Here is a 115343-nt window from a genome sequence, read left to right as displayed (position 1 = left end):
TCAAGGCAGACTGGACGAACGGTGCGAACATGCCTCAGGTCATTTTCATCGAGCCGGAATACACCGACGGCCCGCATCTCGCACCGAATGACGATCACTCACCTACCGGCGTCGCCCCAGGGCAAGCGTTCCTTGCGGGCATTTATCAAACCATCTCCGCGTCCAAACGCTGGGATGAGACGCTGATGATTGTCACGTATGACGAGCATGGGGGATTTTTCGATCACGTCAGTCCCCTTGCGATTCCCACCGACGTCGCCGGCTATCAGTTCCAAACCACCGGGCTGCGGGTACCGGCGTTCCTGATCTCGCCCTACGTGACACCGGGCGGCGTCTATTCCTGCAACCTGGACCACACGTCGATACTTCAGCTTCTCGCGGACAAGTTCAATGCGGGTGGCACGTACTCCGCTCCAGTCAGCGCGCGCACACAGCTTTCGAAACTCAGCTCCGCGCTTTCTGAAGTAAAAACGCCGGGCCCTGCTCCCAAACTGAATCTGCCGACACCAAAGAGCTCGCCTGTCGCGCCGCCCGTCACGCGGCCAGCCGACCTCTCCGCATGTGCGCAAGCCTTTCGCAGCGTCGCGCTGAAGGTTCAACAGGACCATCCGGAGCTGCTGTCTTCGCCGAACTGGGGAGACCTTGCGGGCGTTGTTGCAACCTATAAAGGCGGGTCGTGAAAGAAGCTGGCGCCGACTATTGATTGATCACACAGAGCAACCTAGTCCCGTGGATGGCGATGACAGTTTGCCGCAATGCGCGCAACCAATGGCGCCACGCGAGGATTGAATACCGGAATTGAACTGCCACGACATTCAGCGCGTGCAACGATGGCATCGATCGTGACTCGTGCGACCGCGCGTTGCGCCCGTCTCGCGAAGTGCTTCAAGCGACGGTCGCTGACCGGATACCGCGCCCACACCAGCGCAGCGAACCAACCGATCACCGTCCACCCGAGCAGGATATTTACCATGGTTACCGCGAAGGCATATTCCCGATCTCTGGCGTCCGCAATCATGGATGGAACCAGATAAAGCATCAGCGCACCCAACAGAGCCGCACCTTCAATAAACTTCAGCATTTCGACACCTCGCTACAGCCTTGGCCAGCAAACCACGCTCAAGTTAGTGACGTGAGTACACGCTACCAACCGCCACGTCAGGTTGACGACTGCCCGACGCGAATGTTTGCGCCACCACACCACCATACGAATCACCGACAGAACCAGTCGCATCGTTGCGTTCCACTGCAATGGTTTGCGCGCTCTGGCCTCGTTGTGAAGCAGGAGCCCCGACTAAAGGACGATAGGAAGGCGCCGGCCCGTAGCCGCTGGCGAACGCGGGCGCAGCGATCGCGCCGGTAACTGCGATGAGCAACGCCGCAAGAAGTTTGCTTTTCATGGTGAATCCCCAATCCGGTTTCAAGAGCGCCGCACGCCGGTTAAGACGCACGCCGCTGACAAGATTGAGTTTAGTTGCGACCTATCTTTTTTCTATGCCGATAGCGTGAAATCACAATTGCTACCAGCCGAACAATGTGGCGTCGGCCCAGGCATGTGGAGCGTGCGGGTATGCCCAGGCGGTTGGCCGATTTGGGCAAGCGTTTTGTCGATTTCGTCTGCTTGCGGGTCCCGTTGCAGGTCCCGCTTTCACGCGCACGGTCGAAAGATTCAGCGACCACGCGGTTTGATATCGCTCATTGCCGATGTTTTGCCGTCACCTAAACCAGCGCGGTCGCCTCGACCTCGATCTTGAAACCGTAATGCAGTTGAGGAACCGGCACGACGGCACGTGCGGGTCGAGCCTCGCCTGCCCACCGAGCGTAGATCTGATTGAAGCTCATCCAGTGCTCGACATCGACAATGTAGACGCGCACCTGCACCAGTTGCGCGATGCTACTGCCCGCGCTTTCGAGCGCAGCTTGCACATTGGCCAGCACCTGTTCGGCCTGAACCTCGAACGAAGCCTCGGAGAGCTTGTCGCCTTGCGCGGTGATCGGCAGTTGTCCCGAGACGAACACGAAACCATTCGCGATTGCGACGTGGCTGTAATGACCGCCCGGCTTGGAGAGCGTAGCGGGATTTTCTGTATGCGGAAGATGCGAGTCGTGTTGACTACCAGACATGAAGACCACTCCAGATGTGACGGCGCATGACGCTGCACGCGGCACATTCGCGCGAGAGCATGCCATTACGCCTATGCGATGAAGCGACGACGCGAGAAATCATGCGACGTGCAAGCGCTGGCCGTTTCCGGCACAACACCTCACACGATTGGCACACCTCGATGCGAGAGCCGCTCGACCGCCCACGTCACGCGTTGGGCATCACACGCCGAGCATCTCGAGTTTCTCGCGCGCATCCGCGCAACGGCGATTCAGGTCGCGATGCATCAGTTGGCTGTCGAGCAGCGCCGATACATCAGACAAGCCGTAATCAAAGCGCAAGACGTATTCGATGTCCGTGTAATCATGATAGGCGCCGCTGTCCGCCAGCTTCTGCGCTTCAGCGAAAGCAGCGTGTTGCCGTTCGCCGTTCATCAAATCTCTGATCGCCATGATTGCCGCTCCGAGGAACAGTGGCTCCATCATAGCAATGCAAATTGAAACGCACGGTCGCGCGCACGCAACACCTGGTGTTTTCCGTAGACGCCGCGCGGTTCGCGCCTCATTGCCCTTTAAACGGCCGCGACAGGCGCCTTGGTTCCATGCCACCTGACAACCAGGATCCGGCCGAGATAACAGAGCAGCCCTGCCACTCCCACCGTGACGCCCATGCCTTTGGGCGAGCCGTCCTGCCAGAGTCCAACCGCGAGACTCGACAAGGCGCCGAGGGCCAACTGGACGGCGCCGAACACGGCGGCCGCGGCGCCGGCATTCACCGGATAGCGATGCATCAGATCGGTCGTGCAGTTGGCGGACAGAATACCAACCACGCCGACCACGAAGAACAGGCCGAACACGATCGACCACAGACCGCCCCACCCGGTCAGCGATACCAGACAGACAAACAGCGAGGCAATACAGCTCACGGTTGCGGCGAACGATATGATCGGCAGCGAACCGAGCCGGCCGACGAGTCGCGTATTCATGAAGTTGCCGAACATGATGCCGACGATATTCAGCGCGAACAAAAACCCGTAGTGCTGCGCGGACACATGGAAATACTCGATGTAGACGAACGGCGTCGCCGTGATGTACGCAAACATCGACGCGAACGCCATGCCGCCGCACAGCATGAGCCCCCACGCAACCGGATCGCGCAACAACTTGCCATACGCGCCGAACGATTTCAGCAGCGCCGACTGGGCGCGCTTCTCGCGCGGCCACGTTTCCGGCACCTTGAGAAACGCGGTGACCGCACACACCGTGCCGAACAGCGTCAGCGCGACGAAGACGACACGCCAGCCGCCGAGCAGCAACAACTGCCCGCCGATCAACGGCGCAAGCAACGGCCCGATCGACGTGACGATGGCGAGCATCGAGAGTACGCGGGCGGCATCGGTCGGACCGTGGGCGTCGCGTGCAATGGCTCGGGCCAGCACCGAAGCCGCGCCCGCGCCCAGCGCCTGAACGAAACGGAACGTGACCAGGGAACCGATCGAGAACGACATTGCACAGGCCACGCTGGCCAGCGCATACATGACGATGCCGCCGAGCAGCACCGGCCGGCGGCCATACGTATCCGACAACGGACCGTAGAGCAGCATGCCGATCGAAAAACCGAACATGAAGCTGGTGAGCGTGGTCTGCGCGGCGCCGGTGCTGATAGCGAATGCCTGCGCGATAGTAGGCAGGCTCGGCAGATACATATCGATCGAAATCGGCCCGCACGCGGCGAGCGCGCCGAGCAACAGAATCAGCCGGCCATCGGGCCGGCTTCTGGTGACGTGAGACATGGGATTCCAGATGAAGCGCCGCGCCGCCATCGGCAGCGCAACAGGTGAAACGGGGACAGCAGCAGCGTGATAGATTCAATTGTACTCGACGGTTAACCGCCTGCGGCTTCGGGGACGATGGCGACGGTGGGCGCGGGTCGCGTACGGCCACGTCGAGGAAACCGGTCGGTTACGTCGTTAGGCGGCCACGGGGACTTCTCACGGCGCAGCCCGCCGCACATCGGCCACGCACGGCAGGCGCACCGCCGATCGGCTATGCTGCCGCCTGAACGGCTGCGGCCACATTCCAAGTGTTCGCGGCGCTCTTCCCCACTATTCCGCTCATTCTGCGATGACCGCATTCCTGCTGATCTGGAGCCCCAAAAAATGGCCTTGGCCCGAGTTGCCCGACGTGGCCAAACGCGTCTCTACTGGCGTCGCGGTGGCTGACGTGTGGGGCTGCGGATTTGCGCGCAGCATCCTGCCAGGCGACCGAGTCTTCCTGCATCGGGTCGCGCAGGAACCAAAGGGCATTTTCGGCTCCGGTTATGTGACGCGTGCACCGTACGAGGTTCCGGATGCGGCGACGAAACGGGGCTATCGTTTATGCATCGACTTCGTATACGACTGGCTGGTCGATGCACACGAAGGCGTGGTGATCTCACGCGAGACGTTGCGCACGCATCCTTTCTCGGTACAGACGTGGGACGCACAGAGTTCAGGCACCGTGATCAAGCCGATCGCCGAAGGCGCATTGGAAAAGCGCTGGGCGGAGCTGACCGGCAAGCGCAAACCGCCAAAGGTCGATACGCCGGCGGGCCCAACCCATTCGAGCAAGGTCACGGCTCACGCGGCAGCGAAAAAGCGCACGGCCACCAAAGGCCCGCGTAAAAACTGAGAGAGCCGCACGCGCCACGAGCGCGTGCGGGAAACCTGTTCACGCTGACTCCGGTACAATTTCTCCACTTATCCCAGCGCCGCGCGACTCGCCGACAGGCGATCTGCGCCGCTGCGCAACCCCAATTCCAGTCATCGCCATGTCCAAAAACGAAACCCTCTTCGAACGCGCGCAACGCACCATTCCCGGCGGCGTGAACTCGCCGGTCCGCGCTTTCCGCTCGGTCGGCGGCACGCCGCGCTTTATCGAACGCGCGCAGGGCCCCTACTTCTGGGACGCGGACGGCAAGCGTTATATCGACTACATCGGCTCATGGGGCCCGATGATCCTAGGCCATGTCCATCCGGAGGTTCTCGAAGCCGTGCAGCGTGTGCTGGGCAACGGCTTTTCGTTCGGTGCGCCGACCGAATCGGAAGTGGAAATCGCCGAAGAAATCTGCAAGCTGGTGCCCTCCATCGAACAGGTGCGCATGGTGTCAAGCGGCACCGAAGCGACCATGAGCGCGCTGCGCCTCGCTCGCGGCTTCACGAACCGCAGCCGTATCGTCAAGTTCGAGGGCTGCTATCACGGCCATGCGGACAGCCTGCTGGTGAAGGCCGGTTCGGGCCTGCTGACCTTCGGCAATCCGACTTCGGCGGGTGTGCCGGCGGATATCGCCAAGCACACTACCGTGCTCGAGTACAACAACGTCGCCGAACTCGAAGAAGCGTTCAAGGCATTCGGCAACGAGATCGCCTCGGTGATCGTCGAACCGGTGGCCGGCAATATGAATCTGGTGCGCGCCACGCCCGAGTTCCTGCAAGCGTTGCGACGCCTGTGCACCGAGTACGGTTCGGTGCTGATTTTCGACGAAGTGATGTGCGGCTTCCGCGTCGCCCTGGGCGGCGCGCAAGAGGTCTATGGCATCACGCCCGATCTGACCTGTCTTGGCAAGGTGATCGGCGGCGGCATGCCGGCGGCGGCTTTCGGCGGCCGGCGCGACATCATGGCCCACCTCGCGCCGCTCGGCGGCGTCTACCAGGCGGGCACGCTGTCGGGCAACCCGATCGCGGTGGCGGCCGGCCTGAAAACTTTGCAACTGATCCAGGCACCGGGCTTCTACGACACGCTCGCCGCGCGCACCACGCGCCTCGTGCAAGGTCTCGCGGGTGCCGCGCGTGAAGCCAAGGTGCCGTTCGCAGCCGATTCGCTCGGCGGCATGTTCGGCCTCTACTTCACGGATTCGATTCCGACGAGCTTCGCCGAAGTCACGAAAAGCGACGTGCCGCGTTTCAACGCGTTCTTCCACAAGATGCTGGACGCCGGCGTGTACTTCGCGCCGTCGGCCTATGAAGCGGGCTTCGTTTCGATCGTTCACGACGACGCGATCGTCGACACCACGATCGAAGCCGCACGCGGCGCGTTCGCCTCGCTTGTGGCCTGAGCGCGGCGAGACGACGCATCGTTAAAACTGCAGCTCATGACAGCCTAGTCACCGTACCCGACCGGACACCGATGTTTTCGCAAACCGATTTCGTCCATATGGAACGCGCGCTCGCGTTGGCCAAGCGCGGCATGTACACCACCGACCCGAATCCCCGGGTCGGCTGCGTGCTCGTCAAGAACGGCGAGGTGATCGGCGAAGGCTTCACCCAACCGGCCGGTCAGGATCATGCCGAGATTCGCGCATTGAAAGATGCACGCTCGCGCGGCCACGATCTGCGCGGCGCCACGGCTTACGTGACCCTTGAGCCATGCAGTCACTTCGGACGCACACCGCCGTGCGTCAACGCACTGATCGAAGCTCAGGTCGCGCGCGTGGTCGCGGCGATGGAAGATCCCAATCCGCTGGTATCCGGACGTGGCCTCGCCATCTTGCGCGACGCCGGCATCGAAGTGCGCTGCGGACTGCTCGCCACCGAAGCATACGAATTGAATATCGGCTTCGTCTCGCGCATGACCCGCGGCCGCCCTTGGGTTCGCATGAAAGTCGCGGCCTCGCTGGACGGCCGCACCGGCTTGCCTTCAGGCGTCAGCCAATGGATTACCGGCGAAGCGGCACGCGCCGACGGCCACGCCTGGCGCGCTCGCGCGTCGGCGATCCTGACCGGCATCGGCACCGTGAGAGAAGACGATCCGCGCATGACGGTGCGCGCCGTCGACACGCCGCGCCAGCCACAACGCGTATTGATCGACAGCCAGCTCGATGTGCCGCCGCAGGCGCAGATTCTGGCCGGCGCGCCGACGCTGATCTTTTGCGGCAATCTCGATCAGCGCCATGCCGAGCGCGCCACTGCGTTGCGCGAACGCGGCGCCGAAATCGTGCAACTGGCGAACCCGGCCGGCAAGGTCGATCTGCCCGCAGTGCTGAAAGTACTCGGCGAGCGCAACGTGAACGAGTTGCACGTCGAGGCAGGCTACAAGCTGAACGGCTCGCTGCTGCGCGAAGGCTGTGTCGACGAACTGCTGGTGTATCTCGCGCCGAGCCTGCTCGGCATGGATTCGATGAGCATGTTCAGCCTGGGCGCGCCCGAGACACTCGAGGCCCGCGTCAAACTGAACTTCCACGCGGTCGACCGGATCGGCGACGATTTGCGGATTCTCGCGCGCTTCATGGCCGAGCCCGCGCCGGAGTCAGCACCCGAACCCGAACCCAAGCCCGGCGGCGATCCCGCGTCCCAACCCGTTTCGAAATGATCAAGGATTAGCACGATGTTCACAGGAATCGTCGCGGCCGTGGGCCGCATTGAATCAGTCAAGCCGCTCGGCACGCACGGCGACGCGGGCGTGCGCCTGAACGTCGAAGCCGGCGGCCTCGATCTCGGCGACGTGCAGCTCGGCGACAGCATTACGATCCAGGGCGCCTGCATGACCGTGGTCGCCAAGACCGGCCATTCGTTCGAAGTCGACGTGTCGCGCGAAAGCCTGAACTGCACGGCGGGCCTCGGCGAAACCGGCGAAGTCAATCTCGAGAAGGCGCTGCGCGCGCACGACCGGCTCGGCGGCCATATCGTTTCCGGACACGTGGACGGCCTCGGCACGGTCACGCATTTCGCGCCGGTCGGCGAATCGCACGAACTGCGGGTGCTGGCGCCGCGCGAGATCGGCCGCTATCTGGCGTACAAAGGTTCTATCACTGTCAACGGCGTGAGCCTGACCGTCAACTCGGTTAAAGATCGCGACGACGGCTGCGAATTCTCGATCAACCTGATTCCGCACACCGTGGAAGTGACCGCGCTCAAGCGGCTGCGTGAAGGCACACAGGTGAATCTGGAGATCGATCTGATCGCGCGGTACGTGGAGCGCATGCTGAACGCGCCCAAATAACAGGCCGCAAGCCCGGCCACGCATGGGCTGGCGGCGGCGCCCTGCCGCTTTCAGCCGGTTCATGCGTCTATCGTTTTCAACGAGCATAGCAACGGCGGACGGCTCATCGCCAGTCGGCCAAACGGCCTATGCCGTTCGGCGGAGGCGACTTGGGCTCGCGCGTGGCGTAAAATACGCGCTTTCTTCGAAACTCTCGCCAACATGACGCTCGCCTCCACTCCAGAGATCATCGCCGAACTGAAAGCCGGCCGGATGGTGATCCTCGTCGACGAAGAAGACCGCGAAAACGAGGGCGACCTCGTGATCGCCGCCGAATTCGTCACGCCGGAAGCGATCAACTTCATGGCCCGCTACGGCCGTGGCCTGATCTGCCTGACGCTCACGCAGGAACGCTGCAAGCTGCTGAACCTGCCGCTGATGACCTACCGCAACGGCACTCAGTACGGCACGGCGTTCACCGTGAGTATCGAAGCGGCTGAAGGCGTCACGACCGGCATCTCGGCGGCCGACCGCGCCCGCACGATCGCTACGGCGGTCGCGCCGGACGCCAAGGCCGAGCACATCGTGCAGCCCGGCCACGTGTTCCCGATCATGGCCCAGCCCGGCGGCGTGCTCGTGCGCGCCGGCCACACCGAGGCGGGCTGCGACTTCACCGCGCTGGCAGGCCTCACGCCGGCCGCTGTGATCTGCGAGGTCATCAACGACGACGGCACGATGGCGCGCCTGCCGGACCTGCTGGAATTCGCCAAAGAGCACGGCCTGAAAATCGGCACGATCGCGGACCTGATCCACTATCGCAGCCGCACCGAGTCGATCGTCGAACGGATTTGCGAGCGCACCATGCAGACGGCGCACGGCGCGTTTCGCGCGGTCATGTATCTCGACCAGCCGAGCGGCCAGCCGCATATCGCACTGGTGCGCGGCACGCCCTGCGCGGATCAGGACACGCTGGTGCGCGTGCATGAGCCGCTGTCGGTGCTGGATCTGCTCGAAGTGGGCGAATCCACGCACTCATGGACGCTGGACGCGGCCATGAAAGAGATCGCCAGACGCGACTGCGGTGTGATCGTACTGCTGAACTGCGGCGACTCGAAGGACCATCTGATCGACGTTTTCAAGGCGTTCGACTCGAAGGAAAGAGCGGAAGCACTCAAACGCCGGCCGGTCGACTTCAAGACGTACGGCATCGGCGCGCAGATTCTGCGCGAGCTCGGTGTCGGCAAGATGCAGGTGCTGTCGAACCCGCGCAAGCTGGGCAGCATGTCGGGCTACGGTCTCGAAGTCACGGGCTTCGTACCGATGCCGGGCAGCACCGCGCAGGCTCCGCAACAAGGCTGATCCGACCATTCACGCGCTTAGCGCCCACTCAAAACACTACGGAATTCTCATGGAAATCGGACAATACCAACCGAATCTCGACGGCGACGGACTGCGTATCGGCATCGTCCAGGCGCGTTTTAACGAACCCGTTTGCAACGGCCTCGCGGACTCCTGCATCGAAGAACTCGAACGCCTCGGCGTGACGGGCGAAGACGTGCTGCTGGTCACCGTGCCGGGCGCGCTGGAAATCCCGCTGGCGTTGCAAAAGCTCGCCGAAAGCGCGCAATTCGACGCACTGATCGCGCTCGGCGCGGTGATTCGCGGCGAAACGTACCACTTCGAACTGGTGTCGAACGAAAGCGGCGCGGGCATCACGCGCATCGGCCTCGACTTTGGCATTCCGGTTGCGAACGCGGTGCTGACCACCGAGAACGACGAACAGGCGGTTGCACGCATGACCGAAAAGGGTCGCGACGCAGCGCGCGTGGCCGTCGAAATGGCGAATCTCGCCGTCGCGCTCGAACAACTCGGCGGCGATGACGAGGAAGAAGAAGACGAAGAGGAAGAGGCATGAAGAGCGCACGCCGACGCTCCCGCGAACTGGCCACGCAGGGGCTTTATCAGTGGCTGCTGTCGGGCTCGCCCGGCGGTGAAATCGACGCGCAACTGCGCGGCGCACAAGGCTTCGACAAGGCCGACCACGAGCATCTGGACGCCATACTGCACGGCGTGATCCGCGATTCGGAAGCACTGTCCGCGGCCATCGCCCCGTGTCTCGACCGTCCGATCGAGCAGCTCTCGCCTGTCGAACGCGCCGTGCTGCTGGTGGCCGCGTTCGAACTGAAGAATCACCTCGATATTCCGTATCGCGTGGTGATCAACGAAGCGGTTGAACTCGCCAAGACGTTCGGCGGCGCGGACGGCTATAAGTACGTGAACGGCGTGCTGGACAAGCTGTCGGCGCAACTGCGCGTGGATGAAACGCAGGCGGCTCGCAAGCGTTGAGCGCAAGGCGCATGGCTTACTGTGTGAGTCTTGCCGTGTGCCCCGCTGAACGCAGCGAAACAAAACCGCTTGCAAGGACGGCGTGTCGCGCGGGAACACACGCGCAACACGTAGTCCCGTTTTTGCTCCTGAACTGGATTTGATCGTATGAACTCCGTGACCGAACCCTTGGTACGGCTTGCCGCACGCGTGGACGCCATCCAGCCTTTCTATGTGATGGAGCTGGCCAAGGAGGCCGCGCTTCTCGAGCGCGACGGACGCGACATCATTCACATGGGAATCGGCGAACCCGATTTCACGGCGCCCGAGCCGGTCATCGAGGCCGCAGCGAGCGCGCTGCGCCGCGGCGTCACGCAATACACCAACGCGCTTGGCCTGCACGCGCTGCGCGAAGCGATCTCGGCGCATTACGCCGACTTCTATGGCGTCAGCGTGGATCCGGCGCGCATCGTCGTCACTGCCGGCGCCTCGGCAGCGTTGCTATTGGCTTGCGCGGCGCTGGTCGATCGCGACGACGAAGTGCTGATGCCCGACCCGTGCTACCCCTGCAACCGTCATTTCGTGATCGCGGCCGAGGGCAAGCCGGTGATGGTGCCGAGTGGTCCCGCAGAGCGTTTCCAGCTAACCGCCGCCGACGTCGAGCGGCTCTGGAACGAGCACACCCGTGGAGTATTGCTCGCGTCGCCGTCGAATCCGACCGGCACGTCGATCGAACCGGCTGAACTGGAACGCATCGTCAAGGCCGTGCGGGCGCGTGGTGGCTTCACTATCGTCGATGAGATCTACCAGGGCCTGAGTTACGACGCCAAGCCCGTCTCGGCGCTCTCATTCGGCGACGACGTGGTGACCGTCAACAGCTTCTCGAAGTACTTCAACATGACGGGCTGGCGCCTGGGCTGGCTGGTGGTGCCGCCCGGCATGGTGAGCGCATTCGAAAAGCTCGCGCAAAATCTGTTCATCTGCGCCTCTGCGCTCGCCCAGCACGCGGCGCTCGCCTGCTTCGAGCCGGAAACGATCGCGATTTACGAAGCGCGGCGCCTGGAGTTCAAGCGTCGCCGCGACTTCATCGCGCCGGCGCTGCAATCGCTCGGCTTCTCGGTACCTGTCATGCCCGACGGCGCGTTCTACGTGTACGCCGATTGCCGCACGGTCGCGCATCCGGCAGCCGGCGACAGCGCGGCTCTCACGAAGGCCATGTTGCACGATGCCGGCGTGGTGCTGGTGCCGGGCATGGATTTCGGTACGCATGCGCCGAAGGACTACATCCGGCTTTCGTACGCCACCGCGTATCCGAAACTGGAAGAAGCGGTCGAGCGATTGGCGAAGCTTTTCGGAAAAGGCTGAGCGAAGCAACGCGCTTCTCAATCAGCAGACGAAAAAAAGGACACTCAACCGAGTGTCCTTTTTTGTTGCGGCTGCTGCGTCGAGCCGCCAGCGCTGCCAGAGTTACGCTGCCAAGCTTCGGCCCAACCTCAAGCGCCCAACTCCGAAGCCGACGCCACGTGCTTCGTGACGTTGGAGCTCGCATCATCCTGCTCGGAGGAAACCGGCGTCTTCACCGAAGTCGCCGCGCTCAACGGATGGCTACCCTCGAGCGTCACCTGCACGCGCTTGCCGTTGCTGGCAGCCGCGCCGCTGCTGGTCGACGCGGTCAGAACCGGCGCCTGCGGTGCGTTGATCGGCACCTTGCGGCCACGCGCCACGTCGCGCAGACGGCCACGCTCGGCCATCACCTTGGCGCCGTAGCCGCCGTCGTCCTGCGAGGTCGAGCCGACATACAGGCGCAAGCCGCCCGGCAGCGAGCCGCCGCGTGCGATGCAATCCTTCAGCACCAGTGCGCCGACCTTGATGTTCGCGACCGGTTCGAGGGCCGCGCTCTGGCCGCCGAAATACTGGAATTTGTCCGAGTGCACCTTTGACATGACCTGCATCAGGCCTTGCGCGCCGACACCGCTCTCGGCGTACGGGTTGAAACCCGATTCGATCGCCATCACGGACAGCAGCAGCAGTGGATCGAGACCAACTTCGCGGCCGGTGTCGAACGCGGCTTTCACGAGCTCGCTGACGGGCTCCTGAGCGACGCGATAGCGCCGTGCCAGATAGGATGCAACCAGATCCTGCTCGCGGGTCGAGACCAGCACGCGATCGTCACGCGCGTCGGCGGACACGCGTTGCGACGGAATCAGCCGCGCCAGCGCGGTGACGCTTTGCATGGTGCGCGGGTCGAGGCCATTCAGCGCCGCAACGCCCATACCGGTCGAGCCGGAGGCGTCGAACGCGCCGTCAAAACCGGTGTTGCTCGCAATAACGGCCGTGTTGCCGTTGCTAGCGTTGTTCGTGCTGCTCACGGCATCGGAACCGTTCGAGCTGGCCGACAGCGAGTCGTCAGAGGGCGCGCCTGCGGGCGGTCCGAAAGCCGGCAGCGGGTTGCCCTGCAGCAAACGGGCGGGGCCGGCTTGCACAGCGGCGGAGATGACCGGCATCAACTTGGCGGCAAGCGTGCCGCGCAGGGCCGGCATCAGCCACAGTGCGACTGTCAGCACGACGGCGATACCGCCCACGATGCTGAACAGGTGATGACTCATTCGCGTCCCGCGACGCAGCACACCACGCACAACTTGCGCAATACGCTCATCGGGACGCCACGATAACCAGGCGTTCATTCAGATCTCCCATGTTGCATGATCCGCGAACCCCGCCAGATGAAAAGGCGGTACAGCACATTCGCAGAGTCAAGACATCGCGTGCTCTGTCTGGTTAGGGCAGCAGCGACGTCGGGAAAACGGCAAATACCGTTTGTGGGGAGCCATCCTGAAACGGGTCCGCGGCATGTCAAAAAAGCATGCGGGCGGTGGCTCCCACGCGAAAAACCAGCGTCAGTTGGCGCTGGCGAGGACTTCAATAAGGCCGTCAAATACCGTGCAGGGGTTCGGTAAACGGTGACGCGTTGCGTCTGATGGGACCGGGGGCAGTGGTAAAAAGGTTCACGCCCTGCAACCAATGTGGACGGATTCTATGCAGGGTTTTATAGATCGTCAACACTATAGATAGGCAAAAGTATAACTAATTGTAATAAAGAACGGCGTTCAGCCGGTCCAGAACCATGCGGCATGCGCCTTTTGAGGCATCGCCAGTCCTCCGTCTCGCCTAGCCCGTTTAGCCGAGCTACGTGCGCCAGCCAACACAGGTAAAATCGACAATCGTTCTGGCGCCGCAAAGCCTGCCGCGCCCCTCCTTTTCGCCGCTTGCGCGGCAATGAACCGCACCAGATGAAATACAAAGACCTGCGCGATTTCGTCGGCCGTCTCGAGACGATCGGGGAACTGCGCCGCATCTCACAAAACGTCTCACCTGTGCTGGAGATGACCGAGTTGTGCGACCGTGTGCTGCGCGCCGGCGGTCCGGCTTTGCTCTTTGAGAGCAAGGCGCAGCACGGGTTCCCGGTGCTCGGCAACCTGTTCGGCACACCTCGGCGGGTCGCGCTCGGCATGGGTGTCGATGCGCAGGCGGGCGAAGGTGACGGCGCCGCGCTCGAGTCGTTGCGCGACGTGGGCCGGCTGCTCTCCGCGCTGAAGGAACCGGAGCCGCCGAAAGGCCTCAAGGACGCCGGCAAACTGCTGTCGCTTGCGAAAGCGGTGTGGGACATGGCGCCTAAAACAGTGAGCGCGCCACCCTGCCAGGAAATCGTCTGGGAAGGTAACGATGTCGACCTCGCCAGGCTGCCAATTCAGACCTGCTGGCCGGGCGACGCCGGCCCCCTGATTACATGGGGCCTGACCGTGACAAAAGGTCCGAATAAGCCCCGACAAAATTTAGGCATATATCGCCAGCAACTGATCGGGCGCAACAAACTGATCATGCGATGGCTCGCGCATCGCGGCGGCGCGCTCGATTTCCGCGAGTTCGCACTACAGAATCCGGGCAAGCCTTATCCTGTGGCGGTCGTTCTGGGCGCCGATCCGGCAACCATCCTCGGGGCGGTCACGCCGGTGCCCGATACGCTTTCCGAATACCAGTTCGCCGGCCTGCTCCGTGGCGGCCGCACGGAACTCGCGAAGTGCATCACGCCGGGCGTCGACGGATTGCAGGTGCCCGCGCGCGCCGAAATCGTGCTGGAAGGCTTCATCTATCCGCAGGAAGGCACGCCCTCGCCCGCTCCGGCAGGCGCGCCGCCGCGTCCGGTCAAGGGCGCGTCGGCGGCCTACGAACATGCGCTCGAAGGCCCGTACGGCGACCACACCGGCTACTACAACGAGCAGGAGTGGTTCCCCGTCTTTACGGTCGAGCGCATCACCATGCGGCGCGATGCGATCTATCACTCCACCTACACCGGCAAACCGCCTGACGAGCCCGCTGTACTCGGCGTCGCGCTCAACGAAGTGTTCGTGCCGCTGTTGCAGAAGCAGTTCACCGAGATCACGGACTTCTATCTACCGCCCGAAGGCTGTAGCTACCGCATGGCCATCGTGCAGATGAAGAAGAGCTACCCCGGTCACGCCAAACGCGTGATGTTCGGCGTATGGAGCTTCCTGCGGCAGTTCATGTATACGAAGTTCATTGTCGTGGTGGACGAGGACGTGAACATTCGCGACTGGAAGGAGGTGATCTGGGCGATCACTACGCGCATCGATCCGGCGCGCGACACCGTGCTGGTGGATCGCACACCGATCGACTATCTGGATTTCGCCTCGCCCGTCGCCGGGCTCGGATCGAAGATGGGTCTCGACGCGACCAACAAATGGCCGGGCGAAACCGATCGCGAATGGGGCCGCCCAATCGTGATGGACGAGGCCGTCAAACACCGCATCGATACCTTGTGGAACGAGTTGGGCCTCTAAGACAAGCCGTACAAAAAGACTGAAATAACAAAGCTAACGGAGCAGTTGCGCGGATGCATGCCTTTTCAATGATGTCGGATGGATTCTTTCTGTCGTTGTCGTTGTGCCTGGATATCGGTCTGGTGAACGTCGCCATGATTTCGCTGACGCTTTCGCATGGCTTCAAACCGGGCTTCTGGCTCGGCCTCGGCTCGTGCATCGGCGATCTGATTTATGCGGCGCTTGCGCTCGCGGGCATGGCGGCCTTGCTGCAGTTCGAATCGGTGCGCTGGGTGGTGTGGATCGGCGGCGCCGCGATCCTGCTCTTCCTGACCTGGAAGATGGCGCGTGAAGCCATGTACCCGGCCACGGCGCCGGCCGTGGCCGGCGAGGCGGACGCCAACGCGCCGCACCTGTCTGCATGGCGCGGCTTTTTGCGGGGCGTCTTGCTGGCGGTGTCGTCGCCTTCGGCGATTCTCTGGTTCGCTGCAGTGGGCGGCGCGCTGATCGCGAAAGCGGGCGCCACGAGCGTGACCACTGCGCCAGTGTTTCTGGGCGGCTTCTTTCTCGGCGGTTTGTGCTGGACGATCTTTATCTGCGGGCTCGGCAGCCACGGACGCAAGCGCGCCGGCACCGGTTTGCTGCGCGCCTGTCACGTGCTGTCCGCGTTGCTGTTTGCTTACTTTTCGTACAGCGTGATCGTCAACGGGTATCGCGATCTGATCGTGCAAACCGCGCACGCGGCAAGCTGATGCAAAAACGGCTCGCATTGTGCGAGCCGTGTTCGATCAGATATCACGCACCACGTTCGGCAAGCGCAACGACCGGCCGACGCGCAGTATCAGGCCAGATACTGCGCGAGCTTTTCCAGGTCGACGTTGCCGCCGCTCACCACCACGCCGACACGCTTGCCCTTCACAGGCACGATGCCATTGAGCACCGCAGCCGCGGCGAGGCAGCCCGTCGGTTCGACCACGATCTTCATGCGCTGCGCGAAAAAGCGCATGGTCTCGATCAATTGCGCGTCGCTAACCGTTTCAATACGCGCGACCAGCTTCCGGATGATCGCGAACGTATAGTCGCCGAGATGCGTGGAAGCGGCGCCGTCGGCAATTGTGCGCGGCGTGTCGATATGCACGATCTCACCACGCGCGAGCGACTGCTGGCCGTCATTGCCCGCTTCCGGTTCAATGCCGATCACCGTGCAAGCCGGGCTCAATGCCGCCGCGGACAACGCGCTGCCGCCGATCAGTCCGCCGCCGCCGAGGCACACGAAAAGCATGTCGAGCGGGCCCGTTTCGTCTATCAGTTCTTTCACGGCCGTGCCCTGCCCGGCGATCACATGCGGATGGTCGTACGGCGGAATCAGCGTCATGCCGCGTTCCTCGGCGAGCCGCCGGCCGATTTCTTCGCGGTTCTCCGTATAGCGGTCGTAGGTGATTACTTCTCCGCCGTAGCCTTTGGTCGCCGCGACTTTGGCCGCAGGCGCGTCGTGCGGCATGATGATCGTCGCGCGAATGCCGGCGAGGCGCGCGGACAATGCAATCGCCTGAGCATGGTTGCCCGACGAATACGTCAGCACGCCGGCTTTGCGTTGCTCCGCGTCGAAATGCGAGATGGCGTTATAAGCGCCGCGAAACTTGAAGGCACCCATGCGCTGAAAATTCTCGCACTTGAAAAACACCGACGCACCCGTTCGTTCGTTGAACGTGCTCGAGGTCAGAACGGGGGTGCGGTGGGCGACGCCTTCGAGACGCGCTGCGGCGTCGAGTACGTCGTCGAAAGTGGGAGCGGGAAGCGCTTGCATCGGCGAAACTCTCCAGGAGCGGTGGCGAAACAACCATTCTCCCAGCTTCGACCGAGGTTTGGAACGTTGGCAGCGAAGCGAAAACACAAACGGCGTAACCCGGCATTCAAGCCGGCGTTACGCCGTCGATACAGCCACCGCCCTGCTTTCCGCAATTAGCGGCGATAGTAACCGTGGCCGTAGTAACCGCGATAATAGCCGTGGTGATAATAGGGACGGCCGTAGCCATATCCACCCACTACCACTGCGGGCGGCGGCGCGTAATAAACCGGCGGCGGCGCATAAACCGGCTGCGGTGCGTAATACACGGGCGGCGGCGCAGCATAAACCGGGTAGGCGGGCGCGATTGGAACCCCAATGCCGATCCCGACAGAAACGTGCGCCTCAGCGGCACCGGCAAGTCCCAAGCCGAGTGCTGCGGCAACGACAAACGGAACGATCTTTTTCACTTTATTCTCCTGGCGCGGCCTACCGAGGTCGCCGACTTCGCATGCCCTGCATGCCGTGAAATCAATGTATCGAAAAAGATCGGGCCTATCTGTTCGCATTTGTTGCAAATTGCAATTGGCCAGAAGGGTCCGTAATTTCCGCTGAGGCAATGCGCCGCGCACGAGCTTCGCAAAGCGCTGAAAACTCAGGGATTCACCAGCTCGAGCGCAGGGCAATCTGGCGCGATCCCGGCTTGCCGCCAAGCGGCATTCGCGTTCCAGTAATCTTTGATTACAAATTAGATTCAATCCTGACGGCATCGATTGATGCCTCAAAATGAAAAATGCCCGGCCAACGGACCGGGCATTCATTACTGGCAAAGGGCGCTATGTCAGCCGACCTTCACGTAGGCAAATTCGCGGGACACACTCGGCGGAACGTAGGCACCGCTAATCCGCACGCGCGGCGTCAGGCGCTTTTTCTGGTCCCACCAGCGACGGCGCTGTGCGTGAGTCAGGAACCGCAAGTGCTTTCGGTAAGAAAAAATATTCATCGTGAACCTCCCGAATCTGACTGCGAGACGAAATACCCAGAACAGCAACTGCCAAACCGGCTAACCAGACTGATGCAGCAATTGTGAGCAGCTTTCAAGCCTGCGGGGCGCATCGCGGCGGATGACCGGCCAAACGCGCCATATCGCGCTCGCACTGATCGGAGCAAAGTCGCCGCCAAACTGCGCCGCAGGCGTAATGGATGCGCGATACTTCAGCTTTCCCGGTTAAATATTCCGTCTGGAGCAGGCAACCATGACCCAGTCCTCTTTGCCGCGCCTCGGTTTCATCGGCGCGGGCCGACTCGCGCGTTGTCTTGCGCTGAGCTTTTCACGGGCCGGTTACCCGGTCGCAGCGGTAGCCAGCCGCTCGGCGGCCTCGGCCGGCAGGCTTGCCAGTCAAATCGAGCATTGCACGGCATTCGAGAACCCTCAACAGGTGGTCGACGCCGCCGACATCATCTTTTTAGCCGTTCCCGACGACAGCATCGGTACGTCAGCGCACACACTCCGATTCAGTCCGGACGGCGCGGCTGGCCCGCACGCCAAGGCGATCGTTCATTGCAGCGGCGCTTCGTCCATCGAATTGCTTGCCCCGGCGCGGGACCAGGGCGCCGCGATCGGCGGCTTTCATCCACTGTACCTGTTTAGCGGAGACCTCGCCGATCTCGAGCGCATCGCAGGCTGTTCGGTGACGATCGAGGCCGATAGCGCGCTCAAGGACGAGCTCACGGCGCTGGCCGTCGCGCTGCGCTGCCATCCACTGTCGATTCCGGCGGGCGGCCGCATGCTTTATCACGCGGCGGCCCACTACGCCGCCAGCTTCGCGCTGTGCAGCCTCGCGGAATGCGTCGCGCTGTGGCGCACGCTGGGCTTTGCCGAAGAGGACGCGCTGCGCGCTTTGCTGCCGATGCTCTCCGGCACCATCGAAACCGCGCGCGACAAGGGTCTGCCCAATGCGCTCGCCGGCCCCGTGTCGCGGGGAGACACGGGCGTCGTGCAGAAACAGTTGGCGTTGCTGGAAGGCCTCGGGGGCGACCACGCGGCACTCTACGGATTGCTCACGCGGCGCGCGGTGGGGCTGGCGGAACGCCGCGTGACGCCGCCCATCGCGATCGAGGCGATCTCCGAGGCCGTGGAAGAATCGCTCAACCGGTCGCTGAATCAGGCCGCAGCAGGTGCAAGCGTCAAGTAAGCCGTGATAATGTGACGTCCGGCGCCGCGCGCAATCCGCCAGCGCCGCGCATCGGGACCAACAGACGAGAACGCACAATGATCAAGGTCAGCATCCTCTATCCGTATCGGGAAAACGGCCATTTCGACGTGGACTATTACTGCGTCACGCATATGCCGCTAGCGGCCAGGCTGTTCGGACCGTCCCTGAAGGGCTGGTCGGTCGATGTCGGCATCAACGCCGGGCCGCCCGGAACGCCGCCGCCGTACGTCGCCGCGGGTCATTTCCTGTTCGACAGCGCGGACGACTTCTACACAGTCTTCAAGCCGGCTTCCGAACAACTATTGGCGGATATTCCCAACTACACCGACGGCGGCAACGGCGCGATTCTGATCAGCGAGATCAGAATTTCCGTGTGATGCCCCGCGGAAGCGGAACGGATGGCGGCCTTTAATACTGACAGGCGTCGTCGAACGTGAAGCCGCAGCCGCGCACGGCTGCTCGAAACAACGCATCACGCGCTCCATAGCGGCAAGAGCGCGGGCAATCCAGATGAAACCGCCGGCGCGCCGCTCGGAAAGCGCCGGTACCCTGCGGCCGATCGGCGGCCGTTATACGAAGGAAAAGGACACGAGATGTTTGGCGATATCGCCCGTTTTCTGCTCAATACCGTCTTCACGCTGTTCGGCGCGGCGCTCTTGCTGCGCGCATGGCTGCAGGTCGTGCGCATGCCGCCCTACAACCCTGTTACGAACGCCGTGCTGCAAGCCACCAACTGGATTGTGCTGCCGTTGCGGCATATTCTGCCGAGCACGCACAAGATCGACTGGGCGAGCCTTGTCGCGGCGCTTCTTGCGGCTATCGTGTATGTAGTGCTGATGGTGGTCCTGACCGGCGCCGATCCGCTCACGCTTTTGCCGACACTGCTGATCGTGGCGGTGCTGACGCTGATCAAGTGGGCGCTGAATCTGATCATCTGGATGACGATCCTGATGGCGCTGCTGTCGTGGCTCAATCCGCGCTCGCCCGCCATGCCGATTCTGTACCAGTTGACGGCGCCGTTTCTGAATCCGTTGCGCCGCGTGGTGCCGCAGCTCGGCGGCATCGACCTCTCGCCGATCCTGCTGTTCGTGATCGTGCAGGTACTGCTGATGGTGGTCACGCGCGCGGCCGTTCAACTGACTTACTTCGTGATCTGATCCGCCCGTTGCAAGCCGCAATCAGCCGCCGCCAGCCTGGAAAGGCGGCGGCGGCTTTGCTTTCTGCGTCGCTTAGGCGCCCTATCAAGCAGACTCTCTGGAGCAAGGCTGCCGGCAGGTTGGCAAAGATTCATCACGCGGTCGGCGCCGAACAAGCTATTCACCTCACAAGTGTTTCCTTGGCGAACAAACTCTTCGGCAGCGCATCGATCTCCGGTTTGCCAAACCGCGCGAATCCCGCGTAGAATGGCGTGCTCTGCGGGCGTCGTATAATGGTAATACCCTAGCTTCCCAAGCTAGAGCCGTGGGTTCGATTCCCATCGCCCGCTCCAGATATCTTCCATTCGCCCTGTGAACAATCGGGCAACTCCGCGAAAGTATCTGCCTTTATCGCTCCTCCGGTCCGGGCCGCCTAACAAGGCTTTTTCTTCATCATCCCATTCAACAATTGATTCGCTTGCCATAGCGGGTGAGCAGACGCGGAATCGAAATGGCGGCGGCGATCGAAATGGCATTCGCCCGGATAATCGTCCTGCGAAAATACCTTACACAATTATTAAATTGATTGGACCGGGCTCTTCATTATTAAAACGTACTGTTTTAGCCGCTTTCCCTAACCCGCCGCCGCGCGCTTCGTCTGGACGCACCCTTTTCGGGTGTGCTACCTTACGCGCACTTGCAACGCCCGCTCCACTTTCCTGCTGATGCGTTCAGTGGAAATCCAGCACGAGCCGCCTCCATGAAGGCGGCTTTTTTGTCGTGGCGGCGGCCCCGCGCTGCGCTTCTTAGGCGCTGCGTGTGCCGGTCGCGCGTGCGACTCGCGCCCACTGCCACGCGAGCGCGTACAAGCGCCGCGCGGCACGCCAGGCAAGCCGCATAGCCCTCACCCTTGTAGCAGTATCGAAGATGATCCACGATCCAAACGAAGCCGCCCCGCCGGACGAACTCCCGACGCCCTCCACCGAAGCCGAAGACGCACTCGCCGGCGAAGCCGCGCCGCAAGAAGAAGCCTTGCATCGGCGCCGCATCCGCAGCTTTGTCACGCGCGCTGGCCGCGTCTCGACCGGCCAGCGCCGCGCGATGGACGAACTCGGCCCGCGCTTCGTGGTGCCCTTCGCGCCGCAGCAGCCGGACTGGAACGCCGTGTTCGGCCGTGAGGCGCCACGCGTGCTCGAAATCGGCTTCGGCATGGGCGCGACCACGGCGGAAATCGCCTCGCACCGTCCCGACGATGATTTCCTCGGCGTCGAAGTGCACGAGCCGGGCGTGGGCGCGCTGCTGAAGCTGATGGGCGAGCAGAACGTGTCGAACATCCGCATCATTCAGCATGATGCGGTCGAAGTGCTCGAGCAGATGATCGCGCCCGACAGCCTAGACGGCGTGCACATCTTCTTCCCCGACCCGTGGCACAAGGCACGTCACCACAAGCGCCGGCTGATCCAGCCGAAATTTGTCGCGCTGCTCGTATCGCGCCTGAGGCCGGGCGCCTATCTGCATTGCGCGACCGACTGGCAGAACTACGCGGAACAGATGCTCGAAGTGCTGGGCGCCGAGCCGGCGCTGGAGAACACCGCCGACGGCTATGCGCCGCGTCCCGAATACCGTCCGGTGACGAAATTCGAGCGGCGTGGGCTGCGGCTCGGCCACGGCGTGTGGGATCTGGTCTACCGCAAACGCGGCGCCGAGTAAGGCGGGCCATCCGCCTGATCCGGCGATAAGGAAGGGTCCGCAAAAGCAAAAGGTCCGCGAACGCGGACCTTTTTTCATGGCGCGAGCAAAACGAGGCGGTTCACTCCGTCCAACTCAACGCGCCGCTATAGCCGACCAGCAGAATCAGCAATCCGAAGGCGATCCGATACCACGCGAACGCGGTGAAGTCGTGCGCCGCGATATAGCGCAACAGCCAGCGCACGCAGGCAAAAGCACTGACGAACGCGGCCAGGAAGCCGAGCGTGAAGGTGCCGAGTGCGTCGACGGAAAGCAGATGCCAGTCTTTGTGCAACTCGTAAGCGGTCGCGCCGAAAATGATCGGAATCGCAAGGAAGAACGAAAACTCGGTGGCGACGCGCCGGTCAAGACCGAACAGCATCCCGCCGATGATCGTCGAGCCCGAGCGCGACATGCCTGGAATCAGCGCGAAACACTGCGCGAGGCCGACTTTCAGCGCGTCAAGCGCGCTAAGGTCGTCCACGCTCTGCACGCGCGCCGCCGTCTCGCCACGGGTGCGCTGACGCGCTTCCGCCCACAGAATCACCACGCCACCCGCCACCAGCGCGAACGCGACCGGCACGGGCGAGAACAACGCGGCCTTGATGGTCTTTTCGAATAGCAAGCCAAGCACGATCGCCGGAATCGTGGCGATGATCACGTTCAGCGTGAAACGGCGCGCATCGGGCCGGCTCGGCAGGCCCGACACCACACTGCCGATGCGGCGGCGAAACTCCCAGCACACGGCGAGAATCGCGCCGAGCTGGATCACGACATCGAAGGTTTTCGCGTGCTCATCGGTAAAGTTCAGCAGACTGCCCGCGACGATCAAATGCCCGGTGCTCGACACGGGCAAAAATTCCGTCAACCCTTCGACGACGCCCAGAATCAGCGCCTTGCAAGCCAATAGCCAGTCCATCCCTGCCCCTTTATCGCTGTATATAGTCGGAACGAACAGGGCCGACACGGAATGACGCGGCCCTGCCGGCCGCGCACCGCGTCATTTTTCGACGATTTGTACGCGTATGCCGTTTGTAAGGATGGTAATTGTACCGGGTTCGTAATTCACACCGGCAAATTGCAGCTGTTCAGGCTTGAAGGTGTAGATCGGATAGTTGGCCAGCAACTGCGTGGCGAGCAGCCCCGCCGCGGCATTGATCTGCTGCGTATAGGCCTGCGCCTGCCCGCTCACGCTGACGTTGTCGACGTTCGGCGACCTGAGCACGACCGATTTGCTGGCGGCGTCGTAGGCCAGTTCGCTCGACAGCATGAACACGCCATCCACCGGCTGCGGCATGAAGGGACTGGCGAAGCGTGCGTCGAGCTTCACCGAGACGCGGTTTGCATCCGGCAGAAAACCGACCACGGGGTTGGCCAGCGCGACTTCGAACACCTGCGAGACCGTGCGTTGATACGGGAATTTGCGCTGCACCGCGTCCTGCACCTGCTGCTGCGAGAACGTGTAGTGCGAAGGGATGAACGGAAAAGTCGGCGTTGCGCAGGCCGCAAGCGAAACGGTGATGCCGAGCGCGCTGGAGCCTGTCAGCGCGGCAAGCAGGAAGCGGCGCCGGGCCGGCGCAGCGGGTCGAGTCATGCGAAATCTCCTGTGGAAACCCTTTCGGACATGCGATTGCGTGGTTCGTTTTCGGCGTGCGGCGCTTCGCTCATGCGTGCGCTCGCGCGCGTTTATCAGCGGGCCACCGGTTGAACGTGCGGTTGAGTCTGAGCTTCGAGCTGCGTGAGCCACGCGAGTGCTTCGCCGCGATTCGTGCCGCACATTTCAGTCTGCGGTTGCAAACCGGAACAGCACGCCGGCCGCTCCGGCCGGCCGAAGATCGCGCAGCGCAGGTCGTCGCCGAGTTGTACGCAGCGCACGCCGGCCGGCTTACCGTTCGGCATGCCCGGAATGGGACTCGAAATCGACGGCGCAATACAGCACGCGCCGCAATCGGGGCGGCACGCATGATCGGCCACGTGGAACGCGGACTCGCCCTTCACCGCGTACTTCGAGATTTCAGACACTTCATTCACCGCGTTCTTCCTGAACCCGACAACGGGCAATGCATTATCAGACCCGCATTGTGCCACTGCATTCCATGCGACCTTTTTACGCAATCGCGCGCGTGCGCGCTCACGTACACTCGGGGGCATCCTAAAGGCCATGTTCAAGAAGCATCCGCGCTGTTCGATCCGGTCTCGCGAATCACAGCGGTTTCGCCTCTTCCTCGATGGCCGTCTGCCCTCGAGCCCCTCATGTCCACCGACAACACGCTGTTCCGCCCCGACCTGCTCGCCAAATACAGCGCGAACGGCCCACGGTATACGTCCTATCCGACCGCCCTGCAGTTCCGCGACGATTTCGATCCGGCCGACTATTTGCGCGCCGCTGCGGACCCGGGCGCATCGTCGACGGATCTCTCGCTGTATTTCCACATTCCGTTCTGCGACACCGTGTGTTTCTACTGCGGCTGCAATAAGGTCGCCACAAAAAACCGCGCCCACGCCCGTCCGTACCTCGATCAATTGAAGCGCGAGATAGCCTTGCAGGCGGCCTGTTTCGACACGCGGCGTCCGGTATCGCAACTACATTGGGGCGGCGGCACGCCGACGTTTCTGTCGCACGATGAAACGGCCGAACTGATGGCCGCCACGCGTGAGCATTTCACACTGCTGCCCGACGCCGAAGCCGAGTATTCGATCGAAGTCGATCCGCGCGAAGCGTCACCCGAGACGATCGCGCATTTGCGCAAGCTCGGCTTCAACCGGCTGAGCCTCGGCGTGCAGGATTTCGATCCGGTCGTGCAGCAGGCCATCAACCGTATTCAACCGCTCGAGATGACCGCGTCGGTCATGCAGGCCGCGCGCGACACCGGCTTTCACTCGATCGGCGTCGATCTGATTTATGGGTTGCCGCATCAAACGGTCGAGAGCTTCAGCCGCACGCTCGACACGATGATCGAACTCGCGCCCGATCGCCTCTCGGTATTCGCCTATGCCCACATGCCGCAACTCTTCAAGATGCAACGGCAGATGGACCCCGCCACACTGCCCTCGCCTGATGCCCGGCTCGCGATCCTGCAGCGCGTGGTCGAACGGCTGACGGGCGCGGGCTATGTGTACATCGGTATGGATCACTTCGCGCTGCCCACCGACGAACTCGCGCGCGCCCAGGCGCAGCGAACCTTGCATCGCAACTTCCAGGGCTACAGCACGCGAGCCGACTGCGATCTGATTGGCTTCGGCGCATCGTCGATCGGCAAGGTCGGCGACGTCTACGCGCAGAACGCCAAGGACCTGCCTGGCTACGCGGCGGCGGTCGATTCAGGCAAGCTCGCCATCGCGCGCGGTGTGCGCCTGACCGCCGACGACCGTCTGCGCCGCGACGTGATCACCCAATTGATGTGCAACCTGGAGTTGCGCTTCGATGAATTCGAAGCGGCATATGGCATCCGCTTCGCCAACGCGTTCGAGCCGGAGCTGGAGCGTTTGCGCGGCTTCGAAGAGGACGGCCTGGTGTCGCTCGGCGCGCGTAAGCTCGAAGTGCGAATGGCCGGCCGCATGCTCGTGCGCAACATCGCAATGGTGTTCGACCGTTACCTCGGCCAACAGGCACTCGAACGGTTTTCGCGTACGGTGTGAACGCTTTGACGCGGATGAAAGCAACTGGCTTGCCCGTCGTCCAATTTTCGGCCATAATCTGCGTCTTCGCCGCGCGCCAGCTTCTGACGCGTGCGCTGCAAGACCTGCCCAGGTGGTGAAATTGGTAGACGCAGGGGACTCAAAATCCCCCGCCGCAAGGCGTGCCGGTTCGATTCCGGCCCTGGGCACCATAGAATTCGAAACCGCAGCGAAAGACCGCAGTTTCAGCTTCGCCTCGAACCCCGCCAGCACATTCTGCCCGCGGGGTTTGTCGTTTCTGGCCGGCATGAAAACCTTGGCTCGCCTCGACAAAGACCTCGAAGAATTTCAGTGGCGTGAGCGCGACCATCGCCTCTCACGCCATTCGCCCACTTTATCGCCCCACGATTCCCGCGCCGCCGTGTACCGCGGCGCGCCGGCGCTTGAACACATACCCGGCCCACATCACCACGAGCCACGCCGGCACTAGCCACACGGACACGGAAAGACCCGGCGTCATCGCGAGAATTACGAGGATCAACGCCATGAACGCGAGGCAGATCCAGTTGCTGACCGGGAACCAGAACGACTTGAACACGAGCGTCTCGCCGGCCGCGACCATCGCCTTACGCGATTTGAGATGAGTGAGGCTGATCAGCGCCCAGTTGAGCACCAGCGCCGCCACCACCAGCGCCATCAGCAAGCCGAGCGCTTCGGCGGGAATCAGATAGTTGACGATCACGCACGTGAACGTGGCGAGCGCCGACAAACCGATCGCCATATACGGCACGCCGCGCCGGTCGACCTTCATCAGCGCGCGCGGCGCATTGCCCTGCTCCGCGAGACCATAGAGCATGCGGCTATTCGCATAGACGCCGCTGTTGTACACCGACAGCGCCGCAGTCAACACCACCACGTTGAGGACGTTCGCGGTCAGCGTCGAACCGATCTGCGAGAAGATCATGACGAACGGACTGCCACCGGCCGCCACCTCGTTCCACGGGTACAACGACAGCAGCACCGTCAGCGAACAGATGTAGAAAATCAGAATCCGGTAGATCACCTGATTCACGGCCTTCGGAATGCTCTTCTGCGGCTCGTCGGCTTCCGCCGCCGTAATGCCGATCAGCTCCAACCCGCCGAATGAGAACGTGATGACCGCGAGCATCATGAAGAGGCCATGAAACCCATGCGGGAAAAAGCCACCGTGGCTCCAGAGGTTGGCGATCGACGCTTGCGGGCCGCCGTGTCCGCTGATCAGCAGATAGCCGCCGAACACGATCATGCCGATCACCGCCACGACCTTGATGATCGCGAACCAGAACTCGGTTTCGCCGTAGGCTTTGACGTTGGTGAGATTGATCGCGTTGATGCCGGCGAAGCAGACCAGCGCTGACACCCAGGTCGGCACGCCCGGCCACCAGTAGTGAACGTAAGTGCCGACGGCGGTCAACTCGGCCATGCTCACGAGCACATACAGCACCCAGTAATTCCAGCCGGACAGAAAGCCCGGAAAATCGCCCCAATACTTGTAGGCAAAGTGGCTGAACGAACCGGCCACGGGTTCCTGCGCCACCATTTCGCCCAACTGCCGCATGATCATGAAAGCGATGATGCCGCCGATCGCGTAGCCGAGAATCATCGACGGGCCGGCTGCCTGCAACACGCTGGCGGAGCCGAGAAACAAGCCGGTGCCGATCGCGCCGCCCAGCGCGATCAGCTGGATATGGCGATTCTTGAGCCCCCGCTTCAGGCCGTCTTGCTGCTGTGCACTATTCAAATTGCGCCCCAGTGTATGGATATCGATCACCCGATCGGACTTATGGTCCGGCCCGGCAGAACCTGAAATTTTAACGTGGCCGATATTACCTAAATACTGGGAGCAACCCGCGCTTGGTTCTGCGCCGCACGCAACGTCGAGGATAGTGATTGTCACTGGCGCAGGGCTTCTGTATGTTGCCCTAGTCGAGCTTTCAGCCTCCGGAGATTCAACATGTCGCCCAAACGCCTGCTTTGCGCCGCTGCTGTGTGTCTCTGCTTTCCGTGGGCTGTTGCTCTCGCCCAAACCAACGCACCGGTCACGGCACCCACTGCCGCGCCCACGGTGGAACCCGCTGCCGAGCCGCCGAGCCAGCCGGGCATGGAGACGGCCGCACCCGAAGCGCCGGCGCCTGCACCCATGGCGCCTGCCGCCCCGCCCGCCAAGGCCGCCGCCGCACCGCCTTCCGCCGCGCCCATGACCGGCCCGGTGCGCAACGTCGTACTGGTGCACGGCGCGTTCGTCGACGGATCGAGCTGGAATGGCGTGGTCGCCAAGCTGCAGCAGAAGGGCTATCACGTGAGTTCGGTGCAGAACCCGCTCACCTCCCTCGCCGACGATGTCGCCGCGACCCGCCGCGTCCTCGCGCGTCAGGAAGGTCCGACCATGCTGGTCGGGCACTCGTGGGGCGGCGTCGTGATCACCGAAGCGGGCGCGAACGCGCCGAACGTCGCCGGCCTCGTCTATATCGCGGCGATCGCGCCGGACCTGCACGAGTCGACCGTCGATCTGATGAAGCGCGCCGCGCCGATGCCCGCGGGCGCGAGCATCATCAAGGATCCGAGCGGCTTTCTCTGGCTCGACCGCACCAAATACCACGCCGACTTCGCGGCGGACGTTCCCGAGAACCTGACACGCGTGCTCGCCACCGCGCAGGTGCCGATCGCGGCGACGGCCTTCAGTGAAACGGTCAGTCAGGTCGCATGGAAGGAAAAGCCGTCGTGGTATGTGATCACGACGCGCGACCGGGCGGTCTCGCCGGAGGTCGAGAGATTCATGGCTGAGCGGATGGGCGCGAAAGTCGTGCCGATGGCGTCGAGCCACCTGGCTCCGGTGTCGCACGCAGGCGCGATTGCCGACGTGATCGATCGCGCGGCGCGTGAACTGAGCCGGCAGCAATAGGTCTGTTCAGGCGTATGCGCGAGTGTTGTCGCCCAGACGCCGGCTCGATGCGCTCCGGGGATTCGGTTCGGATTCCGTATATTCCCGCGCTCAGCGCAACATGAACGACATCGCCGACAGGCAATTCAGCATGCGCACCACGTGTTCCGCCGACGCCGCGCTAAAGCGCAATGTGACCGCGTCGACGCGCGTGAGCGTCGGCCATTGGCAGAACAGATCCGCGAGCCCGCTGGTTTGCACGCGCAACTCGCATTCCATCGGCTTGACTTCGGCGCGTGTGGATTCCCGCGCATGGCCGTCGGCCAGATGCTGCTGAACCACCTCACGCGCGGCACTTTCTATCGCCGCGCGAGCGCTTGCCGGCGATTGCGTGACGCCGCTTGCCTGCCCCGTCGCGTGCTTGGTGACGACAAAACCCGCGCCCGGAAAACGCGGCGCGGTTTCTTGCGCGAACACATCGTCACCGGATAACAGCGCGACGCGTGCGCCATATTCTTCCGCCAGCGCGCCATATAGGCCCGCCTCGCCCACCTCGACGCCGTTCAGCGAAACGCGCGCGAACGCAAAACTGTTGATCGTGTGCGCGAGGATGCCGTGCGTTTGCGACATGGCGTGATAGCCGATCATGAAGACCAGCGCCGCGCCGTATTCGAGCCCGGCCATCATGCCGAGCGTGCGCGGCTTGCCGAGCACCACCTGAGCGCGTGCATCGAGCAGGTCCGGAAGCAGATTGCGAAAGCCCCCGTGAGAATCGTTGACCCACACCTGTGTCGCGCCGCCGGCGAACGCGCCTTCGATTGCGGCGTTGGCTTCGAGCGTCATCCAGCGGCGCGCGGCTTCGTATTCGCCGTTGCCCGCGCGCGTTTGCTCAGGATGAAACACGCCGGCAATGCCTTCGATGTCGGCGGAAATGAGGACTTTCATCAGGGAGTGCGCTTGAGTAGTTGAGCAAGATCGGGAACGCTGTCACGCAGCGACAGCCGCCGATGGCCATCGCGCCCGGTCACGGACGCGGCACGCCACAAGGCGTCGAGAATCGCCTGCTCGACGCTGTCCGCGCAAGCGCGAAAGAGCGGATCCAGACGCTCGTCCGCGAGCAACCGTGACGGCGTCATGAAGTCGGCCCCGTGAGGCACGGTATGCGCCGTTGAAAACGCCAGCGCGATATCGCCGCTGCCGTGGCCGTACACCGAGCCGGTGCGCGCGAGACCCGCTGCCGCGCGCAACGAGAGGCGCTTGAGCTGGCGTGCGTCGAGCGGCGCGTCGGTGGCGACGATCATGATGATCGAGCCTTGCTCGGGTTTCGTCGCCGGCGTGGCTGACAATGCCGTGGCTTCGGCTTTGGCCGCGCGTTCCGCGAGCACGCGGCCGAGCGGCGTGCCGTCGATGGTCAGCATCGGCAGGCGGCCGAAGTTCGCCAGCACGAGTGCGCCGACGGTATAGCTGCGGCCTGCCGCGCTCGCCACGCGCGACGCGTTACCGATACCGCCTTTCAGATCGAAGCACGACATGCCACGGCCCGCGCCGACCGAGCCGCTCGCGACATTCGCGCTGGCGGCCGCATAAGCGTCGTCGAAATGCTGTGCAGTGACGGCCAGCGCCTGAATGTCGTTCAGGTAGCCGTCATTGCATTCGAACACCACCGGATTGACCGTCGACCACTCGCGTCCGATCCGCGGATTCGCGCGCACGGCCGCGCGAATCTGCGCCTGCGCGACGGCCGCGACGCCGAATGTATTGGTCAACGCGATCGGCGTTTCCAGCGTGCCGAGTTCCTCCACTTGCACGAGCCCGATGCTTTTCCCGAACCCGTTGATCACCGACGCCGCCGCGGGCACCTTGTCGAGAAACGGATCGCCACGATGCGGGCGGATCACGGTCACGCCGGTTTGCACGGCGCCTTCATCGAGCGTGCAGTGTCCGACTGTCACGCCCGGCACATCGGCAATCGTGCCGAGCGGACCTGCCGGCAACGTGCCGATATGCGGCGCGTTTTCAAACTCGGGCGAATTCATGGCCGGTCGAGCTTCGGATCGAGCGCGTCGCGCAGACCGTCGCCGAGCAGGTTGAACGCCAGCACGGTCAGGAAAATCGCCAGACTCGGAAACAGCGCGATATGCGGCGCCGTCACCATGTCGGCGCGCGCTTCATTGAGCATCGCGCCCCACTCGGGTGTCGGCGGTTGTGCGCCGAGGCCGAGAAACGACAGGCTGGCCGCCGTGATGATGGAGGTGCCGATACGCATCGTGAAGTACACCACCACCGAAGAAATCGTCCCCGGCAGAATGTGCCGCACGATGATCGTCCAATCCGACGCGCCGATGCTGCGCGCCGCTTCGATATACGTGAGTTGCTTGAGCATGAGCGTATTGCCGCGCACGAGCCGCGCGAACGCCGGAATGCTGAAGATCGCAACCGCGCAGATCACGTTGATCATGCCGTTGCCGAGAATCGCCACCACGCCGATGGCGAGCAGAATGCCGGGAAACGCGAACAGCACGTCGGCGACGCGCATCGTGATGCGATCCCACCAGCCTTCGTAGTAGCCGGCCAGCAGGCCGAAGAACGTGCCGATCACCGCACCGATCGCAACGGACAGAAAGCCCGCTTCGAGCGAAATGCGCGAACCCGCCAGAATGCGGCTGAAAATATCGCGGCCCAGCGAGTCCACGCCGAACCAGTGCGCCGCGGACGGCCCCGCGTTCAACGCGTCGTAATCGAAGAAATTCTCCGGATCGTACGGCACGATATGCGGCTCAATGATGGCAACCGCAATCAACAGCAGCACGAAGATGCCGGCGGCAAGCGCTACATGCTGCTTACGGAATTTGCGCCAGAACTCGCTCCACGGTGTGCGGATCGCGCGTTCGGTTTTGACGGTGCTGGCCGCATTCGGCTCGGTGGCGGTCGTGCTCATGCGGGCCTCACTTGAAACGGATAGTCGGGTTGATCACGGCGTACAGCACGTCCACGACCAGATTGATAATGATGAATTCCAGCGAGAACAACAGCACTTCGGCCTGAATCACCGGATAGTCGCGCATCGACACGGCATCCACCAGCAGGCGTCCGAGGCCCGGCCAGTTGAACACCACTTCGACCACGATCGAGCCGCCCAGCAGAAAGCCGAATTGCAGGCCCATCATCGTAATGACGGGAATCATCGCGTTACGCAGGCAATGTTTGACGATCACGAGGCGTTCAGGCACGCCCTTGGCGCGCGCGGTGCGCACGAAATCTTCATTCATCACTTCGACGAACGACGCGCGGGTGAAGCGCGCCATCACCGCCGCAACTGCCGCGCCGAGCGTGAGCGACGGCAGCACGTAGCTCTGCCACGAACCGTCGCCGACAATCGGCAGCCAGCCGAGCTTCACCGAAAAAATTTCCATCAGCAGCATGCCTAGCGCGAATGCGGGAAACGAAATACCCGACACCGCGAGCGTCATGCCGAGCCGGTCCGGCCAACGGTTACGCCACACCGCGGAGACGATGCCGATGCCCATGCCCAGCACGACCGCCCACACCATGCTGGCAAGCGTGAGCAGCAGCGTCGGCATGAAGCGCTCGCCGATTTCCTGGCTGACCGGGCGCTTGCTGCGCGTCGAGATGCCGAAATCGCCGTGCGCGATCTTCACGAAGAAGTTGGCGAACTGCTGCGGCATCGGCTTGTTCAGGCCGAGGTCGGCACGCACCAGCGCGACCGTCGCCTCGTCCGCATCGGGACCGGCGGCGAGCCGCGCCGGATCGCCCGGCAACAGATGCACGAACAGGAACACCAGCACCGCGACGATGAAGAGCGTCGGCAGCAGGCCAAAGAGACGTTTGACGAGAAAGTTCAGCATGAAACCCAATCCGGCAATGATGCGGGCAACGAAAGATTCTGTGCGGCGGTCAAGCGACCGCGCGTGGCGGCGTGCCAGTGAAACACGGCACGCCGCAACGCACGGTCAGCTCATCACTTGATCGCGATTTCGTCGAAGTTGAACGAACCGTCCGGCGCCACGTAGGCACCCGACAGACGCTTGCTGCGCGCATACACCACCTTCTCCTTGACGAGGAAGATCCACGGCGCGTCGGCCCAGATGCGTTTTTGCGCGTCGGTGTAAAGCTCGGCTTTCTTCGCGCGGTCGGTGGTTTCGAGCGCCTGCTTCAGATCGCTGTCGACGGTGTCGTTCTTGTAGTACGCGGTGTTGACCATCTTCGGCGGGAACGAGACGGACGCGAGCAGCGGCGTGATGGCCCAGTCGGCTTCACCCGTCGACGACGACCAGCCCGCGTAGTACATGCGCACCGGCGCGGTCGCCGCGTCCTGCGCGCTTTCCACCTTGGCGACGCGCTGACCTGCTTCGAGCGCTTCGACCTGCGCCTTGATGCCGACCTGCGCGAGTTGCTGCTGCACGAACTGGATCACCTTCTGCGCGGTCGAGTAGTTATACGCGGACCACAGCGTGGTTTCGAAACCGTTCGGATAGCCCGCTTCCTTCAGCAGCTCACGCGCCTTGGCCGGATCGTACGGCCACGGGCCCTGCTTCACCGCATAGTCGACGCCTTGCGGCACCACGCCGTCGGCCGGCGTCGCGTAACCGGCGAACACGACCTTGGTGAGCGCGTCCTTGTTGACCGCATAGTTCAGTGCTTCACGCACCTTCGGATTGTCGAACGGCTTCTGGTTCACGTTCAGGCTGATATAGCGCTGAATGATCGAAGGCGACGCGATCAGATCGACCTTCGGGCTCGTCTGCAATTGCGCGGCCTGTTCGAACGGCACCTGGAATGCGAAATCCGCTTCGCCGGTACGCATCAGCGCAGCGCGCGTGTTGTTGTCGACCACCGGCTTCCAGTCGATCGCATCGACCTTCGGATAGCCCTTCTTCCAGTAGCCGGCGAACTTCTTCACCGTCAGGTCGCCCGCCGGGTCCCACTTCACCAGTTCGAACGGACCCGTGCCGACCGGATGGAACGCGATGTCCTTGCCGTACTTCTTCAGCGCGTCCGGCGAAATCATCACCGCCGACGGATGCGCGAGCACGTTCACGAACGCCGAGAACGGCGCCTTCAGCGTGATCTTCACCGTGTACGGATCGACCACTTCGGTCTTCTCGATGCGGTTGAACATGTTGTAGCGCTTGAGCTTGTTCGCCGGATCGGTCACGCGGTCGAAGTTCGCTTTCACGGCGGCGGCGTTGAAGTCGGTGCCGTCCTGGAACTTCACGCCGTGGCGCAGTTTGAACGTGTAGACCTTCGCATCCGGGCTCGCTTCGTAGCTATCGGCCAGCACGTTGACCAGCTTCATGTCCTTGTCGAAGCCGAAGAGTCCCTGATAGAACGACTTCGCGACGGCTTGTGAGAGCGTGTCGTTGGCATCGTACGGATCGAGCGTCGTGAAGGTCGAGGCGACGGCCATCACGGCCGTGGTGTCGGCGTGCGCCGCATTGCCCGCGAGCATCGCGAACACCACCGCGCCGCCGCTGATCAGCGCGCGCAAACGAAACGGAGAAGACGGGACCAGCAGGTTCATGAGGTTGGCTCCAGGCTGCGAAATGAAAACAGGTTGTGATGCTGCGAGAAGAAGTGTGTGGCTTGGGTTTTCTGTACCGCTCTTTGGTAAGGCTCTTTGGTAAGTCTCTTTAGTACCGCTCTTTAATACGCACCACCCACGCGATGCTGGGCAACGAAATGATCCGGCCCGACCGCGACGAGCGGCGCCACGACCGGTTCATCGCTCAGCGCGCGGATCGGGCTCGGAATCTCGTCGGCGGCGAGCATGCGTTTCGCGTGACGGCGCGCCGGATCGGCGACCGGCACCGCGCCCATCAGCTTGCGCGTGTAGGGATGCTGCGGCGCTTCGAACACCGCGCGGCGCGGACCGATCTCGACGATCTGCCCGAGATACATGACCGCGACGCGATGACTGACGCGTTCGACCACGGCCATGTCATGCGAAATGAACAGATACGCGACGCCCAGTTCACGCTGCAGATCGAGCATCAGGTTGACGATCTGCGCCTGCACCGAAACGTCGAGTGCGGAGACGGATTCATCGGCGATCACGACTTTCGGGTTCAATGCGAGCGCGCGCGCGATCGCAATGCGTTGCCGTTGACCGCCGGAAAATTCGTGCGGATAACGCCGCGCGGCTTCGGGCGGCAGGCCGACTTTTTCGAGCAGCCAGGCCACGCGCGCCTGCGCTTCGGCGCCCTGCGCGACGCCGTGCACGAGCAGCGGCTCCATGATCGAAAAGCCCACTGTCAAACGCGGATTCAGCGAGGCGAACGGGTCCTGAAAAATAAACTGGATGTCGCGACGCAGCGCCTGTAACGCGGGGCCCGACAGCGAACTGATTTCCTTGCCGTTGAATTCGATCGACCCGCTTTGGCTTTCCACGAGGCGCAGCAGCGAGCGGCCCGTGGTGGATTTGCCGCAACCCGATTCGCCGACCAGTGCCAGCGTTTCGCCGGGCCGCAAATCGAAGCTGACTTTTTCCACTGCGTGCACGCGGCCCGTTACGCGTCCGAATAGCCCGCTCTTGACTGGAAAGCGCGTAACCAGATCGCGCACGCGCAGAATCGGCGGCGTGGTTTCCCGCACCAACGGTTGGGTTTCTTCGGCGACGGCGGCAGCGGGACGCACGGCTTGATCGGCGCCGCTCAAACTGGCCTGCTCGACAGTCAGGATCGGAAATTTGGCCGGCTGATCCGTGCCTTGCATCGCGCCAAGACGCGGCACGGCAGCGAGCAACGCCTTCGTATAAGGATGCGACGGCGCGGCGAACAGCGCGTCGGACGCGCCCTCTTCCACCTTCTCGCCGCGATACATCACCAGCACGCGGTCCGCCACTTCGGCGACCACGCCCATGTCGTGCGTGATGAAGATCACGCCCATGTTCATCTCGTCCTGCAAGCCGCGAATCAGTTGCAGAATCTGCGCCTGGATCGTCACATCGAGTGCGGTGGTCGGCTCGTCGGCGATCAGCAACGCGGGCTTGCAGGACAGCGCCATCGCGATCATCACGCGCTGGCGCATGCCGCCCGACAGTTGATGCGGGAAACGCGCCGCCACGCGCCGCGCTTCCGGAATACGCACGAGTTCGAGCAGGCGCAGCGTTTCCGCATGCGCGGCGGAACGGCTCTTGCCCTGATGCAAGGCGATCGCCTCGCTGATCTGATCGCCCACCGTGAAGACCGGATTGAGCGAGGTCATCGGCTCCTGAAAGATCATCGCGATGTCGGCGCCGCGAATCGAGCGCATCGTGCCCGACGACGCTTTCGCGAGGTCGAGCACGCTGCCGTCGCGGCGCCGGAAAGCGATGCTGCCGCCGGCAAGGCGCCCACCGCCGTGCTCGATCAGCCGCATCAACGCGAGTGAAGTAACCGATTTGCCCGACCCCGATTCGCCGACGATCGCGAGCGTCTCGCCGCGCTCGACCGTCAGCGACAGATTGCGCACCGCGTTGAACGTGGTCTCGCCGCTGCGAAAGGCGACTGACAGATCGTCGACCGCGAGCACGCGCTGCGGCGGCAAGGTGTCGATAAGCGGACGGGCGGTGTGCGATGGAGTCGGCACGGTGGTTCCTTTGAATTCGAACGCGGCTGACGAAATGTCAGGCGAAGGGTCAGGCGCCAAGCGGACGCACGACTAGCGGTAAATCGCCGTCACCGGCGTTTCACCGAGCCGCGCAAAACCGCGATACATGCCTTCGGTATTGAACGGCAGCGTGACGTTGCCGCGTGCATCCACGGCGATCAGTCCGCCGCGGCCGTCGATTCTCGGCAGGCGGTTCATCACCACGTCGTCGGCCGCTTCCTGCAGCGACACATTGCGGTAGGCCATTTGCGCGGCGACGTCGTACGCCGCGACCATGCGCATGAACATTTCGCCCGAGCCGGTGGTCGAGACGGCGCAGGTCGCGTCGTCCGCATAGCAGCCCGCGCCGATCAGCGGCGTATCGCCGACCCGGCCGACCTGCTTGTTGGTCACACCGCCCGTCGATGTCGCCGCCGCCACGTGACCGTGCTGATCGAGCGCGACCGCGCCGACGGTGCCGAACTTGCGGTTCGGATCGATCGGTTCGTGCGGTGTCGGGTCGTCGTTATTCGCCGACGGTGCGGCGGCCAGCGTCGCGCCGTCGTGATCCAGCATGGCGCGCTGCTGATCGCGCGCGAGCAGCCATTGACGATGGCGCGCTTCGGTATGGAAATACTCGGGCTCGACGAATTCGAGCCCTTGCGCGGCGGCAAATGCTTCCGCGCCTTCGCCTGTAAACAGCACATGCTCGCTGCCTTCGAGCACGCGCCGCGCCGCCAGAATCGGATTGCGCACGCGCTTCACGCAGCAGATCGCGCCGGCGTCGAGGGTGCGGCCGTCCATGATCGCGGCGTCGAGTTCGTGCGTGCCCGCCGCCGTATAAACGGCGCCGCGGCCCGCGTTGAAGAGCGGACAGTCTTCGAGCAGACGCACGGCTTCGCTGACGGCGTCGAGCGCGCTGCCGCCGTCGGCGAGCACGCGCTGGCCGGCGCTCAGCACGGCATGCAAGGCGGCGTGGTATTCGGCTTCGGCGTTAGCCGACATCGACGCGCGCAGGATCGTCCCTGCCCCGCCATGAATGGCAATGACTGCGTTGGAGTTCATCGTTTGGTTTTGCTTGTGCGAGTAGTACGGGCGGTCCGAGTGGTCCGAGTGGTTCGCGTCGCGTTGCGCGCGGGCCGTGCGTTCGTGCCGGCGGATTCGGCTTGCGGGTCGACGAGCCACGGCAGCAGGAATTCGCTGACCTCGGCGGCTGCTTTCACCGAGCGTTTGGCCCGATACGCCACCGCGTCGCACAGCGCTTCGATGACGGCGAGCACGGCCGAATCGGCGTTCGCCGCAAGCCGCCGATCCGCGCGGATGTAGAGCGAAAGGTCGGCGAATTGTGCGAGCGGCGAGCGCGGACTGTCGGTCAGCGCGAGCACGCGAGCGCCACGGCCTGCCGCACGGTGAGCGAGCTCGATCGTGTCTTCGACGTAGCGCGGAAACGCGATGCCTATCACCAGATCGCCCTCGTTGCAGGCAAACAGACGCCGCGCGGCATGCGAAGGTCCGCCCATCAGCGCGAGCGACTGCACGTTGTCGTGATACGGCATCAACCCGTGTTCCATCAGGCCCGCGAGGAACGCGCTCGCGCCGTAGCCGAGCACGAATACGCGGCGCGCGGCGATGATCGCTTCGACGGCGGCTTCGGCCGCGACGCTGTCGATTGCCGTGCGGGTGGCGTGCAGGTTATTGGCGGCCTGTTCGAGCGACGCGTCGACCACGTCGTCACCGGCTGCGAGCGACTCCTGCGCACTGCGCAAACGCTCGACCGGCGCGAGCGTTGCCTCGAAGCCGCGAACCAGCGCCTCGCGAAACTGCGGATAGCCATCGAAACCGAGCGCGCGTGCGAAGCGATTCGCCGTCGCCACCGACGCGCCGACCACGCTGGCCAGTTCGTCGATCCGCATGGTCGCCGCGCGAAACAGATTGGCCAGCACGTATTCGCCCATGCGCCGATGAATCGGCGTCAAGGTCGGCATGGCGGCGGCGATACGCGCGGCGATGGCCTGCTCGGCGGGATTGGTGGCCACGGACGGTTGATGAATCATGCGAGCGGTGCGGTGTCGCCGGCAGGACTTCCCGCCGGGCGTAATGAAAATGAATGAAAGTATATTTACATAGAAATCCCATCAGAAAAAATTCATTTTCATTTTTGAGGGTTTTCACGGATGAACCGCGTCCGAAAGACGCATCCCATCCACGCAGGCGCGCGGCCGCCTGAAAATCGGTTTTCAGCAAACCGCGGCGCTTTGCTCTGGAATGCGCGCGAGCCGCGCCGCCGGCGACATGAAGATGATCAATGCCTGCGCGAGGAAGGCTGCCGCCGCCGCGACCAGACACGCGTCCATGCCCCAGCGCGAACTGATCGCCGCGCCGAGCAATGCGCCGAGCGGCCGCGCGCCGTACGTCGCGGTACTGTTGAGCGCGGACACGCGGCCCATCATCCGTTCAGGCGTGATCGCCTGGCGCAGGGTGGTCGAGCCGACCACCCACAGAATCGGTCCCGCGCCGAGCAGAAAAAAGCTCGACATGGCCAGCCAGAACGACGGCGCAACGAGCGTCGCCACCATCACGAGCGAGGCGAGCAATCCGCACGACGGCCCGATGATCAGCACACGGCCGAACGCAAGGCGTCGCGCAATGGCGGGTGCGGCCAGCGCGCCGCACACCATGCCGACACCGTAGGCGCCGAGCGTCACGCCAACCGCGGAAGCGGTCAGACCCAGCCGATGCACCGCGTAGGGCACGTACACCGCTTGCAGTACGAAGAAGCCGAGGTTGAAGAACACCGCCGTCGCGAGCATGGGACGCAGCAGCGCATCGCGCAGCACGAAACGCGTACCGTCGCGCAGTTCCAGCATGAAGTGTCGCTGCGGCGCCGCCACGCGCGGCGGTTCACGCAAGCCCGCCAGCAACGCGACGGCCAGTGCGGACAGCGCGGCCGCGCAGCCATACGCCCAACCCGCGCCGATCCAGCCGACCAGCAGGCCGCCGAGCGCCGGCCCGGCCGAATACGCCACGCTGCGCGCGAGTTCGAGCCGGCCGTTCGCGCCGGCGTACGCTTCGCGCGGCACGAGCGCGGGCACCAGTGAAGGCGCGGCGACGTTGTAGGCCACCGTGCCGGTCGCGGCGATGAAACCGAGCGCGGCGAGAAGCGGCAGGCTCAGCGCGTGAGTCATGACGAGCAGCAGCACGCACAGCATGGCGAACACGCGCACGCTTTCGGCGAGCGTCATCAGCGTGCGGCGCGAGCGGCGGTCGGCCCAGACGCCGAGCGGTATCGACAGCAACAGGAACGGCAACGTCTGCGCGGTTTGCAACAGGCCCGTGTCGCGCGCGTCGGCGCCGAGTGCGAAGACCGCCACGAGTGGCGCGGCGGCGAGGCTGATCTGCTCGGCGGATTGCGCGACGAGGTTCGACCACGCGAGCCGCCTGAATGCGGCCGGCAAACGCTGCGCGGATGAGGTGGAAGAGTTAGCGAGCATCGATGAACTCCGGCGACGTGAGTGAAGTGAAGCAAAGGCGTTCATCGTGGTCCGACTCGCGCAGCGGGGCGCTCCGCTTCTTGCGGTGTTATTCTTCGCTCGCCATGAATCTCGAAAGCATTCTCTTCACTCAAGGGTTCGGCTCGCGCCGTCAATGCCGCGCGCTGATCGCCGACGCGCGCGTGAGCATCGGCGGCGCAGTCTGCACCGATGCCGACGCCGATTTCCCGATCGGCGACAGCACGTTCTCCTTCAGCGTGGACGGTGTGGTTTGGCCGTATCGCGAGCACGCCTATCTGCTTCTGAACAAGCCGGCGGGCTACGAATGTTCGCGCGATCCGCAGCATCATCTGAGCGTGTTCAGCCTGCTGCCGCCGCAGTTCGCCGAGCGCGGCGTGCAATGCGTGGGACGGCTGGATCAGGACACGACCGGCCTGCTGCTGCTCTCCGACGACGGCAAGTTCGTGCACCTGTTCACCTCGCCCAAACGCAAGGTGCCCAAGGTGTATGTCGCGACCACGCGCCATCCAGTCGACGACGCGCAATTGAGCGCGCTGCGCGACGGCGTGCTGCTGCACGGCGAGGCCAAACCGATTGCCGCTGTGGACGCCCAGGCGCGCGGCGCTCACACGCTCGCGCTCACCGTGATGGAAGGCAAGTATCACCAGGTCAAGCGGATGATCGCGGCAGCGGGCAACCGGTGCGAGGCGCTGCATCGCGAGCGGATCGGCGGACTCGCGTTGCCCGAAGCGCTTGCTCCAGGCGCATGGCAATGGCTCGACGAAACCGACCTCGGATCTTTACGGAGCGGGTAAACCGGTAGTGGCCCTTTAAGGCCTTGATGCAACAGGAAAACGCATGCGCGTCTGTGCACTCAGCGTGCATGCCGCGGACCCAGGCGCTGCGCCGCAGCATGATCTTGCTTACATGTCGCCCTATACTCGTTTAAACAAAGACTTCAAAGAGTTCAGGGAGGGCGCCATGGTTATCCACGACAGCTTTCAGATTTCGTCCGTGATGGTTGCTTTTCTGTGCTTCGGGCTGGTCCTGATCGGCGGATTGCTGGTCATGATGCGGCTGCGGCACAACTATCAGCCGAACCTGATCGGCGCACTGATCGGCGCGATGCTCTGTTTCGTGCTGCTGGAAGCATTGCCTGCGCTGACGTAGGCATCGCGAAGCCGCGCGGCGCCGAGGCAGCGGGCACGGCGCGGGCGGAATTGTCCGGGCGATGCCTGGGAGGATGGCTTTTTGTCGTGCTTTTCTTCCTTCTGTTGCGTGCAGGCCTTCACGCCTTCACGCCTTCACGCCTTCACGCCTTCACGCCTTCACGCAAAAAATCTTCGACGCTCGGATAGCGTAAGCGCACCCTCAATTCCTGTTTGAGACGCCGGTTCAGGAGCCGCCTCGACTCACGCATGAAAGACAGCAAGGTCGGCTCGATCTGCCGCTCCGCTTCGGCCCGCGTAATGCGCGGCGCACGCGGCAGTCCGAACGCATCGGCCACTTCGTCGAAGTACTCGCCCATTTTTAGCGATGAGTCGTCGGACGCGTGGACCACCCGCCCCGGCCGTCCGTGCGTCGCGAGTCGCACGAGGATCGCGGCCAGATCGTCGGCGTGAATGTGATTGGTGTAGACGTCGTCGGCATCGATCAGGGCGGGCGTGCCTCTTTCGAGCCGCGCGAGCGGCAGACGATTGCCCGCATAAATACCCGGAATTCGCGCGATGCTCGCCGCAACACCGCCGCGCGCCGTCGCGCGCCGCAATTGCCGCTCGGCCGAGACACGGCGCTTGGCGCGCGCGTTGGCCGGCTGCGGCACACGCGTCTCGTCGATCCACGCGCCGCCGCAGTCGCCATAGACGCCCGTCGTGCTCGCGTACACCAGGCGCACGGGTGCGTGCGAACCGGCGGTCCGGCGCACCCCGTCGGGTACAATATCGGCTGTTTCAGATCCCGCCCACGAGGCACGAACGCGGCGCAACCGCCCAACTGGCGCCACCATGCCACGCGCGGCCCGTAGCGCTGAAGCGCGGCGCGCGCCTAGCGTAGCGAGCAAGGCGCGGGTACGGCGGTCGTCGTCGCCGGATTTCTGCGGCGGCGCGAGATGCAGCACCGTCGGCGCGAGGCCCGCGAGCCGTTTCAGGCTGCGGCGCACATCGAGATCGCCGACCAGCGGCGTGACGCCCGCCGCGCGAAGTTCGGCGCTGCGCCCGGCATGACTGGTCAGTGCAAAGACGTGCGCGCGCGGTTGTAGCAAGGGCACGCAGCGCATGCCCACATCGCCGCAACCTACGATCAACACACGTGGCCGGCGGAAGTTTCGTGTCGCTTTCATGGTGGACGCATTGTAGCCGTCAAGCGCGACAGGTATCGCGCGGTGGATACGGCGAGTCCGATAACGATTACCGACTTTTCGATTTCGAACACTCTATGGCATTTAACGTCACGCTCCGGCAAACCGGCCGGCAGTTTCAGGTGGAACAGGACGAACCGGTGCTGAGCGCCGCCTTGCGCCAGGGCATCGGCCTGCCCTACGGTTGCAAGAACGGCGCCTGCGGCTCATGCAAGGGCACTGTGGTCAGCGGCGAAATCGAGCAGCGCGCGCATTCGTCGTCGGCTTTGTCGAACGACGAAAAGACGCGCGGCATGGCGCTTTTCTGCTGCGCGACCGCCTGCACCGATCTCGAAGTGGATATTCGCGAAGTGGCCGGCGTCGGCGACGTGCAGGTCAAGAAGCTGCCGTGCCGCGTGAACGCAATCGAGCGCAAGGCCGACGACGTCATCGTGCTGAAGCTGCAATTGCCCGCCAATGAGCGTCTGCAATATCTCGCCGGTCAATACCTGGAATTCATTCTGAAAGACGGCAAGCGTCGCAGCTATTCCATGGCGAATGCACCGCACGCGGAAGGCCCGATCGAATTGCACATCCGTCACATGCCCGGCGGCGCTTTCACCGATCACGTATTCAACACCATGAAAGAGCGCGACATTTTGCGCTTCGAAGCGCCGCTCGGCACGTTCTTCCTGCGCGAAGATTCGGACAAGCCGATCGTGCTGCTCGCGTCGGGTACGGGCTTCGCGCCGCTGAAGGCGATCATCGAACACGCGGTGTTCAAGAACCTGAACCGGCCGATGACGCTTTACTGGGGCGCACGCCGCAAGAAAGATCTGTATCTGCTCGAACTCGCCGAACAATGGGCGCGCGAGATTCCGAACTTCAAGTTCGTGCCGGTGCTGTCGGAGCCGGACGCGAGCGACGCATGGACGGGCCGCGTCGGCTTCGTGCATCGCGCGGTGATCGAAGACTTGCCGGACCTGTCGGCGTATCAGGTGTATGCGTGCGGCGCGCCGGTGATGGTCGAGTCGGCGCAGCGCGATTTCACGCAGCATCATGGACTGCCGGAAGACGAGTTCTACGCGGATTCGTTCACGAGCGCAGCGGATCTGGCCAATCCGGTTTGATGGGAGGGGCATTGGCGCGTGAGCGTCGATGCTCGCCGTGTACGTTTCGGGAAGCGCGGCTATGCAAACAGCCGCGCTTCGCGCATTGATGTTTCGCGGCGACGCATGTCTCGATTCCGAGCTAAACCATGCCCGCCTGACAAGCAGATCAACCCGCCGCCGTCACATCCGCCGTCACATCCGCCGTCACATCTTAGTCAGCCGCACATCCTATAATCGGCAAGCAACATCGCTTCTTTCGGCGGAAGAAATATCCGCCCGACGCAAATTCATGGTTTACACCAGCGCTTTCCTTGTCGTATTCTTTCGCGCATGAACCGCATCCAGTCCGAACTTCGACGTCGCCGCTCGCCGCTTCCCTAGGGACGCCGCTGGCTTCGTCACGGATTCGCGCCACACAAAGGCGCAAGCTGTTCGAATCATGAAAGCCACGGCATGCCGTGGCTTTTCTGTTTTTCCGGCTCTTATTTCGTAGTTGGCCAACTTCATCCACCCTTCCCCCCGCTGTCTGGAGCCTGCCGTCATGAATTTCAATGAGTATCCGATCGAGTCGCTGATGTACATCACGAACCGGCCCGAAATCGTTTTCACGCACGGCAAAGGCTCGTGGCTCTACGACAACAACGGCAAGCGATATCTGGACTTCATCCAGGGCTGGGCGGTGAACAGTCTCGGTCACTGCAACGACGGCATGATCGAAGCGCTGAACAAACAGGCGCAATTGCTCATCAACCCGTCGCCGGCCTTCTACAACGAGCCGATGGCAAAACTTGCCGGCCTGCTCACCCAGCACAGCTGCTTCGACAAGGTGTTCTTCGCGAACAGCGGCGCCGAAGCCAACGAAGGCGCAATCAAGCTCGCGCGCAAGTGGGGCAAGAAGTTCAAGGACGGCGCGTTCGAGATCATCACGTTCGACCACAGCTTCCACGGCCGTACGCTCGCCACCATGTCGGCCAGCGGCAAGCCCGGCTGGGACACGATCTACGCACCGCAAGTGCCGGGCTTTCCGAAGGCGGACCTGAACGACATCGCGTCGGTCGAGAAGCTCATCAACGCGAAAACCGTTGCCGTCATGCTCGAACCGATCCAGGGCGAAGGCGGCGTGATTCCCGCCACGCGCGAGTTCATGCAGCAACTGCGCGAGCTGACGAAAATGCACAACCTGCTGCTGATCGTCGACGAAGTGCAAAGCGGCTGCGGCCGCGCGGGCACGCTGTTCGCGTACGAGTTGTCGGGCATCGAGCCGGACATCATGACGCTCGGCAAGGGCATCGGCGGCGGCGTGCCGCTCGCGGCGCTGCTCTCGAAGGCAGAGGTCGCCATTTTCGAAGCGGGCGACCAGGGCGGCACCTACAACGGCAATCCGTTGATGACGGCAGTCGGCTACTCGGTGATCTCGCAGCTCACCGCACCGGGCTTCCTCGAAGGCGTGCGGGCGCGCGGCGAATATCTGCGCTCGAAACTGCTGGAGTTGTCGGAAGAACGCGGCTTCAAGGGCGAACGTGGTGAAGGCCTGCTGCGCGCGCTGCTGCTCGGCAAGGATATCGGCAACCAGATCGTCGAAAAGGCGCGCGACATGCAGCCTGACGGCCTGCTGCTGAACGCGGCGCGTCCGAACCTGCTGCGCTTCATGCCGGCGCTGAATGTGACCACCGAAGAAATCGACCAGATGATGGCGATGCTGCGTTCGATTCTCGACACGCTGTAATCGACCCGGACCGCGTATATGACGTCGAGCGCAACATTATCGATCCGATGCTTCGACGCGAGCGACACCGATGCGGTGGTCACGCTGTGGCAACAAGCCTTCCCGGAGTATCGGGACGTCACGAAGCCGCAGCGCAATCCGCATCTGTCGATCGCCAACAAGCTGGCGACGCAGCCGGAGCTGTTCTTTGTCGCCGTGCTCGGCGAACGCATCGTCGGCACGGTGATGGGCGGCTACGACGGCCATCGCGGCTGGCTGTATTCGCTCGCGGTGGATGAGTCGCTGCGCCGTCATGGAATCGGCACGCGTCTCATCGCGCATGTCGAAAACGCGCTGACTCAGCGTGGCTGTCCGAAGCTGAATCTGCAGGTTCTATCCGCGAAGGCCGACGTGCGCGCGTTTTACGAGGCGCTCGGTTATCGCGCCGACGCGGTGATCAGTCTCGGCAAACGCCTGGGTGGAACTGGCGGATCCTGCGGCCGCCAACGCCTAGATTAGCGTTACGCCCAATGAAAAAGGTCGCATGCGAAAACGCATGCGACCTTTTTTCATATGCACAGCAAACTAACCGGGCTTATTCACCCAGATAAGCCGCCCGCACCTTCGGATCATCCAGCATCTGCTTCGCGTCACCCGACATCGTGACCAGACCCGAGTCCATCACGTAGCCGCGGTTCGCCGCCTGCAACGCGAGACGCGCGTTCTGCTCGACCAGCAGCACGGTCATGCCTTCAGCCGAAATCGCCCGCACCACTTCGAAGATCTTCTCGACCATGATCGGCGACAGACCCATCGACGGTTCGTCCAGCAGCAACAGCTTGGGACGCGAGATGATCGCTCGCGCCATGGCCAGCATCTGCTGTTCGCCGCCCGAGAGCGTGCCCGCGTATTGCGTGGCGCGTTCTTTCAGACGCGGGAAGAAGCCGAACATGCGATCCACGTCTGCCTTGATGCCGTCCGTGTCGGTACGCAGATAAGCGCCCATCTGCATGTTCTCGACGATCGACATGCGCGCGAAGATGCCGCGCCCTTCTGGCACCATCGCGAGACCGCGCTTGAGCAACAGGTGCGGCGGAATGCCCTTGATCGACTCGCCCATGTACTCGATGTCGCCGATCGTGTACGGCTTCAGCCCCGTGATCGCCTTCATCGTCGTGGTCTTGCCCGCGCCGTTCGCGCCGATCAGCGTGACCAGTTCGCCCTGCGCGACTTCGAGATCGATGCCCTTGACTGCCTGAATGCCGCCGTAATTGACCTGCAGGCCCTTGATTTTCAACATTGCCGTTGCCATTAGTGGACCCCCGCACCCAGATAAGCTTCGATCACCTTCGGATCCTTCTGCACGTCCTGCGGCAGACCCTGAGCAATCACCTTGCCGTAGTCGAGCACCGTCATCTGGTTGCACAGACCCATCACGAGTTTCACGTCGTGTTCGATCAGCAGGATCGTCTTGCCGTCGGCGCGGATCTTGTCGAGCAGCTTGGTCAGCTCGACCTTTTCCGTCGCGTTCATGCCGGCAGCCGGTTCGTCCAGCGCGAGCAGCTTCGGATCCGTTGCCAATGCGCGGGCGATTTCCAGACGGCGCTGGTGACCGTACGACAGATTGCGCGACGTGTAGTCCGCGTACTGCGCAATGCCGACGTACTCCAGCAGTTCGATCGCGCGTTCCTTGATTTCACGCTCTTCCTTGCGCTCCGCGGGCGTCTGGAACACCGCGCCCAGCAGACCGTGCTTCGTGCGCACGTGGCGCCCGACCATCACGTTTTCCAGCGCGGTCATGCCGCCAAAGAGGCGGATGTTCTGGAACGTACGCGCAATGCCCGCCTTCGCCACCTGATACACAGCGGTCGGCGTGTACGGCGTGCCGTCGAGCTTGAACTCGCCCGAATCCGGCGTGTACAGGCCCGTGATCACATTAAAGAAGGTGGTCTTGCCGGCGCCGTTCGGGCCGATCAGACCGTAAATCTGGCCCGACTTGATCTCGAGACCGACATCGGACAGCGCCTGCAAACCGCCGAAGCGTTTGTTCACGCCTTTGACGGACAGTCGAATGTTATCGCTCATATTTATTCTCCCAGTCCGTTAGGCCCGCACCGGCTTCTTGCCGTTACGCTTCGACAGTTTCGCGATCTTGTCTTCATGCTTGGGCGACGGCCACAAGCCTTCGGAGCGGTACAGCATGATCAGCACCATGGCGAGTGCGTAGACCAGCTGACGGATCACTTCCGTATCGACGATTTCGTGGCCGAAGATCATGTTCTGCAGCGGACCCATCGTCGAGCGCAGGAATTCCGGCAGCACCGCGAGCAGCACCGCGCCGAGAATCACGCCCGGGATGTGACCCATACCGCCCAGCACCACGCACGCCAGCACCACGATCGATTCCGGCAGCGTGAACGATTCCGGCGACACGAAGCCCTGGAACGAACCGAACATCGCGCCCGACAGGCCGCCGAACGACGCGCCCATCGCGAAAGCCAGCAGCTTCACGTTACGGGTGTTGATGCCCATTGCCTTGGCGGCGATTTCGTCTTCGCGGATCGCGGCCCATGCACGGCCGATACGCGAGTGCTGCAAACGCGTACACACCCAGATCACCAACAGCGCGGCGAGCACGAACAGGTAGTAGTACGAGTAGACCGACGGGAACTGGAAGCCGAACAGCGAGTGCGTCTGCGCGAGGCTGAAGTCGCCCACGTGCACCGGGTCGATCGCCGTGATCCCCTTCGGGCCGTTGGTGATGTTCACCGGACGGTCGAGGTTGTTCAGGAAGATCCGCACGATTTCCCCGAAGCCCAACGTCACGATGGCGAGGTAGTCGCCCCGCAGACGCAGCGTCGGTGCGCCGAGAATCACGCCGAAGAACGCGGCAACCGCCATCGCACAAGGCACGATGATGAGGAACGGCACATGCAGGCCATTCGGCGCGAGATGCGCGATCCACTCGAACTGCGACGCCAGGTGCGGTGAGCTCAGCAACGCGGACGTATAGGCGCCGACCGCGTAGAACGCGATGTAGCCCAGGTCGAGCAGGCCGGCGAAGCCGACCACCACATTGAGGCCGAGCGCGAGCATCACGTACAGCATCGCGAAGTCGAGCACGCGGACCCAGTAGTTGCCGCCTGCCGTGCCGATGATCATCGGCGCCGCGATCACGAAGATCGCGGTGATGATGCCCACCGTCAGCGTCTTGGTGAGGTTCTTCTCAGGGATGAGCGTCGTGGACGGCTCGATCGGTTGAATTGAGGTCATGTTTGCTTTCTCCCAGGATCAGGCGCGATCCGCAACGCGTTCGCCGAGCAGGCCCGACGGACGGAACACCAGCACGATGATCAGCACGATAAAGGCGAACACGTCCTGATAGTTACTACCGAACACACCGCCGGTGAGGTTGCCGATATAGCCGGCGCCAAGCTGTTCGATCAGGCCCAGAATCACGCCGCCGACCATCGCGCCGCCGAGATTGCCGATACCGCCGAGCACCGCCGCGGTAAAGGCCTTCAGGCCGGGGATGAAGCCCATATAGAAGTGTGCGTTGCCGTATTCCGACGCGATCATCACGCCGGCCAGAGCGGCAAGCGCCGAGCCGATCATGAAGGTGGCCGAGATCACGAAGTTCGGGTTCACGCCCATCAGCGACGCGTTACCCGGGTTCTCGGCGATCGCCCGCATCGCACGGCCGAGCTTGGTCTTGTGAACCAGCAGCAGCAGGCCGCCCATCACGAGGAACGCCACCACGATGATCACGATTTCGGTCATCGAGATCACGGCGCCAGGCGTCGTGTCCGTGGCCTTGATCACGTTCAGCGGGTCGGTGGGCAACAGCTGCGGGAACGGCAGCGGATTGCGCGACCAGATCATCATGGCCAGTGTCTGCAGCAGGATCGACACGCCGATCGCCGTGATCAGCGGGGCGAGACGCGGTGCTTTACGCAACGGCCGGTAGGCCACGCGCTCGATCGTGTAACCGACCGCCGCGCACACAATGGCCGCGATGATCAGTGCGATGACGAGCGTCGGCACATTGCCGAGGCCGGGGAAGTGGTTCTGCAGCACGCCTATGGCTGAGAGCGCAACCATCGCGCCCACCATCAACACATCGCCGTGAGCGAAGTTGATGATGCCCAGAATGCCGTAAACCATCGTATAGCCCAGTGCGATGATGGCGTAAACGCTGCCAAGCACCAGCCCGTTGAGAACCTGCTGGATGAAGATATCCATTTAATGCTCCTTAGCCCGTGCGACTGGATTCGCGTTCTTCATCAGCCGGTGGGCGGTGATGCGGTACGCCAATCTCAACTGCACTGCGGGTACTGATGTAAAAGACCGGTAAGGGTTATCCGCTGCCGGTTCGCCTTGGCGACTGGATGACAGTCGCGGGCTCGCCTTGGGCGGATGCAAAAACGGCACCGTTGGGTGGTTTCGGTGCCGTCAGGCTGAACGTCCCGTCATCACATCTTCACGACGTCGAGGACCGTTTTTTTACCGTCCTTGAAGTCGTAAAGCGTAATGGCGCCCTCTTTCAAATCACCCTTGTCGTCGAACGCGATGTGACCGATTAACCCGTTGTAATCGGTCGACGGCATCGCAGCCAGCACCTTGGGCGCCTCGATCGAATTAGCGCGCTTCATTGCATCGACAATCACGTACACAGCGTCATACGTGAACGGTGCGTAAATCTGCACCGGTGTGTGGAAGCGGTCCTCGTACTTCTTTTCGAAGTCCGCTCCCTTGTCCATCTTCGAAAGCGCGAGGCCCGCTTCCGAACAGACCAGGTTTTGCACGGCGGTTCCCGCCAGCTCACCCACCTTGTCGGTACACACACCGTCGCCGCCAAGGATTTTTGCCCTGATACCGAGCGCTGCCGCCTGCTTCGTAAACGGCCCGCCCGTCGCGTCCATGCCGCCGAACATGATCACGTCCGGCTGAACACTCTTGATCTTTGTGAGGATGGCCCGGAAATCCGTGGCCCGGTCGTTCGTCGCTTCCCGCGCGACGATCTTCGCTCCGCTCGCCTGTACGGTCTTCGCGAATTCGTCCGCGAGCCCCTTACCGTAGGCGGTTGCATCGTCCACTACCGCGATGCGTTTGGCGCCCAACGCCTTCGTGGCGTAATCGGCGAGCGCCGGACCTTGCTGCGCGTCGGTGGCGACGACCCGGTAGGTCGTCTTGAAACCCTGCTGCGTGTACGCCGGATTCGTCGACGACGGCGAGATCTGCACGATGCTGGCATCGCTATAGATCTTCGAAGCCGGAATCGACACGCCCGAATTCAGGTGACCGACCACCGCCACCACATGATCGTCGACCAGCTTTTGCGCGACCGCCGTGCCCGTTTTAGGGTCCGCGGCGTCGTCTTGCGCATCCAGCACCAACTGGATCTTGTGGCCGTCAATGGTCAAACCCTGCGTATTGATTTCCTCGACCGCCAGACGCGCGCCGTTTTCGTTGTCCTTACCGAGATGCGCAATCCCGCCCGTCAAAGGGGCCGCATGACCGATCTTCACGATAGTCGCTTCAACAGCGGGTGCCGATACCGCCTTCCCCGCCGATGCACCCGCTCCCGCCTCGCCATCCTGTTTCTTGCCGCACGCAGTCAACAACACGACCGCGGCCGCGATGGACACGGCGTAAGCAAACTTGACTCGCATTAAGTAGGTCTCCTGCGCCTTGCAAAATCTATTGTTCGGGGACCCTAAGGCCTTGAGAACGCGCGCATTGTAACTCCAATTTTGCGACGGGCAATATTGTTGAACCGGTGGGGTTTTCCTGCATTGCAACCTTATTTTGAGAACGAAACCCACCAAAAGGCGCAACCCGGTTGCGACTGTTTTTCGTGCATCAGTTGCACCATCGTCGCACCCAATGGCATCAAGTGTTGCGGCGAATTTCCTGCACGCCCGATTTCACCGAGCCTCGCGTTAGGTATTACGTTTCTACCGATATCGAGATACACGCACTATCTTAGTGCGTCAAAAAAACACGTAGTCCGCTTGCCCCCTATAAAACGGGGCCGCATCACAGTTAAAGGTATAAAAATTCGGATCACATTTCAAAGAAATTTGTGTGAGAGGACACCAAAACAGGCTGAAACCGATGATCTGACACCTTTATTCTTACGTGCTGTCCGAGGTTCGGACATAAAAAAAGCGCGCCCTTGGGCGCGCTTTTCTTTCAGCAGTCAGCGGATTGTCAGGCTGGCAGACCCAAACCACGCGGCAGCGGAAATGCGATGTTCTCCTCGATGCCTTCCAGCGCGCGCACGTTGCGCACGCCGAGCTCACGCAGACGGGCGATCACCGCTTGCGCCAGCACCTCCGGCGCCGAGGCGCCAGCCGTGACACCAATGCGGCGCTTGCCTTCGACCCACACCGGGTCGATCTGATCGGGCGAGTCCACCATATAAGCAGGCACCCCGAGCTTTTCGGCCAACTCGCGCAGCCGGTTGGAATTCGAGCTATTCGGGCTGCCGACCACAATCACGACGTCGCACTGCGGCGCCATGAACTTCACCGCATCCTGGCGGTTTTGCGTGGCGTAGCAGATATCCTGCTTTTTCGGTTCGCGGATGGACGGGTATTTGGCCTTCAAGGCGTTGATGATCTGCGCGGCGTCGTCAACCGACAGGGTGGTTTGCGTAACGAAGGCGATCCGCTCGGGATCGGCCAACTGCAACGCCTGCACGTCTTCGATGTCTTCCACCAGATGCATGCCCTCGCCCGCCTGGCCCATCGTGCCTTCCACTTCAGGATGACCCTTGTGGCCGATCATGACGATGTCGAAACCGTCCTGGCGCATCTTCGCGACTTCGATATGCACCTTGGTCACGAGCGGACACGTAGCGTCGTACACACGCAGCCCGCGAGTCTCGGCCTCGGAACGCACAGCCTTCGACACGCCATGCGCGCTGAAAATGACCGTATTGCCGGCCGGCACCTCTTCCAGCCGCTCAATAAAGATCGCACCCTTCTTGCGCAGATCCTCGACTACATAGGCGTTGTGGACGATTTCATGACGCACGTAGATCGGCGAGCCATGGAGCTTGATAGCCCGCTCGACGATCTCGATCGCCCGGTCGACGCCGGCGCAGAACCCGCGCGGCTGCGCCAGCAGGATCTCGGTTTCAGCAAGAGTCGTGTCCGTGATGCTCATGTTTACAGAATCCCGATGATTTTCACTTCGAACGCCAGCGTCTGGCCGGCAAGCGGGTGGTTGAAATCGAACAGGGCCGACGTTTCGCCGACTTCTTTCAGGACGCCCGCGTAACGACCGCCACCCGGCGCGTTGAATTCGACCAGATCACCCGGCGAAAAATCCTCGCCGATCATGCTGTTTTCTCGCAGCGTGGCGAGCGAAACGCGTTGGATCAATTCCGGATTGCGGGGACCGAACGCCTGGTCCGGCGCTAGCTGAAAGGTCGAATGGTGGCCGACCTTCAAACCCAGCAGAATATCTTCCAGCGGCGGCGCCAGCTGGCCCGCGCCGAGCAGCAGTGTGGCCGGCTTGTCGCTGAAGGTACTGATGACTTCGGCGCCATCGGCAAGGGAAAGCCGGTAGTGAAGCGTCACGTGTGAACCGGGTTTCACTTCGGAAATGTCGATGATGCTCATGCAATGCTCGCTCAGTCGAAGCGCGCTGCACGCGTGCGCCGCTGGCGCAGTCGACGCGTGTGGCAAACCGTCGGGGTGCCGTGCGCAAAGCGCCTATTGTAAGCCACATAGCGGGCGGCGGCTTGCGCGCGTCGCGCGCATTGCCGCGCGGCCGCAGCGCAGGGCCATGCCCCAAACCCCAAGCGGAGGACACTATATATATGGCAGATCACGCCACCCTGATTGACGATGCACCCGTTGTCACGACCGCACACAACCCCGAACTGCCCGACCCGGAGGCTTGCGGCTCGCCTGCGGCGAGGCCGCTAGTGCGAGGTAAATGGCTTAAAAACGACATGCCGCGCGAGCGGCTGATCGAACAGGGGCCCGGCGTGCTGTCGGATACCGAGATGATCGTGCTGATACTGGGCTCGGGACTGCCGGGCCACGACGTTTTCAATGTCGCGCGTGCGTTGCTGAACCGCTTCGGCTCGCTGCGCGCGATGCTCGATGCGACCTACACGGACTTCGACGGCCTGCGCGGCATTGGCCCGGCGAAAAAAGCACAGCTGCTCGCCATCATGGAAATGGCGCGACGCTCGCTAGTCGGTAAAATGCGCACGCGCTCGCTGATGAATTCGCCCGAAGCCGTGGAAAGCTACCTGCGCCTGCTGATCGGTGGCCGTGCGCAGGAGGTTTTCGTGTCGCTTTTTCTCGACGCCCGGCATCGGCTGATTCGCTGCGAAGAAAGCGCCCAGGGCACGCTCACGCGCATGGCGGTGTATCCGCGAGAAATCGTGAGGCGCGCACTGTGCCTGAATGCGGCCAGCCTGATCGTCGCGCATAATCACCCTTCGGGCGCCGTCCAGCCAAGCGCAAGCGACTGCCGGTTGACGCACACACTGCGCGACGCCCTCACGCTGATCGATGTGCAACTGGTCGATCATCTGGTGATCGGCGCCGACAGCGTCTACTCCTTCGCCCGTGCTGGCTGGCCGTGACACGGCACGAACCGGGTCGCGCAGAGGTCGCGCCATATGCGGCATCGCAAATAAGGTTTGATTTTGCGGCTTTTTTTCTGCTAGAATTCCGGTTTGCCTATTTCCAACCCCCTGTTCCGAAGCCACCAAGGCGTTCCGGAAAGGAAACGTGTCTAAAGTTGTATCAACAACTCGGCGCGGCTCTTTTCGGGAAACTTTCACGGCGTTCGAACTCAGAATTAGCGTATTAGGAGTGCTCTCATGGCACGCGTATGCCAAGTAACTGGGAAAGCGCCGATGAGCGGCAACAACGTTTCCCACGCGAACAACAAAACCAAGCGCCGGTTCCTGCCGAACCTGCAAAACCGCCGTATTTGGGTGGAAAGCGAAAACCGTTGGGTGCGTCTGCGCGTTTCGAACGCCGGCCTGCGCCTGATCGACAAGAACGGTATCGACGCTGTGCTCGCAGATCTGCGCGCACGCGGTGAAGCCTAAGGAGTAAATCATGGCGAAAGGCGCACGCGACAAGATCAAGTTGGAATCGACCGCAGGCACGGGTCACTTCTATACGACGACGAAGAACAAACGCAACATGCCGGAAAAGATGCTGATCAAGAAGTTTGATCCGGTCGTCCGTAAGCACGTTGAGTACAAGGAAACCAAGATCAAGTAAGTCTTGGCTCCTGCCTGACGAAGGCAAAAGACATGCAGAAAAGCCTCGCACTCGTGCGAGGCTTTTTTGTTTTTGGCTGCCGTCTTTGTCCTGGTCTTTGCGTTGCCGCATCTCCATTTGCGTCGCCGTCTCTCCATATTCTCCCACGCGAACAGTCTTATGCCGTTCGGCCAGCTTTCCCTCGTCCGTCGCGGCGCGTATCCTTTCTCGTTTTAGCGGCGAGCGAATTGCACGCCGTCAACGCAAAACGAAAGACGGAGATGTAGGCAATGGAATTCGATGTGGCGATTGTCGGTAGCGGTCTGGCGGGGTTGAGCGTGGCGCTCAATCTTGCGCAGAACCGGCGCGTTGCAGTGGTCGCCAAGCGATCGATGACCGAAGGCGCGAGCGACTGGGCGCAGGGCGGCATCGCGGCGGTTCTGGACTCGGCGGACAGCATTGAGAATCACGTCAGCGATACGCTGATCGCCGGTGGCGGCCTGTGCGACGAGGCGGCAACGCGCTTTATCGTCGAACATGGGCGTGCCGCGATCGAATGGCTGATCGCGCAAGGCGTGCCGTTCACCAAAGACGACGCCGCCGAGCTCGGCTTCCACCTCACGCGCGAAGGCGGCCATAGCCATCGCCGGATCATTCATGCAGCAGACGCCACGGGCCATGCGGTAGTGGCCACGCTCAGCGAGCGGGTGCGCCGTCATCCGAACATCACACTGCTCGAGGATCACTACGCAATCGACCTCATCACGTCCGACCGCCTCGGTTTGCCAGGACGGCGCTGTCACGGCCTTTACGCGCTCGATCTGCAAAGCGGCCGCACCGTCACGATCGAGGCGCCGCATACCGTGCTCGCCACTGGCGGCGCCGGCAAGGTGTATCTCTACACCACGAATCCCGACACCGCGACCGGCGACGGCATTGCGATGGCGTGGCGGGCCGGTTGCCGCGTGTCGAATATGGAGTTCATCCAGTTCCATCCGACCTGCCTGTTTCATCCATATGCGAAGTCGTTTCTGATTTCGGAAGCAGTACGCGGCGAAGGCGGCATTCTCAAACTGCCGGACGGCACGCGCTTCATGCCGAACCACGACGAACGCGCCGAACTCGCGCCGCGCGATATCGTCGCGCGGGCGATCGACTTCGAAATCAAGAAGCGTGGCATTGATTGCGTGTATCTGGACATCAGCCATCAACCGCCGGAATTCCTGCGTGAACACTTCCCGACAATTCTGGCGCGCTGCCTGGAATTCGGCATCGACATCACCAGGGAAGCGATTCCGGTCGTGCCGGCCGCGCACTACACGTGCGGCGGCGTCGTAACCGATCTGGCAGGACGCACTGACCTGGCCGGGCTCTATGCCGTCGGCGAAACGTCGTGCACGGGCCTGCATGGCGCGAACCGGCTTGCCAGTAATTCGCTGCTGGAGTGCCTCGTGACCGGACGCTCCGCAGCACAGGCTATCGAAGAAGAAGGTTTTAGCGCCGCCGTCCATGCGCCGCTGCCGGATTGGGACGAGAGCCGCGTGTCCGATCCGGACGAAGAAGTCGTGGTTGCGCACAACTGGGACGAACTGCGCCGGCTGATGTGGAATTACGTCGGCATCGTACGGACCGACAAGCGCCTCGCACGAGCCAAGCACCGGCTCGCCCTGCTGCGTGACGAGATCCACGAGTATTACGCGAACTTCAAGGTGAGCCGCGACCTGCTCGAATTGCGCAATCTGGTCGATGTAGCGTCGTTGATCGTCGAGGGCGCGCGTTCGCGGCGTGAGAGCCGCGGCTTGCACTTCAGCCGTGACTGGCCGGCGACATTGCCCAAAGCGCTGCCGACGGTGCTCTCGCCGGAGCATGTCCGCAACCGCAACGTGTGACTGGGGTGAGCTGAAACGAAAAGGCCATCGCCGGGGTGATGCGGCGATGGCCTTTTTGCGATTCTCTACAACCGGCTGCGTTCGAACGTCAGACGATCCGCATCGAGTAATCCGTTGCGCGCACGTCTTTGGTCAGCGCGCCGATCGACACACGATCAACACCGGTTTCCGCAATCGTGCGCACCGCATCGAAGTTCACACCGCCCGACACCTCCAGCACCGCTCGCCCTGCCGTAATGCGCACTGCTTCGCGCATCGCATCGAACGAAAAATTGTCCAGCAGAATGGATTGCGCGAGATGCGACAGCGCAGTTTCCAGTTGCGCGAGCGTCTCGACTTCGATCTGGATCGACACACCGGCATTCAGAGCCAGCGCCGCGTCCATGGCCGCGCCCACGCCGCCAGCCGCGGCAATGTGGTTTTCCTTGATGAGAATGCCGTCGTACAGCGCGAGACGTTGATTCGCCCCGCCGCCCACGCGAACCGCGTATTTCTGTGCGAGCCGCAAGCCCGGCAACGTCTTGCGCGTATCGAGTACGCGCGTTCGCGTGTGAGCGATGGCGTCGACATAACGGCGTGTCGCGCTTGCCACGCCCGAGAGCAATTGCAGGAAGTTCAGCGCGTTGCGTTCCGCCGTCAACAATGCGCGCACGGGTCCGCGCATTTCACAGACCGTTGTATCGGCCTTCATGGCGTCGCCTTCACGATAGCGCCACTGGACTTCGATACGCGGATCGACCTGGCGCATCACCGCGTTGAACCACGGCACGCCGCATAGCACCGCATCCTCACGCACGATGATGCGCGCGTCGCGCACTTCTTCCGCGGGAACGAGCCGGCCCGTCTGGTCGCCCGCGCCGACGTCTTCGGCCAGTGCATCGGCGACGTTGCGCGCCAATGCGGCGTCGAATGCCGCACCGTACTGCGCCTGAATTTCAGCGAACAGCGGCGACACCGCGTCGACTTGATTGCGCTCAACCGCCCCCATTACGCTGCTCCCACATTCGAATACAGTTGGGTGTCGCGTGCAAGATCGCCGCTCGCCTGCACGCGCTTCTTGTGACGCGCCGCGAAGTCCAGCATCCGGTCGATCGGCAAACGCGCCCGCTCGCCGATCGCACGATCGACGAAAATCTCGTTGTGCCCGCGCTCGAGCACATCGGCCAGATTGGCGAGGCCATTCATCGCCATCCACGGGCAGTGCGCGCAACTCTTGCAGGTCGCGCTATTGCCGGCGGTCGGCGCGGCAATCAAGGTCTTGCCGGGCGCGGCGAGCTGCATTTTGTGCAAGATGCCGAGATCGGTCGCTACGATGAAATGCGTCGCGTCGAGTTTCTGCGCGGCGTCGATCAACTGCGTGGTCGAGCCGACCACATCCGCCTGCGCAACGACGTTGGCTGGCGACTCCGGGTGGACCAACACTTTCGCGCCCGGATATTCGGCGCGCAGCAAATCGAGTTCGATGCCCTTGAATTCGTCGTGCACCAGACACGAACCTTGCCATAGCAGCATGTCCGCGCCAGTCTTGTTCTGGATATAACTGCCGAGGTGGCGGTCTGGCGCCCAGATGATCTTTTCGCCGCGCGCGTGCAGATCGGCAACGATCTCCAGCCCGATCGACGACGTCACCATCCAGTCAGCGCGCGCCTTCACGGCAGCGCTCGTGTTCGCATAGACGACCACGGTGCGATCCGGGTGCGCGTCGCAAAAAGCCGAGAATTCATCGACCGGACAGCCCAGATCGAGCGAGCAGGTCGCATCCAGGTCCGGCATCAGAATGCGCTTATCCGGACTCAGAATTTTCGCCGTCTCGCCCATGAATCGCACACCCGCGACGACGAGCGTTTGCGCCTCATGATCACGCCCGAAGCGCGCCATCTCCAGCGAATCGGCCACGCAGCCGCCGGTCTCGTCGGCAAGCTCCTGTAATTCCGCGTCGACATAATAGTGCGCGACAAGCACCGCTTTCTCGCGCTCGAGCAATGCGCGGATGCGTGCCTTCAGCGCCACCTTCTGTTCCGCCGACGGCATGTCGGGCACCTTCGCCCACGCCTGCCCGATTCCGCAGGTTGTGCCCTGCGCCTGCGGCCGGTCGTATTCGACGGTCCTGATCGCCTGCTGATCCATGATCTCCTCTGCCTTCGCTCTGCCGCCGCGGACTATCAATCGCGTGTCGTTGCAGTTTCCGCGGCCCAAAAAGCAAAACCCCGCCAACGCGGGGTTTTGTGACGTACTGAGATTTTAATGGATTTCGCTATCAGGCATAACGACGCAATCTCATCGCGAACTCTTGCAGCGCTTTAATGCCGCTTTGCTCAGCGCGATGACACCAGTCCTGCAACTGGATCAGCAACTGATCGCGCGATGCATTGGAGCGTTCCCACATGGCGGCCAACTCATTGCGCATGTCGATATACGTCTTGAGTTTCTGGCTGCTCGCGAAAATTTGCGGCAGTTGGCGCTTCTGCGGTTCGTCGAGACCGGCTTCTTCCTTGTGGAACCAGCTACGCGCACCGCGCATGAGCTGATATTTTTCGCGCGCACCGACTTCCTTCAAATGCGCCAACTCCTGACGATAGGCGCGCTTGAGCGCCTTGCCGTAACGCGCCATGACTTCGTAGCGGTTGGCCAGCACGGCTTGCAGCGTGTCCTGATCGAGCACCAGCTTACCCGTGGTCAGGCGCGGCGTAGGCGCAACCTTCTTCACCTTGGCCAGACGGAACGCCGACAGGATACGGATGTACATCCAGCCGATATCGAACTCATACCATTTGTTCGACAGCTTGGCCGACGTCGCATACGTGTGATGATTGTTATGCAGTTCTTCACCGCCGATGATGATGCCCCACGGGAAAATGTTGGTGCTGGCATCCGACGAATTGAAGTTGCGGTAGCCCCAGAAGTGCGCAAGGCCATTGACCACGCCGGCAGCCCAGAACGGGATCCACACCATTTGCACGGCCCAGATCGTCAGACCGACGACGCCGAACAGCGCGACGTTCAGCACCATCATCAGGCTCACGCCGAGGATCGGGTACTTGGTGTAGACGTTACGCTCCATCCAGTCGTTCGGCGTGCCGTGACTGAACTTGCGCATCGTTTCTTCGTTTTTCGCTTCGGTGCGATACAGTTCCGCGCCTTCGAGCAGCACCTTCCAGATGCCGCGCGTTTGCGGGCTGTGCGGATCTTCTTCCGTCTCGCATTTGGCGTGGTGCTTACGGTGAATCGCAGCCCATTGGCCGGTCAACATGCCCGTGGTCATCCACAGCCAGAAACGGAAAAAATGACTGACGACCGGATGCAGCTCCAGCGCGCGGTGCGCCTGGCAGCGATGCAGATAGACCGTCACGCCGATGATCGTGATGTGCGTCGCGACCAGCGTGTACAGCACGAGTTGCCACCACGAGAAGTGCAACACACCGTGGGCAAGAAAATCGAGCAAAGAATTCAACAAGGCAATTTACCTGTGGAACGAGAGGTACGAGATACACGCAAATTGCGCGTGTCAAGAAAGTGAAAGCATACAGCGGGATTGGACGTTATTCTACTGGAACCGTTCCAAGTGTTTGTAACAAATAGGGATTTTTTGTGCAGCATCAACAGAAGCCGCGCCCCCAAGGTCTCTCCGGGACCCGGCGGCGCGCTCGAAGTGCCCGTCAGTGGGCGCTGTCCGCCTGATCGACCGATGAGTCGGTCATTGTTACCGGATGCGGCATGCCGTCGCGCACGTTGCCGACGATTCGCACTTCGCGCTGAGCGAACGGAATCGAGATGTCGTGCTCGGAGAACAGTCGCCAGATATTGCGATTGATGGCCGAGCGCACGCCCGAGGTCCCGGTGGCCGCGTCCTCGATCCAGAAACCCAGTTCGAGGTTGATGCCGTCCGCGCCGAAATTCGCCAGATACGGGGTCGGCGCCGGCTCCTGCAGCACCCGCGGCACGTCGGCGGCGGCCTGCGCGAGCAGCGCCATGGCCTGCTCGACATTGCACGTGTACGCGACCTGCACGGCCACCTTCGCGTAGCCGCGCGTCAGATATGACGACTGGTTCTGCACCACGTCGGTAATCAGTTTCTCGTTCGGGATCAAGGTTTCGATGCCGTCGAGCCCACGCACCACGGTGTAGCGTGTGCGGATCTGCGTGACCATGCCCTGCAGGCCGCTCACGTTGATCGTGTCGCCAATGCGCAGGGACCGGTCGATCAGGATGATGAATCCCGACACGTAGTTGCTGGCGATCTTCTGCAGACCGAAGCCCAGCCCAACACCCAGCGCGCCGCCGAACACGCCCAGCACGGTAATATCGATGCCGACCAGCGACAGACTGATCAGCACAGCCGCCAGTACGAATGCCGCCCGGCCCACCCGCGCCACCACCACTTTCAGATTGGCGTCGAGCGTTTTCGAGCGCATCAGGCGGTCTTCGAACGCGGATCCGAGCCACATCGCGACGATCATCGTCACGCATACCCACAGCAGGCCCGTGATGAGCGAGAGCAGCGTCATGTGCGCGTTGGCGACGCGGAACTGAACGCTCCCCATCCACGCAATCACGTCGTCCTGGATGCCGATGACGGTCAGCACCATGCCGAACCAGACGATCAGCGAGACGATCTTCTCGACGAGGAAGAGCCACGGATGAGTCTCGCCGTCATGGCTGAAAACCCGCCGCGCGAAGAAAAACACAATGTAAATCAAGCCGATGCCGAACAGCGGCACCAGGGCCAGATCGAGCAGCGCAGTGTGCATGAACTGCCCGGTGATCGATCGCGCGAGCCAGACGAGGCTCGCACCAATCAACGGAAAAAAGGCGCGGTTCAGGCTTTCCGCGCCGAAGCGCAAGGTCTGGTAACGCGTCTGACGACGCAGATCCAGCGCGCGGCGCAGCAGGCGGGCGAGCAGCCACGCGATCGCCAGCGTCCCGAGCAGGACGCCGACTTGCCACAGCATGACCGGCTGACCGAAGTCGCGCGCGAGGTCGCTGAACATATGAGGAAAAAGACGGTTTTGCATGATGTCGCTGAACTCGCCGACGCCCTGCCGGGTTCAGGAAACGAACCCGCGAGCGCCGGCAAAAGCCTCTTGCTTAACTCTGGCGTTCCAGCACGGCGGCGAAGAAACCGTCCGTTGCGTGGCGGTGCGGCCACATGGAAAGGTAATCGCCCATTTCCAGATCGATGCGCTGCTCGGCCAGCACGTCGCGCGCGGGCACCAGAGCGAAATCCGGATGATCGGCGAGGAACTGCTGCACCACCGCTTCGTTTTCTGCTTCCAGAATCGAGCAGGTCGCGTAGACGAGACGGCCGCCCTTCTTCACCAGCCGCGCGGCGCTCGCCAGGATCGACGCCTGCTTCGGCGCCAGCTCGGCCACCGATTCCGGCGACTGGCGCCACTTCAGGTCGGGGTTGCGGCGCAGCGTGCCGAGGCCGCTGCACGGCGCGTCGACCAGCACGCGGTCGATCTTGCCCGCAAGGCGCTTGATCTTGGCGTCGTGTTCACTGTCGATCAGCACGGGGTTCACATTCGACAAGCCGCTGCGCGCGAGGCGCGGCTTGAGCTTGGCGAGACGCCGCTCGGAAATATCGAACGCATAGAGCCGCCCGGTGGAGCGCATCGCCGCGCCCAGCGCGAGCGTCTTGCCGCCCGCGCCCGCGCAGAAGTCGACGATCATCTCGCCGCGTTTGGGCGCGACCAGCGAGCACAGCAGTTGGCTGCCTTCGTCCTGCACTTCGACCCAGCCATGCTGGAACGCGTCGAGCTTGGTGAGCGGCGGCTTGCCGACCACGCGCACGCCGAATGGTGCGAACGGCGTCGGGCCGGCCTCGATGCCGGCCTTCGACAACGCGTTCAGCACGTCGTCGCGGCTCGCCTTGATCGGGTTCGAGCGCAGATCCAGCGGCGCCGGATAGTTCAGCGCCGCGGCCAGTTGCGCCAGCTCATCGGGTTCGAAACGCTTGCTGAGCGCCTGATAGATCCAGTCGGGCAGATTCAGGCGAATCCGCAGCGGCAGGCTTTCAGGGTCGATCTTCGCGACGTGTTCGAGCCATTTCGACTCGGACTCGGACACGAAAGGCTTGAGCGCCGTGCGCCCCGCCGTCTGCATCAGGCCGAGCAAAGCCATACGGCGCGCCGGGCTGCCGGCGCCGCTCTCCGCCAGATGGGCGAATTCCATCCGGCGGCGCAGCACCGCGAAAACCGCCTCGGCGATCACGCCGCGTTCGCCGTGCCCGAGCTTCGGGTGAGCGCGGAAGAAACGGCTCGTGGTGGCGTCGGCCGGGCCGGTGAATTTCAGGACTTCAGCCAACAAAGTCTCAGTTTGTCCAATCAGAAAACCATGCAATCTCATGCGCCCTCTCCGGCGGTGTGACCGGCAAAGAGCCATTGCGGCTCCGGCGGCGTAAGCGTGACACGCAGGCCGTTCAGAGCAAGGCGCCCTTCGACGAACCAGCGCACCGCGCGTGGATAAATAATGTGTTCGGTTGCCAGCACGCGTTCGGCGAGCGTGGCGGGGGTGTCGCCCGTCTCGACGGGAACCGCCGACTGCACGACGATCGGCCCGTGATCCAGTTGCGACGTGACAAAATGCACGGACGCGCCGTGCAGCCGCACGCCAGCGTCGAGCGCCTGCTGATGGGTTTTCAGGCCCGGAAAGCTCGGCAGCAGCGACGGATGCACATTCAGCATGCGCCCGGCGTAGCGGTCGACGAAACCGGCTGTCAGCACGCGCATGAAACCGGCGAGCACCACCAGATCGGGCGCGAAGCTGTCGATTTGCTGGGCCAGCTCGGCGTCGAAGCTGTCGCGATCGGGAAACTGGCGGTGGTCGACCACCGCCGTGGCAATGCCGTGCGACGCCGCGAACGCAAGGCCCGCGGCATCAGGACGGTTGGCAATCACGGCGGCGACTTGTGCGGGCCAAGCCTCGTCCGAGCAGGCTCGAACGATGGCTTCCATGTTGCTTCCCCGTCCGGAAATCAGGATGACGAGTTTTTTCATCCGCGGATTTTATCATTCGGGGACACCGAAACCGTGACGCGCCGCCGTCCACTGCGCTGAACGTTTATAATCGTTTGTTTTGCGGCACCCCGGCCGCGTCACCTCAAACCCGCTATCGTGAGAGTCTTCCGCGGTCTTCCCAATGCTGAAAGCCGTGCGCCCTGCGCACTGACCATCGGCAACTTCGACGGTGTCCACCGCGGCCATCAGGCTCTGCTCGCCCATGTGCGGGCGGCTGCCGATGCGCGCGGCCTGCCCGTCTGCGTGATGACCTTCGAACCGCACCCGCGCGAATTCTTCAACCCGGCGGGCGCGCCGCCGCGTATCGCCATGCTGCGCGACAAGCTCGAGGCACTGCGCACCAACGGCGTCGACCGGGTGGTGGTCGAGCACTTCAATCACACGTTCGCGAGCCAGTCGCCGGACGCGTTCGTCGAGCGGATCATCGTCAACGGGCTGCATGCGCGCTGGGTGATGATCGGCGACGACTTCCGCTACGGCGCAAAACGCGCTGGCGACTTCGCGTCGCTCAAGGCCGCGGGGCAGCAACACGGTTTCGAAGTCGAACAGATGGCCACGGTGGCCGATCCGTCGGGCGCGCGCATTTCCAGCTCGGGCGTACGCGCGTCGCTGGTAGCGGGCGACCTCGACTCGGCGCGCGCCGCGCTGGGCCGTGACTATGTGATCAGCGGCCACGTCGTGCACGGCATGAAGCTCGGCCGCGATCTCGGCTTCCCCACGCTGAACCTGGCGATCGCCCACAAGCGCCCGGCGCTCATGGGCATTTTCGTGGTGCGCGTGCATGGCGTGGCGGACGAACCGCTGCCGGGCGTCGCGAGTCTCGGCCTGCGTCCCACGGTCGACGATTCCGGCCGCGTGCTGCTCGAAGTCCATCTGCTCGACTGGCATGGCGACGCTTATGGCAAACTCGTGCGCGTCGAATTTCTGAAGAAGCTGCGCGACGAGGAAAAGTACGTCGACCTCGAAACGCTGACCGCTGCCATCAAGCGCGACGTCGTCAACGCCCGCGCGTGGTTCGCGGCCGTCGGCGCGGGCACGCCGGGCAGCCGTTCTACCGGCTTCGCCACCTCGGCCACTGACCGAATTAGATAGCCGCCGCGGTACCCGCGGGCGCACCGAGTGCCCAGGGTACCCTCGCCGCGCGCATCGAAGGGCGTCCGTGAATCACGCGACATGCCTGCCGGGCGCGCCCAACGCCCTCGCGCATCGTGCGCATTCCGCGCCTTGGCGCGCATAGAAAGAATTCACCGCGACCTCATCATGAGCAACAAGAAAGCCGATTCGAAACCGCAGTCACGCTACCCGGTCAACCTGCTCGACACGCCGTTCCCGATGCGCGGCGACCTCCCCAAGCGCGAGCCGCAATGGGTCAAGGAATGGCAGGAGCGCAAGGTCTACGAGAAGATCCGTGCCGCCAGCAAGGGCCGCAAGAAGTTCATCCTGCACGACGGCCCACCGTATGCGAACGGCGACATCCACCTCGGCCACGCGGTGAACAAGATCCTGAAGGACATGATCGTCAAGGCGCGCAATCTGGCGGGCTTCGACGCGGTCTACGTGCCGGGCTGGGACTGCCACGGCATGCCGATCGAAATCCAGATCGAAAAGCAGTTCGGCAAGTCGCTGCCGGCCGCTGAAGTCATGCAGAAGGCGCGTGCCTACGCGACCGAGCAGATCGAGAAGCAGAAGGTCGGCTTCCGGCGCCTGGGCGTGCTCGGCGACTGGGACAATCCGTACAAGACCATGAACTTCACGAACGAAGCCGGCGAAATCCGCGCGCTCGCGAAGATCATGGAAAAAGGCTACGTGTTCCGCGGCCTGAAACCGGTGAACTGGTGTTTCGACTGCGGCTCGGCGCTCGCCGAAGCGGAAGTCGAGTACAAGGACAAGACCGATCCGACCATCGACGTGCTATTCAGCTTCGCCGAGCCGGAAAAGACCGCGCAAGCGTTCGGCCTGAACGCGCTGCCGCGCAACGAAGGCGGCATCGTGATCTGGACCACCACGCCGTGGACCATCCCCGCGAACCAGGCGCTGAACCTGCATCCGGAAATCGTCTACGCGCTGGTCGACACGCCGCGCGGCCTGCTGATCCTCGCCGAAGAGCGCGTTGAAGCGTGCCTGAAACTGTATGACCTGGAAGGCACGATCGTCGCCACCACGCCGGGCGCGAAGCTAGTCAATCTGCGCTTCAATCACCCGCTCGCCTCCGCGCACCCGGGTTACAAGCGCACCGCACCGGTCTATCTCGGCGACTACGTGACGACCGAAACCGGCACGGGTGTCGTCCACTCGTCGCCGGCATACGGTGTGGAAGACTTCGTGTCGTGCAAGGCGCACGGCATGGCGGACTCGGACATCATCAATCCGGTGATGGGCGACGGCCGTTATATCGAATCGCTCGCGCTGTTCGGCGGCCTGTCGATCTGGGCGGCCAACCCGCAAATCGTCGAAGCGCTGCAAGGCGCGGGCTCGCTGATGCGCACCGAGAAGTACACGCACAGCTACATGCACTGCTGGCGTCACAAGACGCCGATCATCTACCGCGCCACGTCGCAATGGTTCGCGGGTATGGACGTGAAGCCGAACGATACCGACAAGACGCTGCGCGAAACCGCGCTCGAAGGCATCGAGAACACCGCGTTCTATCCGGCGTGGGGCAAGCAGCGCCTGTTCAGCATGATCGCGAATCGCCCGGACTGGACGCTCTCGCGCCAACGCCAATGGGGCGTGCCGATGGCGTTCTTCGTGCACAAGGAAACCGGCGAACTGCATCCGCGTACGCTGGAATTGCTCGAAGAAGTCGCGCAACGCGTCGAGAAGGCCGGCATCGAAGCCTGGCAATCGCTCGACCCGCGCGAGTTGCTCGGCGACGACGCCAACATGTACGAAAAGAACCGCGACACGCTGGACGTGTGGTTCGATTCGGGCACCACGCACTGGCACGTGCTGCGCGGCTCGCATAAAGACGAACTGCAATTCCCGGCCGACCTGTATCTGGAAGGCTCGGACCAGCATCGCGGCTGGTTCCACTCGTCGCTGTTGACCGCCTCGATGCTCGACGGCCGTCCGCCGTACAACGCGCTGCTCACGCACGGTTTCACCGTGGACGGCGAAGGCCGCAAGATGAGCAAGTCGCTCGGCAACGGGATCGATCCGCATGAAGTGGCGAACCGCCTCGGCGCGGAAATCATCCGCCTGTGGATCGCCTCGACCGATTATTCGGGCGAACTGGCGATCTCCGAAGAAATCCTGAAGCGTGTGACCGAAGGCTATCGCCGCATCCGCAACACGCTGCGCTTCCTGCTCGCGAACCTGTCGGACTTCGACTTCGAGAAGAACGCGCGTCCGGTCGAAGACTGGCTGGAAATCGACCGCTATGCGGTGGCGCTGTCGGCGAATCTGCAAAACGACATCCTCTCGCACTACGAGAAGTACGAGTTCCACCCGGTGGTCGCCAAGCTGCAGACGTTCTGCTCGGAAGACCTCGGCGGCTTCTATCTGGACGTGCTGAAAGACCGTCTGTACACGACCGCCGCGGACTCCGTGGCGCGCCGTTCGGCACAGACCGCGCTGTATCACATCGCGCACGGCCTGCTGCGTCTGATGGCGCCTTTCCTGTCGTTCACCGCGGAAGAAGCGTGGAAGATCTTCAAGCCGAACAGCGAGACGATCTTCACCGAAACGTATCACGCGTTCCCGGCCGTGCCGGACGCCGGCGCGCTGCTCGACAAGTGGACGCTCCTGCGCGCCGCCCGTAGCGACGTGACCAAGGCGCTGGAAGAAGCGCGCGTGGCGAACCTGATCGGTTCGTCGTTGCAGGCGGAAGTGGAAATTCGCGCGAGCGGCGCGCGTTACGACGCGCTCACGAGCCTCGGCGACGACCTGAAGTTCGTGCTGATCACCTCGGCGGCGAACGTCGCGATGGTCGGCAGCGAAGCGGAAGAAGGCGTCGAGGTCATCGCCTCGAAGTATCTGAAGTGCGAACGCTGCTGGCATTACCGCGCGGACGTCGGCGCGAACGCCGAACACCCCACGCTGTGCGGCCGCTGCTTCAGCAATCTGTTCGGCAACGGTGAAACCAGGAGCGCGGCATAATGGCGAGAACCATGTCGAAAACCGCGTCGAAAACATCTGCTGCAAACGGTTCGCTGGCGCCCTGGCTCGGGGTCGCGCTGATCGTCATCCTGTTCGATCAGTTGACGAAAATCGCGGTCCAGAAGGTGTTCGCCTACGGTGTCGCGCATGAGGTCACGTCGTTTTTCAACCTGATCCTCGTGTACAACCGCGGCGCGGCATTCAGCTTCCTCGCCATGGCGGGCGGCTGGCAACGCTGGGCGTTCACCGCGCTCGGCGTGGTGGCCGCGCTGGTGATCTGCTACCTGCTCAAGCGTCACGGCGGCCAGAAGATGTTCTGCACGGCGCTTGCGCTGATTCTCGGCGGTGCGCTCGGCAACGTGATCGATCGGCTCGCGTACGGCCACGTGATCGACTTCCTCGATTTCCACGTACGCACGTGGCACTGGCCGGCGTTCAATCTCGCCGACAGCGCGATCACGGTCGGCGCGGTGCTGCTCGTGCTCGACGAACTGCGGCGCGTACGCGGCAGCGCACGCTAAGACAGCAGGCGCTCGCGCTCAGGCTTGCGCACCAGTACGGCTTGAAAGGCGCGGCGGCGGGGATGCAACGCCCCGCCCCGCTGACCGCCACCACGCTTTGTCGGAGGCTTTCGTTGGCAACCGCAGAACTCGCAGGAAAACATCTCGTCCTCGGCATGACGGGCGGTATTGCCTGCTACAAGATCGCCGAACTCACGCGTCTGTTGACCAAGGCCGGCGCGACCGTGCAGGTCGTCATGACCGAAGCGGCCACGCAGTTCATCACGCCCGTCACCATGCAGGCGTTGTCCGGCCGCCCGGTCTACACGAGCCAGTGGGACGCGCGCGTACCGAACAACATGGCGCACATCGATCTCTCGCGTGAAGCCGATGCGATCGTGATCGCGCCCGCCTCGACCGACTTCCTCGCCAAACTCGCGCACGGCATGGCCGACGACCTGCTGGCGACGCTGTGCGTGGCCCGCGATTGTCCGCTGCTGGTCGTGCCGGCCATGAACCGGCAGATGTGGCAGAACCCGGCGACGCAGCGCAACGTCGCCCAATTGCGCGCGGACGGGGTCGAAGTGCTCGGCCCCGATTCCGGCCCGCAAGCGTGCGGCGAAACCGGCGACGGGCGCATGCTCGAAGCGGCCGCCACTTACGAAGCGATCGCCTCGTTCTTCGCACCGAAAATCCTGGCTGGCCGGCGCGTGCTGCTGACCGCCGGGCCGACGTTCGAACCGCTCGATCCGGTGCGCGGCATCACCAACCGCTCCAGCGGCAAGATGGGCTTTGCGCTGGCGCGTGCCGCGCAGCAGGCCGGCGCCGAGGTGCATCTGGTGGCCGGCCCGGTCGCACTGGAAACGCCTTGGGGCGTGTTCCGTCAGGACGTGCAAACCGCCCAGCAGATGCACGACGCGGTCATGCACTCGGTCGCGGATGCCGATATCTTCGTCGGCGTGGCCGCGGTGGCCGACTGGCGCGTCGATCACGCCAGCGAGCACAAGATCAAGAAAACGGCGGATCGTGCGCTGCCGAGCTTCGCTTTCGTCGAAAATCCGGACATTCTGGCCTCCGTGGCCAAACTGCCGCATCCGCCGTTCGCGGTCGGCTTTGCCGCGGAAAGCGGCGACCTCGAAGTCCATGGCGAAGAAAAGCGCGTGCGCAAGAACGTGCCGCTGCTGATCGGCAATCTCGGTCCGCTGACTTTCGGCCTCGACGACAACGAGGTGATCCTGTTCGAAGCAAGTGGCGTGACCAAGCTGCCGCGCGCCGACAAGCAGACGCTCGCGCGCGCCCTGATCGCGGAAATCGCGAAGCGTCTGCCCGACACAAGTCTGATTCGCTGAGCCATTCCAGCGGCACGTCAGTGCGGTCGCCGGGAGTCGCGGTAGCGAATTGAATCATCTGGAGCGGTACTGACATGACGCGACTATCCGTACTCGATCAAACGCCGGTGATCGCCGGGCACTCGGTGGCGGATGCGATTGCCGCCACGGTCGAACTCGCGCAACTCGCCGACGACCTCGGCTACACGCGTTACTGGTGCGCCGAACATCACGGCCTGCGTGGCGTGTCGAACCCCTGCCCCGAAGTCATGCTGGCGCGCCTCGGCAGTATCACGACGCGCATCCGGCTGGGCTCCGGCGGCGTGATGCTGCCGTACTACAGCCCGTTCAAGGTCGCCGAGCAATTCATGATGCTCGAGGCGTTGTTCCCCAATCGTATCGATCTGGGCGTGGGGCGCGCGCCGGGCGGTGACATGCGCACCGCGCAAGCGGTCGCTGCCGGCGACTACAATCGCGGCGATATTTTTCCGCAGCAAGTGGCCGATCTGATCGGCCTGATGAACGGCACGTTGCCCGACGATCACATTGCGAACGGCGTACTGCTGCAGCCGCAAATCGATACGCGCCCGCAAGTGTGGATGCTCGGGTCGAGCGAATTCGGCGGACTGCTGGCGGCGCAACTCGGCATTCCGTTTGCGTTTGCGCACTTCATCAACGCGCATTTCGGGCATCAGGTCGCGCATGCCTATCGCGAGCGCTTCAAGGCCGGCCAGGGCATACAGCAACCGTATCTGGCGGCCGCCGTGTTCGTGATCTGCGCGGACACCGAGCAGGAAGCCGCGGACCTGGAAAAAGCCGTTGATCTGCGCCGCGTGCAAATGGCCTACGGTCTGAACGAGCCGATTCCGTCGATCGAACAAGGCATCACGCAGGAGTATGGCGAGCGCGAGCAGCTGGTCATCTCGCGCGAAAAACCGCGCAGTATCATCGGCACGCCGGGAACCGTCACCGAACGGCTCCATGCGCTCCAGGAACAGTTCGAAGCCGACGAGTTGATCGTGCTCACCGTTGCGGGCAGCTATCGCGCCCGACTGCGTTCCTATGAACTTCTTGCCGAAGCGTTCCAGCTCGAACGCGCGGCCTCCACTCCGTAACCTTCGAACCTGCATGAAACTCGACCTGAAAATCCTCGACGCGCGCATGCGCGACCAGCTCCCGGCTTACGCCACTACCGGCAGCGCGGGCCTCGACCTGCGCGCGTGCCTCGACGAACCGTTGACGCTCAAACCCGGTGAAACCGCGCTAGTGCCGACGGGTCTGGCCATTCACGTCGGCGATCCCGGCTATGCCGCATTGATTCTGCCGCGCTCGGGATTGGGTCATAAGCACGGGATCGTGCTAGGCAATCTCGTCGGGTTGATCGATTCGGATTACCAAGGTCAACTGATGATCTCGACATGGAACCGTGGCGAGAGCACGTTCGTGCTGAATCCGATGGAGCGCCTTGCGCAACTGGTGATCGTGCCCGTCGTTCAAGCGGAGTTCAATATCGTCGACGACTTCGAAACCAGCGAGCGCGGCGCCGGCGGTTTCGGCAGCACGGGCAAGCATTAAGCTAGATTTCCCTAAAGCCGTGCTGGCTTAGCCCGATCCAGCACGGCTCTCTCTCCCCCGCCTCAAGCCTTCCTCGCGCCTTTCTGCGGCGCGAATCAAATTCGGAGTTATCCGATTTGGACCTTCACGCCCCCCACCTATAAATCAACCACCAGCAGCACCGATCTATCCGGCCACATTCACTGATTCATTGTCGGCCACCTCACGCTTGCGCTTCCCAGTTCCATCAAAGCCAGATAAAGGAGGTTCGCGTCACGAGTAGTGCTTTCAATTTATGGATTTACTTAGCTATCCCTATCATAGTCAGCGTGGTGCGGATAGTTACTCTTCCGGACAGCTCTTTCTTCGCCCACCCCGGCGATCAATCAGTGCTCGCCGGATAAACCTGAATGGAGCCAGTATGAAGATCGAATATGATGCAATCGTCGGCCCGGGTGCCAATGAATGGTATGGCACGATCATCGTCTCCAACCTGCGCTATGAAGATGGCAGCGCGGTCAGCGTCAACCAGTTCCTTGCATTCAACTTCCATTCGCCGGCCAACCTGGACGCCACGGCCATCCAGCCTCAGTTCATCAGTTGGGTGGTCGGCGCGACTACCGTGGAAGCGTCGCAAGTCGGCGACAGCGACGTCAACGTGACTGTGAAGATGGCGTTCACGACGTCATATACGATGCAGCCGCCCGATCAGATCACTATTGGTATCAACGGCAATCTTGTTGCCGATCCGCACACCTGGCTCGATTCATTCGTGTTCGCGGCCGATCAGGCGCCGACCATCTTCGGCACGGTGTCCGCCGCGTGCGCAACCGCGCCAGACCAGGCTCTCGCGAGCGTGACGCCCGTTCTCACGCTCGCCCAAGGCAGCATGATCTCCACCTTGCCGCTAAGCTATGGCGAGAGCGTCACTGCGAGTCTGCAACAAGGCGTCTATACGGTGAGCGGTGACAGTGTCTCTACTGACGATGAGACCGTCGTCGCGCCGCTTGTCATCCATCCCACTTCGGTTGAAGTCGTGGCCGGCAACACCTCGACGATCGAAGCATCCTTCGGGCCGGTCGAACGCTATTGCGCGCTCGATATTTCGATCGGTTCGCTCACCGGTCTGTCGAGCGAAACGCTCAGCGTCACGCTGATCGACAATAAGACCGGCAACACGCTCGCCGAATTCGATGCAAAGACCAACAGCGTGACGTCGCTGCGCAAGCTGCCGCCCTCGGGCACCGCGCGTGTTTCGCTACAGAACGTCGCGCTGAACGATGTCAACTACTCGTTCAAGGTGCCGGATATCACGCTGACGAACGCACTGCAGAAGGTGAGCATCAACGATTCCATGGTGACGAGCAAGCCCGTCAACACGTCGGGATACGTCAAGGTAGCGATCAAGATCACGGCCGAACAGACACTCGATCGTGAGATCGACTTACGCCTGATCGGCAGCCATATGAATTATCTGCAGACGGTCACCGTCAAGTCGCAGCAGACCGCTTTCTCGGCGCTCGTGCAGTCGGGCCACTACACGGTGGAGACCAGCGACTTCCTGTCGGCGGGCATCGTGTATGCCGTCAACGCGCCAGCGCAATTAGCCGTGAGCGGTGGCGGCAAAGTTGAACTCGACGTGAGCGTCGATGCATCCGCGAACCTCCGCGTGCGTGGTTTCCCAGCGTACCTGTGCTTCGGCGGTTGCGCCGATTTGCAGCCGAGCAATCTGGCGGACTTTGCCGCGGCGCGCGCGACATCGCTCTTCGATTACGCCGGCACAGACGGCGCCGGCGACTCGAACGTCTACCTGGCCGACGACGTCCAAACGCGCACGACGATCACCCTTGCCCGCAACGTCGAAGCGCAACTGGATAGCATTCAGCCCGTGCTGCCGGTGATGGTGTCGTACACCTGCAACCTGTCGCTCGGCAACACGCCGGGGATCCTCGCGAACGCCGACGCTCACGCGCACAGTTTCGCGAACTACATCCTGGCGCTGAACATCGCCACCGAGTCGATCGACGACGAGCACCCGGTTCCGGCAGGCTTCATCGTGAACCCGGACTTTCTCGGTGCGTGCGAGCAGGCCAACTTCGGCCCGACCTACTCGATGCCGGTGCGCGGGCCGCTGCAAACCGCGCTCGACCATTGGTCGCTCTCACTGGAGATTCCCGGCAATATCACCGAAGACATAGCCGGCTACGTCCTCGCTGTGAACTGGCTGACGCGCACAGTGGCGCCAAGCGTGACTTTCGGCTGGCAGATCAATCTCTGGGGCGTCGGCTACTCGGAGTGGATCTATGAGGATACCGATATAACGTCGCAAATGGCACAGCAAACGGCCGACTATGTCGCCAGCCTCGGCGTGTACGACGGGCCGTACGCCCCCGACTTCCTCGCGATCGACCGCTACGAAGCCGACGATTTCACACAACGCGCGTACGTGAACGGCTATTGCTATGGCCCACGCGAATGGCAACGCTATTTCGACTTCTGCAAGACGGTTAGCCGCGCACTCAAAGTGCCGGTCATGCCGTGGCAGATCCCCGCGAGCCGCATTCCGAACACGACCGACCCGGTCGCGGCCGATTTCGACTCCCAACATTGGGGAACCGGTGGCAGTTGCCTGCTCGGCGATCCGGCAATCGGCTCCGACTACCGTAACGTACACCCGACCATTCTGGCGTTGACATTCCCATCGGTGTTCCAGCAATCCATGGGCGCTACCGCCGAGGATATGTTCCTGCGCTCCGAACCGTTCGACATTTCGAATCCAATGTATGGCGACTTTCCGTTGCGCGGCATTTTCACCGTCCTGCTGGGCGGTGGCGCAACAACCGGCATCGTCTCGGCAATCGGCAACCCCGAGGCGTGGGCACGAGACAAACTGAACGCCTACATGAACAGTCCAGTTAGTTTCGATCAATAGCATCGGCCAAAAAAAACGGCGTGGACTTGAGGTCCACGCCGTTTTTTAGTACTACCGCGTATGCGCCTATTCGACTTCCACCGCTTCCGGGTTCGGATTGCGCGGCGCCGGATGTTCGTCGAAGGTCAACTGCACCTTGTCTTCCGCATCCACGTCGACCGTCACGCGACCGCCGTTCATCAGCTTGCCGAACAGCAGTTCGTCGGCCAACGCACGACGGATCGTGTCCTGAATCAGACGCTGCATTGGCCGCGCGCCCATGAGCGGGTCGAAACCGTGCTTGGCGAGATGCTTGCGCAGCGCATCGGTGAAGAGCGCGTCGACCTTCTTCTCGTGCAACTGATCTTCCAGCTGCATCAGGAACTTGTCGACCACGCGCATGATGATTTCCTCATCGAGCGAGCGGAAGCTGATCACCGCATCCAGACGGTTACGGAACTCAGGCGTGAACATGCGCTTGATGTCGACCATTTCGTCGCCGGTTTCCCGACGATTCGTGAAGCCGATCACCGACTTGCCCATCGCCTCGGCGCCCGCATTCGTCGTCATGATGATGATGACGTTGCGGAAATCCGCCTTGCGGCCGTTGTTGTCCGTCAGCGTGCCGTGGTCCATGACCTGCAGCAGCACGTTGTAGATGTCCGGATGCGCCTTCTCGATTTCGTCGAGCAGCAGCACGCAATGCGGCTTCTTCGTGACAGCCTCGGTCAGCAGACCGCCCTGGTCAAAACCGACATAGCCCGGCGGCGCGCCGATCAACCGGCTGACCGCATGACGTTCCATATATTCCGACATGTCGAAGCGGATCAGCTCAATGCCCAGCGTGAACGCCAGCTGCTTCGCCACTTCCGTCTTGCCAACGCCGGTGGGGCCGGAGAACAGGAACGCACCGATCGGCTTGTCCAGCTTGCCGAGACCCGCACGCGCCATCTTGATCGCAGCCGACAGCGCGTCGATGGCCGGATCTTGCCCGAACACCACGCTCTTCAGATCGCGATCCAGCGTTTGCAGCTTGCTGCGATCGTCTTGCGACACGCTTTGCGGCGGGACACGGGCGATCTTCGAGATGATTTCCTCGATCTCGTTCTTGCCGATGGTCTTCTTCTGCTTCGACTTCGGCAGGATGCGTTGCGCCGCGCCCGCTTCGTCGATCACGTCGATCGCCTTGTCCGGCAGATGACGATCCGTGATGAAGCGTGCCGACAACTCAGCCGCCGCCGACAGCGCGCCCGACGAATACTTCACGCCGTGGTGCTCTTCGAAACGCGACTTCAGGCCACGCAGGATCGCCACCGTCTGTTCGACGGTCGGCTCGGTCACGTCGACCTTCTGGAAACGGCGCGACAAAGCCGCGTCTTTTTCGAAGATGCCGCGATATTCCGTGAACGTGGTCGCGCCGATGCACTTCAGCGTGCCCGACGACAACGCCGGCTTCAGCAGGTTCGACGCGTCCAGCGTGCCGCCCGACGCAGCGCCTGCGCCGATCAGCGTGTGAATTTCGTCGATGAACAGGATGGCGTGCGGACGTTCCTTCAATTCCTTGAGGACCGTCTTCAGGCGCTGTTCGAAGTCGCCGCGATACTTGGTGCCGGCGAGCAGCGCGCCCATGTCGAGCGAATACACCTGCGCATCCGCCAGAATGTCCGGCACTTCGCCGCGCGTAATTCGCCACGCGAGGCCCTCGGCGATCGCGGTCTTGCCGACGCCCGCCTCACCGACTAGCAGCGGATTGTTCTTGCGGCGGCGGCACAGCACCTGGACCACACGCTCGACTTCCGACTCGCGCCCGATCAGCGGATCGATGCGGCCGTCTTTCGCCATCTGGTTCAGATTCTGGGTGAACTGCGCGAGCGGAGTTTCCTTCTGCGCGGCGGCTTCGTCGGACTCGGCATTCGCGTCGCTCGCTTTCGCGGCGTCCGTGCTGCTCGTCTTGGCGATGCCGTGCGAGATGAAATTGACCACGTCCAGACGCGTCACGCCCTGCTGCTGCAGGTAGTACACCGCGTGCGAATCCTTCTCGCCGAAGATCGCGACCAGCACGTTGGCGCCGGTCACTTCCTTCTTGCCATTCGAGGTGGACTGAACATGCATGATCGCGCGCTGGATCACACGCTGGAAACCCAGCGTGGGCTGCGTGTCGACGTCGTCCGTGCCAGGCACGGTCGGCGTGTTGTCATGAATGAAGTTGCGCAGGTTCTGGCGCAGATCCTCGATATTGGCCGCGCATGCACGCAACACCTCAGCCGCTGTCGGATTGTCCAACAGTGCCAGCAAAAGATGTTCGACCGTTATGAACTCGTGCCGCGCCTGGCGTGCTTCCATGAACGCCATGTGCAGGCTGACTTCCAGTTCCTGGGCAATCATGCTTCCTCCATCACACACTGCAGCGGATGCCCGGCCTGCCGTGCGTGGGTAACGACTTGCTCGACTTTGGTCGACGCGATGTCCCGCGTATAGACCCCACAAACTCCCCTGCCTTCGCGATGCACCTTCAACATAACCTGTGTTGCGGTTTCACGATCTTTATTGAAGTATTCCTGCACGATCATCACGACAAATTCCATTGGCGTGAAGTCGTCATTCAGCAGCACCACTTTGTACATGGATGGCGGCTTGAGCTTTTTCTCCTGCCGCTCCAGTACGGTGCCGTCCTGCTTGTCCGGGATAATCGCCATACACCCATTCTAAACAACTAGGACAGGCCCGCAATCCTGTCAAAACCCGGCCGACTGGCCGTGAGCCCGTTCGCGACCGCCTGATGGGTGATTCCCCCCTCGAGCGTGCGTTAAATCGACGAGCCGATTGCGGAGCCGGCCCCTATCCTGTGATGCTTGCGGCCGTGCTGCGCCGCAGTCGGATCGAGTATCGCACAACCTGCCGTAGCTGGCTGAGAGCTCGCCCGGCCTCGTTGGCACCGGGGCAACCCGCTGAACAGCATGTGAGTCGATTATGCGACTTTTCAAGACAGCCCGCTTGCGCAACCGCACATAACGAAAGCGGGAAAAACCCTGGAAAGTGCCTGTTTGCAACGCGGCAACGGCATCTCAAAATTTTCTTGACACCCGAATAAAGAGCCTCAACAATCAAGCTGGCACTTTTTTCACCAAGCCATAATTTCGAAAAAATGCCGATGGTGAGCTTGTGAGGAGGGAGCGGCTGCATCGCGCGGTCGTCGAGCTTTTCGAGGGCTCGTGGTAGTGACATGAGTTACAGGGGAAGTTGGAATGGCAACTGGTACGGTCAAATGGTTCAATGACGCAAAAGGTTTCGGATTCATCACGCCTGACGAAGGCGGCGAGGATCTGTTTGCACACTTCTCGGCCATCCAGATGAATGGGTTCAAGACCCTCAAGGAAGGCCAAAAGGTAACCTTCGAGGTCGTGCAAGGCCCGAAAGGCAAACAGGCATCGAACATCCAGGCACCTGCCTGAATCTGGTCGATTCCCGTCCTTTGAAACCCGGCTTCGTGCCGGGTTTCTTTTTTTGAGCGTCGCATTCTGACTGGGCTGGTTGTCCTCGGGTTGAGCTCGGCGCACGCACGTCCCATATATCGGGTAATCGTTCGGTCTGCTGTCGACTGAGGCGCCTCGCGCCGGACCAATGCGGCATCGCAAACGCTCACGCGCGCAACCCTGCGCGAGCCAAAAACAAACAACCCCGGCCGCCTTGCGGCGCCGGGGTTGGAAGTTAGAACCGGGTCAGGCTAACGCGAACCGCTTACAGATTCTCGATCAGCACCTGACCAAAGCCGGAACACGACACCTGCGTGGCGCCTTCCATCAAGCGCGCGAAGTCGTATGTGACGCGTTTTTGCAGAATCGATTTTTCCATCGACTTGATGATCAGATCCGCCGCCTCGGTCCAGCCGAGATGGCGCAGCATCATTTCCGCCGAGAGAATTTCCGAGCCTGGGTTCACGTAGTCCTTGCCGGCGTATTTCGGCGCGGTGCCGTGCGTGGCTTCGAACATCGCGACCGAATCGGACATGTTCGCCCCAGGCGCGATACCGATACCGCCGACCTGCGCGGCCAGCGCATCCGACACATAGTCGCCATTCAGGTTCAGCGTGGCGATCACGTCGTACTCAGCCGGACGCAGCAGGATCTGCTGCAGGAACGCGTCGGCGATCACGTCCTTCAGAACGATGTCGCCACCCGTCTTCGGATTCTTGATCTTCATCCACGGGCCGCCGTCGATCAGTTCCGCTGCAAACTCTTTTTGCGCCAGCGCATAACCGTAGTCGCGGAACGCGCCTTCGGTGAACTTCATGATGTTGCCCTTGTGCACCAGCGTGACCGAGCGGCGATCGTTATCGATCGCGTACTGGATCGCCTTGCGCACCAGACGCTCCGTACCTTCACGCGACACCGGCTTGATGCCGATCCCCGACGTTTCCGGGAAGCGGATCTTCTTCACGCCCATTTCTTCGCGCAGGAACTTGATGACCTTCTTCGCCTGTTCGGATTCAGCCGGCCACTCGATACCCGCGTAGATGTCTTCCGAGTTCTCGCGGAAGATCACCATGTTGGTCTTCTCCGGCTCACGCACCGGCGAAGGCACGCCCTTGAAATACTGCACCGGCCGCAAGCACACGTACAGGTCCAGTTCCTGGCGCAGCGCGACGTTCAGCGAGCGGATGCCACCGCCCACCGGCGTGGTGAGCGGGCCCTTGATCGAAACGACGTATTCCTTGAGCACCTGTAGCGTCTCTTCGGGCAGCCACACGTCCGGACCGTACACCTTGGTCGACTTCTCGCCGGCGTAGATTTCCATCCAGTGGATCTTTCGCTTGCCTGCGTATGCTTTTTCCACCGCGGCGTCCACGACTTTGAGCATGACCGGCGTGATGTCGAGGCCGGTACCGTCGCCTTCAATGTACGGAATGATGGGCTGGTCCGACACGTTGAGCGAGAAATCGGGATTGACGGTGATCTTGTCACCACCGGTCGGAACCTTGATGTGCTGATACGACATGATCGGACTCCAGTGAAGGCTGTGCTGAAAGCTGATGGGAGACTGCGAAAACGGGGCGCTCCTCGCTACGCGCAATGCCGCACGCCGGCAAGCGGCCTGGCCGCTATTCTAGCCCACGCAACCGCCGCGCCGAGCCCGCAACGGCTCGGGGTTTTCCAACATGCACGAACGCGGGCCGGCGAGCTGCGAGTCTTATGTCTTATATAAGACAAGGACCGTGTCACGGGGCATTATGCTTTATTATCCCGCCATTTACTATCGGTCCGGCACCGCTCGAGGCGCAGCGGCCTCGCCCGCCGCCCCGGCGTCTCGTACCTCTTATTTCATCACTATGCGCCTTCTCGCCCTGAACAAACCGTTCGGCACGATTTGTCAGTTTTCGCCGCACGAAACGCGCGCGTCGCTGGCCGACTGGATCAAGGCGCCCAACGTCTATCCGGCGGGCCGGCTCGACTCCGATAGCGAGGGTCTGCTGCTTCTCACCGACGACGGCGCTTTGCAAGCGCGCATCGCGGAACCGCGTCACAAACTCGTCAAACGTTATTGGGCGCAAGTGGAAGGCGCGGTCGATGCCGCCACGCTCAAGAAGCTCGCAGGCGGCGTCGATCTCGGCGATTACGTCACGCGGCCCTGTCGTGCCGAATACGTGGAGCCGACTGACAAGCTCTGGACGCGCACGCCGCCGATTCGTTATCGCGCCGCGATACCGACCACATGGATCGAACTGTCGATCACCGAAGGCAAGAATCGCCAGGTGCGTCGCATGACTGCCGCCGTGGGGTTCCCGACCTTGCGCCTCGTGCGCGTGGGCATTGGCGCGCTCGACGTGTTTTCGCTCGGACTGCAACCGGGCGAAAGCGTCGAATTGCCGCTGAAGGCGCCGTGGGAAGGCATGGCGTGATCATGCGCACGCGCATGGCCGGGTGCTGCTCGACAATGCGCCACACTCTCGTTTCACGCTGCGCTTCACCTTCAGCTTGAAACCGCTAACTCGTTGTATCCGCAAACAAAATAACGCGTGAAACCACCGCAAAAAAAGCGTGAAACAATCGCGAATGCGGCAACGCTGCCGCACGTGATTTGAATCAATCCATCGGCATATAAGTTTTCCACGAAATTTGCGTCAACCGGTGCGCGAGCTCAGGCGTTATTCGACGCAGATGCCGCCCGAAGCTATCCGGCATTCAGCCTTAAGGGCCTTTGTGCAAGCCGCTCTTGCGGTAAGTGCTGGGAGTCTGAGCGCTAACGCAGACGTGTCGAAAATTTGTTCGATACGGCTGTCAACCGAAAGGTGGATGGCACGTTTACCGACATGACTCCATATATAACCGGGTCATTTGGTTAATTAACTAAAGCTGAGGATTCACAAAATGAACAAACTGATCGCCGCTCTGGTCGCTGGTCTCTTCGCAACGGCAGCATTCGCACAAGCTTCGGCACCGGCAGCAGCTTCGGCAGCTCCGGCAGCAGCAGCTTCGTCGGCAAAGAAGACCACGAAGCACGCTCACAAGAAGTCGCACAAGAAGGCAGCAGCAGCAGCTGCAGCTTCGGGCGCTTCGGAGTAAGTTTGTTGTAAAAACGCAGTCAAGAACTAGCTTCATTGCCGTTCTTACGGCGTTGAAAGGCAGATCACCGCAAGGCGATCTGCCTTTTTGTTTTTGACGCGCTCGCGTAACATTCGCGGGTTAATTTCCAGCAAGGAGTCATGCCGTGCGATTTCCCATGCGCTCGTTGATTGCGCGTTTCGCTGTTGCCGTTGCACTGCCGCTCGCCGCGTTGTCCGCCTCGCTCACATTGGTTGCGACCACTGCCGCGCCTGCTCACGCGCAGCAAATGCCGGCCGGCGCGAAACAGCCGAGCGAATTTCCCCGCGCGAAGCTGACCGCGGGCATGTTCGTGATCGACGCCGCTGTCGCCGCGAACGACGCTGACCGCGAGCAAGGCCTCATGTATCGCACGAGCCTCGCGCCGAACGAAGGCATGCTGTTCGTCTTCAACGAAAACGCCGTGCACTGCTTCTGGATGAAGAACACGTTGATCCCGCTGTCGATTGCGTTCATGCGCGCCGACGGCACGGTCACCGATATCGACGAGATGCAGGCCGAGACCACCAACAATCACTGCCCGAAGAACAACGGCGTGTATGCGTTGGAGATGAGCAAAGGCTGGTTCACGTCGAAGGGCATCAAACCGGGGATGAAAATCCAGGGCCTGCCCGCCGCGCAATAAGACGCGCCGGCAGCGCGCGATTGTTCGCGAGCGTTGCCGCTGCCGTTTCGTCATACCGCTTTCCGGAAGCCGGTGCCTTGTCATGAGGCGCCGGCTTTTTTGTTGCCGCGCCGCGGCAACGGGGCCTTGCCATATTGCGTCGTCTCGCCGAATCGCGTCGCTTGGCCGTATCGCCCCGCATGGCGCCGTCTCGCGTCGCACCGCCGCGCCGGGATCAGGCAGCCCGAAGCCTTGCCAGCGGGCGTTCGCGCCCGAGCGGCGAGATTCCTGCAAAAGACGGGCCGACGCGCTATCCTAGTAATCTTAGTAAAGCAGCATCCAAGGCTCCCCGGACAGCACAGACTGCTGCCGGGCAAGCGTTTCAGGCGCGCCATTCCAAGGAGGTTCACGTGCCCCGCAAGACTCCCATCGAGCGCTACCGGAATATCGGCATCAGCGCTCACATCGATGCCGGCAAAACCACCACCACTGAACGCATCCTGTTCTACACCGGCGTGACCCACAAGATCGGCGAGGTTCACGACGGTGCGGCAACGATGGACTGGATGGAACAGGAGCAGGAGCGCGGCATCACCATCACGTCGGCGGCCACCACCGCTTTCTGGAAGGGCATGGCCGGCAACTATCCGGAACACCGGATCAACATCATCGACACCCCGGGACACGTCGACTTCACGATCGAAGTGGAGCGCTCCATGCGCGTGCTCGACGGCGCGTGCATGGTGTACGACTCTGTCGGCGGCGTGCAACCGCAGTCGGAAACCGTGTGGCGTCAGGCGAACAAGTACAAGGTGCCGCGCATTGCGTTCGTCAACAAGATGGACCGCGTGGGTGCGGACTTCTTCCGCGTGCAGCGGCAGATCGGCGACCGCCTGAAGGGCGTCGCGGTGCCCATCCAGATTCCGATCGGCGCGGAAGAACATTTCCAGGGCGTGGTCGATCTGGTCAAGATGAAGGCGATCTTCTGGGACGAAGAAAACCAGGGCATCAAGTTCGAGTATCGCGATATCCCGCCGGAACTCGCGGCGACCGCGAAGGAATGGCACGACAAGATGGTCGAGGCCGCGGCCGAAGCGAATGAGGAACTGCTCGACAAATACCTCGGCGGCGAAACGCTGACCGAAGAGGAAATCAAGCAGGCGATCCGCGCGCGCACCATCGCCAACGAAATCGTGCCGATGCTGTGCGGCAGCGCGTTCAAGAACAAGGGCGTGCAGGCCATGCTCGACGCGGTGATCGACTATCTGCCCTCACCGGTGGACGTGCCCGCGATCACCGGGCACGACGAACATGACAACGAGATCGAGCGTCATCCGAACGACACCGATCCGTTCTCGGCGCTCGCCTTCAAGATCATGACCGACCCGTTCGTCGGCCAGCTGATTTTCTTCCGCGTCTATTCGGGCGTGGTGAATTCGGGCGACACGGTCTACAACGCGATCAAGGAAAAGAAGGAACGCCTTGGCCGGATCCTGCAGATGCACGCCAACGAGCGCAAGGAAATCAAGGAAGTCTACGCGGGCGACATCGCCGCGGCCGTCGGCCTGAAGGAAGCGACCACGGGCGACACGCTGTGCGATCCGAACAACGTGATCATCCTCGAAAAGATGATCTTCCCGGAGCCGGTGATCTCGCAGGCCGTCGAGCCGAAGACCAAGGTCGACCAGGAAAAGATGGGCATCGCGCTGAACCGTCTTGCTCAGGAAGACCCGTCGTTCCGCGTGCAGACAGACGAAGAATCCGGCCAGACGATCATCTCGGGCATGGGTGAGTTGCACCTGGAAATTCTGGTCGACCGGATGAAGCGCGAATTCGGCGTGGAGGCCACCGTCGGCAAGCCGCAGGTCGCGTATCGCGAGACGGTGCGCAACAAAGCCGAAGATGTCGAAGGCAAGTTCGTCAAACAGTCGGGCGGCCGCGGTCAATACGGCCACGCGGTGATTACGTTGGAGCCGGCGGCGCAAGGCAAGGGCTACGAATTCGTCGACGCCATCAAGGGCGGCGTGATTCCGCGCGAATTCATTCCGGCCGTGGACAAGGGCATTCAGGAAACGCTGAAGGCCGGCGTGCTGGCGGGCTATCCGGTGGTCGACGTGAAGGTGACACTGACCTTCGGTTCGTACCACGACGTGGACTCGAACGAAAACGCGTTCCGCATGGCCGGCTCGATGGCCTTCAAGGAAGCGATGCGCAAGGCCAAGCCCGTGCTGCTCGAACCGATGATGGCCGTTGAAGTGGAAACGCCTGAAGACTTCATGGGCAACGTAATGGGCGATCTGTCGAGCCGTCGCGGCATGGTGCAAGGCATGGAAGACATCGCCGGCGGCGGCGGCAAGCTGGTGCGCGCCGAAGTGCCGCTCGCGGAGATGTTCGGTTACTCCACGTCGCTGCGCTCCGCGACGCAAGGCCGCGCGACTTACACGATGGAGTTCAAGCACTATGCGGAAACGCCGAACAACGTCGCTGAAGCCGTGATCAACGCGAAGCACAAGTAAGCTCTCTACCGCGAAGGCGTCGCACGCCAACGGCTAAAAGCCCGTCCCCTGTGGACGGGCTTTTTTTCGTCCGCTGCACCGCACACAGGGCTTCTTCACACGCACGTTTTTGAACGTGCAAAAATGCCGGATGGCGCCGTGCCGAACGCCGGGACATACGCTCACGAGGAGACACATCATGAGTCAGGATCACGAACATCCGCATTACAACGCTGCACCACCGGCCGGCCCGGTCGATTGGCGCGAGCACGGCGTGAAGGTCATCAAGGGCGATCAGCTCGATACCAACACGGCGCAAACGCCGGGCATGAATCGCGCGGCGGCGATCAATGCCGCGCGCGTCGGCGCGCAGAAGATCTGGGCCGGCACCGTGACGATCCATCCGAATGCGAAGACCGGCGCGCATCATCATGGCGCGCTCGAAAGCGTGATCTACGTGGTGCGCGGCCAGGCGCGCATGCGTTGGGGCGAGCATCTGGAGTTCACCGCTGAAGCCGGTCCCGGCGATTTCATCTTCGTGCCGCCGTATGTGCCGCATCAGGAGATCAACGCGAGTACCGACGACCCGCTCGAATGCGTGCTGGTGCGCAGCGATAACGAAGCGGTGGTGGTCAACCTGAACATCGACGCGGTGGAACAGCCCGAGACCGTGTTCTGGGTCGATCCGATTCACAAGCATCCGCACGATCATTAACTCCTGCCCACGCGACTCATGACGCCGACCGCTTCGCTGCGCCCTCGCCTTTTCACGCTATACGCCGTGCTGATCGCCGCCAATCTCGGCGCATGGGCGTGGGCGCTGATCGCGTTTCGCCATTACCCGCTATTGCTCGGCACGGCGCTGCTCGCCTATGGCTTCGGCCTGCGCCATGCGGTCGACGCCGACCACATCGCGGCAATCGACGCCGTTACGCGCAAGCTCATGCAGGCCGGCAAGCGGCCGCTCGGCGTCGGGCTGTCGTTTTCGCTGGGGCATTCGACGATCGTGATCGTGGCGACGATCGGCATAGCGTGGACCGCGCATTCGCTGCACGGCCGTTTCGAGTCATTCAAGGCAGTAGGCGGCACGATCGGCACGCTCGTCTCCGCGAGCTTCCTGCTGGTGCTGGCCGCCGTCAATCTCGTGATTTTGCGTGATGTCTGGCGCCGCTATCGGCTCGTCCAACAGAGCGGCGAATTGCCTGCTCAAACGGCGGATTCGATTGCGCCGGCGGGTCTGCTGTCGCGCGCGTTGCGCCCGCTCTTCAGGCTCGTGACGAAAAGCTGGCACATGTACCCTGTTGGCGTGCTGTTCGGCCTCGGCTTTGATACCGCAACCGAAATCGGCTTGCTGGCGATCGCTGCATCGGAAGCGGGTAAAGGTCTGCCGCTTTATTCGATTCTGGTGTTTCCCGCCCTCTTCACCGCAGGCATGACGCTGGTGGATTCGACCGATAACGTGCTGATGGTCCACGCCTACGGCTGGGCCATGGACGACCCGAAACGCAAGCTCTACTACAACGCGAGCATCACGTTCGTGTCGGCGGTGGTGGCGATCGTGATCGGCGGCGTCGAAGCGTTGGGTCTGCTGTCGGACAAGCTCGGTCTGAACGGCGGCTTGTGGGATGCGATCGCCAGCGTGAACGAACGCTTCGGCATGCTGGGTTACGGCATCGTCGCCGTGTTCATGGCGTGCTGGATCGGCTCGGTGCTGTTCCATCGCTGGCGGCGTCCGGGCGCGCTCGCGCGGTAAATCCAACAGCTTTTACGTACCGCGATCGGTAACGTTTCCATCGTGGCATCGGCCATCGCGTTGCTGCGGCGGCGAGTACATCATCCGCTCGCCGCATGGGAACTGTGCATGCCTCGCGCCACAGGAGCGTCGAGCGTTGTGATGACGATACACAGCGGCCCTTTTATCCGCGAATCGTGAACCTCGCGGCGCCGCAAGCGCGCCGAATCCATGAGCAATCGCTTACACTGAGACCGCTTCGCATTGCCGCTTTCGTCATTGCAATAGCTTCACCGTGTCGCGCATCGGCGCGGCCCTTCAGAACCGGCAACAGAACGGACTGGACACTCCATCGATGAAGACTCCCGCGAACCGACTTCCCGCACTCGACGCAGCCCGCCTCACCGCCGACGCCTACGGCAACCACGCCATCGACGAATTCCTCGCCGGCCGCGTTACGCGGCGCGATCTGCTGCGCTATGCCAGCGTGATCGGTTTGTCGCTGGCCGGCGGCGGCGTGCTGAATGCGCCGCAAGCGCGTGCGCAAGGCACCGCGGCCGCGTCGAATCAGACCATTCGTGTCGCGCACCTGACGCCTGCCGGCGCGGTCGATCCGCTCACCGTGACGGACGCCGCCAGTCTTGCGCTGCTGAATCAGACCGGCGAATTCCTGATCGACGACGACGGCGAAAAGCTCGTGCTGAAACCGGCACTCGCGCTGTCGTGGAAACCGAACGACAAGGGCGACGTGTGGACCTTCAAGCTGCGTCCGAACGTCAAGTTCCACGACGGCCAAACGTTCACCGCCAAAGACGTGGTCGCCACGTTCGACCGTCTCGCCGATCCGGCGAGCGGCTCGGCGGCGCTTTCCGTACTCAAGGGCGTGCTGTCCAAAGGCGGCGCCAAAGTGGTCGACGACCACACGGTCGCGTTTCATCTGGATGCGCCGAACGGCAACTTCCCGTATTACGTTTCCTCGGACAATTACAACGCCGTGATTCTGCCTGCGAACTACGCGGGGGGCTATGAAAAGAGCTTCATCGGCACGGGTCCGTTCAAGCTTGAAAAGTATCAGGCGAAGGTCGGTGCGTCGTTCGTGCGCAATCCCGATTACTGGGGCGACAAAGCGTTACCGCAACGCGTACAGTTCTCCTTCTACGCCGACGAACAGGCTCAACTGCTCGCACTGCAAGGCCATCAGGCCGACGTGATGGGCACCTTCACCGTGCAGGGCGGCGCCGGCATTCTGAACAATCCGGATTACAAGGCCGTGGGCGTGAAGTCGAGCGCGCACCGGCAGATTCACATGCGCAACGATAATCCGCTGTTCAAGGACAAGCGCGTGCGCCAGGCGCTGGCGTTGTCGCTCGATCGCGACGTGCTGGTGCGAGGCCTCTTCAAAGGTCGCGCGCAACTTGGCAACGACAGTCCGTTTGCGCCGGTGTTTCCTTCGTCGGATGCAGGTGTTCCGCAACGCAAAATCGACGTCGCGAAGGCGAAGCAATTGCTTGCACAAGCCGGTGTGCCGAACGGCTTCGACGTGACGCTGACCACCGAAAAATACATGGAGATTCCCGATCTCGCGGTGGTCGTGCAGAACGCGGCGAAAGCCATTGGTGTACGTATCAATCTGAAGGTCGAAAGCCAGTCGCTGTATTACGGCGCGGGCACGCCGGGCAAATCGGATTGGCTCGATTCGCCGCTCGGCATTACCGACTACGGTCATCGCGGCGTGCCGAACGTTTTCCTGAATGCGCCGCTCACCAGCACCGGCACGTGGAACGCGGCGCACTTCAAGAATCCGCAATACGATCAACTGGTCGCGCAATTCGTCGCCGCCGTCGATCTCGGCTCGCAGAAGAAAATCTCCGGGCAGATCCAGACACTGCTGCTCGATGAAACGCCCATCATCATTCCATTCTTCTACGATCAACTGATCGCCATGCGCAAGGGCGTGAACGGCGTGCGCTTCACCGCGCTCGCGCAGCTCTATTTCGACCGCGCGGTGTTGAGCGCGTAATGGTGAAGCGCCAGCGCGCATTCGGCAGGAGAGCACGATGTCGACCACGGTGACCCCTTCCGCACCGCCTGCGTCGAGCGGCAACGCGGGCCGTGTCGTGCGGTTTCTGGCGACGCGTGTCGGCTTGTCGTTGATCACGCTATGGCTGCTGTCGGTGATCGTCTTCGCGGGTGGACAACTGCTGCCCGGCGACATCGGCCGCGCGGTGCTCGGCCCGCTCGCCGATGCGCGCGCGGTCGCCGCGCTCAATCATCAACTCGGCGCGGACCGTCCGCTAATGACGCAATACGTCGAGTGGATTTCGCATTTCGTGCGTGGCGATATGGGCCTCTCGTATGCGTATCGCGAGCCGGTCGGACCGTTTATCGCCGACGCGCTCGCGCATTCCGCCAAGCTCGGTTTGCTCGCGTTCATCGTGGTCGTGCCGCTCGGCATCGCGGGCGGCGTGTGGTCGGCTATGCACGCGGGACGCTGGCTCGATCGCACGATCAGCATCGCGGGACTGTCGGCGACGGTGGTGCCGGAATTCGTGTCGTCGATCGTGTTGATCCTGGTGTTCGGCGTGTGGCTGCGCTGGCTGCCGATCGAAGCGTCGTATCCGCCCGAAGCGAGCGCACTCGAACAGTTGCGTCATCTGGTACTGCCGGTGTTGCCGCTCGTACTCGTGTTCTTCGGCTACATAGCGAGAATGGCGCGCGCCGGCACCGTCGAGGCACTCGATGCCGACTACACACGCACCGCGATTCTCAAAGGCCTGCCGCGTCATATCGTGATCTGGCGGCATGTGTTGCGCAACGCGTTGCTGCCCACCATCACGGTCGCCGCCACGCAACTCGGTTATATGATCGGCGGCCTCGTGGTGGTCGAGACGCTGTTCCACTATCAGGGCATCGGCTCGCTGATCTACAACGCCGCCAAGGCCAAGGACTTTCCGATGCTCGAAGCAGGCGTACTGACAATCGGCGTGGTCTATACCGCTGCCAATCTCGTCGCGGATGCGCTGCATGTCCTGCTCAATCCGCGGCTGCGGGTGAGGAGCGCCGAATGAGCGCCATCGTTCCGCCGGCCGCGCCGCCGACTCCGGGCCCGAGTCCAGGCCCGAGTCCAAGCCCAACTCCAGGCCCGGCTGCCGAGCCGCGCTTCGACCAGTTGCGTGTGCTGCTGCGCTCGCCCACGTTCGTGGTGGGCGTGGTCATCGTCGCTTGGTGGATCGTTTGCGCCATCGCCGGGCAATGGATCGTGCGCATCGACCCTTACGCGTCCGACCCGCTCAATTCGCTGACGCCGCCTGACAGCACGCACTGGTTCGGCACCGATCAACTCGGCCGCGACGTGTTCTCGCGCGTGATCGTGGGTGCGCGCGACATCCTCACCATTGCGCCGCTCGCCACGCTGCTCGGCACGGTGGCGGGCACGGCGCTGGGATTGATCGTCGGCTACTTTGAAGGCTGGGTCGACAACGTGGTCGGACGCGCGATCGACGCCGTGCTCGCGCTGCCGCTCGTGATCGTCGCGCTGCTCGCGCTGGCCGCGGTCGGCGCGTCGAACTTCACGGTCATCCTCGTGATCGGCATCACCTTCACGCCGATCACCGCGCGCACCGTGCGCGCCGCCGTGTTCGCCGAACGGCATCTCGACTACGTCGCGGCGGCGCAACTGCGCGGCGAGCGCGCCCCCTACATCATGTTCGCCGAGATTCTGCCGAACGTGCTGCCGCCCATCATCGTCGAAGCGACGGTGCGCCTCGGTTACGCGATCTTCGCGGTCGCCACGCTGTCGTTTCTCGGCTTCGGCATTCAGCCGCCGTCGGCCGACTGGGGTCTCGCGCTGTCCGAGTCGTACACGCTAATGGCGGGCGGCGCGTGGTGGACCGTGGTGTTCGCGGCCGGCGCGATTGCGAGCCTGGTGGTCGGCGTGAATCTGATCGCCGACAGCGTGCAAGGCGTGCTCGACCAATGAACGGCCCGCCGCCCTCCTCGTTCCCCGCCTTCGACGTTTCGAAGAGCGATCGCACGGATGCGCTGACCGTCATCGGACTGACGGTCACGTACCGCATGCGCGGACGCGATCGCGAGGTGCTGCAGGACATTTCGTTTCGCGTGCGGCGCGGCGAAGCGTATGGTCTCGTCGGCGAGTCGGGTTGCGGCAAGTCGACCGTCGCGATGGCGACGCTGCGCTATCTGCCGCGCAACGGCAAAGTGAAGGCCGGCAAGATCATCATTGCCGGCGAGGACGTGCAGAAGCTCGACGCCGACGCGCTACGCAACATGCGGGCCAAAGCGATTTCGATGGTCTATCAGGACCCGGGGCGCGCGCTGAATCCGTCGCTGACGGTCGCGCGGCAAGTCTCCGAGGCGTTCGAAGCCGCCGGCGTCGCGCGCGACGAAGCGTTGCGGCGCACGCTTGACATGCTGCGACGGGTGCGCATCGCCGCGCCCGAGCGCGTGATGGACAGCTATCCTCATCAATTGTCGGGGGGCATGCAACAGCGTGTGGTGATCGCCATGGCGCTCGCCTCGAACCCCGCGCTGCTGATTCTCGATGAACCGACTACCGGGCTCGACGCTACTGTCGAAGCCGAAGTGCTCGACCTCGTTGCGCAGTTGCGCGCGGAACTCGGCACGGCCGTGCTCTTCATCAGCCACAACCTCGCGGTGATCGGGCGCATGTGCGAACGCGTCGGCGTGCTTTACGCGGGCAAGCTGGTCGAAGAAGGCGCGACGCAAGATGTCTTCACGCGGCCGCGCCATCCCTATACGGTCGGACTGTTGCGTTGTCTGCCCACGGCCGGACGCAGCAAAGATAGCGAGCGGCTCGACACGATTGCCGGCAGCCTGCCGTTGCCGGGTTCGGTAACGCAGGGCTGCATTTACGCGGACCGCTGCCGCCTTGCCGACGACCGCTGCCGCCGCGAGGCGCCGCCGCCGCATCGCGTTGGCGCCGCGCACGGCGATCAGATGTCGCGCTGCCATTACCACGAACGCGCGATCGAATTGCCGCGTGCGAGCGCGCAAACGCTGCCCGAGCACGACGGCGCGCCGTTCGACGGCAAGCGTCCGGCTATCGTGCTGCGCGCGCAAAACCTCTCGAAGACGTTCCATGTGTCCGGCACTCCGCTGCGCGCCGTCGACAATGTTTCGATCGATCTCGCCAGCGGCGAAACGCTCGGCCTCGTCGGCGAATCGGGTAGCGGCAAGACGACGCTTGCCAAGCTGATGCTCGGCCTGCTCACCCCGGATCCGGGCAGCGTGCTCGAACTCGACGGTGCGCCGCTCGCCGCGCGCGTGACACGGCGCAACGACGCTCAGGTCAAGTCGCTGCAGATCGTATTCCAGAATCCGGACTCGGCGCTCAATCGCGCGCATTCGGTGAAACGGCTGATTGGCCGCGCGCTGTCGCGCCTCACTACGCTGCGCGGGCCGGCAATCGATGAACGGCTCGCCTCGCTGGCGGCGGCCGTGCGATTGCCGCAGCGCTATCTCGGCTCGCGCACGCGGCAACTGTCCGGCGGACTCAAGCAGCGCGTGGCGATAGCTCGCGCGTTTGCAGGCGAGCCGCGCGTGGTGGTTTGCGACGAACCGACTTCCGCACTCGACGTCTCCGTGCAGGCCGCGATTCTGAACCTGCTCGCCGATCTGCAACGCGAACGCGGCGTGAGTTACGTTTTCATCTCGCACGATCTGCATGTGGTGCGCTATCTGTCGGATCGCATCGCCGTGCTGTATCTGGGCAGGCTGCTGGAAATCGGACCGGCTGCGGAGGTGTTTGGCGGACCGCATCATCCTTATACCGAAGCGTTGCTGTCTTCGGTACCGACGCTCGATGGCCACGGCGGCACAACCCGCATCCGGCTCTTTGGCGAGCTGCCGAGCGCGGCATCGCCGCCGTCGGGTTGCGTGTTCCACACACGCTGCCCGCGTAAGCTAGGCGCGATCTGCGAACAGCAGGATCCGTCTTTCCTCGACGCCGCTGTGGGCAACACCACAGGGCCGTCCGCGCATCGAATCCGCTGCCACATTCCTGTCGATGAATTGCGTGCGCTGCAAGCCGTTTCTCGCGATGAGGCGGACCTCGCCAGGAAGATCCCGGGCAACGGCTCGGAAAACGCGCCCGAGAATGCCGGGCGCAACGAATAGCGCCACATGATGCGGCCTCGCGGCCGCATATTTCATCGCCGAAACGTTTTCGCCTGTTTTTCGCTCGTGCGCATCGCACCCATCCAGTACCTGCTCAACGAGCGCGCCCGTGGCGCGGCCATTACTTGAACAATCGGGCGCGCAAACGCACGAGACCGGAACCAAACCGGGGCGATCGCCTCATATCAGATTCAACGTTCGATATGAGGGCACCACAACATGCAACGAAATACCCTACCCTGCGCGGCACACGCGGCCTCCGGCCTGTTGATGGCCGCCGCGCTCGGCCTCGCATCGCTCGCTCATGCGCAAACGCCGGCGCAAAAAACTCCCGCGCAGACGGCACAGACGGCACAAACAGCGCAAGGGGCACAAGCCGCACAGCCACTGTCGCCGACGCTGTCACAAGCCGCACCACCAGTCGATCCCACTTTCTCCGCCTATTCGCTCGCGCAGACCTGCAAGCAGAAAAACGACAACGTCGCGCAAGGCCAATGCGTCGGCGCAATTCGCGGCATCATCCACGGCTATCAGTACGGCGTGCTGTTCCTCGGTCAGCGCGCCGCCCTGCCGGCCAATGAAACGCAGCGCGTCTCGCTGTGTCTGCGCAATACGCAGGTGTCGTCGATCGTCGACGAATTCGTCGCGGACGCCGCCCAGGTCAACGAAGATTCACTCAAGCACACCCCCGCCGAAGTCGCGGTGCTGGGTTCCGTGCACATGCACCACAGCTGCAATTGATCGCTCGCGCGCAGCGGGGCCGTTGCATGTCAATCCGAATCGATGACACGCCTGCAGCGGCCTTTTCCGCACCAGACGATCGCCGCGCCTACAGCATTTCTAACGGACGCTTGCCGCGTGGTGGCTTGAAGTAAGCGTCAATAGCAGCAAGTTCGTCGGCGCCGAGTTGCAGTTGTGACGCGCGGTGGTTGTCGCGCACATGCTCGACTCGTCCCGACTTCGGAATCGCGAACACGCCGGGCTTGAGCAACACCCATGCGAGTGCCACCTGGAACACGGAGACGCCGCGCGCGTCGGCAATATCGTCAAGCGGTGAGCGTTTCGGCAAGCGGGCGTGATCGATCGGGCTGTACGCCATGGCCGGCATCTTGCGCGCGGCGAGCCACGGCAGCAGATCGAATTCCGGCCCGCGCCGCGCCACGTTGTAGAGAATCTGATTGGTCGCGCAAGCATCGCCGCCCGGCGTGTCGGCGAGTTCTTCCATGTCCTCGGTGTCGAAGTTGCTGACGCCCCAATGGCGAATCTTGCCCGCCCGCCGCAACGCCTCGAATCCCTCGACCGTTTCCGCGAGCGGCACCGAGCCGCGCCAGTGCAGCAGATACAGATCGAGCTGCTCCGTCTTCAAACGCTTGAGGCTCTGCTCGCAGGCCGCGATCACGCCGCGCCGGCTGGCGTTATGCGGATACACCTTGCTGACCAGAAACACCTTGTCGCGCAACCCGTTCAGCGCGGCGCCCAGCAGCGATTCGGTCGCGCCATCGCCGTACATTTCCGCCGTGTCGATCAACGTCATGCCGAGTTCGACGCCGCAACGCAGCGCGTCGATTTCAGCGGCCCGCCGCGCCGGTATTTCCCCCATCTCCCAGGTGCCCTGCCCCAGTTTCGGAATGCGTTCGCCGTCGGGCAGGCTCACGCTTGCGATATCGCTCGTCATGCTGACTCCTCGAAGTGGCTCAATGGTCGGCAATGCCGCGGCGCAGGTGAATGCGCGGCGCATGCCACGAACAACATAGCGACGAGTTTAGCGGTTCGATGGGCATTGGATCGGGCACCAGGCAAAAGCCCGCTATAACGCAGCGCGCCGATGTCATAGAATTGCCCCTTGCCCTTCTTGCGTGAGCTCCATGACCTCTGCCTCGGAAGACCGCTGGCGCGACCTGCGCCCGGACCCGGAAAACGACACGCCGCTATACCTGCAACTTGCTCGCAAGCTCGGCGCCGCCATCCACGAGAACCGCTGGAACGCCGGCGAGGCGCTGCCCTCGGAACGCGTGCTCTCGGAGGCGCTGGGCGTATCGCGGATCACTTCACGCAAGGCCATTGCCTTGCTGGTCGAGCAGGGTCTGATTCGGCGCACGCAGGGCGCAGGCAGTTTCATCACGCCGCGCTATGAAGATCCGCTGTCGCGTCTGTCGAGCTTCAGCGAAATGCTGCGGCGGCGGGGTTTTACACCGAGTTCGAAGTGGCTGTCGCGCGAAATCCTGCCGGCGAACCGCGACGAGGTGATTCAGCTCGGCTTGTCGCCGGCCGCGGCGGTCACGCGCCTGCGGCGCTTGCGACTGGCCGACGGCATCGTGATGGCGGTGGAAAATTCCACGTTCCCCGCCGCGGTGATCCCCGATCCTCAAGCAATCGGCGATTCGCTTTACACGTACCTCGAGAATCGCGGTCTGTCGATTGTCCGCGCGCTCCAGCATTTTCGCGCGGTGAACGCGAGCGAGGAAATCGCGCAGCAGATGAGCATCGCCCCGAACGAGGCGCTGCTGCTGATCACGCGCGTGGGCTACACCGCCGACCAACGGGCTATCGAGTTGACCGACACTTACTGCCGCAACGATTACTACGACTTCGTGGCGGAATTAAGGAAGTAGGTTTTCGAGTCTTTGTGCCGTGGGCGGGTTGTTTGCCGGGCAGTTCCCGCACAGTTTCCGCGCAGTTTCCGTTCACGCCCTCGCAAGCACTTTAGCTCTCACACCCACGCTGCCTCATGTGCGCCCACTCGGGTCGGCGGCAGCGCAAAATACGCAGGCGTCTCATCCAGCACTTCGGCCGGCTGCACGCCCAGCACACTTCCAAACTCCGACTCCACGGTTGCGAGACAATCGCGCACATCTTCGAGCGCGACGTCGGGCGCTTTCCAACCCTCGGGCATCTGCCCGAACGACTGCAACCACCGGCCTGTTTGTGCGAGCGAGACGCGCACATGCCAGCTTCCCCCTTCAGTAGCCCGCCGCGCCAACGCGGCCTTCGCACCGAAGGCAGCCAGATACCCGGTCGCATGATCCAGCGCCTGACACGGCAGATGCTTAGGCTCGTTCCACCCTGCCGCCTGCCGCTCGGTAAAGGCAATTCCGCTCGCCGACTGGACCAGACTGTCGAACCCGCGCCGCTGTGCCCAAGGCCCCTCGTGACCGTAGGCCGACACCGAAACGTAGACGATCCCTGGCCGCACACGCGCCATCTCCTCGGCACCGAAACCGCGCGCGGCCAGCGCCCCCGGGCGATATGCCTGGAGAAATACATCGGCGTCGCCGGCGAGAGCCCGCAACGCCTCGCGCCCCGCCGGCTCGCGCAGATCGACGAGCGCCGAACGCTTGCCGCGTCCGTTGTCGATCACCAGCGGCGCGATATTCGGCAGATGCGGCCCGTTGATCATCAACACGTCCGCGCCATGCTGCGCGAGCGCGCGGCCGGCGACAGGCCCAGCAATGATGCGCGACAGATCCAGCACGCGCACGCCCGCCAGCGGCCGGTCCGCGCCGCGCTGACGCGGCGGCTCGACCGGCGCGTCGCCGATGCGCTCGATCTCGAAAAGCGGCAAGCTCGCAATCGCTTTCGCCTGATCGAGCGCGGCCCACTCTTGCGGCGTGCGAATCAATGCGGCGCATAGGCCCGCGTCGGCGAGCGTCTGGTCGAGCGTCGCGCCGTCCCAACCGCGAATCGCCGAGGCCACCGCATCCCGATCGTTCGCGCAGCCGAGCACCGTCAATACACCCTGCAAGTGATGCGGGAAGTTCGTATGCAGCTGAATCCAGCGGCCGTCGCGTGTCTCGTAGAAACCCATGACCGGATCGCGCAGGGCAGGCGGCGGCCCGTCGTTGATTCGCAAATAACGTTCGCTGCGAAACGATGCCAACGCACGTCGCATCTCCACCGTCACGTGTTGCCGCCGGCCCGTGCGCAGACGGTGATATTCCGCGGCCGCCAGTCCGGTCGCGGCGATGCTCGCCGAGGCCAGGCTGCCGACCCGGTAGACCGATGGCAAACCAGGATCGGCGCCGGTCAGCGTGACCGACCTCAGCGCAGTCGGGTCGCATCCGGCAAGCGTCCAGATATGTTTGAGAGCAAGTTCGGGCGTCATGGCGTTTCATCACGGAGCGGGAGGAAGTGAGCCGAGTCTAGAAGTCCGCGACGTTGCAATCAATCTTGATTATGATAATCAATATATATTGATTTCTTCGGTTTCCGTCGTTTCCCATGCCGACCTCGAATTCCCTCACCGCCGCTGAAGCCGCCGCCGCGCTCGGCATCAGCTTGCCGACGCTCTACGCCTATGTGAGCCGGGGCATGCTGAATTCGTCGCCGGATGCGCAAGGCAAGCATCGTCTCTACGACGCCGGCGAAGTGCGCCGCCTCGCGCGTCGCAAGGAAGACGGCAAGCGCGCGGGCAAGGTCGCGCAGAAGGTGCTGGATTGGGGCGTGCCGGTGCTCGAATCGTCGATCACGCTGGTCGCCGAGGGCCGTCTGCTATATCGCGGGCACGACGCCATGGAACTGGCGCGAAGCGCGTCGCTGGAGGACGTCGCCGCGCTGCTGTGGGAATGCAGCGTGAAGCGGATCGCCGATGCGCCGGCCGTGCCGTTCGCGACCGCGCAGTGGGCCGCGTGGCTCAAGCTGTGGAGCGACAGCACGCCGCTCGATCGCGCGCTCGTGCTGTTGCCGGCCGCGGCGGCGCAAATGCCGCGGGTGTGGGCGCTCGGGCGTGACGCGCAACTCGATACGGCTTGCGCCGTCACGCGTCTGCTGGCTGCCGCGATGATCTCGGCGACGCCGTCGAACGAGCCGCTGCACCGGCAACTGGCTTCAACGTGGCAGGTGCGTAACCGCCAGCAGGCCAACCTGCTGCGCGCGGCGCTGGTAGCGTGCGCGGATCACGAGTTGAATGCGTCGACTTTCACGGTGCGCTGTATCACGTCGACAGGAGCGCATCTGTTCGGCGCGGTGGCGGGCGGCCTCGCCGCTTTGTCGGGTCCGCGTCATGGTGGCGAAACGGTGCGCATCGCCGCGTTACTCGAAGAGGCGTCGCGCGCGCCCGATCTCGACCGTTATCTGGCGAACCGGCTCGCGCGTCATGAAAACGGCGTGCATGGGCCAATCCTGTCGGGCTTTGGTCATCCGCTTTATCCGGAGGGCGACCCTCGTGCGCGGCTGCTGCTCGGCATGCTCGCCGACTGCGCGCCGGCTCGTTCGCCGTTAGCGGATGTGCTCGGATTGGCTCGCGCGGTGCGCGACACGACCGGCGCGGAGCCGACTCTGGACTTCGCGCTCGCCGCCATCGAGCGGGTGCTGGCGTTGCCGGCCGGCAGCGCCTTCACGCTGTTCGCGGTAGGCCGGACCGTCGGCTGGATTGCCCACGCCATGGAACAGGCGCGCGACGGCCGGTTGATCCGGCCGCGGGCGCGCTACATCGGGGAATACGAGGCTGCTGGGCCGAATTGAGGCGCAGCGCCCCCGGTGCTGATACTCGACGAATCGTCAGGCCGTGCCCAGCCAGCGCGGCAGCCAGCTCAGCACCGGAAACCCCGAAGCCGGCCTGTTGGCGGGACGCTCGGAACCGCTTGCCAGCGCAAAGCGCGCGCCGGTCTGCCCCGCGCTGATCCACGCCACCACCCGGCGCGGCAACTCGATCGACTCGCCGGCGGCAAGCCAGTGATCCTCGCTGTCACCCTCGACGGTCAGCCAGATCTCGCCCGAGATCACCTTGAAGATCGACGGACGCGCGACACGCCAGGCCGACGCGGGCTCGCCATGTTCCAATTCGAAAATCCGGACTTCACGCATCGCTTTTCTCCTTCAAAGAGCTTTTCTGTTGTACCGATTATTGACGTGCGATGATCGAATACCCATGCACAGTTCCGAACACTTTGGTCGGAACTGTTCAGTCAAAAAACCGGACAGTTGGCGTGAACCGCGTGTCGTTCGCGAGTGGAAAGCCCGTGCGCACCCGCCCCGCTGTCCGGCGAAGGAAGAGATCCGCATGAAACTCGAAATCCAGCTTGATCGGGACAACGGCGTGCCGCTGACCGAGCAGATCGTCGCGGGCGTCACGGCGTGGATCCGCTCGCGTACCGCCCACCCAGGTTCGAAGCTGCCGTCGATTCGCCAGTTCGCCACCGACTACGGCGTGAGCCGCTTTCCGGTGATCGAGGCTTACGACCGGCTGGTGTCGCTCGGCTATATCGACTCGCGCCACGGCTCGGGCTTTTACGTCTCCGACCGTCAGCCGGCGAGCACGCATTGCCAGGGCACGACGGATCCGCGCCGCGCCGAAGACGAATCGGATCATCTCCTGCAGCAGTTCAACCACCCCGGCGAAACGCTCAAGCTGGGTAGCGGCTTCATCCCCGAGGCGTGGCGCGACATGGATGGGATCGCGCAGGCGATCCGCCACGTCTCGCGCACCGACCCGGCGAGCATGGTCGATTACGCCACCCCGCTCGGCAACCTGACTTTGCGCGAGCACCTGCAAAGCCGCATCGGCCAGTTGGGGATTCAGGCGGACGCGTCGCAGATCCTGATCACCAACGGCGCAAGCCAGGCATTCGATCTGCTGATGCGCTACATGCTCAAGCCAGGCGACACGATCTTTGTCGAAGACCCCGGCTACTACAACCTCTACGGACTGCTGAAGCTGCATGGCGTGAAGCTGATCGGAATTCCACGCACGCGTAACGGTCCCGACCTGGACGTGATGCAGGAGCAATTGAAGTCGCACCGGCCGAAGCTGCTGTTCATCAACACCGTGTTCCACAATCCGACCGGCACGACGGTCGCGCCGCAGGTGGCTTTCCGGCTATTGCAGCTCGCGCGCGAGCACAGGTTCTCGATTATCGAAGACGATATTTACGCCGATTTTCAGACCGACCTCACCGACCGCCTGGCCACGCTCGATCAGCTCGAACACGTGATCTATCTGGGCGGCCTGTCGAAGACGCTGTCGTCGTCGCTGAGGATCGGTTGTGTGGTGGCGAGCCACGCGATCATCAAGGATCTGGTCGATATCAAGATGCTGACGAGCATCGGCGGCTCGCGTTTTGCCGAAGCGGTCGCCGTGTCGATGCTGGAACGCGGCGCCTATCGCAAGTATCTGGAACGCCTGCGACGGCGCATGCGCGACGCGCTCGGCTCGACGATTCAGACGCTCGAAGACGTCGGCTGGGACATTTTCGACAAACCTGTGGGCGGCAAATTCGTGTGGGCTCGCGTGCCGCACGTGGCCAATGCGGAAAGGTTGGTGGAGTGCGGTGCGCCGCTGGGCGTGACCGTGGTGCCGGGCAACTACTTCCGGCCGAATATGGAGGTCAGTCCGTGGACCAGGATTCATATCGCGTTTGGTAACGACCCACGTGCGCAAGCGTTCTTTCGTGCTGCGGTGGCGTTGCCGGCTTCGGGGTGAGGTTTTGGGGTGAAGCCGCACAGTGAGGGCTCGGAGTGAGACGCTGAACCGAGGCGCCAGGGTGACCAATCGCCGCGTTTCCGACTCGCTGCGACTTCCCCGCCCTGCGCCGCGCGGCGCTTTTCCCTAGAATAGCGAGTCCCAGCCCGTCCTGCGCGCCCAGCCGCCCTCCATGTCCACGCCGACTCCGCCCGCCCTCGCGCCCACTACGCCCAGCGCGCCTTCGCCCCGCTCGCTCACCGTGATGCTGTGGGTCGTCGCCACCGGCTTCTTCATGCAGACGCTCGACTCGACCATCGTCAACACCGCGCTCCCGGCGATGGCGACGAGCCTCGGCGAGTTGCCGCTGCGCATGCAATCGGTGGTGATCGCCTATTCGCTGACCATGGCCGTGATGATCCCGGTATCCGGCTGGCTCGCCGACAAATTCGGCACGCGCCGCGTGTTTTTCAGCGCGATCCTCGTGTTCGCGATCGCTTCGTTGTTGTGCGCGAACGCGCACACGCTGAATCAACTCGTGGCCTTCCGCATCATGCAAGGGGTGGGCGGTGCGATGCTATTGCCGGTCGGTCGCCTCGCGGTGTTGCGCACCTTTCCGGCTGAGCGCTATTTGCCGGCGCTTTCATTCGTGGCGATTCCGGGCCTCATCGGACCGCTAATCGGCCCCACGCTCGGCGGCTGGCTCGTGAAGATCGCATCCTGGCACTGGATCTTTCTGATCAACGTGCCGGTGGGCATCGTCGGTTGCATCGCTACGTTCATCTTCATGCCGGACAGCCGCAACGAGCATGTCGGCAAGTTCGACATGAAAGGCTACTTGTTGCTGATCGTGGCCATGGTGGCGATTTCGTTCGCACTCGACGGCCGTACCGAATTCGGCATTCAGCACGCCACGGTGCTGGTGCTGCTGATCCTGAGCCTCGCCTGCTTTGTCGCCTACGGCTTGCATGCGGTGCGCGAGCCTTCGCCGATTTTCTCGCTCGACCTCTTCAAGATCCACACGTTCAGCGTCGGCCTGCTCGGCAATCTGTTCGCGCGAATCGGCAGCGGCGCGATGCCCTATCTGATTCCTCTGCTATTGCAGGTGAGTCTCGGCTATAGCGCCTTCGAAGCCGGCATGATGATGCTGCCGGTGGCGGCCGCGGGCATGGCATCCAAACGTCTCGTGACCACGTTGATCATCAAGTACAGCTACCGGCGCGTGCTGATTATCAACACAGTTCTAGTCGGCTTGACGATGGCAAGCTTCGCGCTCACCTCCGCGAACCAGCCGCTGTGGCTGCGGCTCGTGCAACTGGCATTCTTCGGCGGCGTCAACTCGATCCAGTTCACCGCAATGAACACGTTGACGCTCAAGGACCTGGGCACCGGCGGCGCGAGCAGCGGCAACAGCCTCTTTTCACTGGTCCAGATGCTGTCGATGAGTCTGGGCGTGACCGTGGCCGGCGCCCTGCTCGCCACGTTTACGGGCCTGTTGCCGCGTGTGACGGCAGCCAATTCGCTGCCCGCGTTTCACGCGACGTTCCTGTGTGTCGGCATCATCACGGCAGGCTCGTCGTGGATCTTTGCGCAACTGTCGCCGGACATCCGCACGCCCGCGAAAAAGACCGATCCTTCCGAACGAACCTGATGCGTATCGACTCGGCCGCGCGCTCCGCCGCCGACCCGCAACGGGGCGCGGGCCGCACCAGCGAAGTGCGAATCGTCGCGTTCGCGCCCGCGCTGGCGCACAATCGTCTTATCTGAGTGTGACAGTCGGGCATGCGTGCTGTGTTTCCGGACGCGCATAGTTCTTGCTCGCCTATCCTGTAAACTGACGCTTTGCGCGTGCGGACTCATGTCGAGCATGCAGGCGCGCCGCCACCCCACACGACTGACATGATGAGCATGATCGAACTCGATCCTCCCGGTTTCCAGCCGCCGCGCCCAATGGCCGGCGATGAGGGTTCCCGGCGCACCGTTCTGTACGGCGGCTACACTGTTTTCAGCGTGTTCCAGCCGGTTTTCTCCGTGTCGCACCGGCGCGCGATCGGTTATCACGCGTCGCTGCGCGCCCGGGACGAACACGGGTTGCAAGTGCCGTCGCACGAGGTGTTCACACAGGCCGCGCGGCGCGGCGATCTGCTCGAACTCGGGCGGCTCGCTGAATCCCTGCATCTGGGCAACTTCAACGCGTTCGACAGCCACGACGAATGGCTCTTTCTGAGTCTTCACCCGGCCGCGCTGATGGACACCAGTTACGGCGACGCGCTGCTTGCCGGCCTCAAGGCGCTCGGCCTGCCGCCGCAGCGCGTGGTGCTGGAAGTTTCAGAACAAGCGGGCGGCGAAACCACGCGCTTTGCCGAAATCATCGACGCACTGCGTAAATCCGGCTTTCTGATCGCGCTCGACGGTTTTGGCGCGAAGCATTCGAACATTGACCGCGTGTGGAATCTGCGGCCGGACATCGTTACGCTCGACCGCTGCATTCTCGCGCAAGCCAGCGAACACTCGCACATTGAGCGCGTGCTGCCGGGCCTCGTCTCGCTGCTGCACGAATCCGGCCAACTGGTGCTGATGGGCGGCCTGAGCACCGAACGCGACGCGCTTATTGCGCTCGAATGCAACGTGGACTTCGTGCAAGGCGCATTCTTCGCTGGTCCGAGCGTCGAGCCGGTCAAACCGCAAGCGGCGGCCGGCTTGATGGACTCGCTCTCCGCAGCGCTACGTGAACGGGTCGGCGCACGTGAGCGCGCACAATCCGCGCGGCTCGCACCGTACGTTACCGCGCTCGAAACGGCAGCCGCGCAACTGGTGGCCGGCGAGTCTGTTGCGCAAGCCACCGCCTCACTCCTCACGCTCGGCGAGACGGCACGCTGCTTCGTGCTGGACGGATCGGGTCGGCAGATCGGCGACAACGTGCTGCCGCCAGGGCGCGCCTCGCAACGCGCCAAGCGCTTCCGCCCGCTGCTGCATTCGGAAGGCGCGAGTTGGGAGCGCCGGCCGTACTTTATCCAGGCGATGCGCATGCCCGGTCAGGTGCATCTCACCCCGCCCTACCTGTCGATCAACGAAGCTCACCTGTGCGTGACTGCCTCGATCGCCGCACACACGCCGACTGGTACACAGGTGCTATGCGTGGACATCAACTGGGAAGTCGCGGCCCACCGAAATTGAGGTCACAGCGGTCTGCTGGATCCGCGCAAGCAGTTGCCTGACCGCTGCGCGGCCTAGCATGCGGTTAATGGCACGCAAGCGCGACGCGCTAGTCACCACGCGCATGGCGATGATTCTTGTGGAGCCGTCCGCAAGGCTATTCGTGGACACGTCGAGGACCCCCACGACCTCGCCCTCGAAGAACAAAGCGACACACAATGTTCCCGCGACCGACACCGTCTCGGCGCTGCTCGCACGCTCGACGAGCGACGTTACCGTGCCCATCCACCCTGCCACTGCCGGTTCCGAGGTGCCGACCGGCGCGTCGCTGAAGACCTCCGGCGCGTCACCAAAGAGCCGCAACAGGCCGGCTCGATCCTGCGCCTCCAGCGCCGCGCGCAAGCGCTCCACGATCTGTGCATGCGCGGCCGGATCAGGCCGCTCAACCGGGGCACCCGCCCGTTGCAAACGCGCCTTGGCCCGATGGACGATCTGCCGGCAGGCGGCCGGCGTGCGCTCGAGAATGGCCGCGATCTCCGCATAGTCGCAGTCGAAGGCTTCGTGCAGCACGAACGCCGCTCGTTCGTCAGGCTTGAGCCGCTCGAGGAGCAGCATCACGCCATACGACATCTCCGCTGCACGCAAAGCCAATTCCTCTGCCGAGGGCGCGACCTCGTCGAGCCACGGTTCCGGCAACCAGCCCGCGGTTTGCGACGCGCGTTCGCGCTGCACGTGCCGCAGCCGGTCGATCGCCGCGCGCGTGGTGATCGTGGTGAGCCAGGCAACAGGTGTCTGCACGTCTTGCGTGTCCGCGAGGTGCCATTTCAATCCCACGTCTTGCACCACGTCTTCTGCTTCGGCGCGGCTGCCGAGCATTCGGTAGGCCAGCGCAAACAGGCGGGCACGCGCGGCCTCGAAACTGGATGCCTTCTCGATTGCTTGTTCCGTCATATATAGACCTCCAGTTCGTGCGTGGTGTAAAGCGCGCGGCGCGCTGCCTGCGAACTTGTCCGGGCGCGCGCCAACAACGTCATTCTTTTCATCTTGACGGCTGGGCATCGAACGATGTGACAGCTTCGCGTAAAAAAATTTCTGTCACGTCGCCCATTGCCGCGCCGTCATAGGGACAACAACCCGCGCAATGAATGCGCTGGCGTTCCTACACCCGCCGTCACCCACGCGGCATAAACGAGGTCGACATGCATTCCAGCTATCCAGCCATCACCGGCCTTGGCCTCGTGCCAACCGTGATCGAACAATCCGGCCGCGGCGAGCGCGCTTATGACATTTATTCGCGTCTGCTGCGCGAGCGCATCGTGTTTCTGGTCGGGCCCGTGAACGAGCAGTCGGCCAGCGTAATCGTCGCGCAACTGCTGTTTCTGGAATCCGAGAATCCCGACAAGGATATTTCTTTTTACATCAATTCGCCGGGCGGTTCCGTGTACGACGGCCTCGCGATCTACGACACCATGCAGTTCATCAAACCGGAGGTATCCACTTTATGCACGGGCTTCGCCGCGAGCATGGGAACCTTCCTTCTCACCGCCGGCCAGCGTGGGAAGCGGTATGCGTTGCCGAACGCACGCATCATGATTCACCAGCCGTCAGGCGGAAGCCAAGGCACGGCCGCAGACGTCGAAATTCAGGCGAAGGAGGTGCTTTATTTGCGAGAGCGCCTGAATACCATGATGGCTGAGCGCACCGGGCGCAGCATCGAGGAAATCGCGCGCGACACCGACCGCGACAACTTTATGTCGGCACATGCGGCCCGGACTTATGGTCTCGTCGACGAGGTGCTGGAAACGCGCGCGGCGCTCTCTACTACGTCGCTTTTACACGAACGCTAGTGCGGTGGTCCCGTGGTCCGGTGGTCGAGCCATCGCGCCGTGTCGGGCCGCTGCACCGAACCGTTTCGGCACTGCGCGTGCCGCAGCGTAAACCGCGCTGAAAAACCCTTGGAAAACGTCGCAAGGAGCGTGGGCCGGTGCGGGTTCGCACCGCCTGCATCGGTGCGAGTGGAACACAAAAGCTGATCACCTCCGCTGGAATCGCTATCATGGTCGCGATTCGTCGAATTTGACGATCGCTTCAATGGAGATATACATGGCGTCATCCAACGAAACCGTCAGCATGGCGCTATTCTGCGACTTCGAAAACGTCGCGCTTGGCGTGCGCGATGCGAAATACGACAAGTTCGATATCAAGCTGGTGCTCGAACGGCTGCTGCTCAAGGGCAGCATCGTCGTGAAGAAGGCGTACTGCGACTGGGACCGCTACAAAAGTTTTAAAGGCGCGATGCACGAGGCCAATTTCGAATTGATCGAAATTCCGCACGTGCGCCAATCGGGCAAGAATTCCGCTGACATCCGGCTCGTCGTGGACGCGCTCGACCTTTGCTACACAAAGTCTCACGTCAACACGTTCGTCATCATCAGCGGCGACTCCGACTTCTCGCCGCTGGTGTCGAAGCTGCGTGAAAACGCCAAGCAGGTGATCGGCGTCGGTGTGCAGCAATCCACGTCGGATCTGCTGGTTGCGAACTGCGACGAGTTCTTTTTTTACGATGACCTTGTGCGAGAGAGTCAGCGTACGGTCGCCAAACGCGAGTCGTCGCGTCCGCCACACGCCGCCCAGCCGGCGGCCAAACGCGCGCCCGACGAAGAAAAGACTCGCAACAAGGAAGACCTAGAAAAACGCCGTACCAAGGCGGTCGAAATTGCTGTGCAAACGTTCGACGCGCTTGCGTCGGAGCGCGGAGACAGCGGCAAGATCTGGGCGTCGGTGCTGAAGAACGCGATCAAACGCCGCAAGCCGGATTTCAACGAAACGTACTACGGTTTTCGCGCCTTCGGCAATCTGCTGGAAGAAGCGCATGCTCGCGGGCTGCTCGAATTCGGCCGCGACGAGAAATCGGGCGCGTATGTGTATCGCAGTACGGCCGCGACCGTCGCGGGCGAAAACGCGAGCGAAACCACCGAAGCTTCCGAGTCGGCGGAACAGTTGTATGAAGCGCAGGTAGCCGAAGTCGTGAGCGCCGAGTCGGGCGGCAAACACGAGTCGCGCCGTCGTGGGCGAGGCAATCGCAAAGCGGGCCGCGGCCAGCAGGAAGCCGTCCATGAAGAGCGTAGTGCTGTCGAACACCTCGCCGGCGCACAGGCTCAAACGGAAGACCTGCCCACGCAAACGCCGAAGAACAGCGAGTTCATTTTTGAACTACCGGAAGCGCCGATAGCGTCGGCGGAAACTTCGACGGCTGAAGAGACAGGCGGCGTTGACAGCGGAGCCAACGAGCCGCATGCAGGCGACAAGCAACCCGCGCGTCGTAAAGAGCGCGCCCCCCGCAAGACGGCCGCGAAAAAAGCAAAGAAGGCTGCGCCGAGAAGCATCGAAGATATTCCGGAGATTGCAACCCCCGCCGAAACGGTGGCCCCTGCCGCCACAGCGGAAGAAGCGTCAGCGCCAGCAAAAAAGACCGCGCGCAAAACCGCGGCACGTAGTCGTCGTCCGCGCAAGTCTGCTGCGACGAGCGACACGCAATGAGCGTTGCAAACCGGCGCGCTGCGCGCCGGTTTGAAGTGGGTTCAACGGGAAAATGAAGGACTTCGCCCTGAACGGGCGGGACGTACCCCGCACACGGCGTGATGCGTCGCAACGTGAGTGAACCCCGCATCAAGCAGTAGGCCGTGTTTGAACTGCATCACTAATCGTTGGGTAGGAGTTCAACTTTTGGGGTGCAGTTCAGTTTGCCGAAACCGAACAGGGCTCTTTCTCACGCGCCCCGAACCGTCACAAACGGCTAACCGCCGACGCTACGTCTCGCCGCCCATGCGAGCAAGCTCGACCGCAACCGCAACCACGCCGCGCCGCCCCATGTAAGCCCCTCTTCCGCTCACAGCAACCCGAACACCGCCACGCCATTGGTCGCGCCCACGTACACCTTGCCGCGCGCGATCATCGGCGTGATGAATTTGTTGCCCGCGCCCCATTGGTCGCGCGTGCCGGCCTGATTGCTGTTGTACAACTCGACGGCAAGATTACCCGCGTTGTAAGCGTGTAAAGCGCCCGTCGTGCCGTTTTCCGCCGCCCAGACGATGCCGTTGCTCGCACCGTTCGCCGACACGGCGGGCGTCGCACCTGGATAAGCAAAGGTAGTCGGACTCTTTGAGGCGGCGGTCGTCGCGAGGAACGCCCCCGCGACCGGCAACGCCTTCAGGTTGTCGTTCAGACCGCCGTAATAGACCACACCGTTGTAGTAAGCCGGCGATCCCCAGATGCCGCCCGCCAGAGTGCCGATCAACTCCTGCCAGATGTTGTTGGCGCTCGGGCTGAATTTGCCCATCGAATCACGATCGACGACGTAAATGTGGTTGTCCTTGCCGGCCGCCACCGCGAGATGTTTGACCACCCCGCCCGCTGTCGTCTGGTCCGGCAACACCATCGCGCCGCCCGAGCCGAAATCGTTGTCCGTGCCCGCTTCCTCGACCACGTTGGACATCGCGAAGTAATCGGTCACCTGCAGGTTGCCCAAGGAGAGTTTCATCATCGAGTTGCCGAGGTCGCCATCGACAGGAAAGCCCTGTGCATTGAGCGAAGTGCCGAACGTACCGTTGCCGTCCACGACGTAGAGCGACGTGCCGTCCGACGCCATGCCGGAGCCGGCCATCCAGATCGAGCCCTGACTGCCGTTCGGCGTGATGTTGAGCGCACTGGTCTGTTTCAGCGTGTCGGCGCTATACGCCATCAGCCAGCCGGTGTATGCGCCCGACATGCAGTGCGCGGTCCAGCCCATGTAGATGTTGCCGCCAACCAGCGTGAGCGCCGCGCGTTCCGTGTGCAACGAAGGGTTGAAGGTAATCACGCCGTTAATGCTGCCCGCGCCGTTACCCGGGTAAGTTGCCGAAATCTCCGTCGGGCCGCCCAGCACTTCAGCGCCGGTCGTCAGATCGAGCGCGTGCAGCCGGTGATGGATGCCCCCGCCACTGTCTTTCGTCATGGCCACGGCATACAGCACGCCATTCGCGCCGCGACTGCGGTCGATAACCGGCGTCGACGTAATGCCAATCTCCGGGGTGATGTCCTGGCAACCGCGGTCGTCGCTGGACGTTTCGCCGCTGCCGGTCAACGAGACCTTCCACAGTTGCACGAACGATGTGGCGTCATAGGCGTAGACGCTGTTGTGTTCGGTGACCACGTACACCACGTCGCGCGATGCACCGCCGATCGGCAGGTTCGTGACGAAAAGCGGCTGACCGTCGACCTTGCCGTCTGCTGCAAGAAACGCGACTTTGCCGAAGTTTGTCGAATTGACGTTCGCCGGCGTGAGCGTAGTCTCGGCGAGCATCTGACCGGTACGGCCGAGATCGTTGTGATGCATGAGGACGTCGGTGGCGTAGGCCGTCGCTGCCGCCGCAGTAGCGCCCGTACTGCTCGTTCCAGTGCCTGTGCCCGTTCCGGCGCTGGTGGTCGAGCCAGTGCCGGTGCTACTCATTCCCGCGCCGGTGCCGCTGGTGCCGGTGCCACTGGTGCCCGTACTGCCCGAACCCGAGCCGCTCGTCGATCCGCTACCACTTCCCCCCGCCGCCCCAGACGCCGTAGCGGGCGCGCCGCCGCCGCCACCGCCACCGCACGACACGAAACAGGTGGCAACGGCGATCAGAGCCGCCACTGTCCCTCGGCGGGACCATACGCCCAGCACGGACGTCTCAACGCCAGCTTGCGAGATTCGCATATTCGCCTCGTCTCCTGAACGATGCGACGGTCAGCTCCGCACAACGAACGGTGTGCGTGGAGAAACACGTCGCGTGCCGTAAGAGAGGAGTTCGCCACGTGCGTCTTCCGATCGTTGAATGCGTTGGTTGCCCTTACGGTGGAATAACCGTACGCTGTTTGCAAAGGTGTTTGACGCCATCGTTTCGCCTCTCACCGCCATACATGGCAATACCTGAGGGGAACGCGGCCTGGCTGCAACAGGCGCTGGGCGGAACTCGATCAGTAGTACGGATAAGGCGCATACATTACCGGCGGCGGCCCGTAGTAACGGGGCGGCGGAGCAACATATACCGGCTGAGGCGCATAGACCGGCATCTGCGGCTGCGCGATCGTGTTGCCCTTCGATGTCATGCACTGCGCGTACGCTGCGTCGTACCGCGCCTGCATGCTGTTGGCCGAATACTGTGCGCCGTTTGCGCCGGCCGCGCCGCCGAGCAGCAAGCCGCTGCCTGCGCCAATGGCTGCGCCCGCGCCAGCATTGCCCGCCGCCGCGCCGATGAGCGCGCCGACGGCGGCACCGCCCAGCGTGCCCACCGCAGCGCTATTGACGCTGTTCGTGGTCGAACTCTGCGCCGCGCCGGCCGCGTCAGACGAATGGTAGGCGTAGTCGCGGCAACTATAGTCGTCCTGCTGGAACTGATTGAGCGGCTCGCCGCTGCGCGGCAGCGCGACAATGGAAGGACCGCTCGGCGGCACTACCGCACAGCCGCCAAGGAGCGCCAGAGCAACCGCGCCCGCAGGCAGCGCGACGCGTATCGATTTAAGACTTGAGATCATGGGGGCGCACGTTTCTTCATGAGAGAAACATACGGTAGGCCAATTTGCGTGCGCCTTGTTTACGAGATAGTTACCGTATTTTTACCGCGTATATCGAGATGCGCCGCCGACAGGCTGAAAACGCTTTGAGCGCCTGATTGCCGTTACCAACTGTGACAAAGATGATCCGGCTCGCCACATGCGTCAAAAGGCCCCGTCAGAAGAACTGAGCTGACGGGGCGATTCGACCTATCGGGCGATGTCGAAGCGGTCGAGATCCATCACTTTGGCCCAGGCTGCAACGAAGTCGCGGATGAATTTTTCCTGTGCGTCTTCGCTTGCATAGACTTCGCACAGCGCTCGCAGTTGGGCATGCGAACCAAAGACCAGGTCGACGCGCGTGCCCGTCCATTTGAGCTCGCCGGTCTTGCGATCACGCCCCTCAAACACATCACGGGCGGAGGACAGTGGCTTCCACTCCGTACCCATATCGAGCAGGTTACGGAAGAAGTCATTGGACAGCGTCTCGGGCCTGTGGGTGAATACGCCGTGCGAATCCTGCCCCGCGTGAACATTCAACGCGCGCAAGCCGCCGATCAGCACCGTCATCTCCGGCGCGGTCAACGTCAGCAATTGCGCCTTGTCGATCAGCAACGCTTCCGCCGGGGCGCGGTACTTGCCCTTGAGGTAGTTGCGAAAGCCATCGGCAAGCGGTTCGAGCGCCGCGACGGATTGGACGTCGGTCTGCTCCTGCGAGGCGTCCATGCGGCCCGGCGTGAAAGGCACGCTCACCTGATGACCGGCGCTCTTCGCCGCCTGCTCGACGGCGGCGCCACCGGCCAGCACGATCAGGTCGGCCAGCGAAATTTTCTTGCCGCCGGCCTGCGCGCCATTGAACTCGCTCTGGATGCCTTCGAGAACTTTCAGCACCTTCGCCAGTTGCTCAGGCTGGTTCACCGCCCAGTCTTTCTGCGGCGCGAGGCGAATGCGCGCACCGTTGGCGCCGCCACGCTTGTCCGAGCCGCGGAACGTGGAGGCCGACGCCCATGCCGTCGACGCCAGTTGCGAGACCGACAGTCCCGACGCGAGAATCTTCTGCTTGAGCGAGGCGATGTCCTGCTCGTTCACCAGCGGATGGTCGACCTCCGGAATCGGGTCCTGCCAGATCAGTTTTTCGGCCGGCACTTCCGGTCCGAGATAGCGGGCGTGCGGCCCCATGTCGCGGTGAGTCAGCTTGAACCAGGCACGAGCGAACGCATCGGCGAGCTGGTCCGGGTTCTCCAGGAAACGCCGCGAAATCTTCTCGTAGGCGGGGTCGAAGCGCAGCGAGAGGTCCGTGGTGAGCATCGTCGGGCGCAGCTTCTTCGAGGGATCGTGAGCATGCGGGATCGTTTCGCCGGCATCCTTGGCGACCCACTGATGCGCGCCGGCGGGACTCTTGGTCAACTCCCATTCGTACTTGAAGAGGTTTTCGAAGAAGCCGTTGCCCCACTTGGTCGGCGTGGTGGTCCAGGTCACTTCCAGACCGCTGGTGATCGTGTCGCCGCCCTTGCCCGTGCCGAAGCTGTTCTTCCACCCAAGCCCCTGGTTCTCGAGATCGGCGGCCTCGGGTTCAGGGCCGACGTTGTCGGCCGGACCTGCGCCATGCGTCTTGCCGAACGTGTGACCGCCGGCGATCAGCGCGACGGTCTCTTCGTCGTTCATGGCCATGCGCGCGAAGGTTTCGCGAATGTCGTGTGCCGCGGCGAGCGGATCCGGATTGCCGTCGGGACCTTCCGGGTTCACATAGATGAGGCCCATCTGCACCGCACCCAGCGGATTTTCCAGGTTTCGCCCGCTGGTGTCGCGGCTCACCTCTTCGCCGTGCTTTTCTTCGTCAGCGACGATCACGCCACCGTCGTCGTTGTCGCCGGCTGCGCCTTTGCCATAGCGGACGTCGCCACCGAGCCAGGTCTTTTCATTGCCCCAGTAGACGTCCTGGTCCGGCTCCCACGTGTCCTCGCGACCACCCGCGAAACCGAACGTCTTGAAGCCCATGGTTTCGAGCGCGACGTTGCCGGTGAGAATCAACAGGTCGGCCCAGGAAATCTTCTGCCCGTACTTTTGCTTGATCGGCCAAAGCAGGCGGCGAGCCTTATCCAGGCTGACGTTGTCAGGCCAACTGTTGAGCGGCGCGAATCGTTGCTGGCCGCGCCCTGCGCCGCCGCGTCCGTCGCCGATTCGATACGTGCCTGCGCTGTGCCACGCCATGCGGATGAACAGCGGGCCGTAGTGGCCGAAGTCCGCGGGCCACCAATCCTGCGAGTTGGTCATCAATGCCGCAAGGTCCTTCTTCACCGCCGCCAGGTCGAGGCTCTTGAACGCCTCGGCATAGTTGAAGCTGCTGTCCAACGGGTTCGACTTGCCGGAGTGCTGGCTGAGCAGATCCAGCCGCAACTGCTTCGGCCACCAGTCACGGTTCGTGGTGCCGCCGCCGGCGGCATGATTGAACGGGCACTTTGCTTCGCTTGACATGCGTTACCTCCTTGGGAGACGTAAACCGGGATGTTCTACTGTGGCGTCAGACCGCCAGGCGCGACGACGATCCGGCGCTGGCGGGTCTGCCTGAAACCTCGTGGTGCGCGCTTTCTGACGTACCGCGGCTGATCACCCGCGGCACGTGGCCGTGCTGCGACGCGGGCTATCGTGCGGTGCAATTGGACGAGAATGGCTCACCGTTTCAGATCTGTTGGGAACTAAAATATACGTGAGAGTTTCTCGCAATAGAAAGCGTTTCCTGCAATGGTATTGATAGGTCGTGACTATAACGTGGCCACCGGAAAGGCGTTTGCTCGGTGCCAGGATGGAAAACGCCCCGGCCGCAATGAGCACGCTGCACGGCAGCAGGGATAACACAACGACCCCGGGAAACGGCACTCCCGCATCATGTTTCGAGTCGGGCCGACGACATGACCGCTCGCCCAATCAAAGCGCATCGTTCCTTCCGGGCAACGCGAAGTGTGTCTGGATGCTCGGCAATCGCTCGCGCTCCCTCGCGGGCCATCGCGCGTGGCAAACCGCGTGGATTGCATTGAAGCCCGGATAATCAGCCTGAGTATTGATTAGGCATCCGATACTTTATCGAAGCACAAGCACACGCAAGGCCCGTGTTCCTGCTAGCCCGCCGAACGACCAAACAGGGAAAAATGCTTTGACGCTTTGTGCGGGGCGGCGTCGCCGATCACACCGAATTCGATCGGAAAACGCATGTAGAACACATGGACGTTTTCGGCGCGCACAATATCGAGAAGCTGCTGCGCTTCCGCTTCCGTCACGGCAAGAATGATCTGCACCGGCTGATCGTCGAGTTTGAGCATATGCGCCGCGTGACGCGAACCGGCGTGGCCGATCCCTTCGGCACAATTGATGACGGTCGCGCCGCCGATCCCGAGTTGGCGCACCTCATGCAACAGCCATTCGCATACGGTCTGATGGCCGTGCTTCCGGTTGTGTTCCGTATAGAACGTCAGTTGATAGCCGTTCATCGTGCCTCTCCGCTGCCGGACGCGGGGTCGCGCCCAGCTTGATTCATTCTAGTCTATCGCCCACACGACACACGAGCGTGCCCGGCACTGTCGCGCCTGCGGGGGCGACCGGGGTCTCTGCCGAACATCGGCATAAACGCGGACGCTACTCGCCACCCTTCTGTGCGTCTGCGCCAAGCACTTCGTATTCGATGGGACAACGCGTGTAGAAGAGATGAACACCGCCATGCCGCAGGCTATCGAGTAGTGCGTCGATGCGATCATCCGCCGCCGCCACCGTGACGACCACCGGTTGGTCGACCAATTCGAAAAACCGCGCCGCGTGGTACTTGCCGTGCGCGTCGATGCTTTCGCTCACTTCGATCACTGTCGCACCCTCGATGCCGGCAGCCTTCGTCCTGTCGAGAATCCAGTCGACGATGGTCATGTGGCTCTTGCGGTGGCTCTGGTTGGCTGCAAACAGCGTCAGTTGACTGCCTTTCATGAGGAACTCCGATTGGGCTCCATGATGCATGCATGAATTGTCGTTTCGCGCAGAAGGCCGCGACAGGCTACGACTTCCTGATCGAGGAGACTCGCAGACTTCAACCTTCGATTCTCTCGACACTCATACTACCCCCGAGCAACCGCCTCGCTCGAATGCCTTGTGAAATGAATCGTGTGAACCAATTGTGTAAAACGAATCGCGGGCACAAAAAAGCCCTCTCGCGGAGGGCTTTCATATTGGCGACAGTTTGCAAAGCTTATTGCGGGAGACCGCATCAGCCTTTGCTCAACCGCAAACTCACGCGAAGTTCTTCGACGCGAATTCCCAATTGACGATGTTCCAGTACGCTTCGACGAACTTCGGACGCGCGTTGCGGTAGTCGATGTAGTAAGCGTGTTCCCACACGTCGATCGTCAGCAGTGCTTTCGCGTCGGTGGTCAGCGGCGTGGCGGCGTTGCTCGTCGACACCAGGTCGAGCGAACCGTCAGCCTTCTTCACGAGCCATGCCCAACCCGAGCCGAACGTGCCGACTGCGGTCTTGGCGAACTCTTCCTTGAACTTCTCGAACGAACCCCACTTGGCGTTGATCGCGTCAGCGAGCGCGCCGGTCGGAGCACCGCCACCTTGCGGCGACAGGCTGTTCCAGAAGAACGTGTGGTTCCACACTTGAGCCGCGTTGTTGAACACGCCGCCCGATGCCTTCTTGACGATTTCCTCGAGCGACAGGTTCTCGAACTCCGTGCCCTTGATCAGATTGTTCAGGTTGGTCACATAGGTCTGGTGATGCTTGCCGTAGTGAAACTCGAGCGTCTCTTCCGACATGTTCGGAGCGAGTGCGTTTTTCGCGAACGGCAGCGGCGGGAGCGTATGTTCCATGGTGCTTTCCTTCTGTCTGTATCTGTTGTGGGGGAGTCTGCGGATAACGCTTTAGAGCACTCGATTGTAGGCGAGTTGGAAAAACCCCGCAAACCAACGGACTTTATGTCCGGCATCGGCGAACATGCCGCACACATAGCGTGATTAATGCCTTCGCACACGGTGTGCCCGATCGTTGCCATCGTCAAAAAGGACGTCCGCTCACACCGTCGGCGAAGTGTCAGAAACCGTCCGTCAGGCGCGGCTGCACATCCGCGAGCGCAATGTCCGCGCTGCCTTCCGCGAGATGCACCGTCAAGCGCCGCCCCGGCTTCAACGACGACGGCGCGCGCACCGCGCGCCCGCTCTGGGCGTCGAGGACGGCAGCATAACCACGCTCGAGCGTACGCTGCGGACTGAGCACTTCGAGACGCGCGGCAAGCGTGTCGATGCGCGCGGTCTGACGTTCATGCTGGCGTAACAAAGCCGCGTCCAGACGCTGCGAGAGATTGCCGAGCTTGGCCTGATGCCCCGCGAGATCCGGACGCCAGCGCTGCCAGCGCATCTGTAGCAGCGAAAACCGCGCTCGTGCGTCACGCACCGGGCGCGTACCCGCCGATGCGAGCCGCACGCTCAACTGCTGCACATGCGTGCGCTGCCGCGCAAGACGTTCGGCCGGCGACACCAGCCGGCGCGCGAGCCAGTCGAGTTGCTGGGCGCGCCGCTCCATCATGCGGCCGAAGCCGCGGGCGAGCGTCGCGTGGCGATGGTCGAGCTCACGCAGCAGCAGCACGCGCTGCGGACTCACCAGTTCGGCGGCGCCTGTCGGTGTCGGCGCGCGCACGTCGGCGGCAAAATCGGCAATCGTGAAATCGGTTTCGTGACCGACTCCGCTCACCACCGGAATGGCGCTTTCCGCAATCGCGCGCGCCAGGACTTCTTCGTTGAACGCCCACAGGTCTTCGATCGAGCCGCCGCCACGGCAGACGATCAGCACGTCGACTTCGCGCCTTGCGTTGGCGGCGTCGACCATGGCGGCGAGCTTGGCGCTCACGCCCACACCCTGCACCGGCGCCGGATAGACGATCACCGGAATGTGCGGCGCGCGGCGCGACAGCGTGGTCAGGACATCGCGCAAGGCCGCGGCCTGTAACGATGTGACAATGCCGATCGCGCGCGGATGAGGCGGCAACGCGCGTTTTCGCTCGGCGGCAAAGAGACCCTCGGCTTCGAGCTGCGCTTTCAGCCGGAGGAACGCTTCGTAAAGACGCCCTTGCCCCGTGCGCCGCACCGCTTCCACATTCAATTGCAGCTCACCGCGCGGCTCGTACATCGTCACCAGCGCGCGCACTTCGATGCGATCGCCTTCGCGTGGCGTGAATTCGGCGTATTGCGCCCGCCCGCGGAACATCACGCAACGCATCTGCGCCTGCGCGTCCTTGATCGAGAAATACCAATGGCCGCTTGCGGCGCGGGTGAAGTTGGACACTTCGCCGGCGACCCAGACGAGCGGAAACGAGCGTTCGAGCATCGTGCCGATCGCGCGATTGAGCGCCGAGACGGGAACGACGACTTCGCCGCCGGGCGCGGCCGACGAGGAAAAAGGGCTTTCGGGATTCATGCGAGGAATAGGGGTGGCTGGCCGGACAGACGATAGACCGAGCGGCCATTGCCGTCCAGCGTGGCGCTCGAATTGTTAAAAGTGTCCACATGGCGGGACCTGCCAGACGCATCGCGCCAGACTGCCCGCGCAAGCGCATGAATTCAAAGCATGTCGTTGATTTATATGGCGTTTACATCTCACTAAAGAGAATGATTACCGATCACGAGCGCACGGACCGGCCCTCTCCGCTCATCGGATGGCAGGTTCTCCACAAAGTTATCCACAGGCGGTGCCCGACATCGTCAGGGCCGTTTCGACGCGCGCCGCCCCGCAGGCGACTTGCCGGGCGGGACGCACGCGCGCTAGAGTGGCGGGTTCGACGGCATGCCGAACGTCCTCGCGGCGTCCGGCATTGCGGCACCCTCGCCCTGTGCCGCCCCTGTTTCGCCTTTGGCCTCATTCTCGACAGTCCGGAGAACCGCGTTGATGCTTGCCCCGCGTTTTGCGCCTAGCTCCTTCATGCCGCCGTCCCGGCGCTTTCCGACGGGCGGCGCGCCGTTCGTCCGTGCGACCCGCCCATGAGCGAAATTCACAACCGTCTCGAAGCACGCCTTGCGCGCGAATGGCAGCAGCGTGGCCCGCTTGCATGGGCGCTGACGCCGTTCGCCTGCGTGTTCGGCGCGATCGCCGCCGCGCGCCGCGCCGCCTTTTCGTTCGGCTGGTTGAAATCGGTTCGCGTCGGTGTGCCCGTGGTGGTGGTCGGCAATGTGACCGTCGGGGGCACCGGCAAGACGCCCACGGTGATCGCGCTCGTCGAA

At 62.8% G+C, this 115343-nt stretch carries 101 protein-coding genes, 2 tRNA genes and 1 pseudogene (2 of these 104 only partly in view); 55 read left to right on the top strand and 49 right to left on the bottom strand.

The genetic code is table 11. The features are described 5' to 3' along the window. Positions 1-680, top strand: the final stretch of a protein-coding gene (locus tag P0D71_RS10190) for an alkaline phosphatase family protein (protein WP_408479858.1). It extends 682 nt beyond the left edge of the window; only the last 680 of its 1362 coding nucleotides appear in the window; its start codon lies beyond the left edge, outside the window; its stop codon occupies positions 678-680. 41 nt (positions 681-721) lie between these two features. Here P0D71_RS10190 and P0D71_RS10185 read toward each other — a convergent pair whose 3' ends face one another. The 5 genes from P0D71_RS10185 to P0D71_RS10165 form a co-directional block, all read right to left on the bottom strand. Then, positions 722-1081 (bottom strand): superinfection immunity protein, encoded by a 360-nt coding sequence (locus P0D71_RS10185; protein ID WP_091799836.1) that lies wholly within the window; start codon positions 1079-1081, stop codon positions 722-724. A gap of 43 nt (positions 1082-1124) precedes the next feature. Beyond that, entirely contained in the window at positions 1125-1400 is a 276-nt protein-coding gene (locus tag P0D71_RS10180; protein ID WP_408479857.1) for a hypothetical protein, read from the bottom strand. A 319-nt stretch (positions 1401-1719) separates the two neighbouring features. Further along, positions 1720-2124, bottom strand: a complete 405-nt coding sequence (locus P0D71_RS10175; protein ID WP_408479856.1) for a RidA family protein — start codon at positions 2122-2124, stop codon at positions 1720-1722. 201 nt (positions 2125-2325) lie between these two features. Further along, positions 2326-2556, bottom strand: a complete 231-nt coding sequence (locus P0D71_RS10170) for a hypothetical protein (protein ID WP_038457419.1) — start codon at positions 2554-2556, stop codon at positions 2326-2328. 119 nt (positions 2557-2675) lie between these two features. Then, on the bottom strand, positions 2676-3896 hold the full coding sequence (locus tag P0D71_RS10165) for a Bcr/CflA family multidrug efflux MFS transporter (protein ID WP_408479855.1): 1221 nt from the start codon (positions 3894-3896) through the stop codon (positions 2676-2678). 331 nt (positions 3897-4227) lie between these two features. Here P0D71_RS10165 and P0D71_RS10160 point away from each other — a divergent pair, with 331 nt between their 5' ends. From P0D71_RS10160 to P0D71_RS10125, 8 genes are all read left to right on the top strand, one after another. Further along, complete coding sequence (locus tag P0D71_RS10160; RefSeq protein WP_408479854.1) at positions 4228-4773, top strand: hypothetical protein; 546 nt, start codon at positions 4228-4230, stop codon at positions 4771-4773. Between the two features lie 139 nt (positions 4774-4912). After that, complete coding sequence (gene hemL / locus P0D71_RS10155) at positions 4913-6196, top strand: glutamate-1-semialdehyde 2,1-aminomutase (protein ID WP_408296288.1); 1284 nt, start codon at positions 4913-4915, stop codon at positions 6194-6196. A gap of 71 nt (positions 6197-6267) precedes the next feature. After that, entirely contained in the window at positions 6268-7449 is a 1182-nt protein-coding gene (ribD, locus tag P0D71_RS10150; protein WP_408479853.1) for a bifunctional diaminohydroxyphosphoribosylaminopyrimidine deaminase/5-amino-6-(5-phosphoribosylamino)uracil reductase RibD, read from the top strand. A 15-nt stretch (positions 7450-7464) separates the two neighbouring features. Continuing rightward, positions 7465-8079, top strand: a complete 615-nt coding sequence (locus tag P0D71_RS10145; protein WP_408479852.1) for a riboflavin synthase — start codon at positions 7465-7467, stop codon at positions 8077-8079. Between the two features lie 201 nt (positions 8080-8280). Beyond that, positions 8281-9417, top strand: a complete 1137-nt coding sequence (gene ribBA / locus P0D71_RS10140; RefSeq protein WP_408185176.1) for a bifunctional 3,4-dihydroxy-2-butanone-4-phosphate synthase/GTP cyclohydrolase II — start codon at positions 8281-8283, stop codon at positions 9415-9417. 49 nt (positions 9418-9466) lie between these two features. Continuing rightward, on the top strand, positions 9467-9973 hold the full coding sequence (gene ribH, locus P0D71_RS10135; RefSeq protein ID WP_091799812.1) for a 6,7-dimethyl-8-ribityllumazine synthase: 507 nt from the start codon (positions 9467-9469) through the stop codon (positions 9971-9973). Next, positions 9970-10404, top strand: coding sequence for a transcription antitermination factor NusB (gene nusB / locus P0D71_RS10130; protein ID WP_091799810.1), 435 nt, complete (start codon positions 9970-9972; stop codon positions 10402-10404). The genes ribH and nusB overlap by 4 nt, the downstream gene beginning before the upstream one ends. Positions 10405-10551: 147 nt before the next feature. Beyond that, complete coding sequence (locus P0D71_RS10125; RefSeq protein ID WP_091799808.1) at positions 10552-11748, top strand: pyridoxal phosphate-dependent aminotransferase; 1197 nt, start codon at positions 10552-10554, stop codon at positions 11746-11748. Positions 11749-11876: 128 nt separating this feature from the next. On the opposite strand, the gene P0D71_RS10120 is transcribed toward P0D71_RS10125, so the two are convergent. Next, positions 11877-13067, bottom strand: a complete 1191-nt coding sequence (locus P0D71_RS10120) for a transglycosylase SLT domain-containing protein (protein WP_408296280.1) — start codon at positions 13065-13067, stop codon at positions 11877-11879. Positions 13068-13673: 606 nt separating this feature from the next. Here P0D71_RS10120 and P0D71_RS10115 point away from each other — a divergent pair. Beyond that, positions 13674-15242 carry a UbiD family decarboxylase gene (locus tag P0D71_RS10115; protein WP_408479851.1) on the top strand — a complete coding sequence of 523 codons (1569 nt, stop codon included), beginning with the start codon at positions 13674-13676 and terminating at the stop codon, positions 15240-15242. Positions 15243-15295: 53 nt separating this feature from the next. Further along, positions 15296-15973 (top strand): LysE family translocator, encoded by a 678-nt coding sequence (locus P0D71_RS10110; protein ID WP_091799802.1) that lies wholly within the window; start codon positions 15296-15298, stop codon positions 15971-15973. Positions 15974-16062: 89 nt separating this feature from the next. Here the strand turns inward: P0D71_RS10110 and P0D71_RS10105 are convergent, their stop codons facing one another. Together P0D71_RS10105 and P0D71_RS10100 are read right to left on the bottom strand one after the other, a co-directional pair. Then, entirely contained in the window at positions 16063-17028 is a 966-nt protein-coding gene (locus tag P0D71_RS10105) for a threo-3-hydroxy-L-aspartate ammonia-lyase (RefSeq protein WP_408185181.1), read from the bottom strand. 155 nt (positions 17029-17183) lie between these two features. Further along, entirely contained in the window at positions 17184-17477 is a 294-nt protein-coding gene (locus P0D71_RS10100; RefSeq protein WP_091799798.1) for a hypothetical protein, read from the bottom strand. 786 nt (positions 17478-18263) lie between these two features. Between P0D71_RS10100 and P0D71_RS10095 the strand changes: the two genes are divergently transcribed. From P0D71_RS10095 to trmB, 5 genes are all read left to right on the top strand, one after another. After that, complete coding sequence (locus P0D71_RS10095; RefSeq protein ID WP_408479850.1) at positions 18264-19202, top strand: Rossmann-like and DUF2520 domain-containing protein; 939 nt, start codon at positions 18264-18266, stop codon at positions 19200-19202. A 77-nt stretch (positions 19203-19279) separates the two neighbouring features. Next, positions 19280-19600 (top strand): EthD family reductase, encoded by a 321-nt coding sequence (locus tag P0D71_RS10090; RefSeq protein ID WP_091799793.1) that lies wholly within the window; start codon positions 19280-19282, stop codon positions 19598-19600. A 216-nt stretch (positions 19601-19816) separates the two neighbouring features. Further along, positions 19817-20380, top strand: a complete 564-nt coding sequence (locus tag P0D71_RS10085; RefSeq protein WP_408185184.1) for a YggT family protein — start codon at positions 19817-19819, stop codon at positions 20378-20380. A gap of 258 nt (positions 20381-20638) precedes the next feature. After that, positions 20639-20712: transfer RNA gene (locus tag P0D71_RS10080), tRNA-Gly, on the top strand. A 574-nt stretch (positions 20713-21286) separates the two neighbouring features. Beyond that, complete coding sequence (trmB, locus tag P0D71_RS10075) at positions 21287-22069, top strand: tRNA (guanosine(46)-N7)-methyltransferase TrmB (RefSeq protein WP_408479849.1); 783 nt, start codon at positions 21287-21289, stop codon at positions 22067-22069. 100 nt (positions 22070-22169) lie between these two features. Here the strand turns inward: trmB and P0D71_RS10070 are convergent, their stop codons facing one another. From P0D71_RS10070 to P0D71_RS10060, 3 genes are all read right to left on the bottom strand, one after another. After that, positions 22170-23006 carry an undecaprenyl-diphosphate phosphatase gene (locus P0D71_RS10070; RefSeq protein WP_408479848.1) on the bottom strand — a complete coding sequence of 279 codons (837 nt, stop codon included), beginning with the start codon at positions 23004-23006 and terminating at the stop codon, positions 22170-22172. Positions 23007-23087: 81 nt separating this feature from the next. Continuing rightward, complete coding sequence (locus tag P0D71_RS10065; protein WP_091799781.1) at positions 23088-23681, bottom strand: DUF1439 domain-containing protein; 594 nt, start codon at positions 23679-23681, stop codon at positions 23088-23090. Positions 23682-23776: 95 nt separating this feature from the next. After that, positions 23777-24118 (bottom strand): YkgJ family cysteine cluster protein, encoded by a 342-nt coding sequence (locus P0D71_RS10060; protein WP_408185202.1) that lies wholly within the window; start codon positions 24116-24118, stop codon positions 23777-23779. 222 nt (positions 24119-24340) lie between these two features. Here P0D71_RS10060 and hemN point away from each other — a divergent pair, with 222 nt between their 5' ends. Further along, entirely contained in the window at positions 24341-25726 is a 1386-nt protein-coding gene (gene hemN, locus P0D71_RS10055; protein ID WP_091799778.1) for an oxygen-independent coproporphyrinogen III oxidase, read from the top strand. Positions 25727-25832: 106 nt separating this feature from the next. After that, positions 25833-25917 (top strand) — tRNA-Leu (locus tag P0D71_RS10050). A gap of 182 nt (positions 25918-26099) precedes the next feature. Here P0D71_RS10050 and P0D71_RS10045 read toward each other — a convergent pair. Then, complete coding sequence (locus P0D71_RS10045; protein WP_408479847.1) at positions 26100-27485, bottom strand: amino acid permease; 1386 nt, start codon at positions 27483-27485, stop codon at positions 26100-26102. Between the two features lie 213 nt (positions 27486-27698). On the opposite strand from P0D71_RS10045, the gene P0D71_RS10040 reads away from it, so the two are divergent. Next, positions 27699-28646 (top strand): alpha/beta fold hydrolase, encoded by a 948-nt coding sequence (locus tag P0D71_RS10040; RefSeq protein ID WP_408479846.1) that lies wholly within the window; start codon positions 27699-27701, stop codon positions 28644-28646. Between the two features lie 90 nt (positions 28647-28736). Here P0D71_RS10040 and P0D71_RS10035 read toward each other — a convergent pair whose 3' ends face one another. The 9 genes from P0D71_RS10035 to P0D71_RS09995 form a co-directional block, all read right to left on the bottom strand. Further along, entirely contained in the window at positions 28737-29570 is an 834-nt protein-coding gene (locus tag P0D71_RS10035; RefSeq protein WP_408479845.1) for a M55 family metallopeptidase, read from the bottom strand. After that, positions 29570-30661, bottom strand: a complete 1092-nt coding sequence (locus P0D71_RS10030; RefSeq protein ID WP_408479844.1) for a DmpA family aminopeptidase — start codon at positions 30659-30661, stop codon at positions 29570-29572. The genes P0D71_RS10035 and P0D71_RS10030 overlap by 1 nt, the downstream gene beginning before the upstream one ends. Then, a complete protein-coding gene (gene gsiD, locus P0D71_RS10025) occupies positions 30658-31563 on the bottom strand; it encodes a glutathione ABC transporter permease GsiD (protein WP_408479843.1) in 906 nt (301 codons plus the stop codon). The genes P0D71_RS10030 and gsiD overlap by 4 nt, the downstream gene beginning before the upstream one ends. A gap of 7 nt (positions 31564-31570) precedes the next feature. Continuing rightward, positions 31571-32491, bottom strand: coding sequence for a glutathione ABC transporter permease GsiC (gene gsiC, locus P0D71_RS10020; protein WP_091799763.1), 921 nt, complete (start codon positions 32489-32491; stop codon positions 31571-31573). A gap of 113 nt (positions 32492-32604) precedes the next feature. After that, entirely contained in the window at positions 32605-34167 is a 1563-nt protein-coding gene (gene gsiB / locus P0D71_RS10015; protein ID WP_408479842.1) for a glutathione ABC transporter substrate-binding protein GsiB, read from the bottom strand. A 122-nt stretch (positions 34168-34289) separates the two neighbouring features. Then, on the bottom strand, positions 34290-36212 hold the full coding sequence (locus P0D71_RS10010; RefSeq protein ID WP_091801057.1) for a dipeptide ABC transporter ATP-binding protein: 1923 nt from the start codon (positions 36210-36212) through the stop codon (positions 34290-34292). Between the two features lie 72 nt (positions 36213-36284). Further along, complete coding sequence (locus tag P0D71_RS10005; protein WP_408479841.1) at positions 36285-37277, bottom strand: isoaspartyl peptidase/L-asparaginase family protein; 993 nt, start codon at positions 37275-37277, stop codon at positions 36285-36287. After that, positions 37274-38266: a MurR/RpiR family transcriptional regulator gene (locus P0D71_RS10000; RefSeq protein ID WP_408185232.1), complete on the bottom strand. Its 993-nt coding sequence runs from the start codon at positions 38264-38266 to the stop codon at positions 37274-37276. Before P0D71_RS10000 ends, P0D71_RS10005 begins: the two co-directional genes overlap by 4 nt. Positions 38267-38449: 183 nt before the next feature. Then, positions 38450-39703, bottom strand: coding sequence for an MFS transporter (locus tag P0D71_RS09995; RefSeq protein ID WP_408479840.1), 1254 nt, complete (start codon positions 39701-39703; stop codon positions 38450-38452). A gap of 104 nt (positions 39704-39807) precedes the next feature. Between P0D71_RS09995 and P0D71_RS09990 the strand changes: the two genes are divergently transcribed. Both P0D71_RS09990 and P0D71_RS09985 read left to right on the top strand, forming a co-directional pair. Then, positions 39808-40518, top strand: coding sequence for a pseudouridine synthase (locus P0D71_RS09990; RefSeq protein WP_091801055.1), 711 nt, complete (start codon positions 39808-39810; stop codon positions 40516-40518). A 166-nt stretch (positions 40519-40684) separates the two neighbouring features. Beyond that, positions 40685-40873, top strand: a complete 189-nt coding sequence (locus tag P0D71_RS09985) for a hypothetical protein (protein WP_091799746.1) — start codon at positions 40685-40687, stop codon at positions 40871-40873. A gap of 142 nt (positions 40874-41015) precedes the next feature. On the opposite strand, the gene P0D71_RS09980 is transcribed toward P0D71_RS09985, so the two are convergent. Further along, complete coding sequence (locus P0D71_RS09980) at positions 41016-42041, bottom strand: NAD-dependent epimerase/dehydratase family protein (protein ID WP_408479839.1); 1026 nt, start codon at positions 42039-42041, stop codon at positions 41016-41018. 95 nt (positions 42042-42136) lie between these two features. Here P0D71_RS09980 and P0D71_RS09975 point away from each other — a divergent pair, with 95 nt between their 5' ends. The 3 genes and pseudogenes from P0D71_RS09975 (at position 42137) to P0D71_RS09965 (ending at position 45369) form a co-directional block, all read left to right on the top strand. Next, positions 42137-43168, top strand: coding sequence for a CDP-6-deoxy-delta-3,4-glucoseen reductase (locus tag P0D71_RS09975; protein WP_091799741.1), 1032 nt, complete (start codon positions 42137-42139; stop codon positions 43166-43168). 523 nt (positions 43169-43691) lie between these two features. Further along, entirely contained in the window at positions 43692-44876 is a 1185-nt protein-coding gene (locus P0D71_RS09970; protein ID WP_408479838.1) for an acetylornithine transaminase, read from the top strand. 18 nt (positions 44877-44894) lie between these two features. After that, positions 44895-45369, top strand: a pseudogene (locus P0D71_RS09965) (GNAT family acetyltransferase). Between the two features lie 81 nt (positions 45370-45450). Here P0D71_RS09965 and P0D71_RS09960 read toward each other — a convergent pair. The 7 genes from P0D71_RS09960 to P0D71_RS09930 form a co-directional block, all read right to left on the bottom strand. Then, positions 45451-46167 carry an ABC transporter ATP-binding protein gene (locus tag P0D71_RS09960; protein WP_011489615.1) on the bottom strand — a complete coding sequence of 239 codons (717 nt, stop codon included), beginning with the start codon at positions 46165-46167 and terminating at the stop codon, positions 45451-45453. Continuing rightward, positions 46167-46940 (bottom strand): ABC transporter ATP-binding protein, encoded by a 774-nt coding sequence (locus P0D71_RS09955; RefSeq protein ID WP_091799729.1) that lies wholly within the window; start codon positions 46938-46940, stop codon positions 46167-46169. Before P0D71_RS09955 ends, P0D71_RS09960 begins: the two co-directional genes overlap by 1 nt. A gap of 18 nt (positions 46941-46958) precedes the next feature. Further along, positions 46959-48128: a branched-chain amino acid ABC transporter permease gene (locus P0D71_RS09950; protein WP_091799727.1), complete on the bottom strand. Its 1170-nt coding sequence runs from the start codon at positions 48126-48128 to the stop codon at positions 46959-46961. 18 nt (positions 48129-48146) lie between these two features. Further along, complete coding sequence (locus P0D71_RS09945) at positions 48147-49097, bottom strand: branched-chain amino acid ABC transporter permease (RefSeq protein ID WP_091799725.1); 951 nt, start codon at positions 49095-49097, stop codon at positions 48147-48149. A gap of 230 nt (positions 49098-49327) precedes the next feature. Then, positions 49328-50527: a branched-chain amino acid ABC transporter substrate-binding protein gene (locus P0D71_RS09940; RefSeq protein ID WP_408479837.1), complete on the bottom strand. Its 1200-nt coding sequence runs from the start codon at positions 50525-50527 to the stop codon at positions 49328-49330. Between the two features lie 541 nt (positions 50528-51068). Further along, positions 51069-52028 (bottom strand): 4-hydroxy-3-methylbut-2-enyl diphosphate reductase, encoded by a 960-nt coding sequence (ispH, locus tag P0D71_RS09935; protein WP_091799721.1) that lies wholly within the window; start codon positions 52026-52028, stop codon positions 51069-51071. A gap of 2 nt (positions 52029-52030) precedes the next feature. Next, a complete protein-coding gene (locus tag P0D71_RS09930; protein ID WP_091799719.1) occupies positions 52031-52486 on the bottom strand; it encodes an FKBP-type peptidyl-prolyl cis-trans isomerase in 456 nt (151 codons plus the stop codon). A 200-nt stretch (positions 52487-52686) separates the two neighbouring features. Here P0D71_RS09930 and radC point away from each other — a divergent pair, with 200 nt between their 5' ends. The 4 genes from radC to nadB all read left to right on the top strand — a co-directional run bounded on the left by radC (position 52687) and on the right by nadB (position 55986). Continuing rightward, positions 52687-53466, top strand: a complete 780-nt coding sequence (radC, locus tag P0D71_RS09925; protein WP_408479872.1) for a RadC family protein — start codon at positions 52687-52689, stop codon at positions 53464-53466. Between the two features lie 240 nt (positions 53467-53706). After that, on the top strand, positions 53707-53940 hold the full coding sequence (rpmB, locus tag P0D71_RS09920; protein ID WP_007180631.1) for a 50S ribosomal protein L28: 234 nt from the start codon (positions 53707-53709) through the stop codon (positions 53938-53940). Between the two features lie 10 nt (positions 53941-53950). Continuing rightward, the gene (gene rpmG / locus P0D71_RS09915) at positions 53951-54118 is read left to right on the top strand and encodes a 50S ribosomal protein L33 (RefSeq protein ID WP_007180630.1); all 168 of its coding nucleotides are present in this window, start codon (positions 53951-53953) and stop codon (positions 54116-54118) included. 269 nt (positions 54119-54387) lie between these two features. Continuing rightward, positions 54388-55986, top strand: a complete 1599-nt coding sequence (gene nadB, locus P0D71_RS09910) for an L-aspartate oxidase (protein ID WP_408479836.1) — start codon at positions 54388-54390, stop codon at positions 55984-55986. Positions 55987-56074: 88 nt separating this feature from the next. Here nadB and nadC read toward each other — a convergent pair whose 3' ends face one another. From nadC to purN, 6 genes are all read right to left on the bottom strand, one after another. Continuing rightward, positions 56075-56974, bottom strand: a complete 900-nt coding sequence (gene nadC, locus P0D71_RS09905) for a carboxylating nicotinate-nucleotide diphosphorylase (RefSeq protein ID WP_408479835.1) — start codon at positions 56972-56974, stop codon at positions 56075-56077. Next, positions 56974-58113, bottom strand: coding sequence for a quinolinate synthase NadA (gene nadA, locus P0D71_RS09900; protein WP_091799708.1), 1140 nt, complete (start codon positions 58111-58113; stop codon positions 56974-56976). Before nadA ends, nadC begins: the two co-directional genes overlap by 1 nt. Before the next feature lie 130 nt (positions 58114-58243). Beyond that, positions 58244-59440 (bottom strand): DesA family fatty acid desaturase, encoded by a 1197-nt coding sequence (locus P0D71_RS09895; RefSeq protein ID WP_408185238.1) that lies wholly within the window; start codon positions 59438-59440, stop codon positions 58244-58246. Between the two features lie 202 nt (positions 59441-59642). Further along, positions 59643-60998: a mechanosensitive ion channel family protein gene (locus P0D71_RS09890; RefSeq protein ID WP_408479834.1), complete on the bottom strand. Its 1356-nt coding sequence runs from the start codon at positions 60996-60998 to the stop codon at positions 59643-59645. A gap of 73 nt (positions 60999-61071) precedes the next feature. Continuing rightward, a complete protein-coding gene (locus P0D71_RS09885; RefSeq protein ID WP_091799699.1) occupies positions 61072-62331 on the bottom strand; it encodes an RsmB/NOP family class I SAM-dependent RNA methyltransferase in 1260 nt (419 codons plus the stop codon). Next, the gene (gene purN / locus P0D71_RS09880; RefSeq protein WP_091799696.1) at positions 62328-62981 is read right to left on the bottom strand and encodes a phosphoribosylglycinamide formyltransferase; all 654 of its coding nucleotides are present in this window, start codon (positions 62979-62981) and stop codon (positions 62328-62330) included. Before purN ends, P0D71_RS09885 begins: the two co-directional genes overlap by 4 nt. A 117-nt stretch (positions 62982-63098) precedes the next feature. Here purN and P0D71_RS09875 point away from each other — a divergent pair, with 117 nt between their 5' ends. The 7 genes from P0D71_RS09875 to P0D71_RS09845 all read left to right on the top strand — a co-directional run bounded on the left by P0D71_RS09875 (position 63099) and on the right by P0D71_RS09845 (position 73414). Continuing rightward, the gene (locus tag P0D71_RS09875) at positions 63099-64094 is read left to right on the top strand and encodes a bifunctional riboflavin kinase/FAD synthetase (RefSeq protein ID WP_091799693.1); all 996 of its coding nucleotides are present in this window, start codon (positions 63099-63101) and stop codon (positions 64092-64094) included. A gap of 168 nt (positions 64095-64262) precedes the next feature. After that, positions 64263-67100 carry an isoleucine--tRNA ligase gene (gene ileS / locus P0D71_RS09870; protein WP_408479833.1) on the top strand — a complete coding sequence of 946 codons (2838 nt, stop codon included), beginning with the start codon at positions 64263-64265 and terminating at the stop codon, positions 67098-67100. Between the two features lie 11 nt (positions 67101-67111). Further along, the gene (lspA, locus tag P0D71_RS09865) at positions 67112-67621 is read left to right on the top strand and encodes a signal peptidase II (RefSeq protein ID WP_091801052.1); all 510 of its coding nucleotides are present in this window, start codon (positions 67112-67114) and stop codon (positions 67619-67621) included. Positions 67622-67734: 113 nt separating this feature from the next. Further along, on the top strand, positions 67735-68949 hold the full coding sequence (coaBC, locus tag P0D71_RS09860; RefSeq protein ID WP_408479832.1) for a bifunctional phosphopantothenoylcysteine decarboxylase/phosphopantothenate--cysteine ligase CoaBC: 1215 nt from the start codon (positions 67735-67737) through the stop codon (positions 68947-68949). 74 nt (positions 68950-69023) lie between these two features. Further along, on the top strand, positions 69024-70043 hold the full coding sequence (locus P0D71_RS09855; RefSeq protein ID WP_408185242.1) for an LLM class flavin-dependent oxidoreductase: 1020 nt from the start codon (positions 69024-69026) through the stop codon (positions 70041-70043). 13 nt (positions 70044-70056) lie between these two features. Next, on the top strand, positions 70057-70503 hold the full coding sequence (dut, locus tag P0D71_RS09850) for a dUTP diphosphatase (RefSeq protein WP_091799679.1): 447 nt from the start codon (positions 70057-70059) through the stop codon (positions 70501-70503). Between the two features lie 400 nt (positions 70504-70903). Beyond that, complete coding sequence (locus P0D71_RS09845; RefSeq protein ID WP_408479831.1) at positions 70904-73414, top strand: hypothetical protein; 2511 nt, start codon at positions 70904-70906, stop codon at positions 73412-73414. A 66-nt stretch (positions 73415-73480) separates the two neighbouring features. On the opposite strand, the gene clpA is transcribed toward P0D71_RS09845, so the two are convergent. After that, a complete protein-coding gene (clpA, locus tag P0D71_RS09840) occupies positions 73481-75778 on the bottom strand; it encodes an ATP-dependent Clp protease ATP-binding subunit ClpA (protein WP_011489636.1) in 2298 nt (765 codons plus the stop codon). Then, entirely contained in the window at positions 75775-76089 is a 315-nt protein-coding gene (gene clpS / locus P0D71_RS09835) for an ATP-dependent Clp protease adapter ClpS (RefSeq protein ID WP_006050100.1), read from the bottom strand. Before clpS ends, clpA begins: the two co-directional genes overlap by 4 nt. 549 nt (positions 76090-76638) lie before the next feature. On the opposite strand from clpS, the gene P0D71_RS09830 reads away from it, so the two are divergent. Continuing rightward, entirely contained in the window at positions 76639-76845 is a 207-nt protein-coding gene (locus P0D71_RS09830) for a cold-shock protein (RefSeq protein WP_007180614.1), read from the top strand. A 286-nt stretch (positions 76846-77131) separates the two neighbouring features. On the opposite strand, the gene icd is transcribed toward P0D71_RS09830, so the two are convergent. After that, complete coding sequence (gene icd, locus P0D71_RS09825) at positions 77132-78388, bottom strand: NADP-dependent isocitrate dehydrogenase (RefSeq protein ID WP_091799670.1); 1257 nt, start codon at positions 78386-78388, stop codon at positions 77132-77134. Between the two features lie 331 nt (positions 78389-78719). Here icd and P0D71_RS09820 point away from each other — a divergent pair, with 331 nt between their 5' ends. The 11 genes from P0D71_RS09820 to P0D71_RS09770 all read left to right on the top strand — a co-directional run bounded on the left by P0D71_RS09820 (position 78720) and on the right by P0D71_RS09770 (position 91720). Further along, positions 78720-79289 carry a pseudouridine synthase gene (locus tag P0D71_RS09820; RefSeq protein WP_408479830.1) on the top strand — a complete coding sequence of 190 codons (570 nt, stop codon included), beginning with the start codon at positions 78720-78722 and terminating at the stop codon, positions 79287-79289. Positions 79290-79758: 469 nt separating this feature from the next. After that, positions 79759-79953 carry a hypothetical protein gene (locus tag P0D71_RS09815; protein ID WP_011489640.1) on the top strand — a complete coding sequence of 65 codons (195 nt, stop codon included), beginning with the start codon at positions 79759-79761 and terminating at the stop codon, positions 79951-79953. A gap of 145 nt (positions 79954-80098) precedes the next feature. Next, positions 80099-80617 carry a DUF192 domain-containing protein gene (locus P0D71_RS09810; RefSeq protein WP_091799663.1) on the top strand — a complete coding sequence of 173 codons (519 nt, stop codon included), beginning with the start codon at positions 80099-80101 and terminating at the stop codon, positions 80615-80617. Between the two features lie 389 nt (positions 80618-81006). Further along, positions 81007-83112 (top strand): elongation factor G, encoded by a 2106-nt coding sequence (gene fusA, locus P0D71_RS09805; RefSeq protein WP_091799660.1) that lies wholly within the window; start codon positions 81007-81009, stop codon positions 83110-83112. Between the two features lie 178 nt (positions 83113-83290). Further along, positions 83291-83806 (top strand): cupin domain-containing protein, encoded by a 516-nt coding sequence (locus tag P0D71_RS09800; protein WP_408296149.1) that lies wholly within the window; start codon positions 83291-83293, stop codon positions 83804-83806. 18 nt (positions 83807-83824) lie between these two features. Then, positions 83825-84844, top strand: coding sequence for a HoxN/HupN/NixA family nickel/cobalt transporter (locus tag P0D71_RS09795; RefSeq protein WP_408479829.1), 1020 nt, complete (start codon positions 83825-83827; stop codon positions 84842-84844). Between the two features lie 334 nt (positions 84845-85178). After that, the gene (locus tag P0D71_RS09790) at positions 85179-86843 is read left to right on the top strand and encodes an ABC transporter substrate-binding protein (protein WP_408479828.1); all 1665 of its coding nucleotides are present in this window, start codon (positions 85179-85181) and stop codon (positions 86841-86843) included. Positions 86844-86880: 37 nt separating this feature from the next. Continuing rightward, positions 86881-87891: an ABC transporter permease gene (locus P0D71_RS09785; RefSeq protein ID WP_408296140.1), complete on the top strand. Its 1011-nt coding sequence runs from the start codon at positions 86881-86883 to the stop codon at positions 87889-87891. Then, the gene (locus P0D71_RS09780; RefSeq protein WP_408479827.1) at positions 87888-88802 is read left to right on the top strand and encodes an ABC transporter permease; all 915 of its coding nucleotides are present in this window, start codon (positions 87888-87890) and stop codon (positions 88800-88802) included. Before P0D71_RS09785 ends, P0D71_RS09780 begins: the two co-directional genes overlap by 4 nt. After that, positions 88799-90979, top strand: a complete 2181-nt coding sequence (locus tag P0D71_RS09775) for an ABC transporter ATP-binding protein (protein ID WP_408479826.1) — start codon at positions 88799-88801, stop codon at positions 90977-90979. The genes P0D71_RS09780 and P0D71_RS09775 overlap by 4 nt, the downstream gene beginning before the upstream one ends. Positions 90980-91198: 219 nt before the next feature. After that, positions 91199-91720: a hypothetical protein gene (locus tag P0D71_RS09770; protein WP_408479825.1), complete on the top strand. Its 522-nt coding sequence runs from the start codon at positions 91199-91201 to the stop codon at positions 91718-91720. An 88-nt stretch (positions 91721-91808) separates the two neighbouring features. Here P0D71_RS09770 and P0D71_RS09765 read toward each other — a convergent pair whose 3' ends face one another. Continuing rightward, positions 91809-92654 (bottom strand): aldo/keto reductase, encoded by an 846-nt coding sequence (locus P0D71_RS09765; RefSeq protein ID WP_408479824.1) that lies wholly within the window; start codon positions 92652-92654, stop codon positions 91809-91811. A 190-nt stretch (positions 92655-92844) separates the two neighbouring features. On the opposite strand from P0D71_RS09765, the gene P0D71_RS09760 reads away from it, so the two are divergent. Next, positions 92845-93591 carry a GntR family transcriptional regulator gene (locus tag P0D71_RS09760; RefSeq protein WP_091799633.1) on the top strand — a complete coding sequence of 249 codons (747 nt, stop codon included), beginning with the start codon at positions 92845-92847 and terminating at the stop codon, positions 93589-93591. Positions 93592-93689: 98 nt separating this feature from the next. Here P0D71_RS09760 and P0D71_RS09755 read toward each other — a convergent pair whose 3' ends face one another. After that, positions 93690-95081, bottom strand: a complete 1392-nt coding sequence (locus P0D71_RS09755) for a CoA transferase (RefSeq protein WP_408479823.1) — start codon at positions 95079-95081, stop codon at positions 93690-93692. 116 nt (positions 95082-95197) lie between these two features. On the opposite strand from P0D71_RS09755, the gene P0D71_RS09750 reads away from it, so the two are divergent. Continuing rightward, positions 95198-96439, top strand: a complete 1242-nt coding sequence (locus tag P0D71_RS09750; protein ID WP_408479822.1) for a citrate/2-methylcitrate synthase — start codon at positions 95198-95200, stop codon at positions 96437-96439. Positions 96440-96475: 36 nt separating this feature from the next. Here P0D71_RS09750 and P0D71_RS09745 read toward each other — a convergent pair whose 3' ends face one another. After that, positions 96476-96781, bottom strand: a complete 306-nt coding sequence (locus tag P0D71_RS09745) for a DUF2917 domain-containing protein (protein ID WP_408296119.1) — start codon at positions 96779-96781, stop codon at positions 96476-96478. A 196-nt stretch (positions 96782-96977) separates the two neighbouring features. Here P0D71_RS09745 and P0D71_RS09740 point away from each other — a divergent pair, with 196 nt between their 5' ends. The 3 genes from P0D71_RS09740 to P0D71_RS09730 all read left to right on the top strand — a co-directional run bounded on the left by P0D71_RS09740 (position 96978) and on the right by P0D71_RS09730 (position 101552). Beyond that, a complete protein-coding gene (locus P0D71_RS09740; protein WP_408479821.1) occupies positions 96978-98396 on the top strand; it encodes an aminotransferase-like domain-containing protein in 1419 nt (472 codons plus the stop codon). 172 nt (positions 98397-98568) lie between these two features. Next, positions 98569-100026 (top strand): multidrug transporter subunit MdtD, encoded by a 1458-nt coding sequence (gene mdtD, locus P0D71_RS09735; RefSeq protein WP_408479820.1) that lies wholly within the window; start codon positions 98569-98571, stop codon positions 100024-100026. A gap of 251 nt (positions 100027-100277) precedes the next feature. Next, a complete protein-coding gene (locus P0D71_RS09730) occupies positions 100278-101552 on the top strand; it encodes an EAL domain-containing protein (RefSeq protein ID WP_091801047.1) in 1275 nt (424 codons plus the stop codon). Here P0D71_RS09730 and P0D71_RS09725 read toward each other — a convergent pair. Further along, positions 101508-102482, bottom strand: coding sequence for a sigma-70 family RNA polymerase sigma factor (locus tag P0D71_RS09725; protein ID WP_408479819.1), 975 nt, complete (start codon positions 102480-102482; stop codon positions 101508-101510). The genes P0D71_RS09730 and P0D71_RS09725 overlap by 45 nt on opposite strands. 248 nt (positions 102483-102730) lie before the next feature. On the opposite strand from P0D71_RS09725, the gene clpP reads away from it, so the two are divergent. Next, complete coding sequence (gene clpP, locus P0D71_RS09720; RefSeq protein ID WP_408479818.1) at positions 102731-103378, top strand: ATP-dependent Clp endopeptidase proteolytic subunit ClpP; 648 nt, start codon at positions 102731-102733, stop codon at positions 103376-103378. 256 nt (positions 103379-103634) lie between these two features. Next, positions 103635-105071, top strand: coding sequence for an NYN domain-containing protein (locus P0D71_RS09715; RefSeq protein WP_408296107.1), 1437 nt, complete (start codon positions 103635-103637; stop codon positions 105069-105071). Between the two features lie 349 nt (positions 105072-105420). Here P0D71_RS09715 and P0D71_RS09710 read toward each other — a convergent pair whose 3' ends face one another. The 7 genes from P0D71_RS09710 to xseA form a co-directional block, all read right to left on the bottom strand. Then, a complete protein-coding gene (locus P0D71_RS09710; protein ID WP_408479817.1) occupies positions 105421-107259 on the bottom strand; it encodes a PQQ-binding-like beta-propeller repeat protein in 1839 nt (612 codons plus the stop codon). A gap of 260 nt (positions 107260-107519) precedes the next feature. Beyond that, positions 107520-108077 carry a glycine zipper family protein gene (locus tag P0D71_RS09705; protein WP_091799601.1) on the bottom strand — a complete coding sequence of 186 codons (558 nt, stop codon included), beginning with the start codon at positions 108075-108077 and terminating at the stop codon, positions 107520-107522. A gap of 228 nt (positions 108078-108305) precedes the next feature. Further along, positions 108306-110570 (bottom strand): catalase/peroxidase HPI, encoded by a 2265-nt coding sequence (gene katG, locus P0D71_RS09700; protein ID WP_408479816.1) that lies wholly within the window; start codon positions 110568-110570, stop codon positions 108306-108308. A gap of 641 nt (positions 110571-111211) precedes the next feature. After that, positions 111212-111580 (bottom strand): DUF190 domain-containing protein, encoded by a 369-nt coding sequence (locus P0D71_RS09695; protein WP_408186055.1) that lies wholly within the window; start codon positions 111578-111580, stop codon positions 111212-111214. 145 nt (positions 111581-111725) lie between these two features. After that, a complete protein-coding gene (locus P0D71_RS09690; protein ID WP_408479815.1) occupies positions 111726-112064 on the bottom strand; it encodes a DUF190 domain-containing protein in 339 nt (112 codons plus the stop codon). Positions 112065-112364: 300 nt separating this feature from the next. After that, positions 112365-112943: a superoxide dismutase [Fe] gene (sodB, locus tag P0D71_RS09685; protein ID WP_091799589.1), complete on the bottom strand. Its 579-nt coding sequence runs from the start codon at positions 112941-112943 to the stop codon at positions 112365-112367. Positions 112944-113163: 220 nt separating this feature from the next. Then, a complete protein-coding gene (gene xseA, locus P0D71_RS09680) occupies positions 113164-114543 on the bottom strand; it encodes an exodeoxyribonuclease VII large subunit (RefSeq protein ID WP_091799586.1) in 1380 nt (459 codons plus the stop codon). Between the two features lie 560 nt (positions 114544-115103). Here xseA and lpxK point away from each other — a divergent pair. After that, on the top strand, positions 115104-115343 hold the 5' portion of the coding sequence (gene lpxK, locus P0D71_RS09675; protein WP_408479814.1) for a tetraacyldisaccharide 4'-kinase. It continues 777 nt past the right edge of the window; the window shows 240 of its 1017 coding nt (coding positions 1-240); the start codon lies at positions 115104-115106; the stop codon falls past the right edge of the window.

Source organism: Paraburkholderia sp. RL17-383-BIF-A, assembly GCF_046028015.1.
Lineage (GTDB): Bacteria > Pseudomonadota > Gammaproteobacteria > Burkholderiales > Burkholderiaceae > Paraburkholderia.
This window is presented reverse-complemented; position numbering and strand designations above follow the sequence as displayed.

Coding starts and splice junctions, on each gene's coding strand:
- radC (WP_408479872.1), top strand. CDS start 52,687: ATGGCAGATCACGCCACCCTGATTGACGATGCACCCGTTGTCACGACC.
- P0D71_RS10115 (WP_408479851.1), top strand. CDS start 13,674: ATGAAATACAAAGACCTGCGCGATTTCGTCGGCCGTCTCGAGACGATC.
- P0D71_RS09715 (WP_408296107.1), top strand. CDS start 103,635: ATGGCGTCATCCAACGAAACCGTCAGCATGGCGCTATTCTGCGACTTC.
- P0D71_RS09725 (WP_408479819.1), bottom strand. CDS start 102,482: ATGACGGAACAAGCAATCGAGAAGGCATCCAGTTTCGAGGCCGCGCGT.
- P0D71_RS09760 (WP_091799633.1), top strand. CDS start 92,845: ATGACCTCTGCCTCGGAAGACCGCTGGCGCGACCTGCGCCCGGACCCG.
- P0D71_RS09930 (WP_091799719.1), bottom strand. CDS start 52,486: ATGAGCATCATCGACATTTCCGAAGTGAAACCCGGTTCACACGTGACG.
- P0D71_RS09780 (WP_408479827.1), top strand. CDS start 87,888: ATGAGCGCCATCGTTCCGCCGGCCGCGCCGCCGACTCCGGGCCCGAGT.
- P0D71_RS09885 (WP_091799699.1), bottom strand. CDS start 62,331: ATGAGATTGCATGGTTTTCTGATTGGACAAACTGAGACTTTGTTGGCT.
- xseA (WP_091799586.1), bottom strand. CDS start 114,543: ATGAATCCCGAAAGCCCTTTTTCCTCGTCGGCCGCGCCCGGCGGCGAA.
- nadC (WP_408479835.1), bottom strand. CDS start 56,974: ATGGGGGCGGTTGAGCGCAATCAAGTCGACGCGGTGTCGCCGCTGTTC.
- P0D71_RS09710 (WP_408479817.1), bottom strand. CDS start 107,259: ATGCGAATCTCGCAAGCTGGCGTTGAGACGTCCGTGCTGGGCGTATGG.
- P0D71_RS09960 (WP_011489615.1), bottom strand. CDS start 46,167: ATGGCAACGGCAATGTTGAAAATCAAGGGCCTGCAGGTCAATTACGGC.
- P0D71_RS09970 (WP_408479838.1), top strand. CDS start 43,692: ATGAATTTCAATGAGTATCCGATCGAGTCGCTGATGTACATCACGAAC.
- P0D71_RS09890 (WP_408479834.1), bottom strand. CDS start 60,998: ATGCAAAACCGTCTTTTTCCTCATATGTTCAGCGACCTCGCGCGCGAC.
- P0D71_RS09950 (WP_091799727.1), bottom strand. CDS start 48,128: ATGACCTCAATTCAACCGATCGAGCCGTCCACGACGCTCATCCCTGAG.
- hemN (WP_091799778.1), top strand. CDS start 24,341: ATGTCCACCGACAACACGCTGTTCCGCCCCGACCTGCTCGCCAAATAC.
- P0D71_RS09975 (WP_091799741.1), top strand. CDS start 42,137: ATGGCATTTAACGTCACGCTCCGGCAAACCGGCCGGCAGTTTCAGGTG.
- P0D71_RS09790 (WP_408479828.1), top strand. CDS start 85,179: ATGAAGACTCCCGCGAACCGACTTCCCGCACTCGACGCAGCCCGCCTC.
- P0D71_RS09745 (WP_408296119.1), bottom strand. CDS start 96,781: ATGCGTGAAGTCCGGATTTTCGAATTGGAACATGGCGAGCCCGCGTCG.
- P0D71_RS10070 (WP_408479848.1), bottom strand. CDS start 23,006: ATGGACTGGCTATTGGCTTGCAAGGCGCTGATTCTGGGCGTCGTCGAA.
- P0D71_RS09765 (WP_408479824.1), bottom strand. CDS start 92,654: ATGACGAGCGATATCGCAAGCGTGAGCCTGCCCGACGGCGAACGCATT.
- P0D71_RS09785 (WP_408296140.1), top strand. CDS start 86,881: ATGTCGACCACGGTGACCCCTTCCGCACCGCCTGCGTCGAGCGGCAAC.
- rpmB (WP_007180631.1), top strand. CDS start 53,707: ATGGCACGCGTATGCCAAGTAACTGGGAAAGCGCCGATGAGCGGCAAC.
- dut (WP_091799679.1), top strand. CDS start 70,057: ATGAAACTCGACCTGAAAATCCTCGACGCGCGCATGCGCGACCAGCTC.
- P0D71_RS10185 (WP_091799836.1), bottom strand. CDS start 1,081: ATGCTGAAGTTTATTGAAGGTGCGGCTCTGTTGGGTGCGCTGATGCTT.
- clpP (WP_408479818.1), top strand. CDS start 102,731: ATGCATTCCAGCTATCCAGCCATCACCGGCCTTGGCCTCGTGCCAACC.
- rpmG (WP_007180630.1), top strand. CDS start 53,951: ATGGCGAAAGGCGCACGCGACAAGATCAAGTTGGAATCGACCGCAGGC.
- P0D71_RS09775 (WP_408479826.1), top strand. CDS start 88,799: ATGAACGGCCCGCCGCCCTCCTCGTTCCCCGCCTTCGACGTTTCGAAG.
- P0D71_RS10005 (WP_408479841.1), bottom strand. CDS start 37,277: ATGAACTCCAACGCAGTCATTGCCATTCATGGCGGGGCAGGGACGATC.
- nusB (WP_091799810.1), top strand. CDS start 9,970: ATGAAGAGCGCACGCCGACGCTCCCGCGAACTGGCCACGCAGGGGCTT.
- P0D71_RS09940 (WP_408479837.1), bottom strand. CDS start 50,527: ATGCGAGTCAAGTTTGCTTACGCCGTGTCCATCGCGGCCGCGGTCGTG.
- P0D71_RS09830 (WP_007180614.1), top strand. CDS start 76,639: ATGGCAACTGGTACGGTCAAATGGTTCAATGACGCAAAAGGTTTCGGA.
- P0D71_RS10095 (WP_408479850.1), top strand. CDS start 18,264: ATGACCCAGTCCTCTTTGCCGCGCCTCGGTTTCATCGGCGCGGGCCGA.
- P0D71_RS10110 (WP_091799802.1), top strand. CDS start 15,296: ATGCATGCCTTTTCAATGATGTCGGATGGATTCTTTCTGTCGTTGTCG.
- P0D71_RS09795 (WP_408479829.1), top strand. CDS start 83,825: ATGACGCCGACCGCTTCGCTGCGCCCTCGCCTTTTCACGCTATACGCC.
- P0D71_RS10035 (WP_408479845.1), bottom strand. CDS start 29,570: ATGAAAGTCCTCATTTCCGCCGACATCGAAGGCATTGCCGGCGTGTTT.
- P0D71_RS10040 (WP_408479846.1), top strand. CDS start 27,699: ATGTCGCCCAAACGCCTGCTTTGCGCCGCTGCTGTGTGTCTCTGCTTT.
- P0D71_RS10065 (WP_091799781.1), bottom strand. CDS start 23,681: ATGACTCGACCCGCTGCGCCGGCCCGGCGCCGCTTCCTGCTTGCCGCG.
- P0D71_RS09695 (WP_408186055.1), bottom strand. CDS start 111,580: ATGAACGGCTATCAACTGACGTTCTATACGGAACACAACCGGAAGCAC.
- sodB (WP_091799589.1), bottom strand. CDS start 112,943: ATGGAACATACGCTCCCGCCGCTGCCGTTCGCGAAAAACGCACTCGCT.
- ileS (WP_408479833.1), top strand. CDS start 64,263: ATGAGCAACAAGAAAGCCGATTCGAAACCGCAGTCACGCTACCCGGTC.
- P0D71_RS09690 (WP_408479815.1), bottom strand. CDS start 112,064: ATGAAAGGCAGTCAACTGACGCTGTTTGCAGCCAACCAGAGCCACCGC.
- P0D71_RS09845 (WP_408479831.1), top strand. CDS start 70,904: ATGAAGATCGAATATGATGCAATCGTCGGCCCGGGTGCCAATGAATGG.
- mdtD (WP_408479820.1), top strand. CDS start 98,569: ATGTCCACGCCGACTCCGCCCGCCCTCGCGCCCACTACGCCCAGCGCG.
- gsiB (WP_408479842.1), bottom strand. CDS start 34,167: ATGAACCTGCTGGTCCCGTCTTCTCCGTTTCGTTTGCGCGCGCTGATC.
- P0D71_RS09820 (WP_408479830.1), top strand. CDS start 78,720: ATGCGCCTTCTCGCCCTGAACAAACCGTTCGGCACGATTTGTCAGTTT.
- P0D71_RS10175 (WP_408479856.1), bottom strand. CDS start 2,124: ATGTCTGGTAGTCAACACGACTCGCATCTTCCGCATACAGAAAATCCC.
- gsiD (WP_408479843.1), bottom strand. CDS start 31,563: ATGAGCACGACCGCCACCGAGCCGAATGCGGCCAGCACCGTCAAAACC.
- P0D71_RS09740 (WP_408479821.1), top strand. CDS start 96,978: ATGAAACTCGAAATCCAGCTTGATCGGGACAACGGCGTGCCGCTGACC.
- P0D71_RS09800 (WP_408296149.1), top strand. CDS start 83,291: ATGAGTCAGGATCACGAACATCCGCATTACAACGCTGCACCACCGGCC.
- P0D71_RS09750 (WP_408479822.1), top strand. CDS start 95,198: ATGCCGACCTCGAATTCCCTCACCGCCGCTGAAGCCGCCGCCGCGCTC.
- P0D71_RS09730 (WP_091801047.1), top strand. CDS start 100,278: ATGAGCATGATCGAACTCGATCCTCCCGGTTTCCAGCCGCCGCGCCCA.
- P0D71_RS10120 (WP_408296280.1), bottom strand. CDS start 13,067: ATGAACGCCTGGTTATCGTGGCGTCCCGATGAGCGTATTGCGCAAGTT.
- nadA (WP_091799708.1), bottom strand. CDS start 58,113: ATGGATCAGCAGGCGATCAGGACCGTCGAATACGACCGGCCGCAGGCG.
- P0D71_RS10125 (WP_091799808.1), top strand. CDS start 10,552: ATGAACTCCGTGACCGAACCCTTGGTACGGCTTGCCGCACGCGTGGAC.
- ispH (WP_091799721.1), bottom strand. CDS start 52,028: ATGAGCATCACGGACACGACTCTTGCTGAAACCGAGATCCTGCTGGCG.
- P0D71_RS09955 (WP_091799729.1), bottom strand. CDS start 46,940: ATGAGCGATAACATTCGACTGTCCGTCAAAGGCGTGAACAAACGCTTC.
- purN (WP_091799696.1), bottom strand. CDS start 62,981: ATGAAAAAACTCGTCATCCTGATTTCCGGACGGGGAAGCAACATGGAA.
- P0D71_RS09705 (WP_091799601.1), bottom strand. CDS start 108,077: ATGATCTCAAGTCTTAAATCGATACGCGTCGCGCTGCCTGCGGGCGCG.
- katG (WP_408479816.1), bottom strand. CDS start 110,570: ATGTCAAGCGAAGCAAAGTGCCCGTTCAATCATGCCGCCGGCGGCGGC.
- ribBA (WP_408185176.1), top strand. CDS start 8,281: ATGACGCTCGCCTCCACTCCAGAGATCATCGCCGAACTGAAAGCCGGC.
- ribH (WP_091799812.1), top strand. CDS start 9,467: ATGGAAATCGGACAATACCAACCGAATCTCGACGGCGACGGACTGCGT.
- P0D71_RS09815 (WP_011489640.1), top strand. CDS start 79,759: ATGAACAAACTGATCGCCGCTCTGGTCGCTGGTCTCTTCGCAACGGCA.
- gsiC (WP_091799763.1), bottom strand. CDS start 32,491: ATGCTGAACTTTCTCGTCAAACGTCTCTTTGGCCTGCTGCCGACGCTC.
- P0D71_RS09990 (WP_091801055.1), top strand. CDS start 39,808: ATGAATCTCGAAAGCATTCTCTTCACTCAAGGGTTCGGCTCGCGCCGT.
- ribD (WP_408479853.1), top strand. CDS start 6,268: ATGTTTTCGCAAACCGATTTCGTCCATATGGAACGCGCGCTCGCGTTG.
- P0D71_RS09855 (WP_408185242.1), top strand. CDS start 69,024: ATGACGCGACTATCCGTACTCGATCAAACGCCGGTGATCGCCGGGCAC.
- P0D71_RS10030 (WP_408479844.1), bottom strand. CDS start 30,661: ATGAATTCGCCCGAGTTTGAAAACGCGCCGCATATCGGCACGTTGCCG.
- P0D71_RS09995 (WP_408479840.1), bottom strand. CDS start 39,703: ATGCTCGCTAACTCTTCCACCTCATCCGCGCAGCGTTTGCCGGCCGCA.
- clpS (WP_006050100.1), bottom strand. CDS start 76,089: ATGGCGATTATCCCGGACAAGCAGGACGGCACCGTACTGGAGCGGCAG.
- P0D71_RS10160 (WP_408479854.1), top strand. CDS start 4,228: ATGACCGCATTCCTGCTGATCTGGAGCCCCAAAAAATGGCCTTGGCCC.
- nadB (WP_408479836.1), top strand. CDS start 54,388: ATGGAATTCGATGTGGCGATTGTCGGTAGCGGTCTGGCGGGGTTGAGC.
- P0D71_RS10180 (WP_408479857.1), bottom strand. CDS start 1,400: ATGAAAAGCAAACTTCTTGCGGCGTTGCTCATCGCAGTTACCGGCGCG.
- P0D71_RS09770 (WP_408479825.1), top strand. CDS start 91,199: ATGCAACGAAATACCCTACCCTGCGCGGCACACGCGGCCTCCGGCCTG.
- P0D71_RS09980 (WP_408479839.1), bottom strand. CDS start 42,041: ATGAAAGCGACACGAAACTTCCGCCGGCCACGTGTGTTGATCGTAGGT.
- P0D71_RS09985 (WP_091799746.1), top strand. CDS start 40,685: ATGGTTATCCACGACAGCTTTCAGATTTCGTCCGTGATGGTTGCTTTT.
- icd (WP_091799670.1), bottom strand. CDS start 78,388: ATGTCGTATCAGCACATCAAGGTTCCGACCGGTGGTGACAAGATCACC.
- P0D71_RS10085 (WP_408185184.1), top strand. CDS start 19,817: ATGTTTGGCGATATCGCCCGTTTTCTGCTCAATACCGTCTTCACGCTG.
- lspA (WP_091801052.1), top strand. CDS start 67,112: ATGTCGAAAACCGCGTCGAAAACATCTGCTGCAAACGGTTCGCTGGCG.
- P0D71_RS10105 (WP_408185181.1), bottom strand. CDS start 17,028: ATGCAAGCGCTTCCCGCTCCCACTTTCGACGACGTACTCGACGCCGCA.
- P0D71_RS10145 (WP_408479852.1), top strand. CDS start 7,465: ATGTTCACAGGAATCGTCGCGGCCGTGGGCCGCATTGAATCAGTCAAG.
- P0D71_RS09755 (WP_408479823.1), bottom strand. CDS start 95,081: ATGACGCCCGAACTTGCTCTCAAACATATCTGGACGCTTGCCGGATGC.
- P0D71_RS10000 (WP_408185232.1), bottom strand. CDS start 38,266: ATGATTCATCAACCGTCCGTGGCCACCAATCCCGCCGAGCAGGCCATC.
- P0D71_RS10165 (WP_408479855.1), bottom strand. CDS start 3,896: ATGTCTCACGTCACCAGAAGCCGGCCCGATGGCCGGCTGATTCTGTTG.
- trmB (WP_408479849.1), top strand. CDS start 21,287: ATGATCCACGATCCAAACGAAGCCGCCCCGCCGGACGAACTCCCGACG.
- P0D71_RS09945 (WP_091799725.1), bottom strand. CDS start 49,097: ATGGATATCTTCATCCAGCAGGTTCTCAACGGGCTGGTGCTTGGCAGC.
- P0D71_RS10170 (WP_038457419.1), bottom strand. CDS start 2,556: ATGGCGATCAGAGATTTGATGAACGGCGAACGGCAACACGCTGCTTTC.
- hemL (WP_408296288.1), top strand. CDS start 4,913: ATGTCCAAAAACGAAACCCTCTTCGAACGCGCGCAACGCACCATTCCC.
- P0D71_RS10090 (WP_091799793.1), top strand. CDS start 19,280: ATGATCAAGGTCAGCATCCTCTATCCGTATCGGGAAAACGGCCATTTC.
- clpA (WP_011489636.1), bottom strand. CDS start 75,778: ATGATTGCCCAGGAACTGGAAGTCAGCCTGCACATGGCGTTCATGGAA.